General features: G+C 63.0%; 97 protein-coding genes (2 of these 97 running past the window's edge). 33 read left to right on the forward strand and 64 right to left on the reverse strand.

The features are described 5' to 3' along the window. The 13 genes from D9M09_RS19450 to leuC all read right to left on the reverse strand — a co-directional run. Positions 1 to 620, reverse strand: the 5' portion of a protein-coding gene (locus D9M09_RS19450) for an SPOR domain-containing protein (RefSeq protein ID WP_121670169.1). The gene continues 367 nt to the left of window position 1, outside the view; 620 of the gene's 987 nt are visible here — the first part of the coding sequence; it begins with the start codon at positions 618 to 620; the stop codon falls past the left edge of the window. 24 nt (positions 621 to 644) lie between these two features. Continuing rightward, entirely contained in the window at positions 645 to 1,943 is a 1,299-nt protein-coding gene (gene folC / locus D9M09_RS19455; protein ID WP_070290537.1) for a bifunctional tetrahydrofolate synthase/dihydrofolate synthase, read from the reverse strand. Positions 1,944 to 2,051: 108 nt separating this feature from the next. After that, a complete protein-coding gene (gene accD / locus D9M09_RS19460) occupies positions 2,052 to 2,924 on the reverse strand; it encodes an acetyl-CoA carboxylase, carboxyltransferase subunit beta (RefSeq protein WP_010400390.1) in 873 nt (290 codons plus the stop codon). Positions 2,925 to 3,121: 197 nt separating this feature from the next. Continuing rightward, positions 3,122 to 3,919 (reverse strand): tryptophan synthase subunit alpha, encoded by a 798-nt coding sequence (gene trpA / locus D9M09_RS19465; protein WP_121670170.1) that lies wholly within the window; start codon positions 3,917 to 3,919, stop codon positions 3,122 to 3,124. A gap of 99 nt (positions 3,920 to 4,018) precedes the next feature. Next, positions 4,019 to 5,269, reverse strand: coding sequence for a tryptophan synthase subunit beta (gene trpB, locus D9M09_RS19470; protein WP_121670171.1), 1,251 nt, complete (start codon positions 5,267 to 5,269; stop codon positions 4,019 to 4,021). After that, a complete protein-coding gene (locus D9M09_RS19475) occupies positions 5,262 to 5,945 on the reverse strand; it encodes a phosphoribosylanthranilate isomerase (RefSeq protein WP_121670172.1) in 684 nt (227 codons plus the stop codon). The genes trpB and D9M09_RS19475 overlap by 8 nt, the downstream gene beginning before the upstream one ends. A gap of 22 nt (positions 5,946 to 5,967) precedes the next feature. After that, entirely contained in the window at positions 5,968 to 6,771 is an 804-nt protein-coding gene (gene truA / locus D9M09_RS19480; RefSeq protein ID WP_121670173.1) for a tRNA pseudouridine(38-40) synthase TruA, read from the reverse strand. A gap of 381 nt (positions 6,772 to 7,152) precedes the next feature. Further along, positions 7,153 to 9,630, reverse strand: coding sequence for a FimV/HubP family polar landmark protein (locus D9M09_RS19485; protein ID WP_276208645.1), 2,478 nt, complete (start codon positions 9,628 to 9,630; stop codon positions 7,153 to 7,155). A gap of 255 nt (positions 9,631 to 9,885) precedes the next feature. Next, a complete protein-coding gene (gene asd / locus D9M09_RS19490; RefSeq protein WP_071653796.1) occupies positions 9,886 to 11,013 on the reverse strand; it encodes an aspartate-semialdehyde dehydrogenase in 1,128 nt (375 codons plus the stop codon). A gap of 45 nt (positions 11,014 to 11,058) precedes the next feature. Then, on the reverse strand, positions 11,059 to 12,129 hold the full coding sequence (gene leuB / locus D9M09_RS19495) for a 3-isopropylmalate dehydrogenase (protein ID WP_070221124.1): 1,071 nt from the start codon (positions 12,127 to 12,129) through the stop codon (positions 11,059 to 11,061). An 11-nt stretch (positions 12,130 to 12,140) separates the two neighbouring features. Further along, positions 12,141 to 12,788: a 3-isopropylmalate dehydratase small subunit gene (leuD, locus tag D9M09_RS19500; RefSeq protein ID WP_034783435.1), complete on the reverse strand. Its 648-nt coding sequence runs from the start codon at positions 12,786 to 12,788 to the stop codon at positions 12,141 to 12,143. Between the two features lie 51 nt (positions 12,789 to 12,839). Continuing rightward, positions 12,840 to 12,962 (reverse strand): lipoprotein, encoded by a 123-nt coding sequence (locus D9M09_RS19505; protein WP_010400408.1) that lies wholly within the window; start codon positions 12,960 to 12,962, stop codon positions 12,840 to 12,842. Between the two features lie 94 nt (positions 12,963 to 13,056). Next, positions 13,057 to 14,460 (reverse strand): 3-isopropylmalate dehydratase large subunit, encoded by a 1,404-nt coding sequence (gene leuC, locus D9M09_RS19510; protein ID WP_070311171.1) that lies wholly within the window; start codon positions 14,458 to 14,460, stop codon positions 13,057 to 13,059. A 312-nt stretch (positions 14,461 to 14,772) separates the two neighbouring features. Between leuC and D9M09_RS19515 the strand changes: the two genes are divergently transcribed. After that, positions 14,773 to 15,909 (forward strand): S41 family peptidase, encoded by a 1,137-nt coding sequence (locus tag D9M09_RS19515; protein ID WP_121670175.1) that lies wholly within the window; start codon positions 14,773 to 14,775, stop codon positions 15,907 to 15,909. A 64-nt stretch (positions 15,910 to 15,973) separates the two neighbouring features. Here D9M09_RS19515 and D9M09_RS19520 read toward each other — a convergent pair whose 3' ends face one another. Next, on the reverse strand, positions 15,974 to 17,869 hold the full coding sequence (locus tag D9M09_RS19520; RefSeq protein WP_070221116.1) for a chemotaxis protein CheA: 1,896 nt from the start codon (positions 17,867 to 17,869) through the stop codon (positions 15,974 to 15,976). Further along, the gene (locus tag D9M09_RS19525; RefSeq protein WP_121670176.1) at positions 17,869 to 18,723 is read right to left on the reverse strand and encodes a protein phosphatase CheZ; all 855 of its coding nucleotides are present in this window, start codon (positions 18,721 to 18,723) and stop codon (positions 17,869 to 17,871) included. The genes D9M09_RS19520 and D9M09_RS19525 overlap by 1 nt, the downstream gene beginning before the upstream one ends. Before the next feature lie 466 nt (positions 18,724 to 19,189). Here D9M09_RS19525 and D9M09_RS19530 point away from each other — a divergent pair, with 466 nt between their 5' ends. The 6 genes from D9M09_RS19530 (at position 19,190) to D9M09_RS19555 (ending at position 23,737) form a co-directional block, all read left to right on the forward strand. Beyond that, positions 19,190 to 19,657, forward strand: coding sequence for a universal stress protein (locus tag D9M09_RS19530; protein ID WP_070221114.1), 468 nt, complete (start codon positions 19,190 to 19,192; stop codon positions 19,655 to 19,657). A gap of 154 nt (positions 19,658 to 19,811) precedes the next feature. Next, on the forward strand, positions 19,812 to 20,456 hold the full coding sequence (locus tag D9M09_RS19535; RefSeq protein ID WP_070221113.1) for a response regulator: 645 nt from the start codon (positions 19,812 to 19,814) through the stop codon (positions 20,454 to 20,456). A 335-nt stretch (positions 20,457 to 20,791) separates the two neighbouring features. Further along, positions 20,792 to 21,598: a Crp/Fnr family transcriptional regulator gene (locus D9M09_RS19540; protein ID WP_070221155.1), complete on the forward strand. Its 807-nt coding sequence runs from the start codon at positions 20,792 to 20,794 to the stop codon at positions 21,596 to 21,598. Positions 21,599 to 21,849: 251 nt separating this feature from the next. Then, positions 21,850 to 22,047: a hemin uptake protein HemP gene (gene hemP / locus D9M09_RS19545; protein WP_034750559.1), complete on the forward strand. Its 198-nt coding sequence runs from the start codon at positions 21,850 to 21,852 to the stop codon at positions 22,045 to 22,047. Between the two features lie 85 nt (positions 22,048 to 22,132). Further along, entirely contained in the window at positions 22,133 to 22,459 is a 327-nt protein-coding gene (locus tag D9M09_RS19550; protein WP_070221111.1) for a hypothetical protein, read from the forward strand. A 48-nt stretch (positions 22,460 to 22,507) separates the two neighbouring features. After that, complete coding sequence (locus D9M09_RS19555) at positions 22,508 to 23,737, forward strand: DUF2325 domain-containing protein (protein WP_121670177.1); 1,230 nt, start codon at positions 22,508 to 22,510, stop codon at positions 23,735 to 23,737. Positions 23,738 to 23,752: 15 nt separating this feature from the next. Here the strand turns inward: D9M09_RS19555 and D9M09_RS19560 are convergent, their stop codons facing one another. Genes D9M09_RS19560 through D9M09_RS19580 form a run of 5 tightly spaced genes read right to left on the reverse strand, consistent with a single transcriptional unit; the run spans position 23,753 to position 28,222 of the window. After that, positions 23,753 to 25,117 (reverse strand): sulfite reductase subunit alpha, encoded by a 1,365-nt coding sequence (locus tag D9M09_RS19560; protein ID WP_121670178.1) that lies wholly within the window; start codon positions 25,115 to 25,117, stop codon positions 23,753 to 23,755. A 12-nt stretch (positions 25,118 to 25,129) separates the two neighbouring features. After that, positions 25,130 to 26,158: an FAD:protein FMN transferase gene (locus tag D9M09_RS19565; RefSeq protein ID WP_121670179.1), complete on the reverse strand. Its 1,029-nt coding sequence runs from the start codon at positions 26,156 to 26,158 to the stop codon at positions 25,130 to 25,132. Between the two features lie 26 nt (positions 26,159 to 26,184). Continuing rightward, positions 26,185 to 27,009 (reverse strand): DUF4198 domain-containing protein, encoded by an 825-nt coding sequence (locus D9M09_RS19570; RefSeq protein ID WP_121670180.1) that lies wholly within the window; start codon positions 27,007 to 27,009, stop codon positions 26,185 to 26,187. 12 nt (positions 27,010 to 27,021) lie between these two features. After that, positions 27,022 to 27,537: a DUF2271 domain-containing protein gene (locus tag D9M09_RS19575; protein ID WP_070291824.1), complete on the reverse strand. Its 516-nt coding sequence runs from the start codon at positions 27,535 to 27,537 to the stop codon at positions 27,022 to 27,024. Between the two features lie 31 nt (positions 27,538 to 27,568). Beyond that, positions 27,569 to 28,222, reverse strand: a complete 654-nt coding sequence (locus D9M09_RS19580) for a PepSY-associated TM helix domain-containing protein (RefSeq protein WP_121670181.1) — start codon at positions 28,220 to 28,222, stop codon at positions 27,569 to 27,571. Between the two features lie 262 nt (positions 28,223 to 28,484). Here D9M09_RS19580 and D9M09_RS19585 point away from each other — a divergent pair, with 262 nt between their 5' ends. Together D9M09_RS19585 and D9M09_RS19590 are read left to right on the forward strand one after the other, a co-directional pair. Next, the gene (locus D9M09_RS19585) at positions 28,485 to 28,982 is read left to right on the forward strand and encodes a pyridoxamine 5'-phosphate oxidase family protein (protein ID WP_121670182.1); all 498 of its coding nucleotides are present in this window, start codon (positions 28,485 to 28,487) and stop codon (positions 28,980 to 28,982) included. Between the two features lie 84 nt (positions 28,983 to 29,066). Further along, positions 29,067 to 29,675 (forward strand): DUF2239 family protein, encoded by a 609-nt coding sequence (locus tag D9M09_RS19590; protein ID WP_121670183.1) that lies wholly within the window; start codon positions 29,067 to 29,069, stop codon positions 29,673 to 29,675. 9 nt (positions 29,676 to 29,684) lie between these two features. Here D9M09_RS19590 and D9M09_RS19595 read toward each other — a convergent pair whose 3' ends face one another. From D9M09_RS19595 to D9M09_RS19655, 13 genes are all read right to left on the reverse strand, one after another. Further along, positions 29,685 to 29,951 carry a hypothetical protein gene (locus D9M09_RS19595; RefSeq protein ID WP_070300427.1) on the reverse strand — a complete coding sequence of 89 codons (267 nt, stop codon included), beginning with the start codon at positions 29,949 to 29,951 and terminating at the stop codon, positions 29,685 to 29,687. 194 nt (positions 29,952 to 30,145) lie between these two features. Next, the gene (locus tag D9M09_RS19600; RefSeq protein ID WP_121670184.1) at positions 30,146 to 30,526 is read right to left on the reverse strand and encodes a KGG domain-containing protein; all 381 of its coding nucleotides are present in this window, start codon (positions 30,524 to 30,526) and stop codon (positions 30,146 to 30,148) included. 193 nt (positions 30,527 to 30,719) lie between these two features. Next, entirely contained in the window at positions 30,720 to 31,409 is a 690-nt protein-coding gene (gene pdeM, locus D9M09_RS19605) for a ligase-associated DNA damage response endonuclease PdeM (RefSeq protein WP_121670185.1), read from the reverse strand. Continuing rightward, positions 31,406 to 33,871, reverse strand: a complete 2,466-nt coding sequence (locus D9M09_RS19610; RefSeq protein ID WP_121670186.1) for a ligase-associated DNA damage response DEXH box helicase — start codon at positions 33,869 to 33,871, stop codon at positions 31,406 to 31,408. Before D9M09_RS19610 ends, pdeM begins: the two co-directional genes overlap by 4 nt. Positions 33,872 to 33,878: 7 nt before the next feature. Beyond that, entirely contained in the window at positions 33,879 to 35,519 is a 1,641-nt protein-coding gene (locus D9M09_RS19615) for an ATP-dependent DNA ligase (protein WP_121670187.1), read from the reverse strand. Continuing rightward, entirely contained in the window at positions 35,512 to 36,552 is a 1,041-nt protein-coding gene (locus D9M09_RS19620; protein ID WP_121670188.1) for a ligase-associated DNA damage response exonuclease, read from the reverse strand. Before D9M09_RS19620 ends, D9M09_RS19615 begins: the two co-directional genes overlap by 8 nt. An 87-nt stretch (positions 36,553 to 36,639) precedes the next feature. Then, complete coding sequence (locus D9M09_RS19625; protein WP_070312855.1) at positions 36,640 to 38,331, reverse strand: RecQ family ATP-dependent DNA helicase; 1,692 nt, start codon at positions 38,329 to 38,331, stop codon at positions 36,640 to 36,642. A 106-nt stretch (positions 38,332 to 38,437) separates the two neighbouring features. Then, the gene (locus tag D9M09_RS19630; RefSeq protein WP_070221081.1) at positions 38,438 to 38,836 is read right to left on the reverse strand and encodes an MAPEG family protein; all 399 of its coding nucleotides are present in this window, start codon (positions 38,834 to 38,836) and stop codon (positions 38,438 to 38,440) included. 48 nt (positions 38,837 to 38,884) lie between these two features. Next, a complete protein-coding gene (locus tag D9M09_RS19635) occupies positions 38,885 to 42,283 on the reverse strand; it encodes a hybrid sensor histidine kinase/response regulator (protein WP_070312854.1) in 3,399 nt (1,132 codons plus the stop codon). Next, on the reverse strand, positions 42,280 to 43,404 hold the full coding sequence (locus D9M09_RS19640; RefSeq protein WP_121671158.1) for a hybrid sensor histidine kinase/response regulator: 1,125 nt from the start codon (positions 43,402 to 43,404) through the stop codon (positions 42,280 to 42,282). Before D9M09_RS19640 ends, D9M09_RS19635 begins: the two co-directional genes overlap by 4 nt. A gap of 106 nt (positions 43,405 to 43,510) precedes the next feature. Next, the gene (locus D9M09_RS19645; protein WP_121670189.1) at positions 43,511 to 44,119 is read right to left on the reverse strand and encodes a chemotaxis protein CheB; all 609 of its coding nucleotides are present in this window, start codon (positions 44,117 to 44,119) and stop codon (positions 43,511 to 43,513) included. A gap of 1 nt (position 44,120) precedes the next feature. Beyond that, entirely contained in the window at positions 44,121 to 44,945 is an 825-nt protein-coding gene (locus D9M09_RS19650; RefSeq protein WP_200899269.1) for a CheR family methyltransferase, read from the reverse strand. Between the two features lie 139 nt (positions 44,946 to 45,084). Further along, on the reverse strand, positions 45,085 to 46,071 hold the full coding sequence (locus D9M09_RS19655) for an aldo/keto reductase (RefSeq protein ID WP_070312852.1): 987 nt from the start codon (positions 46,069 to 46,071) through the stop codon (positions 45,085 to 45,087). Positions 46,072 to 46,160: 89 nt separating this feature from the next. Between D9M09_RS19655 and D9M09_RS19660 the strand changes: the two genes are divergently transcribed. Both D9M09_RS19660 and D9M09_RS19665 read left to right on the forward strand, forming a co-directional pair. Beyond that, the gene (locus D9M09_RS19660) at positions 46,161 to 47,051 is read left to right on the forward strand and encodes a LysR family transcriptional regulator (RefSeq protein ID WP_240453424.1); all 891 of its coding nucleotides are present in this window, start codon (positions 46,161 to 46,163) and stop codon (positions 47,049 to 47,051) included. Between the two features lie 67 nt (positions 47,052 to 47,118). Next, a complete protein-coding gene (locus D9M09_RS19665) occupies positions 47,119 to 47,628 on the forward strand; it encodes a GAF domain-containing protein (RefSeq protein ID WP_099410114.1) in 510 nt (169 codons plus the stop codon). On the opposite strand, the gene D9M09_RS19670 is transcribed toward D9M09_RS19665, so the two are convergent. Continuing rightward, on the reverse strand, positions 47,629 to 48,216 hold the full coding sequence (locus tag D9M09_RS19670; protein WP_121670190.1) for an O-methyltransferase: 588 nt from the start codon (positions 48,214 to 48,216) through the stop codon (positions 47,629 to 47,631). Positions 48,217 to 48,254: 38 nt separating this feature from the next. Continuing rightward, positions 48,255 to 49,145 (reverse strand): DMT family transporter, encoded by an 891-nt coding sequence (locus D9M09_RS19675; RefSeq protein WP_121670191.1) that lies wholly within the window; start codon positions 49,143 to 49,145, stop codon positions 48,255 to 48,257. Between the two features lie 101 nt (positions 49,146 to 49,246). Here D9M09_RS19675 and D9M09_RS19680 point away from each other — a divergent pair, with 101 nt between their 5' ends. Together D9M09_RS19680 and D9M09_RS19685 are read left to right on the forward strand one after the other, a co-directional pair. Then, positions 49,247 to 50,026, forward strand: coding sequence for an AraC family transcriptional regulator (locus tag D9M09_RS19680; RefSeq protein ID WP_121670192.1), 780 nt, complete (start codon positions 49,247 to 49,249; stop codon positions 50,024 to 50,026). 81 nt (positions 50,027 to 50,107) lie between these two features. Next, positions 50,108 to 52,570, forward strand: coding sequence for a tetratricopeptide repeat protein (locus D9M09_RS19685; RefSeq protein WP_121670193.1), 2,463 nt, complete (start codon positions 50,108 to 50,110; stop codon positions 52,568 to 52,570). Here D9M09_RS19685 and D9M09_RS19690 read toward each other — a convergent pair. Genes D9M09_RS19690 through D9M09_RS19705 form a run of 4 tightly spaced genes read right to left on the reverse strand, consistent with a single transcriptional unit; the run spans position 52,567 to position 55,098 of the window. Next, complete coding sequence (locus D9M09_RS19690; protein ID WP_070221060.1) at positions 52,567 to 53,214, reverse strand: FABP family protein; 648 nt, start codon at positions 53,212 to 53,214, stop codon at positions 52,567 to 52,569. The genes D9M09_RS19685 and D9M09_RS19690 overlap by 4 nt on opposite strands. A gap of 56 nt (positions 53,215 to 53,270) precedes the next feature. Beyond that, the gene (locus D9M09_RS19695; RefSeq protein WP_121670194.1) at positions 53,271 to 53,675 is read right to left on the reverse strand and encodes a hypothetical protein; all 405 of its coding nucleotides are present in this window, start codon (positions 53,673 to 53,675) and stop codon (positions 53,271 to 53,273) included. A 2-nt stretch (positions 53,676 to 53,677) separates the two neighbouring features. Further along, positions 53,678 to 54,481, reverse strand: a complete 804-nt coding sequence (gene map / locus D9M09_RS19700; protein WP_121670195.1) for a type I methionyl aminopeptidase — start codon at positions 54,479 to 54,481, stop codon at positions 53,678 to 53,680. Between the two features lie 17 nt (positions 54,482 to 54,498). Further along, complete coding sequence (locus D9M09_RS19705) at positions 54,499 to 55,098, reverse strand: TetR/AcrR family transcriptional regulator (RefSeq protein ID WP_121670196.1); 600 nt, start codon at positions 55,096 to 55,098, stop codon at positions 54,499 to 54,501. A gap of 113 nt (positions 55,099 to 55,211) precedes the next feature. On the opposite strand from D9M09_RS19705, the gene D9M09_RS19710 reads away from it, so the two are divergent. Together D9M09_RS19710 and D9M09_RS19715 are read left to right on the forward strand one after the other, a co-directional pair. Continuing rightward, positions 55,212 to 56,726 carry an AMP nucleosidase gene (locus D9M09_RS19710; protein WP_121670197.1) on the forward strand — a complete coding sequence of 505 codons (1,515 nt, stop codon included), beginning with the start codon at positions 55,212 to 55,214 and terminating at the stop codon, positions 56,724 to 56,726. A 433-nt stretch (positions 56,727 to 57,159) separates the two neighbouring features. Then, positions 57,160 to 59,682, forward strand: coding sequence for a TonB-dependent receptor (locus tag D9M09_RS19715; protein WP_070221050.1), 2,523 nt, complete (start codon positions 57,160 to 57,162; stop codon positions 59,680 to 59,682). A gap of 98 nt (positions 59,683 to 59,780) precedes the next feature. Here D9M09_RS19715 and D9M09_RS19720 read toward each other — a convergent pair whose 3' ends face one another. From D9M09_RS19720 to D9M09_RS19730, 3 genes are all read right to left on the reverse strand, one after another. Beyond that, positions 59,781 to 60,749 carry an IS1595 family transposase gene (locus tag D9M09_RS19720; RefSeq protein ID WP_121670198.1) on the reverse strand — a complete coding sequence of 323 codons (969 nt, stop codon included), beginning with the start codon at positions 60,747 to 60,749 and terminating at the stop codon, positions 59,781 to 59,783. 139 nt (positions 60,750 to 60,888) lie between these two features. After that, a complete protein-coding gene (locus tag D9M09_RS19725; protein ID WP_070221406.1) occupies positions 60,889 to 61,359 on the reverse strand; it encodes a DUF1854 domain-containing protein in 471 nt (156 codons plus the stop codon). Between the two features lie 2 nt (positions 61,360 to 61,361). After that, positions 61,362 to 63,632, reverse strand: a complete 2,271-nt coding sequence (locus D9M09_RS19730) for an ABC transporter ATP-binding protein (protein ID WP_083286938.1) — start codon at positions 63,630 to 63,632, stop codon at positions 61,362 to 61,364. Positions 63,633 to 64,099: 467 nt separating this feature from the next. Here D9M09_RS19730 and cphA (D9M09_RS19735) point away from each other — a divergent pair, with 467 nt between their 5' ends. The 6 genes from cphA (D9M09_RS19735) (at position 64,100) to D9M09_RS19760 (ending at position 74,656) form a co-directional block, all read left to right on the forward strand. Then, positions 64,100 to 66,277 (forward strand): cyanophycin synthetase, encoded by a 2,178-nt coding sequence (cphA, locus tag D9M09_RS19735; RefSeq protein WP_121670199.1) that lies wholly within the window; start codon positions 64,100 to 64,102, stop codon positions 66,275 to 66,277. A 57-nt stretch (positions 66,278 to 66,334) separates the two neighbouring features. Then, positions 66,335 to 68,905 carry a cyanophycin synthetase gene (gene cphA, locus D9M09_RS19740; RefSeq protein WP_121670200.1) on the forward strand — a complete coding sequence of 857 codons (2,571 nt, stop codon included), beginning with the start codon at positions 66,335 to 66,337 and terminating at the stop codon, positions 68,903 to 68,905. 282 nt (positions 68,906 to 69,187) lie between these two features. Continuing rightward, positions 69,188 to 71,851 (forward strand): TonB-dependent receptor, encoded by a 2,664-nt coding sequence (locus tag D9M09_RS19745; RefSeq protein ID WP_240453425.1) that lies wholly within the window; start codon positions 69,188 to 69,190, stop codon positions 71,849 to 71,851. Between the two features lie 173 nt (positions 71,852 to 72,024). Continuing rightward, positions 72,025 to 72,309: a hypothetical protein gene (locus D9M09_RS19750; protein WP_162995521.1), complete on the forward strand. Its 285-nt coding sequence runs from the start codon at positions 72,025 to 72,027 to the stop codon at positions 72,307 to 72,309. Positions 72,310 to 72,353: 44 nt separating this feature from the next. Beyond that, positions 72,354 to 73,250: a MurR/RpiR family transcriptional regulator gene (locus tag D9M09_RS19755; RefSeq protein ID WP_230505722.1), complete on the forward strand. Its 897-nt coding sequence runs from the start codon at positions 72,354 to 72,356 to the stop codon at positions 73,248 to 73,250. 83 nt (positions 73,251 to 73,333) lie between these two features. Further along, positions 73,334 to 74,656 carry an aspartate aminotransferase family protein gene (locus tag D9M09_RS19760; protein WP_121670202.1) on the forward strand — a complete coding sequence of 441 codons (1,323 nt, stop codon included), beginning with the start codon at positions 73,334 to 73,336 and terminating at the stop codon, positions 74,654 to 74,656. On the opposite strand, the gene D9M09_RS19765 is transcribed toward D9M09_RS19760, so the two are convergent. The 6 genes from D9M09_RS19765 to tssF all read right to left on the reverse strand — a co-directional run bounded on the left by D9M09_RS19765 (position 74,653) and on the right by tssF (position 84,244). Beyond that, on the reverse strand, positions 74,653 to 74,916 hold the full coding sequence (locus D9M09_RS19765) for a PAAR domain-containing protein (protein WP_070221412.1): 264 nt from the start codon (positions 74,914 to 74,916) through the stop codon (positions 74,653 to 74,655). The two genes, D9M09_RS19760 and D9M09_RS19765, sit on opposite strands and share 4 nt — an antisense overlap. A gap of 28 nt (positions 74,917 to 74,944) precedes the next feature. Next, positions 74,945 to 75,760 carry a hypothetical protein gene (locus D9M09_RS19770; protein ID WP_240453426.1) on the reverse strand — a complete coding sequence of 272 codons (816 nt, stop codon included), beginning with the start codon at positions 75,758 to 75,760 and terminating at the stop codon, positions 74,945 to 74,947. 595 nt (positions 75,761 to 76,355) lie between these two features. Beyond that, positions 76,356 to 78,605: a T6SS effector phospholipase Tle3 domain-containing protein gene (locus D9M09_RS19775; RefSeq protein ID WP_070311017.1), complete on the reverse strand. Its 2,250-nt coding sequence runs from the start codon at positions 78,603 to 78,605 to the stop codon at positions 76,356 to 76,358. Between the two features lie 24 nt (positions 78,606 to 78,629). Then, positions 78,630 to 81,374: a type VI secretion system Vgr family protein gene (locus D9M09_RS19780; protein ID WP_121670203.1), complete on the reverse strand. Its 2,745-nt coding sequence runs from the start codon at positions 81,372 to 81,374 to the stop codon at positions 78,630 to 78,632. A gap of 48 nt (positions 81,375 to 81,422) precedes the next feature. Continuing rightward, positions 81,423 to 82,451 carry a type VI secretion system baseplate subunit TssG gene (gene tssG, locus D9M09_RS19785; RefSeq protein ID WP_083286936.1) on the reverse strand — a complete coding sequence of 343 codons (1,029 nt, stop codon included), beginning with the start codon at positions 82,449 to 82,451 and terminating at the stop codon, positions 81,423 to 81,425. Continuing rightward, positions 82,412 to 84,244, reverse strand: coding sequence for a type VI secretion system baseplate subunit TssF (tssF, locus tag D9M09_RS19790; protein ID WP_121670204.1), 1,833 nt, complete (start codon positions 84,242 to 84,244; stop codon positions 82,412 to 82,414). The genes tssG and tssF overlap by 40 nt, the downstream gene beginning before the upstream one ends. Positions 84,245 to 84,535: 291 nt before the next feature. Between tssF and D9M09_RS19795 the strand changes: the two genes are divergently transcribed. Both D9M09_RS19795 and D9M09_RS19800 read left to right on the forward strand, forming a co-directional pair. Further along, a complete protein-coding gene (locus D9M09_RS19795) occupies positions 84,536 to 86,770 on the forward strand; it encodes a serine/threonine-protein kinase (protein ID WP_121670205.1) in 2,235 nt (744 codons plus the stop codon). 17 nt (positions 86,771 to 86,787) lie between these two features. Next, complete coding sequence (locus D9M09_RS19800) at positions 86,788 to 87,324, forward strand: hypothetical protein (RefSeq protein WP_070221418.1); 537 nt, start codon at positions 86,788 to 86,790, stop codon at positions 87,322 to 87,324. 285 nt (positions 87,325 to 87,609) lie between these two features. Here the strand turns inward: D9M09_RS19800 and D9M09_RS19805 are convergent, their stop codons facing one another. The 3 genes from D9M09_RS19805 to D9M09_RS29165 all read right to left on the reverse strand — a co-directional run bounded on the left by D9M09_RS19805 (position 87,610) and on the right by D9M09_RS29165 (position 90,005). Further along, on the reverse strand, positions 87,610 to 87,933 hold the full coding sequence (locus D9M09_RS19805; protein ID WP_070311015.1) for a hypothetical protein: 324 nt from the start codon (positions 87,931 to 87,933) through the stop codon (positions 87,610 to 87,612). A 331-nt stretch (positions 87,934 to 88,264) separates the two neighbouring features. Then, entirely contained in the window at positions 88,265 to 89,839 is a 1,575-nt protein-coding gene (locus D9M09_RS19810; protein WP_162995753.1) for a hypothetical protein, read from the reverse strand. After that, entirely contained in the window at positions 89,817 to 90,005 is a 189-nt protein-coding gene (locus tag D9M09_RS29165) for a hypothetical protein (protein WP_162995754.1), read from the reverse strand. The genes D9M09_RS19810 and D9M09_RS29165 overlap by 23 nt, the downstream gene beginning before the upstream one ends. Positions 90,006 to 90,501: 496 nt before the next feature. Here D9M09_RS29165 and mutS point away from each other — a divergent pair, with 496 nt between their 5' ends. Both mutS and D9M09_RS19820 read left to right on the forward strand, forming a co-directional pair. Next, positions 90,502 to 93,192: a DNA mismatch repair protein MutS gene (gene mutS, locus D9M09_RS19815; protein ID WP_070311011.1), complete on the forward strand. Its 2,691-nt coding sequence runs from the start codon at positions 90,502 to 90,504 to the stop codon at positions 93,190 to 93,192. Then, the gene (locus tag D9M09_RS19820) at positions 93,189 to 94,226 is read left to right on the forward strand and encodes a hypothetical protein (protein ID WP_121670208.1); all 1,038 of its coding nucleotides are present in this window, start codon (positions 93,189 to 93,191) and stop codon (positions 94,224 to 94,226) included. The genes mutS and D9M09_RS19820 overlap by 4 nt, the downstream gene beginning before the upstream one ends. A gap of 54 nt (positions 94,227 to 94,280) precedes the next feature. On the opposite strand, the gene D9M09_RS19825 is transcribed toward D9M09_RS19820, so the two are convergent. After that, a complete protein-coding gene (locus D9M09_RS19825; RefSeq protein WP_070221423.1) occupies positions 94,281 to 94,826 on the reverse strand; it encodes an FKBP-type peptidyl-prolyl cis-trans isomerase in 546 nt (181 codons plus the stop codon). A 93-nt stretch (positions 94,827 to 94,919) separates the two neighbouring features. Here D9M09_RS19825 and D9M09_RS19830 point away from each other — a divergent pair, with 93 nt between their 5' ends. Beyond that, on the forward strand, positions 94,920 to 96,041 hold the full coding sequence (locus D9M09_RS19830) for a cupin domain-containing protein (protein WP_070291793.1): 1,122 nt from the start codon (positions 94,920 to 94,922) through the stop codon (positions 96,039 to 96,041). Between the two features lie 353 nt (positions 96,042 to 96,394). After that, a complete protein-coding gene (locus D9M09_RS19835) occupies positions 96,395 to 96,649 on the forward strand; it encodes a hypothetical protein (RefSeq protein ID WP_071650198.1) in 255 nt (84 codons plus the stop codon). Positions 96,650 to 96,925: 276 nt separating this feature from the next. On the opposite strand, the gene bamC is transcribed toward D9M09_RS19835, so the two are convergent. The 8 genes from bamC to D9M09_RS19875 form a co-directional block, all read right to left on the reverse strand. Then, positions 96,926 to 98,119, reverse strand: a complete 1,194-nt coding sequence (bamC, locus tag D9M09_RS19840) for an outer membrane protein assembly factor BamC (RefSeq protein ID WP_070221425.1) — start codon at positions 98,117 to 98,119, stop codon at positions 96,926 to 96,928. An 81-nt stretch (positions 98,120 to 98,200) separates the two neighbouring features. After that, positions 98,201 to 99,079: a 4-hydroxy-tetrahydrodipicolinate synthase gene (gene dapA, locus D9M09_RS19845; protein WP_070221426.1), complete on the reverse strand. Its 879-nt coding sequence runs from the start codon at positions 99,077 to 99,079 to the stop codon at positions 98,201 to 98,203. An 84-nt stretch (positions 99,080 to 99,163) separates the two neighbouring features. Continuing rightward, positions 99,164 to 99,736: a class I SAM-dependent methyltransferase gene (locus D9M09_RS19850; RefSeq protein WP_121670209.1), complete on the reverse strand. Its 573-nt coding sequence runs from the start codon at positions 99,734 to 99,736 to the stop codon at positions 99,164 to 99,166. Positions 99,737 to 99,778: 42 nt separating this feature from the next. After that, a complete protein-coding gene (locus D9M09_RS19855) occupies positions 99,779 to 100,456 on the reverse strand; it encodes a site-2 protease family protein (protein WP_070221427.1) in 678 nt (225 codons plus the stop codon). Between the two features lie 94 nt (positions 100,457 to 100,550). After that, a complete protein-coding gene (locus D9M09_RS19860; protein ID WP_070221428.1) occupies positions 100,551 to 101,174 on the reverse strand; it encodes an L-threonylcarbamoyladenylate synthase in 624 nt (207 codons plus the stop codon). A 38-nt stretch (positions 101,175 to 101,212) separates the two neighbouring features. Next, positions 101,213 to 102,097 (reverse strand): protease HtpX, encoded by an 885-nt coding sequence (htpX, locus tag D9M09_RS19865; RefSeq protein WP_070303511.1) that lies wholly within the window; start codon positions 102,095 to 102,097, stop codon positions 101,213 to 101,215. 213 nt (positions 102,098 to 102,310) lie between these two features. Then, positions 102,311 to 103,144: a 3',5'-nucleoside bisphosphate phosphatase gene (locus D9M09_RS19870; protein WP_121670210.1), complete on the reverse strand. Its 834-nt coding sequence runs from the start codon at positions 103,142 to 103,144 to the stop codon at positions 102,311 to 102,313. 90 nt (positions 103,145 to 103,234) lie between these two features. Continuing rightward, positions 103,235 to 104,110, reverse strand: coding sequence for an alpha/beta fold hydrolase (locus D9M09_RS19875; protein WP_121671163.1), 876 nt, complete (start codon positions 104,108 to 104,110; stop codon positions 103,235 to 103,237). Between the two features lie 207 nt (positions 104,111 to 104,317). On the opposite strand from D9M09_RS19875, the gene D9M09_RS19880 reads away from it, so the two are divergent. From D9M09_RS19880 to D9M09_RS19900, 5 genes are all read left to right on the forward strand, one after another. Then, on the forward strand, positions 104,318 to 104,842 hold the full coding sequence (locus tag D9M09_RS19880; protein ID WP_070221433.1) for a gamma carbonic anhydrase family protein: 525 nt from the start codon (positions 104,318 to 104,320) through the stop codon (positions 104,840 to 104,842). 4 nt (positions 104,843 to 104,846) lie between these two features. After that, positions 104,847 to 105,827, forward strand: a complete 981-nt coding sequence (gene hslO / locus D9M09_RS19885; protein WP_121670211.1) for an Hsp33 family molecular chaperone HslO — start codon at positions 104,847 to 104,849, stop codon at positions 105,825 to 105,827. Between the two features lie 151 nt (positions 105,828 to 105,978). Continuing rightward, positions 105,979 to 108,393, forward strand: coding sequence for a TonB-dependent receptor (locus tag D9M09_RS19890; RefSeq protein ID WP_240453427.1), 2,415 nt, complete (start codon positions 105,979 to 105,981; stop codon positions 108,391 to 108,393). Then, on the forward strand, positions 108,393 to 109,523 hold the full coding sequence (locus D9M09_RS19895) for a glycerophosphodiester phosphodiesterase (protein WP_070291787.1): 1,131 nt from the start codon (positions 108,393 to 108,395) through the stop codon (positions 109,521 to 109,523). The genes D9M09_RS19890 and D9M09_RS19895 overlap by 1 nt, the downstream gene beginning before the upstream one ends. A gap of 152 nt (positions 109,524 to 109,675) precedes the next feature. Next, positions 109,676 to 109,957: a hypothetical protein gene (locus D9M09_RS19900; protein WP_070291786.1), complete on the forward strand. Its 282-nt coding sequence runs from the start codon at positions 109,676 to 109,678 to the stop codon at positions 109,955 to 109,957. 230 nt (positions 109,958 to 110,187) lie between these two features. On the opposite strand, the gene ftsB is transcribed toward D9M09_RS19900, so the two are convergent. The 3 genes from ftsB to D9M09_RS19915 all read right to left on the reverse strand — a co-directional run bounded on the left by ftsB (position 110,188) and on the right by D9M09_RS19915 (position 113,649). Continuing rightward, the gene (gene ftsB / locus D9M09_RS19905) at positions 110,188 to 110,511 is read right to left on the reverse strand and encodes a cell division protein FtsB (protein ID WP_070221436.1); all 324 of its coding nucleotides are present in this window, start codon (positions 110,509 to 110,511) and stop codon (positions 110,188 to 110,190) included. Positions 110,512 to 110,572: 61 nt separating this feature from the next. Next, complete coding sequence (eno, locus tag D9M09_RS19910; RefSeq protein ID WP_070221437.1) at positions 110,573 to 111,856, reverse strand: phosphopyruvate hydratase; 1,284 nt, start codon at positions 111,854 to 111,856, stop codon at positions 110,573 to 110,575. 140 nt (positions 111,857 to 111,996) lie between these two features. Next, a complete protein-coding gene (locus tag D9M09_RS19915) occupies positions 111,997 to 113,649 on the reverse strand; it encodes a CTP synthase (RefSeq protein WP_070221438.1) in 1,653 nt (550 codons plus the stop codon). Positions 113,650 to 113,895: 246 nt separating this feature from the next. On the opposite strand from D9M09_RS19915, the gene D9M09_RS19920 reads away from it, so the two are divergent. Beyond that, entirely contained in the window at positions 113,896 to 114,303 is a 408-nt protein-coding gene (locus tag D9M09_RS19920) for a PRC-barrel domain-containing protein (protein ID WP_070291784.1), read from the forward strand. A gap of 31 nt (positions 114,304 to 114,334) precedes the next feature. Here the strand turns inward: D9M09_RS19920 and D9M09_RS19925 are convergent, their stop codons facing one another. Further along, positions 114,335 to 115,343, reverse strand: the 3' end of a protein-coding gene (locus D9M09_RS19925) for a TonB-dependent receptor domain-containing protein (protein ID WP_121670212.1). The gene runs 1,247 nt beyond the window's last position; 1,009 of the gene's 2,256 nt are visible here — the last part of the coding sequence; the start codon falls outside the window, past its right edge; its stop codon occupies positions 114,335 to 114,337.

The following is a 115,343-nucleotide window of genomic DNA, read 5'->3' on the forward strand; positions in this document are numbered from 1 at the left end:
GGCTTTACTTCATGCTTCGGTTCAGGCTTGGGCTCGTGTTTCGGCTCCGGCTTGGCTTCATGCTTCGGCTCGGGTTTAGGTTCCGGTTTCGGCTCCACCTTGACAGGCTTCGGTTCGGGCTTGGGTTCGGGTTTCGGCTCCACATAGGCCGGCTTGACCGGTACAGGCTGGGCGGCGGCCAGCACGGGGGCCGGCGTCGGCTTGGCCGCAGGCGGCAGCGGCGCGTCGACGATTTCCTCGGACTGGTCCAGGCCATTCGATGCGGCCTGGACCGGAACGGCCGGCACAGGCGCCGGTGCAGGCGCCACCTTTTCCTTCGACGGAATGTCGATGGCGATATCGTTGAACGGTGCTTTCGGCTCCGAATCGAGCAGCATCGGCAAGCCGACGGCGACGCCCAGGGCCAGGGCGACGGCCCCGACCAGGCGGCGGCGTGCGCGCTTTTTTTCAGGCAAGACCGGATCCGGTGCTTTCTTGCCGCCACGGCGCGATCCGCCGCCACCCGAGGTGTTGGCGGCGCGCTTGCGGGTCGGCGACTGTGCTTCGCCAGGGACATAAAAGCCGCTGTCTTCGCCAGAGGATTCTTGCTTGTTTTTAAACAGTTTCGAGAACAAGCCCATGCGTGATTTTCAGTCGAGTGCGTTTCAGTGAAGTGAGGATTTTCGGGCCTTCATCACGCCTGCAACGGTGAGGAAAGAACCAAAGACCACAATTCTATCATTCTCACCGGCCCGGCTCATTGCATTTGCAAAAGCTTGTGCCGGATCATCGAAAATAGACACAGTATGTTCGCTGCTGTCGGGCTTATCTTCGAGCATGATCTGCACCTTGGCGGCCAGCTCGGAAGCCGTGGCCGCGCGCGGCGAAGGCAGGCCCGTCAGGCACCAGTGGTCAACGTGTTCACTCATCGCGGCCAGCACGCCATCGATATCCTTGTCGTGCATGGAACCGAATACGGCATAGGTGTACGGGTGGAAACCCATATTACCGAGGTTCTGGTTCAGCGCCGACGCAGCGTGGGGGTTGTGCGCCACGTCGAGGATCACGCTGGGGCGACCAGGCAAGACCTGGAAGCGGCCCGGCAGTTCCACCGTCACGAGGCCAGTGCGCACTTCCTGCGCGCCCACGGGCAGTTTCAGCTTCAGCACTTCCAGCGCGGCCAGCACGGCCGTCGCATTGAGGATCTGGTTGGCGCCGCGCAAGCTCGGGTAGGCCAGCGAATTGCGGCGCTGCTCGCGCCCGCCGTAGTTCCACTGCTGCTTGTCGCCCGAATAGTTGAAATCGCGGCCCATCAGCCACAGGTCGGCGCCGATGGCCTCGGCATGGTCGATCAACGATTGCGGCGGCACGGGGTCGCTGCAGATGGCCGCCTTGCCCGGACGGAAGATGCCCGCCTTTTCAAAGCCGATCGCTTCGCGCGTGTCGCCCAGGTAATCCGTGTGGTCGATATCGACGCTGGTGACGATGGCCACGTCCGCGTCGATCACGTTGACGGCATCCAGGCGCCCGCCCAGGCCCACTTCCAGGATGGCCACGTCCAGGTTGGCTTGCGACAGCAGATGCAAAATCGCCAAGGTGGTGAATTCGAAATAGGTGAGCGGCGTATCGCCGCGCACGGCTTCGACGGCCTGGAAGCTGGCGACGAGCTGCTCGTCGCTGGCCATCTCGCCCAGCACGCGCGCGCGCTCGTTAAAATCGAGGAAATGCGGCTTGATGTACAAGCCCACTTTGTAGCCGGCACGCAACAACACGGATTCCAGCATGGCGCAGGTGGAGCCCTTGCCATTCGTGCCCGCCACCATGATCACGGGGCAAGTAAAAGCGAGCTGCATGCGCGCCTTGACGGCTTGCACGCGGTCCAGGCCCATGTTGATCTGGGTTTCCGAATGGCGGGTTTCCAGCATGGCGAGCCAGTCCGGCAATGACGTAGGGAGGTTTTGCATGGGAGACTTCTTGAAGGATGCGATGCGCAAGGCGCAGAAGAGATATAACGAGGCAGGACGATGTAGGTCGGGTTAGGCCAAAGGCCGTAACCCGACGCCAGCGGTAAATTAAGCCAGCACTTCAACAGCCTGGTTTTGCAACAAGGCCAGCAGACGGGCAATTTCTTCGCGCATCTTGCGGCGGTCGACGATCATGTCGACGGCGCCCTTGGTGACGAGGAACTCGGCGCGCTGGAAGCCTTCCGGCAGTTTTTCGCGCACGGTGTTTTCAATCACGCGCGGGCCGGCAAAGCCGATCAGCGCTTTCGGTTCGGCAATGACCACGTCGCCCATGAAGGCGAACGAGGCGGACACGCCGCCCATGGTCGGGTCGGTCAGCACGCTGATGAATGGCAATTTCTTTTCCGACAGCTTGGTCAGCATGGCCGTGGTTTTCGCCATCTGCATCAGCGACAGCAAGCCTTCCTGCATGCGCGCGCCACCGGTGGCGGTGATGCAAATGAACGGCACTTTCTGTTCCAGCGCGATCTGCGCGCCGCGCACGAAGCGCTCGCCCACGACCGAGCCCATGGAGCCGCCCATGAATTCGAATTCGAAGCACGCCACGACTACTGGCAGGCTCATGATGGCGCCGCCCATGACGACCATCGCATCCGTCTCGCCCGTCGCTTCCATGGCGGACTTCAGGCGATCCGGGTATTTCTTGCTGTCTTTGAACTTCAGGGTATCGACGGGCAGGATTTCCTGGCCGATTTCATAGCGGCCGCCCGCGTCGAGCAGGCTGTCGAGGCGTTCACGCGCGCGGATGCGCATGTGATGGTCGCATTTCGGGCACACGTGCAAATTCGATTCCAGGTCCGTACGGTACAGCACGGCTTCGCACGACGGGCACTTGACCCACAGGCCTTCCGGCATGGTCTTGCGCGCGGCCGCATCAGAACGCTGGATGCGCGGTGGCAGCAGTTTTTCCAACCAACTCATATTTTCTCCTTGGGCCCTTGTAGGGGTAGCGTCGGTGGACGCCCCCGGCAGACGGTCAACGGCAACGCCCCGCGGGGCGCCACCAAAAATTTTATCTATTGCACAATAACAGGCAAATCAGTGGCCGAAGTGTAGCCGTTTATCGCCGGGCTGTCGAACTTTGCCGCCAACGCATCTTGCGTAAACGGCAAGCTTGCTCAGGCGTCCAGTGCGGCGCGGATGCCTGCCGTAAAGCTGCGCACGGCGTCGACGGCGCCACCTTCCGGGGCATTTTCAATTTCCTGGATGATGCGGCTGCCGATCACGACGGCATCGGCCACCTTGGCGACGGCCTTGGCCGTGGCGCCATCGCGGATGCCGAAGCCCACGCCGATGGGTAATTTTACATGCTGGCGGATGGCCGCGAGGCGCTCCGCCACCTGTTCCGTATCAATGTTGCCGGCGCCCGTGACGCCCTTGAGCGACACGTAATAGCTGAAACCGCCGCCAACCTTGGCCACTTGCGCGATGCGCTCTTCGGTCGAAGTGGGCGCCAGCAGGAAAATCAGGTCGAGGCCCGCTGCGCGCATGGCGGCGCCGAACTCCTCGCACTCTTCCGGCGGATAGTCGACGACGATGGCGCCATCGGCGCCGGCCGCTTGCGCTGCTGCAATGAAGGCGGCGCTGCCGATGCGCTCGATGGGATTGGCGTACCCCATCAGCACCACGGGCGTCGTCTGGTTCGTTTCACGGAACTGGCGCACGTAGCCGAACACGTCGTGGATGCCGACATTGAATTTCAAGGCCCGTTCGCAGGCGCGCTGGATGACGGGGCCTTCGGCCATGGGGTCGGAAAACGGCACGCCCAGCTCCAGAATGTCGGCGCCGCCCTCGACGAGCGCGTGCATCAGCGGCAAGGTGGCGTCAGGGCCGGGGTCGCCGGCGGTGATGAAGGTGACCAGGGCGGTCTTGTTGTTGGATTTTAATTGGGCGAAGGTAGTGGCGATACGGGACATGGTGAGCTTTCGTGGTGATGGATAGAGGAAGTAATTTCAACCCAGGAGCAAAGACCGGGGTCGGACCCTGAGGGTCCGACCCCAGCCGTTATTGGGGTCTCAGGAGAAATTGAGCCCCATGCGCTCCGCCACGGTATGCATGTCCTTGTCGCCACGGCCCGACAGGTTGGCCAGCACGATCTGGTCTTTCGGCAAGGTGGCCGCCAGCTTGGCCGCGTAGGCCAGCGCGTGCGACGATTCCAGGGCCGGGATGATGCCTTCGATATGGCAACAGTCGTGGAAAGCCTGCAGCGCCTCGTCATCGGTGATCGACACGTATTGCGCGCGGCCGGAATCTTTCAGCCACGCGTGTTCCGGACCCACGCCCGGATAGTCGAGGCCGGCCGAGACGGAATGCGTCTCGATGATCTGGCCGTTGTCATCCTGCAGCAGATAGGTGCGGTTGCCGTGCAGCACGCCCGGGAAGCCGGCCGTCAGCGAAGCCGAATGCTTGCCCGTGTCCAGCCCTTCACCAGCCGCTTCCACGCCGATCAGTTTGACCTCTTTCTGGTCGATATACGGGTAAAAGATGCCCATGGCGTTCGAGCCGCCGCCGATGCAGGCCAGCACGTAGTCGGGCTGGCGGCCCGTCATTTCCGGCATCTGCACCAGACATTCCTCGCCGATCACGGACTGGAAGTCGCGCACCATCATCGGGTAAGGATGGGGGCCGGCCACGGTGCCGATAATATAAAAGGTATTCTCGATGTTGGTGACCCAATCGCGCATGGCTTCGTTCAGCGCATCCTTGAGGGTCTTCGAACCCGATTCGACGGGCACGACGGTCGCGCCCAGCAATTTCATGCGGTACACGTTCTGCGCCTGGCGCTTGACGTCTTCGCTGCCCATGTAGACCACGCATTCGAGGCCGAAGCGCGCGCAGATGGTGGCCGTGGCCACACCGTGCTGGCCGGCGCCCGTCTCGGCGATGATGCGCGGCTTGCCCATGCGCTTGGCCAGCAGGGCCTGGCCGATCACGTTGTTGATCTTGTGCGCGCCCGTGTGGTTCAAGTCTTCGCGCTTGAAGTAGATTTGCGCGCCGCCCGCCATCTCGGACCAGCGCTTGGCGTGGTATATGGGCGAGGGACGGCCGACGAAGTGTTTCAGCTCGTAGCGGAATTCTTCGAGGAATTCCGGGTCCGCGCTGTAGCGCGCATAGGCGTCTTTCAGTTCGGCCAGTGCATGCGTGAGCGTTTCGGCAACGAAGGAGCCGCCGTACGGGCCGAAGTGGCCGCGCAGGTCGGGAAACGGGTAATCGGTAGCGTGGAACAATGCGGCGGCTGCGCCGGGCGAGTTGGTGTGGTCATTCATGGTGGTTTCCTCTGGCAATGATGGCATCGGCATCCCCCACCGCGGCGATGAACGCGCGGACTCGGGATGCGTCCTTGATGCCCTTGGACGCTTCGACACCACTGCTGATGTCGACGGCGTAAGGGCGCACGCGCACCACTGCGTCAGTCGCGTTTTGTACGCTCAAGCCACCACTTAAAACGACCCGAGGCGCGAGTTCTTCTGGAATGAGGGACCAATCGAATACCTTTCCTGCACCGCCGTAGGCATCCACATAGGTATCGAGCAAGAGGCTCGAAAACAAGGGGCTGGCGGCGCGATAGCGCTGTTCGTATTCTAGCAAATCTTCAAAGCGGGTGTCGGGTTTGACGCGGAACACTTGCGTAAACGGCGTATTCACGGCGCCGGCGAGCGCCGCGCTGTGTTCGGGCGTCTCGTCGCCATGAAATTGCAGCAGAGATAAAGGCGCCACGGCCCTGGTGGCCCGCACCTCCTCCACGGTGGCATTGACGAACAGGCCCACCGTCGTCACGTAGGGCGGCATGGCGGCGATCAGGCTGGCGGCCTGCCCGGGCGTCACGTAACGGGGGCTTTTCGGATAAAACACGAAACCGATGGCGTCGGCGCCCGCCGCCACGACAGCCTGGATGTCTTCGACGCGGGTCAGGCCGCAGATCTTGATGCGTGTGCGTGGCATGGCTATCCTTTATTGATGCAGATCAAAACCAGGGCAAGGCGCTGCTGCTGTCTTGCGGCAAGGCCCATTTCGGATCGTAATCGATCTGTGCCAGGTACAGGCCGTCCGGCATGAAGGTGGGCGCCGCCGCGTGGCGGTCCTTACTTTCCAGCAAATGCCCGAGCCAGTCGGGCTTTTCTCGTCCCGTGCCGATGTAGACGAGCGAACCGACCAGGTTGCGCACCATGTGGTGCAGGAAGGCATTGGCCGTAATCGTAAAAATCACGCAATCGCCGCGCCGCTCGATACGGATGTCATGCATCAGCTTGACGGGCGACTTGGCCTGGCATTGCGCGGCGCGAAACGCCGTGAAATCGTGCCAGCCCAAGAGCGGCTGCACGGCCTGGCGCATCAGTTCCACGTCCAGCGGACGGAAAAAGAAACCGGCGCGCCCCTCCACCAGCGGCGAACGGGTGGCGTTGTTGTACAACACATAATGATAGGTGCGCGCGCGGGCGCTGAAACGGGCGTGGAAGTAGTCATTGACCGTCGGATCGCCGTCAAGTTCCTTGGCCCAGCGCACGGCGATCGATTTGGGCAGGAAGGCGTTGACGCCGCGTACCCACGAGTGCACGTCGCGGTTCAGTTCCGTATCGAAATGCACGACTTGCTCAAGCGCATGCACGCCCGTATCCGTGCGGCCGGCGCAAGTGGTGGCCAGGCGCACGCGGGCAAACTGTTCCAGCGCGTTTTCCAGCTGGTCCTGCACCGTCTGCCCGTCTTCCTGTTTCTGGTATCCATGCCAGGCCGTGCCGTCGTACTGCAGGCCGAGGACGATACGCTTCAATGGCGTTGCTGTCGTAATATTTTGCATCGAAGCATTATACCGGCGCAAAGGCGGCCCCGCCTCCCGACGACACCAGCGCCTGAGACGGCGTTCAGGGCCAGGCGCATGGTCGAAGACAGTACGAATAGTACGGCGAGGCCGTGCAACGCAGCCATGGACGTCGTATCTGGTGCTGGAAAGCGAACGAGACGGCATTCAGGGCCAGGCGCATGGTCGAAGACAGTACGAATAGTACGGCGAGACCGTGCAACGCAGCCATGGACGTCGTATCAGGTGCTGGAAAGCGAACGAGACGGCGTTCAGGGCCAGGCGCGCGGTCGAAGACAGTACGAATAGTACGGCGAGACCGTGCAACGCAGCCATGGACGTCGTATCAGGTGCTTAGCTCAGCAAAGCTCTCATGGTATTCGCCTTGGCGACCTGCTCTTCGCTGCCACCCTTGATGACCTCATCGATCAGCTCGCGCGCGCCTTCCTTGTCGCCGATTTCCTGGTATGCGATCGCCAGGTCCAGCTTGGTATCCATTTCCATGTGGATAGCCGACAACGGGTCGTCCACGCCCACGCTGGCCGTCTTGCCATCGTTGAGATCCAGGTCGATGCCGGACAGGTCGAATTCCTGTGCGGGCGGTATCGCTTCCGGCAAGCTCGCCGGCGCTTGCGCATCGTCGAACAGGCTGTCGAGGGAAGGCTCGGCCGCCGCGACGGGCGCGGCAGCCGGCGCCACGGGTTCGTCGAGGTCGAAGTGGGCCAGGTCGACATCCTTCAAGGGATCAGGCAATGGCGTCAAACCGGCGCCCACGCCATTGACGGGGCCGGCAGGCGGCTCCAGGTCCAGGCCGAAATCCATGCTGGCGTCATACTGCGCATCGTGCGCGGCAGGGACCGGCTTGCTGTCCGGCCCAGGCATGACGATCGGCTCGCTGGTGGAAACAGGTTCGAAATCGAGGCTGTCGAGGTCAAAGTCGAGGGGGTCGCGCGCATCGCGGGCCGTCACGGAGGAGACCGGCTCGGCCGGCGCCAGGTCGGCCAGCGGCGCGGGCGGCTCGTCGGGCAAGTCCATGCTCTGGCCATGCACGTCGTCGCCGGCTGCCTTGCTCAGGCTGACCACGGCGTCGTCTTCCGTATCGCCATACAGGGGATTGGTGGGATCGAGCGCCAGTCCCAGCGCGGCCGCCTGCGGCCACTCCTCGCCCTGGCCACGCGTCAGACTGTAGAGCTCGCTGGCCTGGTCTTCAAACGCGCGCACGTCGTTGCGGGCCGAATAGATTTCCAGCAGCTTCAGGCGGGCCGCATGGCGTTCCGGGTGGATGCGCAAGGCTTCCTTGAGGATGTCTTCCGCCTGACCATCGCGGCCGTAAGCGATATACACGTCCGCTTCGGCGACGGGGTCCGTTTCATTCGCATCGAGCATGCTGGCGCCCGCCGCGGCGGCCACGCCGGCAGCGGCCGCGCCCGTACCGAACAGGTGATTGCTCGCTTCGGACTGCTGGTCTTCCGGCGCCAGGCCGGACGGCGGCGTCACGGGCGCTTCCGGTTCCGGCTCGACCACGGGGGCGATATCGCCCTGGGCTGGCTGCGGCGTCTCCTTGCGGCGCCGCGCGACCACCAGTGCGGCCACGGCCGCCAGCAGCGCGGCGATGCCGATGCCGATGGCGCCCAGGTGGTCATTGATCTTGTCGGTAATCGTCGGCTCCAGCGGCGATGGTTTTTTCACCAGCGGCACCGGTTTGACCTTCGGTGCGGCAGGCTGAGGTGCGGGCGGCTGCGCCTCGGCCGGCGCGCTGGCGGGTGCGCTGGCAGCGGCCTCGGCCGGTTTGGCGGGTGCGGGGGCGCTCTTGTCGGCCATGGCCTTGCTCTTGACCGCCATCAACTTTTCCAGGTCGCTGACGTTCTTTTCCAGCTCCTTGACGCGTGCAGCGGCTTCATCGACCTGTTTCGCCTTGGCGATCTTGTCTTCCTCGCTGGCGACGGCGCTCTTGCCGGCCGACTTGGCCGCCGGCTCCGCCTTCGACAGTTTCAGCTTGTCTTGCGACTCGCTCACGGCCGTCGGCTTTTCCTGCACCTTGGTCGCACCGATCTTGCCGGCCGTGCTTTGCGTCGCTTGCGCGGCCTTGGCCGGCTTACTTTGCGACACCTGACCTGCCAGCTTGTTGCGGTAGGCCTCGAAATCGATGGCGTGCGCCGTCACGATGCCCTTCGCTTCAGCCGCACCGGTAGCGCGCACGGCGTCCGCGCCAGGCACGGCCAGGATGCGCCCGGCCTGCATGCGGTTCATGTTCTCGCCCTTGAAGGCGTCGGGATTGGCGCGGTACAGGGCGACGAGCATCATGTCGAGCGACACGCCCGAAGGCTTCAGTTCGCTGGCGATGCGGCTCAGGGTGTCGCCCGTCTTGACCTTGTATTCCCCGGCCGGCTTTTTCGCCGCAGCTGGCGCAGCATCGGCCGCCGCCTTGCCTTTGCCCGGTTCGGCCGGCGCCGTCACTTGCGCGCCGCGCGTCTGGCGCGCTTCCGGCGTGTCGAGCACGAACGCATATTCGCGCACCTGGCGACCGCTCTTGCCGCTCAGTTCCAGCAAGAGATCCACCATGGGCTCGGCCACCGGTTGCGCCGAGCTGATGCGGATGAAGGGCTTGCCATTGCGGTTTTCCACGGCAAACGTCAAAGCGTTCAATGCGGGATTGAATTCCACGTTGGCCTGGCGATAGGCCTCCGGCGGCGCCAGCTTGGCCAGCAGGCTGGCTGCCTCGCCTGGCTTGATGGCCGATAATTCGACCTCGGCGCGCAGCGGCTGGCCGGCGGCGGACAGCACCGTGATCTTGCCCAGCTCGGCTGCGGATGCCGCCGGTGACAATAACACCGCACAGGCGACAGCGCTGCTGAGTGTTTTAATGGCAAGGGAGGCGACCCGGGGACGAGTGTGTACAGGCATAGTTGGCGGCATCTTAGTTGACATGGGAAAACAGTTACTTTTCCAGAGGTATCAACATATCATCATGCCCAGAGCTATGCAAGCTCCGCATGGTTGAGCCTTGACGGGCTCAGGGCGAAAAAAAAGCCGGGAAAACAGCCCCGGCTTGATCCGCATCAGCAATTAATTGCTGATTTATTGCTGTTACGCATCCAGCAAAATACGCAGCATGCGGCGCAGCGGCTCGGCCGCGCCCCACAGCAACTGGTCGCCCACGGTGAATGCGGACAGGTATTCGCCGCCCATGCTCATCTTGCGCACGCGGCCGACGGGAATCGTCAGGCTGCCCGTGACGGCTGCCGGCGACAGGTCGCGCACGGACGCTTCGCGCGTGTTCGGCACGAATTTCACCCATTGATTGTTGCTGGCGATGATGTCATTGATTTCATCGAGCGGCACGTCTTTCTTCAGCTTGATGGTCAGCGCCTGCGAATGGCAGCGCATGGCGCCGATGCGCACGCACAGGCCGTCGACGGGAATTTCCTTGGTGCCGAAATCGATGCCGCGGCCGAGGATCTTGTTCGTTTCCGCGCCCGCCTTCCACTCTTCTTTCGACTGGCCGTTGCCCAGGTCCTTGTCGATCCACGGGATCAGGTTGCCGGCCAGCGGCGCGCCGAATTGCTTGATTTCATCCGGCGAATAGCCGTGCTGGGTGGCCAGCACCTGGCGGTCGATTTCCAGGATGGCGGACGCCGGGTTTTCCAGCAGCGCCTTGACGGAGCTGTTGATGGTGCCAAATTGCGTCAGCAGTTCGCGCATGTGCTGCGCGCCGCCGCCCGATGCCGCCTGGTACGTCATCGACGTCATCCAGTCGATCAGGTCGTGCTGGAAAAGGCCGCCCAGGCCCATCATCATGCACGACACGGTGCAATTGCCGCCGATATAGTTCTTGACGCCCTTGCCCAGCGCATCCTTGATGACGTGCAGGTTGACGGGGTCGAGCACGATGACGGCGTCTTTTTCCATGCGCAAGGTCGAGGCCGCATCGATCCAGTAACCGTTCCAGCCGCTAGCGCGCAGCTGCGGGAAGACGGCGCTCGTGTAGTCGCCGCCCTGGCAGGAAATGATGATGTCGCACTTGGACAGTTCGGCGATGTTGTTGGCATCCTTGAGGATGGTTTCATTCTTCGCCATGGCCGGCGCCGCGCCGCCCGTGTTCGAGGTGGTGAAAAACACCGGTTCAATGTGGGCGAAATCGCCCTCTTCCTGCATGCGCTGCATCAGGACCGAACCGACCATACCGCGCCAACCTACCAAGCCAACTAATTTCATTACCATTCCTCAAGATGAGACGGCGACTGCCATCATTGAAATATTTTATCCTAATGCACGCACTACGGCATCACCCATGGCCTCGGTACCGACCAAAGTCGTGCCCGCTTCATGGATGTCGGCCGTGCGCAGCCCCTGCGCCAGCACCTGCTTGACGGCGCCTTCGATGCGATTTGCCTGCTCTTCGCGATTCAGCGAATAGCGCAGCATCATGGCGGCCGACAGGATCGTCGCCAGCGGATTGGCGATGCCCTTGCCCGCGATATCGGGCGCCGAACCGTGCGACGGCTCGTACAAGCCCTTGTTGTTGGCGTCCAGCGAGGCGGACGGCAACATGCCGATCGAGCCCGTCAGCATGGCGGCCGCGTCCGACAAGATATCGCCGAACATGTTGCCAGTCACCATGACATCGAATTTCTTCGGCGCCCGCACCAGCTGCATGGCCGCGTTATCGACATACATATGATCGAGCGCCACGTCCGGGTATTCCTTGTGCACATCGGTGACGATGTCTTTCCAGAACTGGAAGGTTTCCAGCACGTTCGCCTTGTCCACGCTGGTGAGGCGCTTGTCGCGCTTTTGCGCGGCCTGGAATGCCACGTGGGCGATGCGGCGGATTTCGCCTTCCGCATAGCGCATGGTGTCGAAGCCTTCGCGCTGGCCCTTGAACGGACCGTCCGGGCACTCGCGCACGCCGCGGGGCTGGCCGAAATAAATATCGCCCGTCAATTCGCGGATGATCAGGATATCCAAGCCCGACACCACTTCCGGCTTCAGGGTCGAGGCGCCCGCCAGTTCCGGATACAAAATGGCCGGACGCAGGTTGGCGAACAGGCCCAGGTTCTTGCGCAAGCCCAGAATCGCCTGTTCCGGGCGGAACTGGCGCTCGAGGTTGTCGTATTGGTAGTCGCCCACGGCGCCGAACAGCACGGCATCAGCCGCCTTCGCCAGGGCCAGCGTGCCTTCCGGCAAAGGGTGGCCATGGGCCGCGTAGCCGGCGCCGCCCACGGGCGCCGTTTCCAGCTCAAACGATTCGCCCAGCACATTCAAGACCTTGACGGCTTGCGCGACGATTTCAGGACCGATGCCGTCGCCGGGTAAGATTGCAATTTTCATATTTTAATCGTTTAAATGACGTTGGCCAGCCAGGGCTGAGCAGAAAGATGGCGTTCTTCGAAGGCGCGGATGTCGTCGGCGTGGCGCAGGGTCAGGCCGATATCGTCGAGCCCATTCATCAGGCAATATTTGCGGAAGGCATCGATCTCGAACGGGTACGAGACGGAACCGTTGCTGGTGCGCACGCATTGCTGCTCCAGGTCCACCACCAGCTTGAAGCCGGGGAAAGCCTTGACTTCATTGAACAGGTGCTCGACCTGGCTTTCCGACAGCACGATGGGCAGCAAGCCGTTCTTGTAGCAGTTGTTGAAGAAGATGTCGGCAAACGAGGGCGCGATGATGGCGCGGAAGCCATATTGATCGAGCGCCCACGGCGCGTGTTCGCGCGAGGAGCCGCAGCCGAAGTTCTTGCGCGTGAGTAAGATCGAGGCGCCCTGGTAGCGCGGCTCGTTGAGCACGAACTCGGGGTTCAGCGGGCGGCGGCTGTTGTCCTGGCCCGGTTCGCCATGGTCGAGATAGCGCCATTCGTCGAACAGGTTGGGGCCGAAGCCGCTGCGGTGGATCGATTTCAGAAATTGCTTCGGAATAATCGCGTCGGTGTCGACGTTGGCGCGGTCCAGCGGGGCGACCAGGCCTTCGTAAATCGTAAATTTATCCATGCTGTTTCTACTCGGTAAGACGCGCGGCGCGGGGCGCCGCCACGTCACGGTTTATTTTCCGCCGGCGCCAGTGACGACCTGGCCGACTTTCTGCACATCGCGGCCGATGCCCGAGACGGTGTTGCAGCCGGACAAGATGACGGTGGCGATAAGGAGGGCGAAGAGTTTTTTCATGATGATTTCAGTCTATGTGCTAATGGTTGCAAATCCCGTTAGTGTAAACCACCGGCAAATGCTGGGGTCAGACCCAACGGGTCTGACCCCAAATTCATCGCAATCCCCGCACGTCGACAAAATGGCCGGCGATGCCCGCCGCCGCCGCCATCGCGGGCGACACCAGGTGGGTACGACCGCCCTGCCCTTGCCGGCCTTCGAAGTTGCGGTTCGAGGTCGAGGCGCAGCGTTCGCCCGGTTCCAGACGGTCCGCATTCATGGCCAGGCACATGGAGCAGCCCGGCTCGCGCCACTCGAAGCCGGCATCCTTGAAGATGCGGTCGAGTCCTTCGCGCTCGGCCTGGTCTTTCACCAGGCCGGAACCGGGCACGACCAGCGCCAGGGTGACGTTCGAGGCGCGGTACTTGCCGCGCACCACGGCGGCCGCCGCGCGCAAATCTTCGATGCGCGAATTGGTGCAGGAACCGATGAAGACCTTGTCGATGCGGATGTCCGCGATCGGCGTGTTCGGCTTCAGCGCCATGTAGACGAGCGCCTTTTCGATGGCGTCACGCTTGACGCTGTCTTTCTCATTGTCCGGATCCGGTACGCGGCCATCGATGCCGACCACCATCTCGGGCGAGGTGCCCCACGTCACTTGCGGTTCGATCTCTTGCGCGTTGAGCGTGACGACGAGGTCGAAACGGGCGCCCGGGTCCGAATGCAGCGTGCGCCAGTAGGCCACGGCGCGTTCCCAGTGCGGACCGGCCGGCGAAAACGGACGGCCCTTGACGTAATTGATGGTGGTGTCGTCCACGCCGATGATGCCGGCGCGCGCGCCCGCCTCGATGGCCATGTTGCACACCGTCATGCGGCCTTCCATCGACAAGGCGCGGATGGCCGAGCCGCCGAACTCGATACAGTAACCGGTGCCGCCGGCCGTGCCGATCTTGCCGATGATGGCCAGCACGATATCTTTCGCCGTCACGCCGGCCGGCAGAGCGCCGTCGACCTGCACCAGCATGGACTTGGATTTCTTTTGCAGCAAGGTTTGGGTGGCCAGCACGTGTTCCACTTCCGACGTGCCGATGCCGTGCGCCAGCGCGCCGAACGCGCCATGCGTGGACGTGTGCGAATCGCCGCAGACCACCGTCATGCCGGGCAGGGTCGCGCCCTGTTCGGGGCCGATCACGTGCACGATACCCTGGCGCTTGTCGTTCATGTTGAAATAGGTCAAGCCGTAGTGCTTGGCGTTCTTGTCCAAGGTTTCCACCTGCAGGCGCGAGACGGGATCGGCAATGCCGTCGACCCGGCTGGTGGTGGGCACGTTATGGTCGGCCACGGCCAGGTTGGCGGAAATGCGCCACGGCTGGCGGCCCGCCACGCTGAGGCCATCGAAGGCTTGCGGACTGGTGACTTCGTGCAGCAAGTGCCGGTCGATGTACAAAATTGTCGTGCCATCATCTTCGGCCCGAACAACGTGGGATTCCCAGAGTTTGTCGTAAAGCGTCTTCATCATGATTTATGCAGCGTTGCCACAGCCTGTAGTAAGTGATCAAGTGATACCAGGTCATACGGTGATCCACAAGGATTATGCCATATATTGCGCGACACAGAACCGAAACAGGCAAAAGCGTGGGATTGGCGATACAAAGTTTGGCCGTATTGTTGGATATGAGCTGGAAATTGCCGATATCGGCATATCGGCGACATGACGGCCCCATCTGCGGGCAGGCCGCCGAACGAGCCACGGCGCGGCCAGAAATCGATACTTTTTCTTTAATCTTTCGTGTATTGTATTTAGACAACAATTTCAGGAAAGACTGCATTGATGAGACTGTGTTCTTTTGCCGCCACGCTCCTGACTACTTTGACAGTCAGCCATACGCAAGCGGCCACGCCGGGCGAGACCTGCCTGCAGGACTTGCGCGTCCTTCCCGCCTTTTTGCTGGAAAACGATACTGGCGCGCGCCAGCATCTGGCACAAAAAGGTCAAGCGTATTTCGATCAGGCATTGGCCAGCGCCAGCACCGCGGCGGCCAGGGTGAACGGTGAGGCTGCCTGCAATACGGTACTGTCCGGTTACCTGAGCCAGTGGCGCAAAGGCCACCTGCAGATCATGCCGACCGGTGCGCTGAAACATGAGACACCAGCTGCAGCACCATCCTCAACCGCCGCGCCAACGGCCACCATCGATGACAGGGCGCCATCGCTGCAGCTGCTGTCGCCGCACACGGCGCTGCTGACCTTACCGAGTTTTTTCCCCGGGTACGCCGGGCTCATCAATGATTTACTGGAAAGCAAGCGCGACGAACTGGCCAGCCGTCGAAACTGGATTATCGATGTGCGGCGCAACAACGGCGGCAGCGACAGCACATATGCGCCCTTGCTGCCATGGCTAGCTTCAGGCGAGAGCGTCAATATCGGTGGCGAATGGCTGTCCACGCCGGCCAATATCGCCAGCCAGGAAAACATCTGCGCGCTGTACGCTCCCGGCGACGCCACCTGCACGAAATATATGGCACTGGCCGTCACCCGCATGCGCAGCGTGCAGCCCGGCCAGTTCGTGGCGCAAAGCACCAACGGGCCTGTCAGCTATGCGAGTGTGTCTGGCCAGGCAGTACAGCCGTCCAGGGTGGCGGTGCTGGTTGACCGCGATTGCGGCAGTTCCTGCGAACAGTTTCTGCTGGAAGCGCGGCAAAGCTTTCGCGTCAAGCTGATCGGACGCAACAGCGGAGGCGCGCTCGATTATTCGAATCTGCGCATGCACCCTCTGCCCTCGGGACGGCGCCAGCTGGCCTACGCCACCTCGCGCTCGGCCCGCTTGCCAGATCTGCAGGTCGATCTCGACGGCATCATGCCCGACATCTACCTGCCGCCGCCGAAGGACGAGGCGGAGCGCGCCCAGGAAATCGTGCGCGTGCAGCGCTGGCTGGAAGGCGGCACCTTACGTCCTAACAACATCTGACACCGCTGGCGCCATAAAAAAAGCCCGCTATGCCTAGCGGGCTTTCTAACGATTGAAGCAAGACTCAGGCAGCTAGACGAACGCTTCCCCGGCAGCCGTCCATCAGGAACGACAGGCCCACGACCAGCACCAGCTCGCCTTCGGCCGAGCGGGCCGTACCCGTGATGCCTTCCACGGTGATGGCCGTCATCGGCTTGATCACCAGGTCGGCCGTGCCATCGACGGCTTCCACGGCAAGAATGTACGGCTGTGGCGCGGCGACGACGATGCCGACGCGTTCGCTGCACGATTCATAGCCCAGGGCACCGGCCAGCGACCGTACGGGCAATGGACGGCCCTGGTCTTTCAGCACGGGCGCGCCACCCACTTCCATGAAGGTTTCCGGCAATTCGACGACGCGCTGCACCACCGCCATCGGCAGCGCCAGCGCGGCGCCCGAGGTCGACACGAGCATGGTCGGCACGATCGACAGTTCGATCGGCAGGCGGATGGCGAACTTCGTGCCCTTGCCCAGCGTCGACTCGATGTGGATGGCGCCGCGGTTTTTCTCCACGGCCGTTTTCACCACGTCCATGCCCACGCCGCGGCCGGAGACGCTGGACGCCACTTCCTTGGTCGAGAAGCCCGGCAGGAACACCAGCTGGAAGCATTCGTCGTTGCTCAACTGCGCGTTTTCGCTGATCAAGCCCTTTTGCTGGGCCTTGCTGCGCAAGAAGACCGGATCCATGCCCTTGCCGTCATCCTGCAGCACGATCATGACGCTGTTGGCCTCTTGCCAGGCTTTCAGCGAAATATACGACTTGGCGGGCTTGCCGGCGGCCAGGCGCGCTTCCGGCGATTCGACGCCATGGTCGAGCGAGTTGCGCAGCATGTGCACGAGCGGATCGTACAGGCTGTCCACGACGACGCGGTCGACTTCCGTTTCCGCGCCTTCGATGGTCAGCTCGACATCCTTGCCCAGGTCTTTCGCCAGCTCGCGCACCAGGCGCGGGAATTTCTGGAACAGGCGGCCGACAGGCTGCATGCGCGTGGCCAGGGTGGCCCGCTGCAGTTCGGTCGAGTAACGCGAGGCGCGCTCCAGGGTTTCCGCCAGGGTCGCCATCAGGGTAGCGGCCTGGCCTTCGAATTTGAATTGCAGCAAGCGTTCGAGCAGCACGGCGGCCTGGTTGGCGGCCTGCACGGATTCGCCCGCCACTTCCAGCAGCGCGTCGAGCTTGACGGCGTCGACGCGGATGCTGTCTTCCTTGACGGGCGCGGCATGGCGCACTTCCGGACGCTCTTCGCGTCGTTCGGCGCCATCCCAGGCCTTGGCGGCCGGCTTGGCGGCAGCGGCAGCAGCGGCGGGCGCAGCGGCGGCCACGACGGCAGGGGCAGCGGCGACGGCGGACACCGGCGCGGCAGCGACCCGGCTGCCCTCGGGCACGACGGCGTTATACATGCCTTCCCAGTCCAGGCCATCGGCGCCGGCGGTGGAGACGGCGGCGGCAGGCGTGGCGGCAGGCACTTCCGCAACCTCGGCAACGGGCGCGGCCACTTCCGCCACCACGGCGGCGGCAGGCGCAGGCGCGTCCATGCCCTTGCCTTCGATGGCGTTCGTCAGGATGTGTTCCAGCTCTTCCGGCATGGCCGGCAAGCTTTCCGGCGCGGCGCCATTGGCCAGTTCCGTCAGCTGGTCGGCGACGAAACCGGACGCCTGCAGCGCCGCCTCGATGGCGATGGGGGTGACGGGCGCGGCGCCCGTGCGCAAGGCGTCGAACAGGTTTTCCGTCAGGTGGCAGGCCGCCACCAGCGCGGGCAAGCCCATGAAGCCGGCACCGCCCTTGATCGTGTGGAAGGAACGAAACACCGCATTCAGTGTTTCCTTGTTGTCAGGATCGCGCTCGAGGCGCAACAAGTGCTCTTCAACATTAACCGCAAGATCCATCGCCTCAACGACGAAATCCTTGAGCATATCGTCCATTAGAATCCCAAATCCGCAAGAAGGTCGTCTACATTATCCTGGTCCAGCGCCACCGACGGCACGGACGGGCCCTGCATCAGCGGCACCGGCTTTTGCGCCAGTTTCTCGCGCACCTCGGCCGGCGCGTTGTCGCGCAACAGCTGGGCCAGTTCGTTTTCCACGGTCTTGGTGATGTTGACCACTTTTTTGATCAGCTGGCCCGTGATGTCCTGGAAGTCCTGCGCCATCATGATTTCCAACAAGCGCGCTTTTTCCGCTTCCGTCGCTTCGGCAACGGCTTGCGCGAACTGGCGCGAGTCGCCGGCCAGGGCCTTGAATTCTTCCAGGCTCAGCTTGCCGTCGAACAGCGCCGTCCAGCGGCCGTCCATGTCCTTGGCTTTCTTCGACAGCACATCCTGCGCCGGCATGCCTTCGTCGAGCGTGTTCAGGACCTTGTTGGCGGCCTGTTCGGTCAGGGTGGCGACGTATTCCAGGCGGTCCTGGGCGTCGACGATCTGCGACGACGCTTCCGTCAGCGCCTTGTCGTAGCCCAGTTCGCGCAGCGAATCGTGCAGCAGGCGCACGATGCCGCCCAGACGCTCGAACATCGGCTTGTCGGACTGGTCGACGGGATCGGCCGCGTCGCCAGACGCCTCGGCGCCGGCCACAGGCAGCGCTTCCGCCTCGGCGGCCACGGGCTCGGCGGCTGCCGGCACGGCGGCGTTGGCCGACACCGAGTCGAACAGCGCGTCGAAATCGTCCTCCGCAATCACGGCGGGAGCGGGCGCGGCGGCAGGCGCGGGCTGAGCCGCGGCCGCACTTTGCGCAGATACTTCATCGAATAATGCGTCGAAATCATCAGCGGCGTTGGTCATATCCCTGCTTCTCCATAATTTGTCAAAATTCCGCCTGAACTGTGCGTTTTACAGACTGATACCCACAATTTCTCGATTAAGATGATTTGAGGCAATACCGCTGCGATGGTGCGAGTGTAGCAGGGCGCCGCCCTGTTGGTAAATCTCAAAACGCGCTTCCTGGTGCAAAGCTGGCCTACAAGAGCTTTTCCACAAGGAAATATGTGTTCCAGCTGTTGTATTTTGAAATACTACCATTGGCGTGCGTGCAAGACCACGCACAGCAGAAGAAATCCTGCTTCCGGGCGTCTGCGCAACAGCGCCACATGGACATCGTTGCAGCTACACACGATCTTTCTGCCAATGTTGTCTATACTGAAGGTGCAGTTGTATTGATAATTATCAAGTCTTTGCATGAATACAATGCTGCCGCCGCGTCTACAATAAGAGGCGTTGCGCGCGCTCAGTCACCGCCAAAGGACCTGCCATGTATAAGAAAATTCTGATCGCCACCGATGGCTCCACCGTCTCCAACCTGACGGCCTGCGCCGGCGTTGCTTTTGCCGAACAGATGCACGCCGACATCCTTGCCTTGTATGTGGCGCCCGAATACCAGTACCCGGTGTACATCGAAATCATTCCGCCAAGCTATCCCAGCGAGGAGGAGTACCGCATCGCCATGCGCAAGGCCGGCGCCGACCACTGGCAGCCCATCCTCGACGCGGCCGCCAAGCGCGGCCTGGAAGCGACGGGCCTGACGGCCTTTTCCGACAGCCCGGCCCTGAAGATCGTGGAAGTGGCGCAATTGCAGCATTGCGATCTGATTTTCATGGGTTCGCATGGCCGCAGCGGCTGGGGGCAATTGCTGTTGGGCAGTGTGACCAATAAAGTGCTGTCGCACTCGAAATTGCCCGTGCTCGTGCATAGGCTGATCAAGGAACCCCCGTCCGAATAAGAGGTCACATGACCACCGGGGCCGCCGTTGCCGGCATATGCAGAAAAAGGCATAATGCGGCCGCCTCAGTTAAAATGACAACGTTTCTCGTTTCTCAACATTTGATTGTCCGGTGACGGACAGAGCAGATTTCACGCATCCAGATTGCCCGCCTATGATACGTATTGTAATTGCCGACGACCACACCATCATGCGAGAAGGCTTGAAGCGCATCCTTGACGGCGCGCCGGATATCGATATCGTGGGCGAAGCCATCGACGGCTTTGAAGTACTCAATCAGGTGCGCCAGGGCGGCTTCGACCTGCTGCTGCTCGACCTGTCAATGCCGGGCCGCAGCGGCGTCGACCTGATCCGGCAAATCCGCAGCGAGGCGCCCAAGCTGGCCATCCTGATCCTCACCATGCACGAGGAAGAACAATATGCGGTGCGCGCCATCCGCGCCGGCGCACAAGGCTATCTAACCAAGGAAAGCGCTGGTACCCAGCTCGTGGGCGCCATTCACAAGGTGGCGTCGGGACGCCCCTACATCAGCGCCGAGGTGGCCGAGCAGCTCGTGCTCAACATCATGATGCCGAATGAAAGCTTGCTGCACAAACAGTTATCGGACCGCGAGTTCGAAGTCTTTTCCCTGCTGGTGGCGGGCAAGTCGATCACGGAAATCGCCAACAACCTGCACCTGAGCGTGAAGACGGTGAGTACGCACAAGACGCGCATCATGCAAAAAATGGGCATGAGTTCGCTGTCCGAAATGGTGCAGTACGCCGTGGCGCACCGCCTGCTCTCCCCCTTCAAGACGTAAGCCCGGCGGCGCGCGCCCGCGCGTCGACCGTAGGAACAATCCTACTCCCCTACCGTAGCTCCTACTGCCATATTCAGCCACTGCTGATATTAATTGCATATGGTTGTTGGCATACTGAAACCAGTAATCAAGTTGCTGGGAAGTTATTTCATCACACAGCAAGTCGTCAGCGAATTGAGCTTTACCAGCCTGGACGCGCGCCGCCCTTTCCCTGCCCGCCGTCTGCGCACCCTGTCATTCAACTCTGAACTACCTGTCACCAGGAGATGAACATGCTGTCCACGCAAACGCCCGAAACCCGCGCCGCCGCCCCATCGCTGGCCCCCTCTTCCCCGATGGAAGCAGGGCGCCAGCGCCAGGGGCGGCTATGGTCGAACCTGAAGGAAGTATGCGATCTGCTGCATATCTCCAGCGCCTGCACCATCGCCGCCGACGAACTGCTGTTCCAGCACGTGCAATTCAAGACGGGCCAGCGCGTGCATACCATCGGCCAACCGTTCGACACCTTGTACATCGTCAATTCGGGCTTCCTGAAAACCGTGCTCATCGACGAATTCGGCAATGAACAGGTACTGAGCTTTCCCATGAAGGGCGACATGCTGGGCGTCGACGGCATCCACTCGCGCCACTACTCCTCGGAAGCGGTGGCCCTGTCCGACTGCGACCTGATCTTGTTGCCGTTCAAGAAGCTGACGGCGCTGGGACGTGTTCACCTGGAACTGGAAAACGTCATGTACGGCGTGATGAGCCGCGAACTGGTGCGCGAACAGGCGATGATCGGCATGCTGGGCGCCTTGAGCGCCGAAGCCCGCGTGGCGCGCTTCCTCGTCTCGCTGGCCGACCGCTTCGCGCAGATGGGCTATTCGAGCAAGCTGTTCAACCTGCGCATGACGCGCCACGAAATCGGCAGCTACCTGGGCCTGACCCTGGAAACGGTGAGCCGCACTTTGTCCGCCTTCAATGAAATCGGCCTGATCTCGGTTGACCAGCGCACCATCGGCATCAAGGATCCGGACGCCCTGAAAACCCTGCGCCGCTTGCCGCCGTCGCGCTCGCGCGCCAAGCAGCTGGCTGCCGCCAAGCTCAAGGCCGACACCACCGCCGCCGCGGCCGCCTCGGCGCAATTGCTGGCCACGATTTAACGCCATCCCGATTTCTTCCAGCTTGGCACAGGCTTGACCCGACCAAGGCGCGCACCGCCTTGGCGGGTCTTTTTTGCTGCCGCTCCCCTTCCATGCCGCACCAATGGCCGTCTTCGCGCAGCGCCATGCTCCACGCTGCCATCCCATCGCAAAAAAGCACGGCTTGCGCATAAATAAGCCTTGCTTTTCGGGCCACATTCAACAATAATGCAAATACGAATCATTCTCAACTGAGATAAAGAAAGCCCAACATGCAAAGCTCAAAACCAGCCTTGATCCAGGATGCCGCTACCGCCCACGTCCGTCCTCCCGTCAGCATGGCCCAGCCGGCGCGCCGCATCACCAGCGAAGCGCTGCTGCAGCAGGGCCGCGAAGTGGAGATTGAGCACAGCGGCAAGATCTATCGCCTGCGCGTCACCCAATTGAACAAGCTGATCCTGACTGCCTGAAGCAGCACGGCAGCCAGTCACCACGCTCGCCAGCCAGTCGCGCCCCGTGCGCGCAGCCAGCCAAACCACCGCACAGGAGTGTTTGATGGCGAACGACCGACCTTCCTCGATGTTTCCTTCCCCGCAAGGCCAGCAGCCTGAATTGCTGCTGTCGGCCGTGCTGCACCTGATGTCGCACTACCATGCGGACAGTCCCTGCGAGAAACTGGCCGCAGTCATCGAACGCCATCTGCAAGCGCTGGCCGGCTCGCCCGGCCTCGGCCCCGTGCTGCAAGCGACTTGCCAGCAACTGTCGCAGCAATGGGCCACCCTGGTGGCGCTGCACCGGCCCGCGCCGCCGAAGACCACCTTGCTCGAGCGCCTGGCACGCATGCTGAGCGCCAGACGTCCTGCCTCGCCGCTGCCGCACTAATTTCTATTTCTCTTCCACCGCTGCCCCACCGCCCAACAGGATATCGCCATGTGTGACAAAGACCAGTCCCTGCCCGTCATCAGCAATTGCGCCCACGCCGACACGGAAACGGCCGCGCTCGCTTCGCGCCGCCGCCGGCTGTGGGAACTGTCGCATACCTGCCATTGCCCGCTGGTCGGCGTAGGCTTGCCCTTGGGCTACCTGCGCAAGCTGGTGGGCAAGATGACGGGCGGGCGCGTGCTGGCCGACGACTACGAAGTGCACGTGGGCGCCGTGACGGAATGCGGCGCGCGCAACCGCCTGTCCGAAGCGCTGCAAAAGGAACTCGAACGCCGCTACGCTCCCGTGATCCTGCGCTTTCGCGGCGCCAAGACCACGGAACAGGTAGCGCAACTGTGGCGCACGGCCGTCGCCAACGGCGACGTGTCGGGCGCCTTCTGGGCCGGCCTGACGCACCCGCGCTGCGACGCCGAGCTGGAAGAGCAGATGTGCCGCGACTTGCACATGATCCAGCACCAGGCCGGCGCCTGCGTACGCGCCGACATGGGCAAATTTACGGCCTTGCAGGAAGAAAATGCGCGCCTGACGCAGGAACTGGCCAAGCTGCAGCAGCGCAGCCAGGCCGCACTGACGGAAAAAACGGGCGAACTGGAACGCCAGGAAGCCGTGCTGCTGCGCACGCGGGCCGAGTCCATCGGCAAGGATAGCGTGATCGACGGCTTGCGCGCGGAACTGGCGCAATTGCAGGCGGCCGTCCCGGCACTGGAATCGCGCACGCGCCTGGTCGAACGCCTGGCGCAAATGGATGAGCGCGAAAAGGAATTGCGCCAGCAAATCGCGGAATTGAAACAGGCCCAGCCGCGCCAAGCCGCCGGCGTGCCGCCACCGGCACCCAAGCTGGAAGTGCCGACCGGCGGCAAGCTGAAAATGCCGATCCGCCTCGTCGATCAAAGCGTCTTGTGCGTGGGCGGACGCAGCGGCAATGTCGCCACCTACCGCGCCCTGATCGAGCGGGTCGGCGCGCAGTTCGCCCACCACGACGGCGGCCTGGAAGACAATGCCAACCTGCTCGACTCGAGCCTGGCGGCCGCCGACCTGGTGATTTGCCAGACGGGCTGCATCAGCCACAGCGCCTACTGGCGCGTGAAGGATTATTGCAAGCGCACGGGCAAGCGCTGCGTCTTCATCGACAACCCCAGCATCTCCAGCCTGGCGCGCGGCTTGCAGGAAGTGAGCGGCGAGATGGACACGGCGCCGCTGGCTGCGATCCAGCCATAAGCAATCGCTGCTGCATTAATACACGTCGCGCCGGTAGCGCCCTTCGGCCGCCAGCGCGTCGAGCGCAGGCCGGCCCAGTATCTCCTGCAGGGCCTGGTCTACACCGCCCGCCATGCCGGCCAGGCTGCCGCAGATATAGATGGCCGCGCCCTGCTCCAGCCACAGCTTGACTTCATCGGCATTGCCGCGCAGGCGGTCCTGCACGTAGGTGCGCTCCGTCTGGTCGCGCGAAAACGCCAGGTCCAGGCGCGGCAGGTCGCCGCTGGCATGCCAGCCTTCAATCTCTTCGCGATAATGAAAATCGTGGGCCAGGTTGCGCTCGCCAAAGATCAGCCAGTTGCGCCGCTGCCCTGCCAGCACGCGGCTCTTCAGGTGGCCGCGCAGACCGGCGATGCCGCTGCCGTTGCCGATCAAAATCAATGGCCGCTGGGCATTGTCTTCCAGCCGGAAGCGTTTATGCTGGCGCAAGCGCAGTTGCACCACGTCGCCCACCTTGGCCTGCGCCGTGAGCCAGCCCGAGGCCCGGCCCAGGCTGCCGTCGGGATGCGCATGCTGGCGCACCAGCAAGTGCACGCCGCCATCGCGCGGAATCGAAGCGATCGAATATTCGCGCGGCTGCGAGGGGTCGGCGGGCGCCGTCACCTGCACCAGGTCGCCCGACTGCCAGTCAGGCAAGCTGCCGGCCACGGGCGCCAGTTCCACGTGATAGATGGCGCCGCCCGCGCTGCCCGGGTTGAGCAGCTGCCTGTGCGTCAGGCGCCAGTCGCCGAAGGCGGGCGCGCTCCAGTCGGGCGCGTCGCTGGTGCCGGCCAGGTGACTCAGATGCTGGAACCATTGCTCGATGCTGACGCTGGCGCTGCGGTCGACTTCGATGCGCTCGAACAGGCGCGAGGCGCCCTGCGCCGCCAGCCAGGCATCGAGCGCGCGGCCGAAACCGCAAAACTGGCCATAGCTGCGGTCGCCCAGGGCCAGCACGGCGTAATGCAATTGCGGCAGCGCCAGCCCGCCCGTCATCAGGCGGCCCATGAAGGCGGCCGCATTGTCGGGCGCATCGCCTTCGCCATAGGTGCTGACTAAAAACAGAGTCCGTTCGGCTTGTTGCAGATCAACGGCCGTGACTTCGGCCAGCGCGCACAGGCGCACGGGGATGCCGGCCAGTTGCAGGCTCTGCGCCGTTTGCGTGGCCAGTTCCTCGGCATTGCCCGTCTGGCTTGCATACGCCACCAGCCAGGCGGGACTGTTTGCCAGCGCCGCCTTGGCGGCGGCGGACGCGCGGCGCCTGGCGCGCGCGCGCAACCAAGGCGCCAGGCACACGCCCGCGTAGCTGAGGGACAGGGCCGCCAGCAAGGCCAGCCGCGTCGTATCGTGCGTAAAAATCATGGAATTAATCGTTCATTCGTCGAGCATGGCCAGCATGTGGCTGCTCAGCGTTTCGTGAAAGCCAGAGCCGTCGCGCTGCAGGAAGCGCGCGGCCAGGCCCTGCTCTTCGGCCAGCGCCATGCCGGCCTCGGCACCGAGCACGGTCAGGGCCGTCGACCAGGCGTCGGCCGCCATGCATTGCTCATGCACGACGGTGACGGAAGCGAGTTGATTGGCGATCGGCATGCCGCTGCGCGGATCGATGGTGTGTGAGAAACGCGCCGTGCCGTCCTGGAAGAAACGCCGGTAGTCGCCCGACGTGGCCACGGACAAGCCGTGCAGCGCCAGCAGCATTTCCGGCGGATGTAGATCCGCGTAGGCGCCATCGACCTGTTCCAGCATCACCCACCACGGCTGGCCGTCGGGCTTGCTGCCGGCGCCGCGCAGCTCGCCGCCCACTTCGACCAGGTAATGGCCGATGCCCTGCCTGTCCAGATAGCGCGCCAGGCGATCCACGCCATACCCCTTGGCGATGGCCGATAAATCGAGCTGCAAGCCGCCCGGCTGACGCGCGCGGCGGGCCGGCAAGTCCAGCTCCAGGCGGCGGCGCTGGCGCTGCGACAGCAGCAAGGCCACCGTCTCTTTGTTCGGCGGCAGGAAACCGGGCTCGTCGTAGCGATGGCGGGGGCCGAAGCCCCACAGGTTGACGAGGACGCCCGCACACGGGTCGTATGCGCCACCGGACGCCTGCGACACGTGCATGGCAAAGCCCAGCACCTCGCAAAAGGCGGCGGGCAGGCTGTGCCAGCTGCCGGGTTCGGCCCGGTTGAAGCGGCCCAGGTCGGACTCATCGCTCCAGTGACTCATTTGCGCCACGACCAGGTCCAGCTGCTGCTGCAAGCCCTGCTGCAGGTCGGCGCTGCCGGCGCGTCCCGGCATGGCGGACTCGAGCAGGCGCACCGACCAGCTGGTGCCCATGGTCAAGCCACGCAAGTCCCGGATCGCGGCGCCGGGCGGCGCGGCCTGATCGGAAATATGCTGCGGCAGCAGGACCCGGCGCATCGGCGAGCTCGTGACGATGCCGCCGCTTACTGCGGCAGCACTTCCACGGTGGCCGCGTAGGTCATGCGGCGCTCCGGCATGGCTGGCGGCTGGCCGGCCACGGCCGGGGCGGCCGCTGGCCAGGTGCTGCTCAGGTAATACATGCCGGCGGCCGGCACGGTGAACGTGATCTCGCCCTTGGCATCGGTGCTCTGGCGGATTTCCCCCAGCACGCCACGGTAGCGCACGCCGCCCGGCACCAGGCTGAAGGCCTGATTCGCGGCCGGCTTGCCGTCGATCAGGAAGCGCCACGTGGCTTTTTCGCCCGCGCGCAAGTCGTTCGGATGGGTCACCGGCACGAATTCCAGGCCCACGCCCGTCGGCTTGAACACTTCCGTGCTGGTTTCGCCATTGCTGAAGAAAGTTTCCAGCCGCGCTGCCGTGCGCGTGATTTTCAGCTCTTGCGCGTCGGCCGGCACTTCCTTCTTGAACGTCTCTTCATTGCCGCGGAAACGCTTCTGCTCGCCATTGAGCTTGTAGCTGCCCATCACGTTTTGCGACACGATGGCCGCTTTATACGTGCCCGGCTTTTCCATTTTTACGTCGAAGACGCTGCGCAAACGGCCCGTGAGCGTATTCGCCGGCGCCACTTTCGCGCCATCGGGGCCGGTCACTTGCAGCGCATCCAGGCGCAGCGGCTGGTGGTCGATCTCGAACAGGCCGTCGGAGACGGCAGCGTCCACCGTCACCCAGGCGTCCTTGCTTTCCACCATCGTGCTCGATGGCACCATCCAGCCCCGGTGGGCGTGGGCATTCATGGCCAGGCCGGCCAGCGCCAGGGCGATCAGCGGTTTATTCAGTTGCTTCAACATGGTAGAGGCGCCTTAAGGTTTGAGTTGGACGACGACATTGCCGAGTTCTTCCTTGCCCTTGCCAGGAACGGACTGGGCCGATTTCAGCGGCCACTGGAACGGCACGCGCACCAGTTCGCGTCCGCCCGCTTCGCGTGCCGCTTCCACCACCACCTGGTATTCGCCGGCCGGCAGCTTGTCGAGCAAGGCCTTGGCGCCAGGGAAAGTCAGGGTATGTTCGCCCGGCGCGCGCGTGGCGCCGCTGACGCCGTCCACTGGCATGGCCAGGTCGCGGCCGCTCTTGCGCCACCATTGACGCATGTCCTTCAGCCATTTTTCGCCCGCCTTGTCCTTCTTTTTCACGTCATACAGCACAGCCAGATTGCCAACGACCTTTTGATCGGCCGTTTCCAGCCACGCCGCCACGTAGGGGCGGTGGTATTCCGCCACGTTCAGTTGCGGGATTTCAAGCTTCAGGGACAGGTCGGCAGCCATCGCCGACGTACCGATCAGGGGAAGGCCAAGCGCCAGGGAGTAGCGTAATTTCATGGTGTGCCTGTAAAAAGGAAAAATAAAAACATCAGTGGATAAACAGCAAGGCGATCGCGCAAGGTATCAGAATGCCGAGGCCAACCATCGGCCACGTAAATGGCCGGTTGGCCGCGTGGAACTTCAAAATCAATAGCCCCGTCAGGCAAAACACGATGCAGGCGCCGGCAAAGATGTCGATGAACCAGCTCCAGGCGACGCCCGTGTTGCGGCCCTTGTGCACGTCGTTGAGCCAGGACACCCAGCCCCGGTCCGTCAATTCATATTCGGCGGCCCCGTCTTCCAGGCCGATGCGCACCCAGGCGTCGCCGCCTGCCTTGGGCAACGGCAAATACACTTCGTCGATCGACCATTCGGCGGGACGCCCGCCCGCGTTGAGCGACCACTGCTGCTTGAGCCAGGTTTCCGCGGCGGCCGGCATCGGTGCATTGGCGCCGTCATGCCCGGTGGCAAAGGCGGCCAGTTCCGTGACGAGGGGCGCCGGCAACTGCGCCTTCTGGCGCGTGATCGACGGTTTCGACTCGATCTGACCGGCGTGGTTCAGGGTGATGCCGGTGATGGCGAACAAAAACATGCCCAGCAAACAAAGTGCCGAGCTGATCCAGTGCCATTGATGCAAGTTCTTCAGCCAGACGGCGCGGCTGGCGTTGTTCCTGGCCTTGTCGGCGGCGCCCGCACTATGCATGCTCCGCTCCCGGCAAGGGGCGGGCCAGCTGGCGCGACAAGTCAGTGTGCTTCATTCCCATCCTTCAATCAGAGTGCATGCCGATATTTCAAACAAATGATAATGATTATCATTTATTAAGTCAAGACATGGGGCGCCCCGCCGGGCCGGCGTTTTGTAACAGCTTTGAAACAAAGCACCGCTGCTACGTAAGCTGCCGTACAGAGCCGCATACAGCAAGCGCCTATGCTTGTTGTTCAGGACAACCAACAAGGGAGCACCCATGCAATCGTATTCCAGCGAACAACTGGCCAGCATCGCGGCCAAGATCAAGGACGTCAAATTCGGCATGCTGACCACCAGCGACGACATGCGCACCCTCACCAGCCGGCCGCTGACGCAGCAGCAGGTCGATAACGAAGGGCAGATCTGGTTCTTTGTTTCCGACGAGGCCAACTATACGCGCGACTTGCTGAACAATCCGCAAGTCAATGTCAGCTTCGTCGACACGGGCGACAGCCTGTATGTATCCGTCTGCGGCCACGCGCAGCTGCTGAAAGACCGCGCCAAGGCGGAGGAATTGTGGAATCCGCTCGTGAAAGCCTGGTTCCCGGGCGGGCTCGACGATCCGAAGCTGTCGCTGATCAAGGTGACGATCCAGTCGGCCGAGTATTGGGATAGCAGCGCCAGCAAGATGATGCAATTCTATGAAATGGCCAAGGCCGCCATCACGGGCGAGCCGCCGAAAGACATGGGCGAACACGGCCGGGTCGATCTGTAGCAGATTTACCCTATTTTACCCGGGTAATATTGACTTTCTATTTAACCCGGGTAAAATTGCCTGCATTCCCCATGGAGGCAAGACATGCATACCCCCGCACCACCTCAGCTCACCGCCTTTGCCGGCAAGCGAAAAGTCGCCGCCGGCCCTTTACATGCGCTTGCGCAAACACTGAAGGAACTGGTGACGCGCGATCCCGATGCGCAGATCCTGATTTTCGACGATGCCAGCGGCAGCCAGGTCGACCTGAACCTGCACGGCAGCCTGGCCGACGTGCTGCAGCGCCTGCCTCGCGCGGCAACGCCGGCGCCGCAGGACGACGCTCCCGCCCCGGCGCGCACGGCAGGCCGCCCGAAGCTGGGCGTCGTGGCGCGCGAAATCACTTTGCTGCCCCGTCACTGGGAATGGCTGGCGACGCAGCCGGGCGGCGCTTCCGTCGCCTTGCGCAAACTGGTGGAACACGCGCAGCGCGGCAACAAGCTGCACGATGAGCAGCGCCAGGCACGCGAAGCGGCCTATAAAGTCATGAATGCGCTGGCCGGCGATGCGCCAGGCTTCGAGGAAGCAAGCCGCGCCCTGTTCGCCGGCAAGCAAGCAGCGTTTCTCGCATGCGTACAGGAATGGCCAGCGGACGTGCGCGAACACGTCTTGCAGCTGGCCCGGCGCGCGTGGCTTGAGAGTGAAGAAAGTTAGGCGGCCAGATCAGACGCCCGTACTGCCCGTGGTGTCGGGCGCATCGTCGGCGCTCTGCCGGCTCTGCCCGGCGGAGCCGGACTGGTGATGGGGCAGGCGGTCGGCGCGCCGCACCTCGCCGATGGAAAACAGATCGTCGCCGATATCGAGCCCTTGCTCGCTATCGACCAGCACAAAGTTCTCGGCAGAATCGGCCGTACTTTGCTTGTTGCCTGCCACGGACGGCGTGCCGCCCTGGCTATTGCCGGCTTGCGGCGTGGTGGAGTTGCCCATCATCTTCTCCCTGATCGTGAGTGCGATTTGACTGCGTTGACTGCGTGTCGGCCGTGGCCGGCGCAGCTATTTCATCATAGTCCATGCCTGCTGCGTTGCATCAAAATTTTGCGGCAGCCAAATAAGCGTGGCCCTGACCAGCGGCGTGCCTGCTTCCCGCTGGCCAGAGCCACTTGCAACTTGCTACTCAGCTGGCGCTACTTGTTGCGCGACCCGGAGCTGGAACCGGACCCGGAACCGCCGCTTTGCTTGTTGCCACTGTCACGGTTGCCCTCCTGGTTCATGCTGGCGTTATCGCGCGAACCGCTGGAGCTGGAGGCGCTTTGCCGGTTGGCATCGTTCTTGTGGCTTTGGCTGCCTGCGCGGCGGGCCTCTTCCGACGTGAATTCATGGGCCGTGCCTTTTTCATGCGCGGCACGTCCGCCTTCGCTGGCGATTTCGCGCTGCTGGGCGGGGTCCATGGAAGCGAAACCCCGCTTGCTGGTATCGCTTTGCTTGCTGCCGCCGCTGCCGCCGCTGCTACTGCTACTGCTACTGGTTTTACTACCTTGCTGTTTATTGTCGCTCGATGTGGCCATGATGATCTCCTTGATCGATGGAATCGGAAACAGTGCAAACCATGCAATTCTTCCCCCTCGCATGGCAAGGGAACCGTCATCTTAGTGCGCACATGGGGCACAAGAAATAGGAGGATGGCAAGAGCGCATGTAGGATGAGTCCCGCTCACGGTGGCGTAGTTACTTTCAGTTTTACACCAAAAGTATCTAACACTCAGCAGTTGGCGGGCAGCGGAAAAATCGCCGCGTCGGCCGTCACGTACACGCGCTCGCCAGTGCCTGGCAGCACCGCATGGCCGCCCGTGAAGGCGCCAAACGAGGGCAGGATGGCGCGCTGTTGGCCCAGCAGGAAACACGGCAGGCGCAGGCCGCCGCCGTGCGCTCCGCTCCCTTTGGCACGCAAGTGAAACACGGGATGCACGTGGCCCGCCAGCACGTAGCCGGGCGCGACGGTGTCCGGGTGATGGCAGAACGACAGCTTGCCCACCTGGTGCGGTTCATCGACCATGCGGATGCCCAGCGCGGCGGCCGGATCGCCCGCATGCGCGTCATGGTTGCCGCGCACCACCGTCAGGCGCACGTCGCGATGACGCATGCGCCACGCCAGCATGGCCGCCACGGTGGCGGCCGCATGGGCGGCGCGCGCGTGCAAAAAATCGCCGAGAAAGACGATTTCCTCGCAGGCGTAACTGGCCAGCAAGGCGTCGAGCGCCAGCAGGTTTTGCGTGGTGGTGCCGCGCGGCACGGGCACGCCCAGCGCGCGAAACGCCGCCGCCTTGCCGAAATGGATGTCGGCAACGATCAATATCCTGCGCGCCGGCCAGTACACGGCCTTGTGCGCCAGCAGCCAGACCAGCTCGCCGGCCAGCTCCACCGCGCAATGCGCCTGCTCCTGTCCCTTCATGCGGCCGCCTTTTCCAGCGCCAGCACCAGCCGCGCCACCCGGTCCGACAGTTTTTCCGTCGTCAGCTGTTCGCGGAAGCGCTCGACCATCAGGCCGAAGGCAAATGGCGAGGCGCGCTCCAGCGCTTGCAGGCAGATGCTGCGTCCATGCAGTTCGCGCAAGGTGGCGCGCAGGCGCGTCAGTTCCAGTTCCTGCTCCAGCACTTCGCGCTGCGCCTGCGTGAGCAGCAAATTGGCCGCGTCGTGCTTGCGGAACACTTCAAAGAACAGCGAGGACGACGCTTGCAGCTGGCGCGCGCTTTTCGGCTGGCCTGGATAGCCCTGGAACACGAGGCCGGCGATGCGGGCGATTTCGCGGAAACGCCGCTGCGACAGTTCCGTCGCGTTCAGGCTGGCCAGCACGTCTTCGAGCAAGTTGTCCGTTCTGAACAGGGGAAGATCGGCACCGCTGGCGGCCGTCAGCAGCGGCGCAAAATCGATATCGTCCGCGCCCAGCAGTTCAAAGCCGTAATCGTTGACGGCGATCGACAAGGTGGCCGGCTGCACGCGCGCGATGCGATAGGCCAGCAGGGATGCCAGGCCCAGGTGCACGGAGCGGCCCGCAAACGGATACACGAACAGGTGATGGCCCTCGCGGCTGGACAAGGTTTCCAGCAGCAGGCTGGCGCGCGTGGGCAGGCTGGACCATTTCTGCTGGATGGCCAGCAGGGGCGCCAGCGCGCGCATTTCCGGCCCGCTGGCACGGCCCTCCTGCGCCAGCTGCAGCTGGTCCAGCACGGCATGCGCCAGCTCCGACGACAGCGGCATCTTGCCGCCCTGCCAGCGCGGCACGGCACCGCGGCTGCCCGTGGCGCGCCGCACGTAGGCCGTCATCTCATGCACGCGCACGAATTCCAGGATACGCCCGCCAAACAGAAAATGGTCGCCCTGCTTCAGGCGCGCGATGAACGATTCCTCGATGCTGCCGATGCGCGCCCCGCCGAGGAATTTGACCTGGATCGCCGCTTCCGAGACGATGGTGCCGATGCTCATGCGGTGGCGCCGTGCCAGCGCCAGGTCCGGCACGCGGTAGACGCCTGCATCGTCCGGCAGCACTCTGCGGTATTCCGGGTACACGGTCAGGCTTTGCCCGCCGCGCGCGACGAAGTCGAGCGCCCATTGCCACTCGTCCGGCGTCAGGTGGCGATACGACCAGGCCGCGCGCACTTCCGCGTACAGGGCCGGCGAGTCGAAACCGCCGCCCAGCGCGATCGTCACCAGGTGCTGCACCAGCACGTCGAGCGGCTTGTCCGGCACGGGCCGCGCTTCTAGGTGGCCCTGCGCCAGGGCAGCGCGGGCGGCGGCCGCTTCCAGCAATTCCAGGCTGTTGGTGGGCACCAGGGTGACGCGCGAAATGCGCCCCGGCGCGTGGCCGCTGCGCCCCGCCCGCTGCACCAGGCGCGCGATGCCTTTCGCGCTGCCCACCTGCAGCACCCGTTCGACGGGCAGGAAATCGACGCCCAGGTCCAGGCTGGACGTGCACACGACGGCTTTCAGCTCGCCCGTCTTCAGGTGCTGCTCGACCCACTCGCGCACTTCGCGGTCCAGCGAACCGTGGTGCAGGGCGATCAGGCCGGCCCAGTCGGGGCGCGCATCGAGCAAGTGCTGGTACCACAGCTCGGCCTGCGAACGCGTGTTGGTGAACACCAGGGTGGTGGCGCTGCCCTCGATCTCGGCGATCAGCGGCTGCAGCATCTGGATGCCCAGGTGGCCGCCCCAGGGAAAGCGCGTGGGATTGACGGGAATCAGACTGTCGACAAGGATGCGCTTTTTGACTTTACCTTCGACCAGCACGCCATCGCTTTGTTCTCCCAGCAAGACGTCCTGCGCCTGCCGCAGATTGCCCAGGGTAGCCGACAAGCCCCACGTCATCAAGGTTGCATTCCAGCGGCGCAAACGGGCCAGCGCCAGCTGCACCTGCACGCCGCGCTTGCTGCCCATCAATTCATGCCACTCGTCGACGATCACCGTTTCCAGCAGGCTGAAGCGTTCCTGCGCGTCCGCCTGGCTCAGCATCAGGGACAGGCTTTCCGGCGTCGTGACGAGCACCTCGGGCCACGCTTTCGCCTGCCGCGCCCGCTGCGCGGCGCTCGTATCGCCCGTGCGCGCCTCGATGCGCCAGCCGGGCGCCAGCGTTTCGCCGGACGCCTGCAGCGCGCGCACGGTGTCGGCCGCCAGCGCCCGCATGGGCGTGATCCACAGCACGCGCATGCCCTGCTTCCTGCCCTTGCGTTGTAGCCGCTCGGCGCGCAGCAAGGCGCCGAACCACACGGCATACGTCTTGCCGGACCCTGTACTCGCATGCAGCAAGCCGGACTGGCCCTGCGCGCCAGCGCGCCAGACGGCGCGCTGGAAAGGAAAGATCGTCCAGCCGCGCCCCGTGAACCACGCATCGATGCGCTGCGCCAGCGCGCTTTTACTCATCGCCTGCTCATGCGGCGCCCGCCAGCATGGCCTTCAGCGTGGCCAGGGTGTCGGCGTCGGCAACTGTCTTGTCTTCGCGGCGGCGCAGGATGCGGGGGAAGCGCACGGCGATGCCCGCCTTGTGGCGGCTGGACGCAGCGATGCCCTCGAAACCGATCTCGAACACCATCGTCGGCTGCACGCTGCGCACGGGGCCGAATTTTTCTATCGTCGTCTTGCGGATGGCCGCGTCGACTTGCGCGATCTCCGCATCGGTCAAGCCCGAATACGCCTTGGCGAACGGCACCAGCTTACGCTCCCCCTGCCCGCCCTCCTCCACGTCATCCCACACGGCAAACGTATAATCCGTGTACAGCGACGCGCGGCGGCCGTGGCCCGCCTGGGCGTAGATCAGCACGGCGTCGATGGCATACGGATCGATCTTCCATTTCCACCACGTGCCCACGTCTTTCGTGCGGCCCACGCCATACGCGGCCGACACGGCCTTGAGCATCAGGCCTTCCACGCCGCGCGCGCGCGATTCCTCGCGGATGATGGCCAATGCCTCCCAGCTAGCCGCGTCAACACGCGGCGACAGGCGCAACGCGGGAGAGTGCACGCCGGCCACCACGCTTTCCAGCAGCGCGCGCCGTTCCAGCTGGGGCAGCTGGCGCACGTCCACGCCATCGAGTTCCAGCACATCGTAAGCCACCAGCACGGCGGGCAGCTCGGCCAGCAGCTTGGGCGAGACCGTCTTGCGGCCCATCCGTTGCTGCAAATCGGCAAATGGCGCCGGCACGTCGCCCGGCTGCCAGATGAGGATTTCGCCATCGAGCACGGTACCCTCGGGCAAGGCCAGCTGCGCCAGTTCCGGAAAGCGCTCCGTGATCAATTCCTCGCCGCGCGACCACAGCCAGTTCACGCCATCGCGGCGCAGCAGCTGGGCGCGCATGCCGTCGTATTTCCACTCGGCCAGCCAGCCGCCGATGTCGCCCAGGCTTTCCGGCCCCGCCTGCAGGGGATGCGCGAGGAAAAACGGATACGGCTGGCCGCCGCGCAGCGCATGTTCGCCGTCCGACTGCGCGGCGATCAGCTTCAAGAATCCAGCGCCCGTGGGGTTGACCTTGCCATCGGTCCAGCCCATCAGGCGCTGGGCGATCAGCTTGCTGTCGACGGCGGCGATGGACGCCAGCGCGCGCGTCACCAGCAGTTTTGAGACGCCCACGCGAAAGCCGCCGCCGATCAGCTTGATCAACAGAAAACGTTCGCGCGTTTCCAGCTCGTCCCAGTACCCCAGCAGGGCGGCGCGGATGGCGTCCGGCGCCGCGCCGCGCAACGGTGCGATGCGCTGCTCGACCCACTCGGCCAGGCCGACGTCGCTGCGTTTGGCGGGCGCGGGCAGGATCAGGGCGATGGTTTCGGCCAGGTCGCCCACGGCGTGATAGGCCTCGTCGAACAGCCAGGCATCGAGGCCCGCCCGTTCGGTCGCGTATTCGCGCAGCAATTTGGTGGGCACGGCCTGACGCGGCTTGCCGCCGGCCAGGAAATACACGGCCCAGGCCGCGTTCTCGGGCGAGGCGCCGCGAAAATAGGCTTGCAGCGCCGCCAGCTTGCGGCTGGTGGAGGTCGTCTCGTCGAGTTCCGCGTACAGCCGGGCAAAGTCACGCATGGCTGACGTCCTCCGCCGCCGCGGCCGCATCGGGCGCACCGTCATCGGCCTCGTCATCGCCGTATTCCGTCTCGAAGCCGCCCGCCTGCCAGCCGTTCTGCTGCAGCCAGCGCACCATGACGGGAATCGAGCCATGCGTGACGATGATGCGTTCGGCCTGCGTGGCCGTGATCGCTTGCATCAGGCCGGGCCAGTCGGCATGGTCGGACAGCACGAAACCCCGGTCCACGCCGCGCCGCCGGCGCGCCCCGCGCAGCAGCATCCAGCCGCTGGCAAACGCATCGCTGTAGTCGCCGAAGCGCTTCATCCACGGCGAGCCGGCGGCCGATGGGGGCGCGATCACCAGCGCCGTTTTCAATGCAGCCTTGTCCGTCACCTCGCCCACCATCACGGTGGCGGGCAAGGCCACGCCCGACTCGCGGTAGACCTGCGTCAGGGCTTGCGCCGCGCCATGGCAGATGATGGGGCCGATGCTGGCATCGAGGCCCGCCAGGATGCGCTGCGCCTTGCCGAAGGCATAGCAGAACAGCACGCTGGTGCGCCCTTCGGCCGCATTCCTGCGCCACCACTGGTTGATGTCGTCGTAGATTTCCTGCGGCGCCTGCCAGCGGTAAATGGGCAGGCCGAAGGTCGATTCCGTGATGAAGGTGTCGCAGCGCACGGGTTCGAACGGCAGGCAGGTGGGATCGGGCTGCAGCTTGTAGTCGCCCGACGCCACCCACACTTCGCCGCCATATTCCATGCGCACCTGTGCCGAACCGAGCACGTGGCCGGCCGGATGCAGCGACACCTGCACGCCGTGGTGTTCGATGGTCTCGCCATACGCGAGGCCCTGGATGGACACGGGGCCCAGGCGCGCGCGCAGCACTTGCTCGCCTGGCGCGGCGCACAGGTAATGCCGGTGCCCGACCCGCGCATGGTCGGCGTGCGCATGTGTGATGATGGCGCGCTCGACGGGGCGCCACGGGTCGATGTAGAACTGACCCGGCACACAGTACAAACCTTCCTTGCGCACCACTACCATGTCTGCCATGCCCTGCTCCCTGCGTTATCACGCGTTGGAATGGGCTGATTCTAGCGCTCTTGCGCCAGATCATCTGTCAGACAGCGCACACTGGGTTCACGCCGGTGCGACAAACTCGGCCATGAAGGTGCGCGTGGTGTTTTCCGGAAAGGCAATCGTGACCTGGTCGCCCGCCACCGACAGTACGGTGCCGATCTGGTAGCGGGGCACGCGCACGCGGCTGCCGACGGCGATCTGCGGCGCTGGCGGCGGCGATGGCGCTTGGGACGGGACCGGGGGCAACTCGTCGAGGGAAATGGGCGCGGCCAGCGCGGGCGGCGACAGGCAATTGTCACAGGTGCAGCAGCGCTGGAAATCGCCGGCATCGCCAAAATAATCGAGCAGCAGTTTCCAGCGGCACAAGCCGCTTTGCGCATAGGCCACCATCTGCTCGAGCGCCTGTTTGTCGCGCTCCTGCTTGTCGACGTAGATCTGCGCCAGCTGCGCATACGAGGGCGAGCTGGCCGAGGGCGCTTTCAGGCTGTAGCCCAGCTTGCGGTCCTGGCGCAGCAGCTTGCCGTCTTTCAACAGTTTCAGGCATACCTTCAGGTGGCCGTCGGAAAAATCGGGCAGGCTGGACGCCAGCGCAGCGAAAGTAAACGTGGCCGGCAATTCTTGCGCTGCCGCCACGATGGCGGCCAGTTCCTCGGCCGTCGGGTAATGCTTGGCCAGAAAAAATTGCTGGACCCGCTTGTCTTCCTGGAAGTACAGCAAGGTGCAGTCGGCGGGCAAGCCGTCGCGCCCTGCGCGGCCCGATTCCTGATAGTACGCTTCCAGGTTGGCCGGCACCTGCAAGTGAATGACGAAGCGCGTGTCGGGCTTGTCGATGCCCATGCCAAAGGCGTTGGTGGCCACCATGATGCGGCGCTCGCCATTCATGAACAAGTCCTGGTGGTGCTTGCGCTCGCGCGCCGCCAGCTTGCCGTGGTAGCAGGTGACGCTCTCGCCCAACGCTTCCAGCCGCGCCGCCAGGTCTTCGACGGCCTTGACGGTGGCCGCGTACACGATGCCCACGCCCGGCGTCTCGCGCAGCAGGCGCAGGACTTCATCCTGTTTTTCTCCCGCATTCGTGACCTGGATCACGCGGTAGCGCAAATTGGCGCGGTAGATGCCGGTATTGATGACGTTCAGCTTGCGCGCTTCGAGTTGCGTATCGATATCGGCCATTACTTCCCCGGTGGCCGTGGCGGTCAACGCCAGCACGGCCGGGCGGCCCAGCGCGCGCAGGGCGGCCGCGATGTCCAGGTAGGCGGGACGGAAGTCGTGGCCCCACTGGGAAATGCAATGGGCTTCATCGATGACGACCAGGCTTGGCGGCGCGCCGGCCAGCAGGGACAGGAAGGCGGTATTGGTAAGACGTTCCGGCGTGCAAAAGATGATGAGTCTGCCGCCCTGGGCGATGCGGGCGATGGCGTCGTCTTCCTCGGCGCGCGACAGGCTGCTGTTGAGCTGCACGGCCGTGATGCCCAGTTCGTGCAGCTTTTCCAGCTGGTCCTTCATCAGAGAAATCAACGGGGACACCACCACGGTGGCACCCGGCAACAGAGCGGCGGGCAGCTGGTAGCACAGCGACTTGCCGCTGCCCGTGGGCATGATGGCCAGGGTGTCGCGTCCGGCCAGCACGCTGTCGATGACGTCCTGCTGGCCGGCGCGCAGCCGCGCCACGCCAAATACGGAGCGCAGCAGACGCTGGATCTTGCGCTGGCGGGCGCTGCCCGCTTCGTTCACTGCAGAAATGGTAGTCGCCATCGTGGTCCGGTCCCTCACATGCCGGCGCCAATTGCCAGCTTGCCGCCACTTTACGGCCGGGTCTGGCGTACGACCATAGGACGGCTGCTACAGCCAGCGTAGGATTTCAGGAAGCGAACAGGATGGCCCAGAACAGCATCAGCAGCCCGGCAATCGACACGCACCACACGAGCGTGCGCACGACGGGCACGCCGAACGCGTACAGGGGCAAATACAGTACGCGCGCGGCCAAATACAGGGCGGCGCCGTACAAGGTCAGTGCGCTTTCCTGCGCCGTCACGTGGGCGATCAGCACGGCGGCGGCGAACAGGGGCAGGGTTTCGAACAGGTTTGCCTGGGCACGCCGCAAACGGCCCGTGATCTTGCCCACGGGCGGTCCGTCGCCGTCGCGCGCGCTCACGTTATAGGCCGTGCCCGTTTCGCGCGTGCGGAACAGCGCGGGCAGCAGGATTTGCACCAGCGCCAGCACCAGGGTACCGGCCAGCATCGTCAGTTCAGGGGTCATGCCTTACCTCTACGTGTGAGACGGGCGGGCCGAAGCGGCGCGTGCCCGTCAAGGTTGGTCGAGTGCCGCTTGCAACTCCATCAAATCATAGGGCTTGCGCAAGACACTGGCGGAAAAACCCAGCTCATCCATCGATTCCTTGCCATAGCCCGTGGAAAAGATGATGCGCATGGCCGGTTTATCGCGCAGCACCATGCGCGCCAGCGCGATGCCGGACATGCCGGGCAGGCTGACATCGGTAAACAGGATATCGAAGTCTTGCTCATTGAGCAATTTCCACGCCGCCTCGCCATCGGATACGCCGCTGACCGTATGGCCCAGCATGCCCACCAGTTCGCACACCATCAGCTGCGAATCGAGGTTGTCTTCCACCACAAGTATTTTCATCGATGTCGGCATGTCCCCCTGTGGTTCCGGAGCATGGCCCGTCAAGTCCAGTCCCGGCGTGTCACTTCCCAGCACGCTGGCAGCCGCGCTGCCGGTCGGCAGGATGCCGGCCACCGGCGCGCCGGACCGTTCAAACTGGCGCGCACGCATTTGCTGCTGGCGGTTGGCCAGCACATGGCGCAGCTTGCGCGCCAGCTCTTCGCGCCGGTACGGCTTGCTGAGCAATTCCACTCCCGCGTCGAGACGCCCCTCATGCACGATGACATCCTGCGCGTAGCCCGACGTAAACAAGACGGCGATATCGGGCTGCAACTCGCGCGCCTGGCGCGCCATCTCCGTGCTGCTGACGGGACCGGGCATGATGACGTCCGTAAACAGCAAGTCGATCTGCGCGCCGCTATGCAGCACGGCCAGCGCGCTTTCGCCATCCTCGGCCTTGAGTACCTTGTAGCCCAGCGCGCCCAGCATATCGACCACGGTGGTGCGCACGCCCACGTCGTCTTCCACTACCAGCACGGTTTCCGTGCCGCCCGTGACGACGCCGCTCAATTCCAGTTCCTCGTCCGCTTCGGCCATCAGGGAACGGGGCAAATAGATTTTGACTCCCGTGCCCACGCCAGGTTCACTGTAAATGCGGATATGGCCGCGGCTTTGCGTGACGAAGCCATACGCCATCGACAGGCCCAGGCCCGTGCCCGCGCCTTCCGGCTTGGTGGTGAAGAACGGCTCGAACGCGCGCTGCAGCACGGCGCCGCTCATGCCGCGGCCCGTGTCCGTCACCGACAGCATCACGTACTGGCCCGCCGGCACATCGACCAGATTGTGCACATACTGTTCGTCGAGCACGACGTTGCCCAGTTCGATCGTCAGCTTGCCCACGCCATCCATGGCGTCGCGCGCATTGATGGCCAGGTTGAGGATGACGTTCTCGATCTGGCTGCGGTCGACCAGAGTATTCCACAGCCCGCCGCCGCCCACCAGCACGATGTCGATCGCTTCGCCCAGCGCGCGCCGCAGCAGCGCATCCATGTTGCGCACCACGCGGGCCAGGTCGGCCACCACGGGTTTCAACGGTTGACGCCGCGCAAAGGCCAGCAGGTGCGACGACAATTTGGCGCCCCGCTCGACGGCGGCAATCGCCGTGTCCAGGCGCTGGCGCATGAGGCCATCCGTGCCCGCCAGATGCTGCAGCAAGTGCAAATTGCCGGAAATAATTTGCAGCACATTATTGAAATCGTGCGCGATGCCGCCCGTCAACTGGCCCACGGCTTCCATCTTTTGCGCCTGGCGCAACGCGTCTTCGGCCTTGGTGCGCTCACCGACTTCCTGTTCGACCCGGTGCTCGAGCGTTTCGTTCAATTCATGCAGCGCTTTTTCCACGCGGCGCCGGTCCGTGATGTCCGTCTTGACGGCGATCAGGGAACGCGTATGACCCTGCTCATCGACGAGGCGGCTGACATTGCTCGACACCCACACTTGCGTGCCGTCGGGCTTCAGGTAGCGCTTTTCCAGCGAAAACGACTCGCCCGTTTCCACCAGACGCTGGAACAGCACGTTGTTACCGGGCACGTCCGCCGGATGCATGATGTCGTTCATGTTCAAGCTCAGCAGTTCCTCGGCGGAACGCCCCAGCATGCAGCACAGGGCACCGTTGACCCTCTGGAAACTGCCATCGAGGCCCAGCTCGGACAAGCCCACCGAGGCCTGGCCGAAAATGGCCGCCATGCGCTCCTGGCTGGCGTTGAGTTCGTCCTCGATCTGGCGCCGCTCCGTCACGTCGAACGACACGCCAACGTAGCGGCGCTGGCCCGGCATGCGGCCGGCCACCACCTCGCCCTGGCGCGCGATCCAGCGTAGCGCGCCATCGGCGGGGCGGCGGATGCGGTACTCGACGTATTCGAGGGGATTGGGCGCGACGTCAAGCTTGCTCGGTCCGACCTTTTGCTGGTCGCGCGCATCAACCAGGCTCACCAGCAGGCGTTCCGTCACTTCCACCTCGTCGGCAATGCCCCACAGGCGGCGGAACGTGGGCGACACCACCATCGCGCCCGTCTCGGGGAACCATTCGAAGGTGCCGATGCCGCCCGCCTGCTGGGCCAGGCGCAGCCGCTCCTCGCCTTCCATCCGTTCGGTCACGTCGATGCCTTCGACGAGGATGCCCGTCACCACGCCCTCTTCATCCTTGATGGGCTGGTAGACGAAATCGATCTGGCGCTGGCCCGTCTGCCCGTCCGCCGCCTGCAAGTCCACCTTCACCTGGCGCCCCTCGTAAGGTTCGCCCGTGCGGTAGACCTGGTCGAGCAGCTCGATGAAACCTTGCTCCTTGACTTCAGGCAAGGCCGCTTCGACTGTCTTGCCCAGCACATCGCGGTGCCCCACCAGACGCAGATAATGCTCGTTCGCCAATTCGAACACGTGCTGCGGCCCGCGCAGCAGGGCCATGAAACTCGGCGCCTGCTGGAACAGGGCGCGCAGCAGCGCCCGCTCCTCGCCCAGGCGGCGGTTGGCCGCGCGCACGGCCTCGCTCTCGGCCTGCAAGGTGGTGTTGAGTTGACCCAGCTCGGCCGTGGCCAGCTTCAGCTTGCGCCCCTCCTCCATGCGCGCCGTCAATTCCAGCGCCGTGCACAGCACGCCGTCCACCTGGCCGCCGGCGCCATGCACGGGCGTGTAAAACAGGTCGAAACAGACGTCCGTACGCTGTCCGCCGCGCAACAGCGGCAAACAGCATTCGCGGTGCACCTGCGTCTCGCCGCGCAGTCCCGCTTCGAGGATGCGCGCGTTCCAGTCCCAGATTTCCGGCCAGATGCCCGGCACCGTGCCGCCAAGCGCCGCCGGATGGCGCTCGCCGGCGATCTGGATGTAGTCGTCGTTGTAAATCATGACGTGCTGCGGGCCCCACATCAGCACCATCGCCATCGGCGAATTGAGCACGATGTCGACGCTGGTGCGCAGATGGGCGGGCCAGCCATCGACGGCGCCCAGGCTGGTGGCGGACCAGTCGCGCTGGCGCACCAGTTCCCCCATGCTGCCGCCGCCGCGCGGCCAGGCTGGCGCGCTCATGTCGCCCGTCCCGCTTGCACGCACACCTGGCACTGGCGCGGAATGCGCACGGTCGCCAGCGTGCCCTGCGCGGCCGTCGAACTGAGCTCGAGCGTGCCGCCATGGGCCTTGACGAACATGTTTGCCGTGTACAGGCCCAGTCCCAGGCCCTGCCCCGTCCGGCGCTTCTCGCCCGCCTGCTGGAACGGTTCGAACAGGGTCGGCAGCAAGGTGGCGGGAATGACGCCACGATTGGCGATGCGCAATTCAATACTGCCGGCGTCCCGTCCGTCGAGGGCCAGTTGCACGGGCGCGCCCGGCTCGCCATGCGTGATGGCATTGTTTAACAGATTCGAGATGACTTGCGACAGCAGGCCCGCGTCGCATTGCCCATGCAGATTACCCACGCTGCTGACCTCGACCAGCGGCGCCTGACCGGCCGTCTCGCATTCCTCGACGATGGCGCGCGCCAGCGCCAGGTAATCGTGCATGCTGCCGCGCAATTCCATCGTGCCGGAACGGATGCGCGCCAGGTCCAGCAACTGGTCGACCATGCGCGCCATACGCTTGGCGCTGCTTTCGATGCGCTGCGCCGTGACGATCACCTTCGGGTGGTCGCTCATCATCGGCAACAGCATGGCGCCGTTCATCACCACCGACAAGGGCGTGCGCAAGTCGTGACCCAGCACGGCCGTGAACAGTTCATTCAGGTGCAGCGCGTGCTTGAGTTCGTCGAGTTGGGCCGACAATTCGCGTTTCTGCTGGTAGAGCTGGACCAGCACCGCCACCTTGCTTTGCAAGGCTTTCACGTCGATGGGCTTGTAGAGAAAGTCGACGGCGCCCGCCTCGTAGCCACGGAAACTGTAGCTCGGCTCGCGCGACGCGGCCGTGAGGAAAATCAGGGGGATGCTGCGGGTGCGCTCGCTGCCGCGTATCAGCTCGGCCAGCTCGAAACCATCCATCTGCGGCATTTGCACGTCGATCAGGGCCAGCGCCACTTCATGCGTCAACAGCAGTTCCAGCGCTTGCGCGCCCGAGCTGGCCTTCAGGATGACAATGCCGGGCCGCGCCAGCACGGCTTCGGCGGCGACCAGGTTTTGCGCGATGTCGTCAACGACGAGGATATGAATAGGGGCGGTCACGGAATCATCTTCAGGCATCGCAACGGCAAGACGCCATCGTGTTTCGATATGGACATAAACATTGTTTCAATTCTCACATATATTACACGCACTACACTATTCCCATTCACTTGTGTTCGCCATCGCCGAGCAATGCCAGGCTGGCGGCCATTTGCGGCAAATCGAGCACGCGGTCGGCGCCGGCCAGCTTGAGCGCGGCGGCCGGCATGATGCCACAACTGGCCCGCTGCGGGTCTTGCACCCAGGCGCTGCCGCCCAGCTGCCGCACGCGCGCCAGGCCCGCCGCGCCGTCGGCCGAGGCGCCCGTCAGGATGATGGCCAGCATGGCGCGCCGGTAGGCATACGCAGCCGTTTCCAGCAAGACATCGATCGATGGGCGCGAAAAATACACGGGCGCTTCCTGTGACAGGGAAAAACAGCCATCGGGCTCGACTTGCAGGTGGTAGTCGGGCGGCGCGAAATACACGACGCCGGGTTGCAGCGGTTCCTTGTCCTGCGCTTCGCGCAAGGGCAGCTGGCAACGTTCCGCGTACAACTGCGGCAACTGGCTCGAGCGGCCCGGCGCCAGGTGCAGCACCACCACCACGGCCGCGCGGCAGGTGGCGGGCAAGGCGCGCAGCACGATGCCCAGCGCTTCCACGCCGCCGGCCGAAGCGCCGATGGCGATCAGGCGCAGGCCGGCCGGCGGTGACGCGACGTCGGAGCTCGGCAGCATGTCAGGCACGCTGGAAGATGCGTTCGGCCGGGCTCAGCTCGTTAAAGCTGTCCGCATGGCGGCTGAAATGCAGGCTTTCCTTCATGCCCAGACCCAGGAAGCCCCGGTTCACCAGCGCTTCGTGGAACAGGCCCAGGCTGCGGTCCTGCAAATCTTTATTGAAATAAATCATCACGTTACGGCAGGAAACCATGTGCACCTCCGAAAACACGCTGTCCGTCGCCAGGCTGTGGTCGGCGAAAACGAACTGGCGCCGCAAGCGCCGGTCAAAGATGGCGCCCTTGTAGGCGGCCGTGTAATAGTCGGACAGCGAGCGCTTGCCGCCCGCCAGCTGATAATTCTCGCTGAACTGGGCGATGCGCTCGACCGGATAGATGCCCGCTTCCGCGGCGGCCAGCGCTTCCACATTGATGTCGGTCGCATAAATCATGCTGCGCTCGAGCAAGCCTTCCTCTTCCAGCAAGATGGCCAGCGACCACACCTCTTCGCCGCTGCTGCAGCCGGCTACCCAAATCTTGATCGAAGGATAGGTGTGCAGGATGGGCACGACTTTTTCGCGCAAGGCGCGGAAATACGCGGGATCGCGGAACATCTCGCTCACCTGCACCGTAAAAAATTGCAGCATCTGCGCGAACATGGCCGGCTCGTGCAAGATGCGGTCCTGCAATTGCGACAGGCTGGCGCAGCCGAAGCGCTCCATGGCCTGACGCATGCGCCGGCGCAGGGAGGCCACGGAATAATCGCGGAAATCGTGCTGATAGCGCAGCAATATTCCCTCAAGCAATAATTTCAGTTCTATATCGAAAATATCGTCATCTAACAACATCCACCTCATCGGATACCTGACCGTTGAACACGGGGCAACACGCACCGTGCAGTCACTGCCAAATGCTAGCAGATCGTCGCCGATTATCCCGCAGGAAAAGCGTCAGTTAGGTACGCTGGCGTACGCTAGAGCCACTTTTTCACGCATCCACGCCCTTCATGCCTTCCTCCGTATAGCGCGCGCCCGCCGCCATGCCCAGGGGAAAGGCCGCGTTCATCGCCGCCAGCTCCGCCCCGTCCAGCCGCACGGCCAGCGCGCCGAGGTTGTCGTGCAGGTAGGCGATGCGCTTGGTGCCGGGGATGGGAATGATGTCGTCGCCTTGCGCCAGCAGCCAGGCCAGCGCCAGCTGGGCCGGCGTGCAGCCTTTGGCGCGCGCGATGTCCCTGACCTGCGCGACGATGGCCTGGTTATGCGCCAGGTTGTCGGCGGCAAAACGGGGATTGAAGTGGCGGAAATCTCCCGCGTCGAGACTGGCCGCATCGGCGATGGCGCCCGTCAGGAAACCGCGCCCCAGCGGGCTGTAGGCAAAGAAACTGGCGCCCACGTCGCGGCAGGCGGCCAGTACGCCCTGCTCCGGCTCGCGTGTCCACAGCGAGTATTCGCTCTGCACGGCAGCCACGGGGCAGAGCGCCGCCGCGCGCCGCAAAGTGGCGGCGCTCACTTCGCACAGGCCCACGGCGCGAATTTTTCCTTCTTGCCGCAATTGCGCCAGCGCTCCCATCGACTCTGCCAAAGGGGTATCGAGGTTCAGGCGGTGCAGGTAAAACAGGTCGATGCTCTCCACGCCCAGGCGCGCCAGCGACGCTTCGCACGCCTGGCGGATGTAGGCGGGGGAATTGTCGACGCGGCGCGCATAACTGCCCGGCTCGCGCGCCAGGCCGCACTTGGTGGCGACCAGCGCCTGGCCTGGGTGGCGCGCCAGGAAACGTCCCAGCAATTGCTCGTTGTGGCCAAAACCGTAGGCGTCTGCCGTGTCAAACAGGGTCACGCCCGCCGCCAGGGCCGCTTCCAGGGTGGCCATCGATTGCGCCTCGTCCGTGGCGCCATAAAATTCCGACATGCCCATGCAGCCCAGGCCCAGTGCCGAACTGTTCAAGCCGCTATTACCGATGCGTCGTTGTTGCATGCTGCTCTCCTCATGTGTTGACCCGATGCAGCCAGTCTAGGCCGTGCCGGCTGGCGGGGGAATGCGCGATTTCGTGATACCTTTCTGGTATGAGAGCCCTCGACACCCACGCCCTGACCCTGTTTTGCGCCGTCGCCCGTTGCCTGAACTTTCGCCAGGCGGCCGAACAATTGCACATGACCCAGCCGCCCTTGTCGCGCGCCATCAAGACACTGGAAGAAAAACTGGGCGCGCGCCTGTTCGAGCGCGACACGCAGGGCGTGGCCTTGACGCAGGCGGGCCGCACCCTGCTGCCGCAGGCACTGCACATCCTCGACTTGCTGGAGACGGCGCAAACGTCGCTGCAGCGTGATGCCGCCCCCGCACGCCTGCGCCTGGGTCTGACCAGCTCCGTGGCGGCCGGCCTGTTCCGCCCGCTGCTGGCGGCGCTGGAGGCGCAACTGGGCAATGTCCGGCTGGAACTGACGGCGGCACCGTCGCCGCGCCTGGTGGCTGGCGTGCGCAAGGGCCAGCTCGACGCGACCCTGCTCGCGCTGCCCAGCGCCACGTTCGAACTGACCGTGCAGCCGCTGGCGCGCCAGCCCATGATGCTGGCCCTGCCCGCCGGGCACCGGCTGGCGAAGAAGCGCAAGCTCAGTCTGACCGACATCGCGGCAGAATCGATTTACTGGTTCGAACGGGCGCGCCAGCCCGCCTTCTTCGACCATTGCCAGCAAGTGTTTCGCCGCCATGGCTTCGCGCCCGCCTTCCTGCGCGAGGCGCCCGACCACCACGTGCTGCTCGGCGACGTGGCGGCCGGCAAGGGCATGGCGCTGCTGGCCGACTCGTTCCGCGCGTTGCGCCTCGCTGGCGTGGCCTACCGGCCATTGGTGGAGGGCGAGGAATTGGCGGCCGGCATCGGCCTGGCCTGGCGGAAAGAGCACGGCCATGCGGCACTGCCCCTGCTGCGCCGGCTGGCGCAACAACACCTGCAAAAGTGAGGGTCACACGCGGATGCGCCAGACGCGCTACCATAGCGCCTTCCCCATTTTGCGCCCCACCACGACCATGACGTTTACCCTCAACGACGCCGCCTACGCCACCGATACCCCCGCCGCCAAGCAAGCCATGTATGCGGACCTGCGTTCGCAGCTGCAAGGCTTGCTGTCGGGCGAAACCGACTTCATCGCCAATACGGCCAACTTCAGTTCGCTGGTCTTCCACACGATGCCGGGCCTGAACTGGGCCGGCTTTTATTTCCTCAAGGGCGAGGAACTGGTGCTGGGACCGTTCCAGGGCAAGCCGGCCTGCATCCGCATCAAGAAGGGCCGCGGCGTATGCGGCACCACCGTGGTCGAAGGCAAGTCCATCGTCGTGCAGGACGTGCACGCCTTTCCCGGCCACATCGCCTGCGACGTCAATTCCCGTTCGGAACTGGTCGTGCCCGTGTTTGCACACGGCCAGATCGTCGGCGTGTTCGACCTCGACAGCCCTTTGACCGGCCGCTTCGATGACGTCGACGCGCAAGGCGTCGAATCGCTGGTGCGCGTGCTGGAAGCGGCTATCGTCGCTGAATAATCAGTTGCCGGACTTGACGGCGATGAATTCGCCCTTGCCGACAGTCGCCAGGCACGTCGTATAGCGGCTGTCGGCGCGGATGGCTTCGATGAAGCCGGCCATGTCCGCGTAGTGCGAACTGGCGTTGTCGACCACCAGCACGCCGCCCGCCGCCAGCACCCGGTCCAGCTGCGGCCACCATTGTGCGTATTGCTGGCGCGCGGAATCGAGGAAGATGAAATCGTAGGCGCCGTCCGCCGCATCGCGCAGCACGTCGCCCGCGTCCGCCAGCAGCTGACCGATCACGCCTTGCAGTTGCGCGCGCACAAAGTTGTCGTGCGCCATGTCGAACTTGTCCTGCGCCTTTTCCACCGTCACCACGCTGCCGCCCAGCGCCTGCGCCGCGCGCGCCAGCCACAGGGTCGAGTAACCGTTCGAGGTGCCGATTTCCAGCAGCCGGCGCGCGCCGCGCGCGTGCACGAGCACGGCCAGCAATTCGCCCGTATCGCGCGTGATATTGAGCATGCGGCTGGCACGTTCCGTGTGCGCCGCATCGTTGCTGCTGCCGAAGGCTTCGAGTTCGCTCAACAGGGTATCAATGTCCGGCATGATGGCTCCTTGTGAAAAACACCAGCATAGCAAAAAAACTAGGCGCTGGCGCGGCGCAGGGGGCGCTTCAGGGTTTGCACCATCACCACGCCTAGCAGGGTCACGCCGCCGCCGATCACATCGTAGCTGTGCAAGGTTTCACCGAGGAACAGCATGGCGATAATCACCGTGAACACGGGCAGCAGATTCATCAAGGTGGTGGCGCGGCTGGGTCCCAGCTTGGCCAGGCCATGCATCCACAAAAACGGCGCGACAATCGATGCGGGGATGCCGGCAAACAGCACCAGCGGCAAGCCGGCGCCGGTGACGGGCGGCGCCGACTGGCTCAAGTAATACACGAACAGCACGGGCACGGCGCACCAGACCTGGATCAGCAAGGAGTGCCAGTTTTTCAGAGGAATCTTCCAGCGCTTGAGCAGCACGCCGTAGCCCGCATACGACAGGCAGGCCAGCAGCATCAGCGCGTCGCCCAAGGCCGCGCCATGGGCGATCAGGGCGGCCGGGTCGCCATGGCTGAGCAGGTAGCCAAGTCCCAGCAAGGACACGATGCCGCCGAACACGCCGCCCACGGTAGGCGCCTCTTTCAACACCAGTACGGACAGGCCCACGGCCAGCAGCGGCATCATCGACGCGAGGATGCCCATGTTGGTGGCCGTCGTCGTCTGTGCGGCGATGTAGGCGAGGCACTGGTACATGACCATGCCCAGCATGCCCAGCACAAACAGTTTGCCCAGATACGGTGTCACCACGGCCCGCTGCTTCCACACGGCGCGTCCAAACACGAGCGCCAGCAGCACCCCGGCCAGCAGCCAGCGGAAGAACGAGATGGCGGCCGGATCGATCACGCCCACGGCCAGCTTGCTGACGATGGTATTGATGGCCCAGATCAGCACGGCGATCACGGGAAACAGATAATGCTTGGCTTGCATGCGGCGGACTCCAGATTTCAATACCGCCATTTTCGCATGGTCTGATTCCATGGATATAATGCATATCGGACAATCGATGCGAAGAACAGGACAAAGACACCATGGCCAGCAACCAGCATTTCCCCGCCGTTTCCGACGCCCTGCCCTATCCCGTGTACTTTCGCCTCGACGATTACCGTGCGCACCAGCAATTCGATTACCAGAGCCATCCGTGGGGCCAGCTCACCTATTGTTCCACGGGCGTGATGGAAATCATGGTGGCGGGCCAGCGCTATCTGTCGCCGCCCCAGTACGCCGTGTGGATACCGCCCGAGACCCTGCACGACGGCTATATCCGCCAGGACGTCGTGTTTCACTCCGCCTACATCGATGCCAGCCTGTGCGCGCAGCTGCCGGCCCAGCCGTGCGCGCTGGTATTGAGTCCCCTGCTCAAAGCCATCCTCGGCGACTTCGCCGACAGAAACGTCACCACGCCCGCCACCGCAGCCGACCAGCGCCTGGCGCAGGTGCTGGTCGACCAGCTGCAGCTGGCGCCGTGCAGCCGCAACTACCTGCCCGGCAGTGACGAGCCCGTCATTGCGGCGCTCTTGGCCGCCCTGCAGGCGGAGCCGGGAAGTAACCGCTCACTGGCCGAGTGGGCCGCGCAATTGCACGTCACGGAGCGCACCCTGGCGCGCCGCTGCCAGCGCGAGCTGGGCATGCCGTTCGGCGAATGGCGCCAGCGCCAGCGCTTCCTGGCGGCCCTGCCCCTGCTGGAACAGGGAGAAACCGTGCAGGCGATCGCGCTGGAACTGGGCTACAGCACGGCCTCCGCCTTCATCGCCATGTTTCGCCGCCAGAGCGGCGGCACGCCGGACCAGTTCCGCCGCGGCCTGCGCTGAAAAAGCGGCTCCGCTTTGTCATGCTTTGTCATATTGGGATGCTAAAATTCAAACATCTTTCCAGAGAGCAAAAGGACGCGCATGAACCCCAGCACCGACACGGCCACCGATACCCAAGGCAGCGAACACATGCCCCAGGCATCAGAAACGACCGTGACGGCGCCAGCGCCCGTCAAGCTCGGCAAGGAAGACATCCCCACCGTATTGGGCAAGCTGCGCACCCTGGTGCAGAACAAGACGCGTTTCGAGCCGCACGACATCACGCCGCTGGGCGAGGAAGACGTGCTGCAGGATTTTTCCCTGCAAGCCAATTACGCGCTCGAAGCGCGCTTCGAACAGCGTGTGATCAATGGCTATTTCACGCCCTCGGGCAATGACTGCCGCTGTGGCTCCCACGAGGTGGGAGCGCTCGCTCACGCGCAGGAGAAGGAACGGCTGCGCCGCGCGGCGGGCAAGCTCGACAATGCCTTGCGCCAGGCGGGCCAGGCCTACAACGCCATCGAAGCGGGCGCCTACCTGCCGCACGCCGTCAAATACTGGCACCTCGATACGTGCGTCCCCTGTTCGGGCAAAGGCCGCATCGGCTGCCACACCTGCCACGGCGCGACGACGGAAACATGCTGGAACTGCCACGGCGGGCGCACCGTCAGCTGCGACGCTTACGGCTGCTACGGCAGCGGCAAGGTGTCGTGCTCGTATTGCAGCGGCAGCGGCACGGTGGCCGAGCAAGTCACCGATTACATCACGGTGCAAGTACCCACTACCACCTACAGCAACGGCAGCTCGCACACGAGCTACCACAGCGAAACGCGCACGCAATACCGCACCGAGCATCGCAATTGCTACCATTGCAGCTACGGCAAGGTCACGTGCAACACCTGCCACGGTTCCGGCAACATCAATTGCGGCACTTGCCGCGCCAGCGGCAAGGTCACTTGCCGCACCTGCAGCGGCGTGGGCGACCTGCGCTGCAACCCGTGCGACGGCTCCGGCAAGGTGGGCACGGCGGCCTGGGTCGACGTGCATGTGACGCCCGGCTACAGCGTCAGCCTGCCCAAGCAGGCGCCCGATGACGCGCGCCGCATCCGCGACAAGGAGAGCGTGCACTCACTGGCGGCCATTGCCAGCAGCCTGGCCCTGGCAAAAGTGAGCATTTACAATGAAGACCAGCCGCAGGAAGTCGACGCCCTGTATGCGGCCAAGCTGCGCATCGTGCGCCTGGACGCATCGTGCAACGCAGAAAAACACCACCTGGTGGCGTACGGCACGGACTTGCGCTGGCTGACCCTTGACCACATCGTGGAAAAGCTGCTGCGCGGCGACCTCAAGGCGCTCAGCGATGCGCTGGCCGGCAGCGCCGACGACGGCCTGTTCTCGGCCCACGTGCAGGGGCTATTGACGCCGCTGCGCGACGTGGCCGCCTCGGAACTGAATGCGGACGTGATCGAGTCTGTCCTCAGCGGCGACGCGGACCACGCGCACATCGATGTCGTCTCCGCCGACTATGCGCAGAACGTGCGCACCTGCGTGCTCGGTGCCTTGCGCCAGGTCTACACGCGGCTGGCCAAGCAATTCTGGTGGAAAAGCGCGCTGGCCGCGCTGGCCGCCGCCATCGCCGCCTGGTTCTTCGCCGGGCGCGGCGCGGCCGCCATCGCCGGCTTGCTCGTCACGGGCGCCGGCTACTGGCTGTTCAACCGCAAGGTGAAAAGCGTGCTGAGCGAAGCGCTGGGCGGCGAACAGCAGGCCGAACGCGCCATGGGCATCGCCGGCAAGGGCCGCCGCAACCAGCTGGCGCAAGTGCTGATCCTCGCGCCCGCCAGCGTCGCCGTGCTGGCCGCCAGCTATGGCTTGCCCGTGCGCGTGCGCCCCGCTGCGCCGCCGCAGCAGGCGGCCATGGCGTCGGCACCCGTCGCGCCCCATGCACCGGCCGCCGTGCCGCAGGACGCAAGTGCCGCCAAGGCCGTCAAGCTGTACGAAAATGGCGACAAGGCGCAGGCGCTGGCCATGCTGGAAAGCCTGGTCGGCAAGGGCGACGCGGGCGCGTATGGTCTGTATGGCTGGATGCTGCTGATGGGCGAAGGCAAGCCCGGCCCCGTCACGGCGCCGACGGCGCAGCAGCGCGAAGCGCGCCAGCGGGCCGCCAAGCCCCTGGTCGGCAAGGGCTTGCTGAAGAACGACAGCTATGCGCTGACGGCGAAGGGCGTGATGCTGGCCGAGGGCTGGCAGGAACCACGCAACATGGCGCGCGCCCTCGACCTGCTGAAACAGGCGGCGAACAAGGGCAATGCGCAAGCCATGCACTTATTGGGCCTGTACCACGTGCGTGGTTACCAGATTCCCGTCAATCACAAGGAAGCGCGCAAATGGTTCACCTTGGCCGCCGACAAGGGCAGCGCAGGCGACATCTACAACCTGGGACTGATGGACTGGGAAGGCGCCGGATTGAAACGCCCGGACCGCGCCAGCGCCATGCAGCGCTGGAAGATCGCTGCCGCCATGGGCGAGGAACGCGCGATCAAGGCCGTCGCCCAGGGACAGCCTTAAGCGGCTGCCGCCAGCGCCTGCAAGGCCATCGGGTTCGGCGTGGGCTCACCGATTTTCGTCAGCAGGTTGCGGTCCGTGTGGTGGAACGGTTCATCCTTGCCGCGGATCAGCATGACCGTGTCTTCATCGTAGCCCCAGGTGCCGTCGGCGTGGATGTCGACCTTGATCCGGTATTCGACGGTGGTGAACGCGTGTTCGAGGAAGGGGTTCGAGCAGATGCCGTAGGCCGTCGAATCGCGCTTGGCCACCAGTTCGAAACTGGTGGCGTCCGCCGTCGTCGTGCCCGACGCCATGGCGATCTGGCCGCGCGGAATGGCCAGGGTCTGGATCACGGCGCCCGTGGCCGGCTCCCACAGCCAGTAGCCCACTTGCTCATGGTAGGTTTTCACTTGATCCGGCTTGGTGATGTGGATGTAGTAGCGCAAGCCGTAGAACAGTTGCGGGCCGTTGGTGACGGGGTCGATCGGCTGCAGTTCGATGCGCTCGACGAAGGCCTGCTTGCGCGGGCCATCGGCTTTCGGCTTGACGTCCAGGCCGCGCGTGCCCGTCCAGATGCCGGCCATGCCGGTCAGGGGCCCCAGGTTGTTCAGGGTATGCACGTCGGCGGACGGCTCGGTGTAGATATCTTCGGGAAAATCGCTCATGCGGAAGTCTTCAAAATGGGGCAACAGTGCTTGCCGCCATTGTAAGACGCAGGCCGCTATCTGGGAAAGAGCGCGATGTGGCGTTCGACGAACAGCAAGGCTGCAGCGGCCAGCGAAGGACGCTGCGTTTCGAACACGGCCGCATCGCGCGTTTGCAGCAGATTGGCGGCCGCCTCGGGCAGGCCCAATTCGCCGGCGACGAACGCCGCCACCGCGTCGATATTCGCGTACAGGGCGCTGTCGAAGCCTTCCCAGTCCACATAGGCCAGCCACTCGGCCAGGGTCAGCACTTGGGCGACGGGCGGCGCCAGGGCTGCGATGCGTTCAGAACGCAGCACGCTGTCGTCGCGGATGCCTTCCTGCTGCAGCACGGCCAGCGCCACCTGCTGCAGCGCGTCTTCGGGATCGTGCCGGTATTTGTTCAGCAGGCGCTGCGTCAGGCTGGTACTGGCCGCATCCATGCTCAGACCAGCGGCTCGGTCGAACCGGTCAGGGTAAAGATTTCAAAGCCCGTTTCCGTCACGGCCAGCGAATGCTCGAACTGCGCCGACAGCGAACGGTCTTTCGTCACCGTCGTCCATTTGTCGGGCAAGACCTTGACCTGGTAGCTGCCCACGTTGAGCATCGGTTCGATCGTGAAAATCATGCCCGGTTCGAGCACGATGCCCGTGCCGGCGCGGCCGTAGTGCAGCACTTGCGGCGTGTCGTGGAAGACCTGGCCCACGCCATGGCCGCAGAAGTCGCGCACGGAGGAAAAGCCCTGCGCCTTGGCCACCGCCTCGATGGCGGCGCCCACGTCGCCCAGGGTCGCGCCCGGACGCACGGTGTGGATGCCGGCCATCATGGCGTCATACGCCGTGTTGACGAGGCGGTTGGCCAGGATGGACACGGCGCCCACCTTGAAGGTGCGGCTGGTGTCGCCGAACCAGCCGTTGAATTTCGGCGTCACGTCGATGTTCAGGATGTCGCCCACTTTCAGGATCTTGGTCTCGGACGGGATGCCGTGCGTGACGACGTGATTGACGGAGATGCAGCTGGCGTGCTTGTAGCCGTGGTAGTCGATGGTGCCGGGGATGGCGCCGGCGGCGCGCATGAATTCCTCGCACATGGCGTCGAGTCTGGCCGTCGACACGCCCGGTTTGACGAAAGGCGCGATGTAGTCGAGCGTGTCGGCGGCGATGCGGCCGGCCGCGCGCATGCCGATAAAACCTTCTTCGTCGTGCAGCGGGATTTTCTTGCCGTGTTCAAGCTGGGTGGAATAGCGCATGGGGATTCTTTTCTTTGTTAGTGTGATGTGGAATGCAAGGCCCAGCCGCGCACGGCGTCGTGCGAGGCGCGCAGCATGGCGTCGACGCTGGCCGGTATCGGCCGCTCCTGGGTCAGGTAGGGCTTGACGACGGCCACGGGCGCGTCGATCAGCACGAATTTGAGCAGCATGTGATCGAGGTCCAGCGACGTGGTGGCCGGCATGGCTTCGGCGCAGCGCACAAAGCAGGCGTCGAGCGCCGCCTGTTCCTCTTCGACGGCGGCCAGCAATTGCTCGCTGAGACCACTGCTGAAATCGGGGCTGTCCGCGCATTGCAGCAGGAAGCGCGCGTATAGGGGCTTGCGCCGGCACCAGTCCAGCAGACCGTGCACGCCGGCCCAGGTGTCGCCGCCGAGCCAGCGGCTGGCTACTTCCTCGCGGAAGTCGCTTTTCACGCGCAGCCAGGCGCGCGCCAGGATGGCGTTGCGCGAATCGAAGCGGTGATACACGGAGCCGATGGGCGCGCCGGCCTTGACGGCGATGGCGGCCATCGACACGGCGCCCACGCCGCACTGGGCGGCGACGGCGATCGCGCTGTCGATAAAGTTGTTTTCGTTGAATTTGGCGAGTCTGACCATTCAAATAGAATACAGATTCTATTTGAATCCGTCAAGCGCCCCCGACATGCGCCAACATGAGTTGCCCTGCTGCCTTACAATGGTATGCACGAACCGCCACAAGGAGAATCCGCTTGCTTACGCCCCCCTTCATCGCCTCCTCCCGCTTCGACGATCCACGCCTGGCGTTGGAACAGGTGCAAGCCATTTACCGCAGCAGCATCGAACACTTGCGCGACGCGCTGCAGCGCTTTGTCGCCGGCGAAGACATGCACGAACGGGTGCGCGCCTGCTACCCCTTCGTGCGCATCCAGACCGACACCGTGGCGCGCGCCGACTCGCCGCTGGCCTACGGCTTCGTCGCCGGCCCCGGCGTGTTTGAAACCACGCTGACGCGCCCCGACCTGTTCGGCGATTACTACCTGGACCAGTTCACCCTGCTGCTGAAAAACCATAACAGCGGCCAGAAAGTCCACCTGGAAGTAGGCGTGAGCGCCCAGCCCATCCCCGTGCATTTCTCGTTCGCCGAGCATGACCATATCGAGGGCAATATGGATGCGGGCCGCCGCCTGGCCATGCGCGACCTATTCGACCTGCCCGACCTGTCGGCCATGGACGACGGCATCGCCAACGGCACGCACGAACCGGCACACGGCGAAGCGCAGCCCCTGTCGCTGTTCACGGGACCGCGCGTCGATTATTCGCTGCAGCGCCTGCGCCACTACAGCGGCACCTCGCCGCAGCATTTCCAGAACTTCGTCCTGTTTACCAATTACCAGTTCTATATCGACGAATTCATCCGCCTGGGCCACGCCATGATGGACCGCGCGCCCGATGCGCAAGCGCCCTCGGACGAGGACGGCTACGTCGCCTTTGTCGAACCGGGCAACGTCGTCACGCGCCGGGTCGGCCAGACGGTCGAAAGCGAGGATGCGCTGGGCGCCGCCCCGCCGCGCCTGCCGCAGATGCCCGCGTATCACCTGCTGCGCGCGGACGGCAGCGGCATCACCATGGTCAATATCGGTGTCGGTCCGGCCAACGCCAAGACCATCACCGACCATATCGCCGTGCTGCGCCCGCACGCCTGGCTGATGCTCGGCCATTGCGCGGGCCTGCGCACCACGCAAAGCCTGGGCGACTACGTGCTGGCGCACGCGTATGTGCGCGAAGACCACGTGCTCGACGAAGACTTGCCGCTGTGGGTGCCGATCCCGCCGCTGGCGGAAATCCAGCAGGCGCTGCAAACGGCGGTGGCGGAAATCACCCAACTGACGGGGCATGACTTGAAACACATCATGCGCACGGGGACCGTGGCCAGCACGGACAACCGCAATTGGGAACTGCTGCCGCAGCGCACGCCGGAGCGCCGCTTCAGCCAGAGCCGCGCCATCGCGCTGGACATGGAAAGCGCGACGATCGCCGCCAACGGCTTCCGTTTCCGCGTGCCGTACGGCACCCTGCTGTGCGTGAGCGACAAGCCGCTGCACGGCGAAATCAAGCTGCCCGGCATGGCCAACCACTTCTACCGCGAAAGAGTCGACCAGCATCTGCGCATCGGCATCCGCGCCGTGGAACTGCTGCGCCGCCAGGGCGTGGACCGCCTGCACAGCCGAAAATTGCGCAGTTTTGCGGAAGTGGCGTTTCAATAAGCGCGCTTCCCCGTCATGCCGGCCGCCCTCCACGGGCGGCTTTTTTTTGCCCGTAGCGCTGACGCAATGCGGCGGGCAATCGTCGCAACGACACTATAAAACGTCACAAAAAAACAACAGATGTCTAGATCCGCATTACAAAAAAAACAAAACTATCCACGCTTTTTTTGCTAATTGGAAAATTAAATTTATTTAACAATTGAAATTTAATGATTTCCTGCCATACACAAATCAAATTCATCCAGCGTCGTTCTTCGAAGAGAGAATCCATACGCAAAAAGCAGAGCCGTCTTGACAGCCCAAGGCGAAAAATGGTCTGATGAATTGTAAATTTAAGCTGCTAAATTTATAAACATGGTAATTTTGAAAATACTTTCAAATAGCTAAATAAAAACCCTAAGGAAACTAAAGTTTCCTAGTTGGAGGATGGACAATGATTGAAAAGAAATTAAGCAAATCCTTGCGCATGATGTTTGCCGGCACTTTGGTCATGAGCGCAGGCTTCATGCACCAGGCCGCTCAAGCGCAGGAAGCCAAGGCTGACGAGAAATTGCAGCGCGTGGTCGTCACCGGTTCCGCCATCAAGCGCGTGGATGCCGAAACGGCCGCACCGGTGGAGATTTACACCAAAAAAGATATCGAGCGCACGGGCGCCACCAGCGTTGCCGAATTGGTCAAGAATCTGGCCTCGATCGACATCAATGATCAAGGCGAGCTGAGCGCCAACTCGCCTTCCGGTTCCGGCACCACCAACATCAAGATGCGCGGCTTGAGCGAACGCAACGTGCTGATCCTCTTGAACGGCCGCCGCCTGCCAACCAATGCGCTGGCTGACGGTTCGGGCGCGGGCGCCGCGGTCGACGTCAACGCTATCCCGCTGAGCGCGCTGGAACGCATTGAAATCCTGAAGGACGGCGGATCCGCCATTTATGGCGCCGATGCGGTGGCCGGCGTGATGAACTTCATCACCAAAAAGAACTACCAGGGCCTGGAAGCGAAGACCAGCTATGGTCAAAGCTCGCGCTCGGACGCCAAGGAAAAGACGGCCAACCTCGTGTACGGTTTTGGCGACTACGACACCCAGGGCTTCAACGTACTGGCCACGGTCGACGTGTTCAAGCGCGATCCGATCTACCGCAAGGACCGCGACCTGACCCGTTCGGCCGACTTCCGTCGCTTTGGCGGCCCGGATGGCCGCAGCGGCTTCCATCCTAGCGGCAATATCGCCGGCGGCGGCACCCTGGTGCCATGCCCACCGGACGATTTGAGCAACGGCTCCTGCCGTTTCGACGTCAACAAGACCTTGCTGACCTCGACCAACGGCGCCGACCGCGTCAGCGGCATGCTGATCGGCAGCCTGAAAATCAGCGACAACATCCGCGCGTTCGCGGAATTTACCTATTCCGAAAGCAAGGATGACTTCGAAGCCCAGGCTGCTCCGGGCAACTTCGTAGTCAATGGCAAGACCGTTGCCGGCCGCTTTATGCAAATGGGTCCTCGCAAGACCAACCGCAAGGGCACAATGACCCAGTTCTCGACGGGCCTGGAAGGCACGACGCGCGGCATCGACTGGGACGTCGCCATCGGCAAGGGCGTAAGCAAGGCCACCAACCGCGATTCGAACTACGCACATTACGATCTGTTCAACGAAGCGATCGAGAATGGTTCGATCGACCCGACCCGCACTGACAACCCGCAAGCCGCCGTCGACAAGATTCGCCTGACGCCTACGCGCGCCGGCAAATCGGAACTGACCTTCTTCAACGCCAAGGCCTCGGCGCCGATCATGGACCTGGCTGGCGGTGCGATGGCCTACGCCGTCGGCGTGTCGTACAACAAGGAAACGCTGAGCGACCAGCCCGACCAGAACCAGATCGATGGCCTGGTCTTCGGCAGCATCCAGCAGGCTGCCGTGAAGGCGGACCGCAATTCCAAGGGCATCTTCGGCGAACTGTCGATTCCCTTCCTGAAAAACGTCGAAGCTCAGGTCGCCTTGCGCTATGACGACATCTCGAATGTCGGCAGCAAGACCAGCCCGAAACTGGCTTTGCGCTACCAGCCGCTGAACAACCTGATGTTCCGCGGTTCGTATGCAGGCAGCTACCTGGCGCCATCGCTGAAACAGATGTATGGCGGCGTCGATGCCGGTGCCTATACGACGAACGACAAGGAAATCTGCAATGCCTTCCCTTCGATTTCCGGCAATTGCACCAACTTCTCCTACTACCAGGTCTCCGGCTCCAACAAGGACTTGAAACCTGAAACGGGCAAGACCTATAACCTGGGCGTGGTGTTCTCGCCAGTGAACTCGCTGACGGTCAGCATCGATTACTTCAAGATCGACAAGAAGAACGAGATCGGTACCCTGACGGAAACCAAGGCAATCGAGCGCGGCAACGTCGAAATCAAGAATGGCGACGCGCGCATCCTGCTGAACAACCAGAACCTGGCTACCACCGAAGTACGCGGTTTCGATACGGACGTACGCTACACCTCGCCGCAAACGATGTTCGGCAAGTTCACGATCCGCAATGCGTCCACCGTCTACACCCGCATGGAAACGCAGGATACGGAAACGGATCCGGTGCAAAGCACGCTGAAGACGTTCATGAACCCGAAATACCGCAACACGTTTACTGCGAGCCTGGAAAAGGACAATATGTCCGGCTCCCTGGTCATTCGCACGACGGGCGACATGATCGACTCTGACAAGCGCCGCGAAGAAATCAAGCCGGGCACCCGCACGATTCCTTCGCACACGGAAGTCGATCTGACGGGCCAGTACGTGGCGATGCAAAACCTGACCTTCACGGCCGGCATCAAGAACCTGTTCGACAAAATGCCGCCGTTTAGCGCAATGGGCGCCGGTAACCAGTACGGCACCCTGGGCTTTGCTCAGCTGTACAACGTGCGCGGCCGTTACTTCTACATCGGCGCAGGCTACAAGTTCATGTAATGTAGCGCAATCCCCGGCAGCCTGAAATGGCTGCCGGTACTGCCCTCGAAAGCCGCACGAGAGTGCGGCTTTTTTCATGCCCGGCAGACGAAAAAAAGCTATGTCACCGTCAAATGTGGGAACTCGCCCAATGTTGCCTTCAATAATGTTTCTGGGGAGCGGATGCGCCCGGCGTCCAGTATCCAGCGCCAGCCCAGGTAATTCGGCAGGTAGCGCGTCGCCACGCCGTGAAAGGGGCGTAGCCAGCCGCGCAAGCGGCTGTGATACGCGTTGACGTTCTGCACGTGGGCGGCGCCCTGCACGCGGATGCCGGCACGCACATTGACGGCCTGGTGACTGATGCCCGCTTCACGCGCGAAGGCGCGATAGGCAGCGTGGCCGTCGGTCATCAGCAAGATGTCCTTGTCGATCACCGGTGGCAGGCAGGCATGCAGCTGCGCCTTGGTCAGCGCCCCTTTTCCCGCGACGAAATCGCGGGTTTGTCCCGTGCGGTCGCGCGCCACCAGGATACAGACTTGTTCACTGGAAATGCCGCGCTTGCGGGCATGGCCGCCACGGCGGCGCGCCGGACGCGTCAGATGCCGCGCGCCCTTTTCCGATTCCAGCACATACAGCTCGTCCGCTTCGGCGATGCCATGCAGGTAATGGGGCCGGTCCGTCTTGGCCAGGCTTAAAAACCGGTGGCGCCAGCGAAAGGCGGTGTTGCGGTGCACACCCAGCTGGCTTGCTGCCTTGCGCACGGAAGCCGACTCGAGCAGGCAGTTGGCGTAGTCGAGCCACAAGGTCTTGTGGCGCAAGCGGGCCAGCGGTGTGCCGGTGAGCGCATTGAAGGTGCGCCCGCACGGCACGCAACGGTAGCGCTGCAGTCCGTGCGCATGACCGTGCCGGTGCGCATGGCTGCTGTTGCAGGCGGGACAGTGTAACCGCTGCCGGGCCACGCTTTCGACCAGTGCCACGGCGGCGTTCCGCGATCCTGCCCCGTGCAGCAGAGCAGTGCTCGCCTGACGCTGGCGACGGCTCAGTGCGGCGAACTGGGCGATGAAGGTTTTCCATTCGGCTGGCTGCATGGATGGCTCCCGTTTGTCTGATATGTACAGTCAGACAGCCGGGCCTGGGGAAGATTCCTTGAGTTCCCCTATTTGTCGGGGACAGAGCCTAAAAAAAACCGCTGCAGGCAGCGGTTTTCAGGTAACTCCAACGCTTAGCTTACAGGAAGCGGTCGAGTATCTTGCGCGTCGTCTTGTCGATATTAAACATGTCGCGTATCAAAAAGTGGATGCCGTGGTTGTCGGCGATCAAGAGCGACGCGGCACCGATGCGGCGGATGTCTTCTTCGCCTTTCAGCACGAATTGCGTCTCGCCCCGGTCCGTGTCGACATGCCAGGTGCATGGCGTGGCGAAGCTGGAGACGCTTTTCACCCTCGCGATCTCGGGCATGAATTCGCGTCCTTCCAGCTCTTCCTGCAGCAGGCTGCGCGCCGGCTCCGGCATGGCGTCGAGGCGGTCGATCCACGCCACTTCCTTGCCGTTGCCCAGCACCAGCGAAATGCCTTCGTCCGGCGACTGGATGGGGAAGGCGCGCACGGGCGCCACGCCTTCAAAGACCTGGCCGTCCGCGTCCGTCATCACCAGCTTGCCGAAAGGGTCGCGGCTTAATGTAAAAGTTGTACTGGCCATGCTTATTCCTTGTCATCCAGGGCGAGTTCGTTGTTGCGCGCCTGTGCTTCGTAGAGGCGGAAATAGGCGCCCTCTTTCGCCATCAGTTCATCGTGACTGCCCACTTCGACGACCTGGCCACGGTCCAGCACCACCAGACGGTCGGCCCGGTGCAGGGTCGACAGCCTGTGCGCGATGGCGATCGTCGTGCGGCCCTGCACCAGATTGTCGAGCGCCTTCTGGATCTCTTTTTCCGTTTCCGAATCGACCGACGATGTCGCTTCATCCATGATCAGGATGCGCGGGTCGATCAGCAGGGCGCGGGCGATCGAGATGCGCTGGCGTTCGCCGCCGGACAAGCCCTGGCCACGTTCGCCCACCATCGAATCGTAGCCTTGCGGCAGGCGCAAGATGAATTCGTGCGCATGCGCGGCGCGCGCGGCGGCGATGATCTCCTGGCGCGTCGCATGCGGTTTGCCGTAGGCGATATTTTCCGCGATGGTACCGAAGAACAGGAACGGTTCCTGCAGCACCAGGCCGATATTGCGGCGGTAGTCGGACACGGCGAACGAACGGATGTCGACGCCGTCGAGCAAGATCGCCCCTTCCGACACGTCGTAGAAACGGCAGATCAGGTTGACCAGCGTGCTCTTGCCCGAACCGCTGTGGCCCACCAGGCCGATCATCTCGCCCGCCTTGATGTTCAGGGTGATGCCGCGGTTGACGGCGCGGTTGCCATAGCGGAAACCGACTTCGCGCAAATCGATCCTGCCTTCGATCTTCTCCAGTTTCACGGGCTGCGCCGGTTCCGGTACGCTCGACACATGGTCGAGGATGTCGAAGATGCGCTTGGCGGCGGACGCCGATTTCTGCGTCACGGAGACGATGCGGCTCATCGAATCGAGGCGGCCGTAGAAGCGCGTGCTGTAGGCGATGAAGGCGGTCAGCACGCCGACGGTGATTTCGCCGCGCGACAGCTGCCAGATGCCGAAGCACCAGATGACCAATAAGCCCATCTCCGTCAGGAAGGAAACGGTCGGCGAGAACAGCGACCAGACCTTGTTCAACTTGTCGTTGACGGCCAGGTTGTGCGCGTTGGCGTCGCGGAAGCGGGCCGCTTCGCGCTTTTCCTGCGCAAACGCTTTGACGACTCGAATGCCGGGGATGGTATCGGCCAGCACGTTGGTCACTTCGCTCCACACGCGGTCGATCTTTTCAAAGCCCGTGCGCAAACGGTCGCGCACCAGGTGGATCATCCACGCGATGAACGGTAGCGGCGCCAGCGTCATGATGGCCAGCCACGGATTCATCGACCACAGGATCACGCCCGTCATGATGATCATCAGCACGTCGGAAGCGAAATCGAGCAAGTGCAGCGAGAGGAAGACGCAGATGCGGTCGCTGCCGCTGCCGATGCGCGCCATCAGGTCGCCCGTGCGCTTGCCGCCGAAAAATTCCAGCGACAGTTTCATCAGATGTTCATAGGTGGCCGAGCGCAAGTCGGCGCCCATGCGTTCGGACACCAGGGCCAGCACATAGGTCTTGCCCCAGCCCAGCAGCCAGGCCAGCAGGGCCGAACCGAGCAAGCCGCTCATGTAGTACACCACCAGCCACGGATCGATATGCTTGCCGTTCTGATACGGGATCAGCACATTGTCCATCAGCGGCGCCGTCAGGTAGGGCGGAATCATGTGCGCGGCCGTGGAGAGCAGCATCAGCATGAAGCCCAGGGCCAGCTGGCCACGGTAGGGATGGGCGAAACGCCACAGGCGGAACAGGGTCCAGGTCGATGGCGGCGTATGCAGCACCTTGGCGCAGATCGGACATTCTTCCTGCTCCGGCTCCAGAGGCGCCTTGCAGCTGGGACACACTTCCTGCTCCGCTTCCAGCACGGGCTGGCCCGTCAGGTGGCTGTCGAGGCGCTCGACGAACTGTTCCAGCACGCGGATCGCATGCAGATTCTGGCCCAGGGTAAAACGCCACGACGCCAGGCGGCCGTGGTCGTCGAACAATTCCAGGTGGCCGACGCCGGCGTGGTCGTGGTGCGTCAGGCGCAGTCCGTGGCGGAAAGACCAACTTTTCCAGGTGGTATCGCCCGGGGAACGGGCCAGTAAACGCTTCTCTGTGACAACAATTATGCCTTTTGTGAAACGTAATCGCGCATCGAGGTCAACCTCAACGCTACTTAAAACGTTCTCCCCTGGAGAAAGCTTGCTTTCCACTTCCGCCAGCCAGTGTTCCGGCAGCGAGGTAAGGGGAATAGTTGTTGCAGGAACACTCAGTTCAGTTGTCATCGTAAAGCATACTCCGGCTCGAGGCCAAGCCCTTCAGGGCGGGATTTGGGGGATGGGGCAGACGCCCGATCAATGTTTGTGTATTGCGCGATGGCGAGGTAGATGCACCAGTGGCAATTTCCTGTATTGTATCGAATGGATGCCTGCAGGTAATGAATGATGGCAAAACGGAGCAAAAAAATGCGCGGCCATCGTACAGGGGCAAGTATACAACAGCCCGCTGTTGCGCAAATGCTCCAGCTTAGCCCGGAGTCGGTAACTTTATAACAAGTATGGCAACAATTAGTAACAATTAGAATGACAACACCAGCAGAATACGAGAAGCAAACGCGACAAGAGGCCGCTAAAAGTGGCACACTGCGCATACCCGGGATAAAGAACCAAGCACGAGCCTGAAAAGACTCTGTAAAGCCAACATAAAGTATCTGGCGCCCAGACGCCTGGCTTGTTATCAAGAAACCACTTACATGATCAAGAAGAAGAACATCGAATTCGTCCGCGTCACCCACTTGCGCGGCCCCAACATCTGGACTTACCGCCCGGTGATTGAAGCCTGGGTCGACATCGGCGAACTGGAAGACTATCCATCGAATACCCTGCCCGGCCTGTACGAGCGCCTGGTGGCGTGGCTGCCCGGCATGATCGAGCACCGCTGCGGCGTGGGCGAACGGGGCGGCTTTTTCGAGCGCCTGCGCGAAGGCACATGGTCGGCTCACATCCTCGAACACGTGGTGCTGGAACTGCAAAACCTGGCCGGCATGCGCACGGGCTTCGGCCAGACGCGCTCGACCAGCCAGCGCGGCGTCTACAAGATGGCCTTCCGCACGCGCGAAGAGCACGTGGGCCGCGCCGCCCTGGCCGCCGCGCGCGAACTGCTGATGGCCGCCATCAATGATGAAGCCTACGACCTGGAAGCGGCCCTGGCGCCGCTGCGCGACATGGTCGACTCGCGCTGCCTGGGCCCGAGCACGGCGAGCATCGTCGATGCGGCCACCGAGCGCCGCATCCCTTCCTTGCGCCTGAACGACGGCAACCTGGTGCAGCTGGGCCACGGCGCCGCGCAGCGCCGCATCTGGACGGCCGAAACGGACCGCACCAGCGCGATTGCCGAAGGCATCGCCAGCGACAAGGATCTGACCAAATTCCTGCTCAAATCGTGCGGCGTGCGCGTGCCCGAAGGCAGCCTGGTGCGCAGCGCCGAAGCGGCCTGGGAAGAAGCGCAGGACATCGGCGTGCCCGTCGTCGTCAAGCCGTATGACGGCAACCACGGCCGCGGCGTGTCGCTGAACCTGATGACGGAAGCCGACGTGAAGGCCGCCTATGAACTGGCCGCGCGCAAGGGCGACAGCTCCGCCGTGCTGGTGGAAAGCTTCATCACGGGCGACGAACACCGTCTGCTCGTCGTCGGCAACAAGCTGATCGCGGCCGCCAAGGGCGAATCCCTGTGGGTCGACGGCGATGGCACTTCCAGCGTGCTGGAACTGGTGAACACGCAGATCAATATCGATCCGCGCCGCGGCGAAGGCGAAGATTTCCCGCTCGGCACCGTCAAGCCGCATGAATCGGGCGAGATCATCCTCGAACTGCAGCGCCAGGGCATGACCGCCCTGTCCGTGCCGCAGGCGGGCCAGAAAGTGCTGATCCAGCCGAACGGCAACGTGGCCATCGACGTCACGGACGACGTGCACCCGTCCGTCGTGCATGCGGCCCTGCTGGCCGCGCGCGTGGTCGGCCTCGATATCGCCGGCATTGACCTGGTCACCTCCGACATCACGCGTCCGCTGGAAGAGCAGCGCGGCGCCATCATCGAAGTCAATGCCAGCCCCGGCCTGCTGGCGCACATCAAGCCAGGCGTGGGCCAGCCCCGCCCTGTCGGCGCGGCCATCGTCGACCACCTGTTCGCGGCCGAGGAAACGGGCCGCATTCCGCTGATCGGCGTGACGGGCACGCGCGGCACCAGCCTGATCGTGCGCATGCTGTGCAAACTGCTCAACCTGTCGGGCCTGCATACGGGCGCCGTCTGCAGCGAAGGCATGTATCTGGACCAGCGCCGCGTCGTCAGCAGCGATTGCGTGAACTGGGACGCGGGCCAGCGCCTGCTGCTCAACCGCACCGTGCAGACGGCCCTGTTCGAGAGCAATCCGCGCATGATCCTGGCCGAAGGCCTGGCCTACGACAAGTGCCAGATCGGCGTCGTCACGGACATGGGCAGCCTCGATAGCGTCAAGGATTTCGACGTGCTGGACGAAGCGGGCCTGTACAAGGCCGTGCGCAGCCAGGTCGACGTGGTCGTGCCGACGGGCGTGGCCGTGCTCAACGCCGCCAACGCGCACGTGCTGGAACTGGCCGAACTGTGCGACGGCACGGTGACCCTGTATGCGCAGGATGGCAGCTTGCCCGCCATCGCGGCGCAACTGGCCGCCGGCCAGCGCGCCGTATTCGTGCGCGGCAACCACATCGTGCTGGCCGAAGGCGGCATCGAAACGGTCCTGCTGTGCCTGGACCTGCTGAAACCGGCCACGGCCGGCAATGTCGACAGCGTACTGGCCGTCGCGGCCGCCGCCTGGGCCCTGAACCTGCCCGTCGACCTGATTTGCGCCGGCCTGCGCACCTTCGACGCGGCCCCCGGCTGCATCGGGAATTAAGACTCAAGCCCGGCTACGGCCGGGCCCACAAGAACACAACAGGATTACGGTTTAATTATGGAAGTATCTCGCGTACGGGCCTTGCGGGGCCCTAACCTCTGGAGCCACGACACTGCCGTGGAAGCCATTGTTTCCTGCACCACGCAGGAACTCGACATCGCCCAGCTGCCCGGCTTCGAAGCCCGCCTGCGCGCGCGCTTTCCGCAACTGAGCCCGCTGCAACCGCTGGGCAATTACAACGCCGCGCCGATGGCGCAGGTGCTGGAACTGGCGGCGCTGGGCCTGCAGGCGCAAGCCGGCTGTCCCGTCACCTTCAGCCGCACCACGCCGACCCTGGAAACGGGCATCTTCCAGGTCGTCGTCGAATACTCGGAAGAAGCCGTCGGCCGCCTGGCGCTGGAACTGGCGCAGCAGCTGTGCCGCGCCGCGCTCGACGATGCGCCGTTCGACCTGGCCGGCGCCCTGCACCAGCTGCAGGAACTCGATGAAGACGTGCGCCTGGGCCCTTCGACGGGCGCCATCGTCAACGCCGCCGTGGCCCGCAACATCCCGTTCCGCCGCCTGACCGAAGGCAGCCTGGTGACGTTCGGCTGGGGCAGCAAGCAGCGCAAGATCCAGGCCGCCGAAATGGACGGCACCAGCGCGATTGCCGAAGCCATCGCGCAGGACAAGGAACTGACGAAAAAACTGCTCGATTCGGCCGGCGTGCCCGTGCCGCAAGGCCGTGTCGCCGTCGACGCGGACGACGCCTGGGCCGCCGCCTGCGAGATCGGCCTGCCCGTCGTCGTGAAACCGAAGGATGGCAACCAGGGCAAGGGCGTTACCGTCAATGTCACCACGCGCGAGCAGCTGACGGCCGGCTTCCTCGCGGCGCAGGAATTCCGCGACGACATCCTCGTCGAACGCTATCTGCCGGGCCACGATTTCCGCTTGCTCGTCATCGGCAACAAGATGGTGGCAGCGGCCCGCCGCGACCCGCCGCAAGTCGTGGGCGACGGCCAGCACACGGTGCGCGAACTGGTCGACCAGGTCAACCTGGACCCGCGCCGCGGCAGCGGCCACGCCACCTCGCTGACGAAAATCCGCTTCGACGACATCGCCCTGGCCAGCCTGGCCAAGCAGGGCTACGTGGCCGACTCCGTGCCGCCCGTGGGCCAGCGCGTGATCTTGCGCAATAACGCCAACCTGTCGACGGGCGGCTCGGCCACCGACGTCACCGTCGACGTGCATCCGGAAGTGGCGGCGCGCGCCGTCGCGGCCGCGCACATGGTGGGCCTCGATATCTGCGGCGTGGACGTGGTTTCCGACAGCATTCTGAAACCGCTGGAAGAGCAGAACGCCGGCATCGTCGAAGTCAACGCAGCACCGGGTTTGCGCATGCACCTGGCGCCGTCGTTCGGCAAGCCGCGTCCCGTCGGCGAAGCCATCATCGCCGCCATGTTCGCCGAGGGCGACGATGGCCGCATTCCCGTCGTCGCCGTCACCGGCACCAACGGCAAGACCACCACCGTGCGCCTGATCGCCCACCTGCTGACCACCTCCGGCCTGCGCACCGGCATGACGAACACGGATGGCGTGTACATCGAAGGACGCCAGATCGACAGCGGCGACTGCAGCGGTCCGCGCAGCGCGCGCAACGTGCTGCTGCACCCGGACGTGGACGCGGCCGTGTTCGAGACGGCGCGCGGCGGCATGCTGCGCGAAGGCCTGGCCTTCGACCGCTGCCAGGTCGCCGTGGTGACGAATATCGGCGCGGGCGACCACCTGGGCCTGAACTACATCACCACCGTGGAAGACCTGGCGGTATTGAAGCGCGTGATCGTGCAGAACGTGGCCGACAGCGGCGTGGCCGTGCTGAACGCCACCGACCCGGCCGTGGCCCGCATGGCCAAGAATTGCAGCGGCACGGTGACTTTCTTCGCCGCCGACAAGACGCATCCCGTAATGGCCACGCACCGCGCGCAGGGCAACCGCGTCGTGTACGTGGAAGACGGCAAGCTGGTCGCGGCGCAAGGCAAGGAACGCCACGAAATCGCCCTGTCGCAAGTGCCCATTACGCGCAACGGCGCCATCGGCTTCCAGGTCGACAACGTCATGGCGTCGCTGGCCGCCGCCTGGGCCGTGGGCCTGGACTGGAAAACCATCGCGCTGGGCCTGAAAACCTTTGCCAATGAAGCCGACAACGCGCCGGGCCGCTTCAACGTGTTCGACTATCGTGGCGCCACCCTGATCGCCGACTACGGCCACAATCCGGACGCCATCCTGGCGCTGGTGCAGGCCGTCGAAAGCATGCCGGCCAAGCGCCGCTCGGTGGTCATCAGCGGCGCCGGCGACCGCCGCGACGAAGACATCCGTCAGCAGACGGAAATCCTCGGCGCCGCCTTCGACGACGTGCTGCTGTACCAGGACCAGTGCCAGCGCGGCCGCGCCGACGGTGAAGTCGTGGCCTTGCTGCGCCAGGGCCTGGACGGCGCCAAGCGCACCAGCCATATCGATGAAATCAACGGCGAATTCGTCGCCATCGACAAGGCCCTGGCGCGTTTGAGCGAAGGCGATCTGTGCCTGATCCTGATCGACCAGGTGGAAGAAGCGCTGGCGCACATCGCCATGCGCGTCGCCGAAGCGTAAGCGCGCCAACTGCGCACAAGGGCGGCCTGCGGGCCGCCTTTTTTTTCGCCCCTGCGCGACCGGCGCACCGGCGCGCATTTCATCGGCAGCGAACAGCGATGCCTGGGTGCGCCGCCAGGGCGCATGAATGCAGCAGGGATACCGGAATTGATATTGACTTCGCAAAAGAAGTCATTTGTGGGGCAAAGTCATTCCCACCTACCATGTTTCTTGAGCAGGTTCCAGCTCTGGCGGCGACTGCCGCAGCGTTCTCAACATAACTAAAATACAGGTGGAGACAAGATGAAGCAATCGATGGCAACGGGCACCCGCACGTCCCGGCACAACACACGTCTGACCTTGAAGGCCACGGTGGCCGCGCTGGCCGGCGCCGGCCTGCTGAGCAGCGCGTCCGTCTGGGCGCAACAGGCGCCTGCCGCAGAAACACCGGCGGCAGAAGTAGCAGAAACAGCACCGGCGGTGGCAGCCGACAGCGGCATCGCCGTCGTCGCCGTTACGGGCGTGCGCAGGGCGGCACAGAGCGCGCAGACGATCAAGAAAAACAACGACCAGGTGGTCGACTCCATCGTCGCCGATGAAATCGGCAAATTCCCCGACAAGAACGTGGCCGAAATCCTCGGCCGCGTGACGGGCGTGCAGATCCGCCGCGAAAGCGGCGAGGCGGGCACCGTCATCATCCGCGGCTTGCCCGGCGTGGTGACCCTGCTCAACGGCCGCGAGATGTTCACCTCGGTGGGCCGCAGCCTGTACCTGGCCGACATTCCGACGGCCATGTTGCAGCGCGTGGACGTGTACAAATCGCAGGGCGCCGACATGGTCGAAGGCGGCACGGCCGGCGTGATCGACGTGCGCACCAACCGCCCGTTCGACTTCAAGGGCTTTACGGCATCGGGCAATGTGCGCGCCGAACACCGCGACAAGGCCGGCTCGACGGACCCGAACGTCAGCGGCATGGTCTCGAACCGCTGGAAGACCCCATACGGCGAATTCGGCGCCCTGCTCGGCCTGTCCTACCAGCGCGGCAGATACTATGACGAGACGATCTGGAACGCCGAACCCGTCAAACGCCCCGAAGCGGGCAACATCACGGGCCCCGATTCCGTCGGCATGATCCCGACCGTGGGCGACCGCAAGCGCTACGCGGCCAATGCCGCTTTCCAGTGGCGCCCGAACTCGCAGGTGGAAGTGTATGCGGAAGGCATGTCGACCCTGATCAAGCATGCGTTCGACAGCCAGTTCTTCGTCGGTTCGCTGCCCTGGGGCCAGAACCCGGACATCACCCTGATCCCCGGTACCAGCCAGGCGGCCACGGTGGGCAAGATCGACGGCCCGTGGTCGCCGTTTACCCTCGGTTCGACACAGGCGCGGCGCGACCGCTCGATCGGTTCGCAAGGCGCCATCGGCGCGCGCTGGGACATCACGCCGCAGCTACGCGCCACCACGGAGCTGGCGCGCACGGTGAGCAACTTCGAGCGCGAATTTCCCATCCTCGACTTCCTCGCCCACCCGACCAGCGTGATCGGCAGCACGAATGTGAACGGCGGCGCGCAGATCAGCTACCCCGGCTACAACATGCTGGACCCGAAGAACTACACGCTGCTCGGCTTCTACGATAACCACAGCCACGACGAAGGCAGCTCGACCGACTGGCGCGGCGACCTTACCTACGACATGGACAGCACGGGCTTTTTCCGCGAATTTTCGGGCGGCGTGCGCCTGGCCAAGCGCAAGGCCGAATCGATCCGCGAAAAAAATGGCCAGGGCGGGTTGACGTCGATTATGACTGCGGACGCGATTCCCGGCCTGGCTTGCGCCTCGCACGAGAACACGGGCAACTTCGGCCTGCAAAGCTGGCTCACGCCCTGCCGCGACTTCATGCTCAACAACACGGCCGCGCTGCGCCAGCTGTTTACGGGCAGCAGCGAACGCAGCCCGGACGATCCGATGACCCACTACAAGGATGTGGAAAAAACCAATGCCGTCTACGGCAAGGCGCGCATCGGCTTTGACCTGGCGCAGGTACCGGTCGATGGCACGCTGGGCGTGCGCGTGGTGCAGACCAAGCAGGACTTGCAAGGCAATTCCTCGCAAAACGGCATCGTCACGCCCGTGCGCGTGAAGACGTCGGATACGGACGTGCTGCCCAGCCTGACCCTGAAAGCCCTGCTGCGCCAGGACCTGATCGCCCGCATGACCGCCGGCAAAGCCGTGCAGCGCCCGAACTTCGCCGACTTCAACCCCGGCGTGAGCCTGGGCCAGAGCCTGGAAATGGTGCGCCCGACTGGCAGCGGCGGCAATCCCGACCTCAAACCCGTGGAAGGCAAGAACCTCGATGCAGCGCTGGAATGGTATTTCGCCCAGACGGGTTCCGTCACGGCCACCGTGTTCCGCCACAATTTCAAGAACTACATCCTCTCCGGCTCGGCCAAGGAAACGTACGGCGGCATCGAGTACGACATCACGCGTCCGCGCAACACCTCGAAGGGCCATCTGCAAGGTCTGGAAATGGCTTACCAGCAGTTCTACGACAAGCTGCCCGGCTGGATGAGCGGACTGGGCCTGCAGGCGAACGCCACCTACATGACGGGCGAGCTGGAAGAGTTGAATGGCAGCGTGCACCCGTTCACGGGCATGTCGAAGTGGTCGGCCAATATCGTCGGCCTGTACGAACAGGGACCGTGGTCGGCGCGCCTGGCCTACAGCTGGCGCGACAAATATGTCGACGACTACAACTACCGCGGCAAGGGCATCCACCTGACCGTGGCGCCGACCAAGACCCTGGACGCATCGGTCTCGTACAAGCTCAATCCGAACACCACGGTGACGCTGGACGCGAACAACCTGCTCGACTCGACCTACCGCGACTACCACGACACGCCCGACTATGTGCGCGATGTGCGGCGCTATGACAAGGTCGTCGGCTTGTCCGTCCGCTGGAGCTACTAACTCATATCCCCCCCCTTTCTTCCTTGCGAGGGTTTTCAGCGCCAGCCGGCAACGGTTGGCGTTTTTTTTGCTCTATGGAATCTATCCGACAGTGGAATTGATCTGGCGCAAAGCGATGGCGTCGGGGCGCTTTTATGCTAGCAGCTTGACTAGCGAACCCGGCGGGGGACAGCATGCGCGATGCACGGCCCATCGACACACAGTTATTTCAACCCGACATCCCGGTACGGCTCGACATGCGCACGGCGGCGCTGGTCGAACATGCGCTGGCCTTGCAGGAAATGGCCGGCACGGGCGCCGCCGCCCTGTTTTTGCATTGCCACGACGTGCCCCTGCCCACCGCCTTGCGCGTGCTGACGACGGGACCGCGCCGCAAACCGGCCGGGCCGCATCTGTTTGCCCGCCTGCGTCCGCGCACGACCGCCCGGGTGCAAGGCGCGCCGCTACCGGCGCGCTGACGAATCCTGTACCATCGCCGCAACCTATCAAATGAGGCACGGCGATGCAGGCAGCGACACCCCACGATTCCTATGCGGCACTGATGGACCTGATCAAGGCGCGCCATGCGGAACTGAGCCCGCAATTCCAGGCCGGTGCCCGCTACCTGGCCGACCATCCGGACGAAGTGGCCGTCTCATCGATGCGCAGCATCGCCGCGCGCGCGCAGGTGCAGTCGGCCGCCCTCGTGCGCCTGGCGCAGCAGCTGGGCTTTGCCGGCTGGCCCGAACTGAAAGCCATCTTCGTCGAACGCCTGCGCGCGGGCCAGGCCGGCTATGCGGCAAAGGCGGGCGCGCTGGCCGGCAAAGAGGGGAAAGAGCGCGACCTGGTCACGGAAGTGTTCACGGCGCAGCAGCGCAACCTGGCCGCCACGGAAAGCGCCAACCACACCGCCCTGGACGCGGCCGCCAGCCTGCTGCAGGCGGCACCCCGCGTGCACGTGGCCGGCTTTCGCGCCGCCCATCCGATCGCCTACACCCTGCACTACCTGTACCGGCTGGTGCGCCCCAGCGTGCAGCTGCTGAGCGGCCAGGGCGGCACCCTGGAAATGGACTTGCGCGCCCTGCAGGCGGGCGAAGCCGTCGTCATCGTCAGCTTCGCGCCGTATTCGAGCGAAGCGCTGCTGGTGGCGCAGGCGGCGCGCCAGGCCGGCTGCCAGGTCGTCGCCATCAGCGACAGCGCCATGTCGCCGCTGGCCCTGCAGGCAGACGCCAGCATCGTCATCGCCGTCGACAGCCCCTCGTTCTTCCCTTCCATCGTGGCCGGCGTCGCTGCCGTGGAAAGCCTGGTGGAATTGCTGGTGGCGCGCGCGGGGCCGGATGCCGTCACGGCCATCGGCGCGGCGGAAAGCCAGCTGCGGGCGCTGGGCGCCTATGCAAAAACATCGAATGATGCAAATTAAAACAAAATACATCAATCGTTGCAATGCGGCGCAACGCCTCCTATAATCGGCCATTCCCCCTTTGCCGATAAGAAAGCGATGCCATGAGCCATGTCTTCCACCGCAGCCTGACCGCCACCTACCCTGTCGCCGCGGGCGGCGACGGTCCCTACCTGATCGATGCCGACGGCAAGCGCTACCTGGACGCCTGCGGTGGCGCCGCCGTCTCTTGCCTCGGCCATTCGGATGCGGCCGTGACCGCCGCCGTGCAGCGGCAGATTGCCACGATGGCGTACGCGCACAGCGCGTTTTTTACCAGCGAACCGATGGAGCAGCTGGCCGATTTTCTCGTCGCGCGGGCGCCTGCCGGCATCGACAGCGTGTATTTTGTCTCGGGCGGCTCGGAAGCGGTGGAAAGCGCGCTGAAAATGGCGCGCCAGTATTTCGTCGAGCGGGGCCAGCCGCAGCGCCGCCACGTCATCGCGCGCCGCCAGAGCTATCACGGCAACACCCTGGGCGCGCTGGCCACGGGCGGCAACGCCTGGCGCCGCCAGCAGTTCGAACCGCTGCTGATTGGCGTGACCCACGTATCACCCTGCTATGCCTGGCGCGACCAGCAGGCGCATGAAACGGATGCTGATTACGTGGCGCGCCTGGGCCAGGAGCTGGAAGACCATATCGCCGCACTGGGCGCGGAGAACGTCATGGCCTTCATCGCCGAGCCCGTCGTCGGCGCCACGGCCGGCGCCCTGCCCGCCGTCGCCGGCTATTTTGCGCGCATGCGCGCCATCTGCCAGCGCCACGGCATCCTCCTGATCCTCGACGAAGTCATGTGCGGCATGGGGCGCACGGGCAGCCTGTTCGCCTGCGAGCAGGAAGCCATCACTGCCGACCTGATCTGCATCGCCAAGGGCCTGGGCGCCGGCTACCAGCCCATCGGCGCCGTGATGGTGTCCAAGGACATCCGCGAGACCATCCGCACCGGCACGGGCTTCTTCCAGCACGGCCACACGTATATCGGCCACGCCACGGCCTGCGCCGCCGCCCTGGCCGTGCAGCGGCAGATCGAGGAGCGCGATTTATTGGCCAACGTGCGCGCCATGGGCAGCTTGCTGCAGGAGCGGCTGCGCCAGCGTTTCGGCGAGCACCCGCACGTGGGCGACATCCGCGGCCGCGGCCTGTTCCTGGGGCTGGAACTGGTGCAGGAGCGCGCCGGCAAACAGCCGTTCGACCCCGCCCGCCGCCAGCACGCGCGCATCAAGGCGCAAGCCATGCAGAACGGACTGATGTGCTACCCCATGGGCGGCACCATCGACGGCCTGCACGGCGACCACATCCTGCTGGCGCCGCCCTACATCATCGACACCAGCCACGTCGAGGAAATCGTTGACAAGCTGGGCATGGCCATCGACGCCTGCATCAGCTAAGGCCGCCCACTGTTGCCCACGGTAGAGATCAGGCTGGCGCCGCAGCTCGTCTTGTGCCCCTCGAAGGCCACGGGCACGCCATCGATCAGCACCTGCGGATCTCCCTCGGCGATCACGCAGCGCACATGGCCCTTGATCGGGCAGACGCAAGGGTCGCCCTTGCGCGCCACGGCCACGCCCAGCACCGTGCTGTTCGGCGCCGCGCCTACCACCTTGCCGCCGTGGCTGGTGGGGTCGTTCAAGCGGATCACGCCACGCATGCTCTTCTCCTTGAATAGGTCAAACGCCTCATTGCGAAAACCCCTGGTAATACTCGCGCGCATCGTGGCGCAAGCCCCACCAGGGCAGATATGCATGGTTGCCGCTGCGCGCGCGGAACCACGGTTTGTCGGGCCGGATCGGCCGCACGACGGCGGGCGGCGCCACCACCAGCGCCACGGGGGCAAGCAGGTCGCTGGTGCCGGCCACCAGCACGGGTTTACCGAAATGGTGCGCGTAAGCGATGCCCAGCGCCACGTTCGTCAGCGCCGTGCCCGCGCCCGTCTCGCCCAGCACGGCCGTCAGATTGAAGCTTTGCTTCAACAGATCGAATTCCGGCAATTGCACGGTAAGCGTCTGCGCCAGCGCACCGAGCCGCGCGGACGAATCCTGATGCGTATTGCCAGCGTCGTGGATGACATAACCGATCCCGGTTTCCGCTTGATTGGCCTTAGCCGCAGCCTCTTCGATGGCCGCCGTCCACGCCTTCACCAGGCGCGGCGGCTCGCCCTTTTTGATTTCAAAATCCGCCACCTGTTTGGTGCTCGGATAGCCGAGCCACGCCAGCGGCGCCCGCTCCGTTTTAAAGTCGGGGCCGGCCAGCACCAGCAGTACCAGGTTCTCGTTGATCTGCCGGTCCAGGGGACGGCTGGGCGCATCCCAATTCATGGCCCAGACGGTTTCCTTGGGGTGGGTTTGCAGATAGTCGAGCGCGGCGGAAAGTGACGTGAAACCGGCGTTGGGGCCGCCCATGGTGACGCGGACGTCGGGTGGGGTGGAGCGGGTCCACAGGGTGGGAGAGTGGATGTTGCCGATGCTAAAAGTCCTTGCAACTCTTTTGCGCACAAATGCTATCGTTTCGACCGGATCGAGCTTACCTTCTGGCAGGGCATATTCGATATGAATACCAGCCAACTCTCGCCAGCGTGATTTGTCCTCGGCTGAATGAACGTTATAAAAATATTCCGAGTCGGAGTAATACACATCATGGTACAAGTTCATTAACTCATTAATGTATTTTTCATGGTATCCATCGAAAGTTTCAGAGCCTTCATTACCTATAGCAATGGAGGCAATACTCTGCAACTTAGAATATTTTTCAGGTTTTTCTTTTACCATATCATCGTTCGGATTAGGCCGTGCCAGGCCAAGGGTCCAAAGTAGCTGCCATTCAGTGGGATAGTCTCTACGATGCAAAGGATTTAACCATTGCAACCCGACTACCTGAGCCAGAAATGGTCTCTGCACTAAAGATCCATCAATAGGAACGACAGGAGTCACTATGTTTGCCGATGTACGTAAACGGGCGCAAGCTGACAAAACTAAAACAATCAAAAACGCACCGAGTATAGATAACAATATAGATCTAGCCATGACATGATCTCCAACAAGATAAATATTTACTTAATATTTAGGAATTTATATGAAATGTGATTTCTCTTTATAAAAATGCTCGTTCACCGAAATTAGGACGAGAATCAAGAGCAGGGTTCTCTCTCACGTCAACTATGGATACAGGAAGATTTCCTTCTCCACCAGTCTGCTGAGACCATTGAGTAATGGTCAAACCATGCAATTTCCCATCATTAAAATATTCTTCGAACAATTTAGCGGATTCAGTATTATTTAGTGCCCTCAACAACCGCCAATCCGCCGCCACCCTCAACTTGCGCAGCTGGTCCGGCTTGATGCGGCACACGCCCACCGCCACGTCATACGCAAGCGCCCGCTCTGAGTGCATGGGGTTGGTCAGGATGGTGGAATGGTCGGTGGCGTAGGCGCCGGCCTGACTGGACATCATTTCCCCTACCCGCGTGCTGCGCCATTGCAGGTACTCGGCGTCGGGCGTGGCGTTGGGCATTTCCTGTTGCACTTTTTGACCCTCGGGACTTTTCCCTTCCCGTACGGCTTGCGCGCGTATCACCGCGCGCTGCTCGAATCGCAGGCGCGCCTCGTCATCGGCCGTGCCCCTGGCCCTGTCCATGCGTTTGGCTTCGTTTTTCCCAGCCAGCCCCTGCAAGCCGCCGGGCGGAATCTCATGATCGGCAAGGTAATCGTCGCCGGGCGCGCGTTGCTTGCCGGCCTGGCGCGATTCGCCGGGCGGCTCGTAGCCTTCGTCGAATTCCTCGCTGGTCTGGCCAAAGCGCAAGGACTGCGGCTTAAAGGGCGGCAGCAAGTCGGGCGCGTTCAGTTCGATTTTCCAATCTTTGTGGGGCGAGGCATTGCAGGGGCTGCGAGCCAGGCCCGTGGCCACGATGAACAGGGGCGCAAACCCGACCGTCAGGATGGTGGACAAGCGGCTCTCCTGACTGGCCTCGACGCCCTGTTTAATGGAATACGACGCATATTTCTGCGCCGGAAACCAGAAATCGTTGCCGCCCGACGCAGGCTTGCGCCAGTGATCGCGCCAGTAGTGATAGCTGCCCTGCTTGCCCACCTCAAAACCCTGGGCAAACACGCGCTGCACGCACACGCCTGCCGCCTCGGTGGCAGCCAGTTCGCCGCCGTCCTTGCCGTCCTTGGCCAGCGAACCCGACAGGCCGCGCCAGCCGATGCCCTCGATGGCCACGGACGACACCACCACATCGTGCGGATTGCAATAGATGGTCACCCTGCCATACGATGATTTCTTGCCGCCCCGGGCGGCGCCGGCAATCCCGTATTGCTCGCGGTCCGCCGCGGCGGAAAAACCGTGCTCCAGATTGGCCATGCAGCGGTCGATTTCCTCGTCCGTCTGCACCTCGCCCAGGCTGGCGCGCTGGCCGATGATGGCAAAGAAGTTTTTCAAGGTGGCGATGCGCGCCTGCACCGTCACCCTGCCCGTGCTGCCGTCCGCCGCGCGCAGGTTGCCGGCCACCCAGTTCTCGGCGCTATTGCATTTCGCCAGGCTGTACGGCGAATTACAAATCACATAGTTGTCGGCCACGCAGGGAACGCCATCCACCTTGGGCAGACGGGTGCCCAGAAAGGCCGCCGCCATCGCCACCATCGTGCCCTGGCTGTGGCACACGATGGTGACGGGCACGTCGGCCTGCTGTTGGCGGATGGCTTCGACCAGCTTGGCCAGGCGGTAGGCGGCCAGCACGAAATACGGGCGCGGCGGGCAGCTGTACACTTGCCGTTCCGGGAAGGGATTCATGTGCTGGATGGTGTTCCACAAGAATAAACCCTCGCTCAGCCCGTCCTTCCACAGGTCGGCCAGCGCGCTGCAGCCATTGGCAAACGGCCCGCCACCCCAGTAATTGTCTTCGTTCAGGTAGATGCACTTGCCGTATTGCTGCAGTTCCTCGCCGGAAGCCTTGTAGCCCCAGCGAAAACGGATCACGGGAGAAAAAGTGCCGGCATCGCGGATCAAGGTATCGGCCGACATCTCCGGATGGAGAAAGCCTTCGGCCGTGATTTCGGCGCCATAGCTGACCGGCTTCAGTTCGCCGCCTTCCACGCCACGGTGCTGCATATGATGGCAGGAACGCTTGAGGCGTTCGTTGAGGCCGTTGCACAGTCCCTCTTCGGCCGCCGCGTACCACTCGCCATCGGAATTGACGCCGTGCACGAAGATCACGATGCCGGGCAGCGGCAGTTGCTGCAGCGTGTCCCGGTCGCTGCTCTGGAAATTGGCGTTGCAGGAAAACTGACCGAGGATATCGATTTCGGGGTCGTCGCACAGCGGCGGGTGGGGATCGAATTGCATGGTGTGCTCTCCAGTGACGGGGGTTCAGGAACGGCGGCGGAAGAAAAATCCCTTCAGCCGCTGCAGGTGGTCGGTCGCCACCTTCGGCCCGCGCCCGTCGGCACCGCTGACGCCCGTCAAGGGACTGTCGCCTTCGCGCTCGATGTGCACTTCCACGCCTTCGACGGGCAAGCCGTCGGTGGGACGCAGCAAGCGCGGCACGCGGCCCAGCTCGCCTTCGCCGAAGGTGGGCAGTTCCGCCTTCATGCTGGCCGGGCCGCTCCAGTGGTGGCCATCGGTCTTCACCGTCAGTGCGCCGGGACCGCCCAGTTCCACCGCGCCGCCGGACAGTTTCAGGTAGGCGCCACCCGCCGTCATGAAGGTGATTTCGTCCTGCGCCATGCCGACCAGGCGCGTGCCGGCCGTCAGGCGGATGTCCTTGGCGGCGTCCGCCTGCAGCAGGTCGTGCTGGCTTTGCAGCAAAAATTTGCCGAAATGGGCCACCTGCACGATGCCATCCTGGTGCGCGAACAGGGAAATGCCCTTGCCCCCGTTGACGTTGCAGCGCTGGGCCGCGCTCAGTTGCAGATGCTGCTGGGCCACCATGTCGATATTCGCGCCCGCGTTGCCGGCAATGGTCCGGGGCGTGCTCAGCGCCACACCCTCGGGCGCCGTGATGCTGACGGCGGGCTGGTCGGCGGCAATCGCCGCTCCCAGCGCCTTGCTGCCGGCCGCGTCCAGCGCCAGTGCCTGGTGCTGGGCGGCAAACTCGCCCAAGGAGCTAAACAATTCCAGGCACTCCTTCATCACGGCGGCATGCTCGTTGCCGTCGAGCTGCTTGCCGCTGGCACCCAGCTGTTTCCAGGCCGAAATCAGCAGCGAGCGGGCCGTGCGCACGCTGCCGCTGGCGTCGCTGCGCAATTCAAAGCCGTCGCCGCGCTGCCGCCCTACGCCGTCGCTGCGCGGCTCGGTCAGGTAGCCGAGGTTCAATTGCGTGGCCGCCTGGTCGCTGGCCAGTTGCGCGCTGATTTGCGACGGCGTGTCGTCAAAGCACAGCTGGTTGCCGCGCCCGCCCCGCACTTCGCGGCTGCGCATGCCGGACAGATAACGGTTGCCCGGCAAGGCGCCGCGGCTGCTCAGGCCGGGTGGCGCGCCCACGGCGTTGTACAGCTGGCCCACGATGATGGGCCGGTCCGGGTCGCCGCCAAGAAAATCGATCAGCACTTCCGCGCCGATGCGTGGCAAGCTCAAGGTGCCGCATTGTTTGCCGCTGCCCGGGCCATTGCCGGTCCAGCTCGACGCCACGCGCACCCAGGCCGAATCGCGCTCCGTATCGGAAGCACCGGAACCGTTGGCATGCGCGTGGTCCGGCGCGCGCGTCGCAACAAAACGCACCTTGACGCGCCCCAGCGCATCGCAATGCACTTCCTCGCCGGCAGGCCCGACGACCAGCGCGCTTTGCAGGCGGACGACGGGGAAATCGCTGCGCGGATCAAAAGCGGGCACGATGGCGATGCCACGCCGCACGCAGGTAAAACGGTTGCGGTAGCGCAAAGCCGCCTGGCCATCGGCGCCGGCCCCTTGTGCCAGAGCGGCATCGCACTGCCAGCCGCTCTGTGCAAACAGGCGCCCGACCCTGGCATCGAGCCCTGTCGGCAAGTTATTGCTGGCAGCCACGTTCAAGGCCGTGATGACGAAACTGCGCTCGGCCACCGGGTGGCAGTCGATATCGGCATGCCCTTCCAGGCTGAACCATTGGCCCGCGCAAAAGTCGCGCACGCAGCCTTCTCCCTGGAAACACTTGCTGTCCATGTCGTGACGTGCCATCGCCAGCTGGCCCAATTGCCGCAATTCGTCATTGCTGCCGGCGGCCAGCGGCGGCTCCACGATATAGTCGTCGAGACTGGCCGCCAGGCGATTGCCATTCCCGCCCTGATCTGCTCCGCTGTGAGACTGCGTGGCCATGAACTGCGGACTGTGCGGGTGGCCATCGTCCCAGCTGTAGCATTCGAACTTTCCCGCTTGCAAGCGACGCACCGCACTCCAGGCCGTCACGGTATCCCTTTCCTCGGTGGCGTCGTCGCGGTGATAGCGTACCGTGCCGGCCGCATTTTCCGGCAGGCGGCTGGCGTCGTCGAACAGCAGCAGAGCATGCACGGGCATGGTGGTGGCGTTCGCGCTGGCGGTCGCTGCCGCCTGGAAACACCAGGCGATGCCGCGGCGCCTGAGCAGGCGGCGGATAAAGGCGGCATCGGATTCATTGTGCTGCATCGTGAATTCGCGCACGGGCAAGCTGCGCGCCGCCAGCGCCGCATCGATGGTGAGATCCAGGCTGGCGGCGAGCACGCTATTGCCCTGCCGCCACTCCTCAAACAGGAGCTGCACGATCTGCAATTCATGCTTGTTGCGAAACACGCGCGTGTTGACGCGTTTTTCCATCAACGCCAGGCCGTCGCGCAGCACCAGTTGATAGGTCGCCAGACCGCCATCGCTTTGCCCCGCGCTCGCTTCGGCGACGATGCCGCAGACCCTGCGCAGCTGCCCCTGGTCCGTCACGATCTGCAATTCGGCCGGCACGGCGATGAACTGTTTCAGCGGCAACCGCGCTTCGGTGGCGACGCACAGGATGCGGTATTCCAGGCCACCGCAGACGGCCTCGCTTCCGCTGATGCGCTGCGGCAGCAAGACATCCTCATTGCTGCCTTCCGGATAAGCGAGGCGCAGCCGCAAGGCTCGGTTACCAGCGGTCAAGGCCTTGTCCACGGCCAGCCATTGCGCGAAGTCTTCCATGGTTTTCTTCCTTCCAGCGGTCATCGGGGCACAATATGTATGGCGGTCTCAGGCGGAACCATCGAATCGTATGTCGTAATGCATGTCGTCACGGTCGCGAGCCGGCAGCTTGCCGGCCAGAAAGGCATCCTGCGCCAGGCAGGCGCCCATGCCCAGGACGCAGGTGCGCACGTCTTCCCGCCGCAGCACCAGGCGTATCTCGAAGCCCACGCCGGGCAAGCCGAACAGCGCCAGCATCTGGCGCAGGGCCAGCGCGCCCGTCCGGCCGGGCAAGAAATCCTCGTAGACACGGCGCTCCAACGGTCCCAGCACCAGGCGCACGCGCAAGTCGGCGCGCCGGCAGCGCTCGCCCAGCATGGCGCCGTGCCCCAGCCGGGCGTGCGCGGTGGCCAGCAGGGTGCGCTCCTGCGGCGCGCGCCGGAACCAGGCACCCACAAAACGCTGCATGCGCACGGGCACGCCAAAATACTCGGCCAGCACCGCCTGCATCACATCGGCCGCCACGGGCCGATGCCGCAGCAAGGCCGCGTAATGGGCCAGCACATGCGCAGGCAAGCCATCCGCCTGCCGTGCCACCTCGGCAGGCCAGGCACCGGCCAGGGCCAGTTGCAGGGGCAGGAAATCGCCGCCGTTGGCGTCCATCTGGCATTCGATGCGGTAACGTGCCCAGGCCTGGTAAAACAGGGCCAGCGCGCGCTGCGACAGCGTATCGAGCCAGTCACGGGGACCGCCATCGCCCGTTTGCCGTTCGTGGCGGGCGAACGTTTCCGTGTAATGCAGCGGCAAGCTGCCATGCACGCCCAAAAAACCCAGCATTGCCGCTCGCACATGCACCTGCGTATGACCATCTGCTTCCTGCTCCAGCCACAGCTGTTCGATTTCTCCCGGCGCAAACGACAGCGATGCGCTGCCATGCAGGCGCAGGCAATCATCAAACACCTGCTCCTGCGAGATACCCTGCTGCATCAGCCAGGCAGACAGCAGCCGCACCGCCTGAAAGAAAGTGGTGCCGGACGGGTCGGCCAGCAGGCGCGCGACTACACCAGCGCCTGGTTTCCATTGCGGGGCAGGCAGCACAGCAACTCCTTTCCAGTCTTCTGCGACAAGACGATCAGGCGGGTAAACGAGCCCAGGTGCACGTACAGCCCGAGAAAACGTTCGATCACCTGAGCAAACGCATGCAAGCCGCTGCCGACAAAGGCGTCCTCATCGACGGATAGCAGGACGTCGATGCCGAACACCAGGCTGCCGCCCGCCTCATCCTGCAGCCAGGTACTGGCGGCGCGCTGGCGCAGTCCCGTCATGCCCGCGATCTGGCGCGCGGCGCTGGCCGAACCGGGCAAGTTGTACAACTCGAGTATTTGCTTGAAGAGCGGCAACCCCTGCTCGCTCAGCGACTGATGATTCAGGGACAGTTGTGCGATCAGCCGCCAGTGCGACGCCACTCCCGCAGGGAAGCGGCAAGCCGCGCTGGGCTTGCGCAGCAGGCGCACCGGCAAGGCGCTGGCGACCCCGTCATGGCGCAAGTCGCCCGCGGCATTGCCGAACACCAGGCGGCTGGGCAAATCGCGGTTGCTGCAGGTGAGCATGATGGACACCGTTTGCGTGGCGTCGTGCAGCGGCTGCATGGTGCCGTCGACAAAGGCGATGCGCATGTCGTAGCCGGGATTGCTCAGCGCCATGTCTTCGTCGCGCCGCGTCACCCAGTAGCGCCCCTGACGGCCGCCCGCCTCGCCGTGGCGCATCGAATAAAACGGGTAAAACGTGTCCAGCGCGGCGCCCTGCGCCGTTTCACCGAGCACCTGCACACTGTCGACGCTGTGGATATCGTAGCAATGCGCCTGTCTGACCGATGGCAGCAGCACATGCTCGGCGCTCGCGTGCGTCAGGCGGATGGGATTGGCCGCCTGGCGGAACAGGTTGACGACGGGCGTGCATCCCGTCACCAGATGCCTTGCTGACAGGGGCCGCAGGATGCGCGCGATATCCGCATCGGCCTGCACGTCGGCCAGCAGAAGATGCACGGTGCAACGCCGGCACGCCGGAGGCAACAGCGGGCGCAGCGCGGCCATGTCCAGGTCGACGAAATTGAATTTATCCGGAAAGGCAAACCATTCGCCCAGCAGGCGGTAGGCAGGATGCGAGGCGGCTCGGGCCGGTATCAAGGCGTCTTCGGCGGCAAAACCGACCGGATGCAAGGGCACCGCGTCCAGCGCATGCCAGGCGCCATCGACTTCCACACAGGCGCGGCGCGTGCGCAGGAACAGGCTATCGCGCAAGGTGGCGCAAAACGCAGGCTCGCCGTCGAGGAACAGGCGCAGCATCGGCAGCGGCAGCCCGTCCAGTGTGGATGTGGCGCCCGTCGCTTCGAGCGTGACGCTGATCGCCGCCCCCAAGTCCGGCGTCAGGCGCAGTGCGGGCGGCGCCGCCACGATGGACTGAAAGCGCACGTCGGACAGGCGCAGCGGCGCCACGGCGACATCGTAGACGGTGGTGAACTTGCAGGTGACGCCCTGATGCTCGGCAGCATGCATGACCGTGCCGCGCGGGATCATGGCCGGCTCGGTCACCGTCGCAAGATCGTTATCGATGCGGGCAATGGCGCAGGCAGGAAACGGGCGCAAATAATGGGGAAAGTTCACCTCCAACAAGGTTTCGCTGAAGGTGCCGAAACCATCGGCCAGCCGTTTGGCCGTACGTGCGTTGAACATGGCAAACGCCTGCAGCATGCGCGCCAGGTGCGGGTCGCCCATGTCGCCGCCCTGGATGCCCAGCGCCCCCGCGATGGCCGGATAGCGCCGGGCAAACGCCTGGTTGTGCGCATGCAAGGTGCCCAGTTCGCGCTCGTAAAATTGCAACAACTCATCCATGCCCGCTCCCAACGCCTGACCCGCACATGTAGGTACAGCCCCATCTGCATTATTGAGGAAGCGGGGAAAAGGAAAATTGAGTTTGAACAAGATTGCAAGCATGAATCGGCAAGCAATGCCTCGCCCACGCCAGCAACTTTTGTTCACTCCTTGTCAATACTAATTGACTTATTCGAAACAATCGTTTTAAATCAGGAAGTTACTCAAAATCAATCATTTTGCGCACACAGCCATCGCAATTCCCTCTCCGATGCCTGATGCGCACCTTGATGCACTCCGAAGCCAAGGTATATGGAACTGCTCGACTCCCTGCGTCAGACCCCGTCGCAAGACGACACGATCAGCGGGCACTACGAAGTGCGCCGCTTGCTGGGCGAGGGCGGTTTCGGCCATGTCTTCGAAGCCTGGGATGCCAAGCTATGCCGTAGCGTGGCGCTGAAACGCCTGAAACCGCAAGCCGACGTGCTGCATCCGGAAAAACTCATCAATGAAGCGCGCCTGGCCGCCTCGCTCAAGCATGCGGCCTTCGTGCGCATCTTCGCCATCGAGGGCCAGGGCACGGGCCAGTCCATCGTCATGGAACTGGTCGAAGGCCAGACCCTGGGCCAGTTCATGCACGGCGGCCAGGCTGACCTGCGGCCGGCGCTCGACATCGCCTACCAGATCGCCGATGCGATGGACGAGGCGCACGCCATGGACCTCGTGCACGGCGACCTGAAACCGTCAAACCTGATGCTGGAAGCAAACGGCAAGGTGCGCATCCTCGACTTCGGCCTGGCCCGCCACATCGACCCGCAAGCGACGCAAACGACCACCCTGTGCGACTTGCAGGGCACCATCGCCTACATGGCGCCCGAGCGCCTGATGGGCCGCCTGCCCGACACGCGCGGCGACGTGTATGCCTTGGGCGCCATGCTGTACGAAATGCTGGCCGGCCAGCGCCACTTCGCCCATCTGAACGGCCTGGCCCTGGCCGCCGCCCACATGCAGGCGACGGCACCGTGGCCCGACCTGCCCGCCTCCGTCCCGCCCGCCATCAACGCCCTCGTGCGCGCGATGACGGCGCACGATCCGGCCGAACGGCCACGCACCATGCGCGACGTGCGCGAGGCGATAGGGGGGGGGCACAGAGAGACGACAACATTGGCAACACCTGTCGTGGCGACGCCACCGCCATTAGATGTGGCGCCCGCAGTCTCTATCCGCTTGCCCATTCCACGCAAGCGCACATTACAAATCACTGCCGGGATTGCGCTGCTGGCTTTGGCTGCATGGCAAATGCCAATCATTTCTTCCACAGTGAAGTCATTCATCACAGCCAAAGAAGCGCCCGCACCTTTTTCGGAAATCGCCAGCATGGCAGCCGGTATGGAAGCTCTGCGGGTTTTCGACCGCGAGACCAGCCAGACGCAAGCGATCGAACATTTCAACACGGTACTCAAGCATAGTCCGCACAATGCGGCCGCAGCGGCAGGTCTCTCCCTCGCCTACAGCCTGCGCTATATTGGCGATGGCCGCGATGATACCTGGCTCCAGCGCGCCGATGCCAGTGCCCAGCAGGCCCTGATGTCCGACAATCAAGTGGCGCTGGCCCATGTCGCCCATGCTTGGGTTCTGGATCTTCAAGGCAAGCAGGATGCGGCAATGCAGGCAACGGCGATTGCGCTCAATCTCGATCCACATAATATGCTGGGACTTGCAGGCAAAGCGCGCCTGTTGATACAGGCAAGTAAATTTGACTTGGCTCAAGTGACGCTGGACAAGGCCATCGAAATTTATCCACGCGAACGCCTTTTCCCTTTGCTCTTAGGCATGATGCGTTATCGTCAAACAGATTATGCAATGGCAGAGCAAGCCTTCCGCACCAGCATAAAACTGGACCCGCAATCGTCAAACGCCTACGCCTATCTGAATGCGGTTCTCCTACGCCAGAATCGCAATGATGAGGCACTTCAAGTACTTCAACAAGGCTTGCAACTACAACCGCATTGGGAGCTATACAGCAACCTTGGTACAAGCCTCTTTGCGAAAGGCGACTATTTAGGAGCAGTGCAGGCTTTTGAAAATGCAGTCTCATCCAATAAGGGTGGCCCTGGCATTTATATGCTTTGGGCTAACCTTGCTGATGCACAACGTTGGATCCCTGCACAAGCCGCCGCCTCCAAAAAATCTTATCAACGCGCAGTCACATTGCTCAAGCCGATATTGGCGCGCCAGCCTGACAATGCCACCTTTAACTCCCGTATGGCGCTGTACTCAGCCTATCTGGGAGAAAAAAAATATGCCATGGAACGGATGCGGCAAGCTATTTCAATTGCACCTGACAGCGCTGATGTCCATTTCAGAGCAGCCTTGACCCATGAGTTACTTGGCAATCGTACAGAAGCGATTCAGGCAGTGCTACATGCCTCCAAACTCGGCTACCCCATCAACCTGATCGATTCGGCCCCCGATCTGTTGAACCTGCGGCGAGATGCCCGCTACCAGCAATTTCTTATCAACATGGAAAGAGATAGTAAAAAATGACACTTGTAAGCCCTTGGATGAAGCTATCCGTACACTTCGATGCAGATCAAATCACCAACCAATTGGATTACAGCTTCACCTCGTGCGATGGAACGGCAGACCCCCGCCACGGTCCCTACATGGGCGGCGTACACTTCCAGAAAGGCCAGCACGTTTACCTCGACGTTACCTGCTGTGGCTCCAAGGAAAGCGGCTTCACCTCGTTCCAGATCGTCGACTGCTGCATCATCACCGTACCGCAATTGACGCAAATCGGTCCGAAAGTACCGACCGTGTACTCGCCGCCATCCCCATTCTTGCAAGCCGTGGGCGCCACCTATCATTTACCACTGGACTTCGAAATTCAGCAACTGCTGGGCGAACCGGAACTGCCGCCCCTGCACCGCATCCGCCAGGAGTGGAAACACAATCTGGACGTAGGCTATGCTGCCGGTCGCTGGGAATTGTCCTTCGTCATGACCGTGCGCATTATGCGCGGCGAAGACGTTCAACCGGAACTGCGCGTATTTTCTTTCGACCCGGAAAGTTCGGTCGGCGGTACCGTCGCTCTTTAAGGTCTGGCACCACTGGCTGAAACAGAAACGCATTACTGGAACAGGGCGCGAGCCCTTACGCGCCACTACCCTGTAAAACGCGAATGACGCCAGGCTTTATGTCAGCACACAAGCTAGTGTGCTGACCGTCAGTAGTAGACGCGTTGTTGGCTGGAGATATTCCTTCCTCGCAGGTATCTACTCCGCCTCGGCCGACTTTGAAAAATGGGCGTGTCCCGCGACCTTCGCCAGTTCCAGTGCCAAATTTCAGTAATATGGATGGTGACATAACCATTCTGACGCCACTCACTTCCTTGTCCTGACCGCATCGAAATAAAAGCCGTTCCAATAGACCAGGATGCGGCCCGGTTCCTTCAAAAAGAGGTGGGTGCAGCAGACGTCGATCTCCGTGACCGGGTCGGGCAACCCCATGTTTGCCGAGCTCACATGCCCCTGCTCTTGAAACGAGCGCGCCAAGTCGTTGACGCTTCGCTCGTAGCTCGGCGATGCACACGCCGCTCCATTAAACACGAACTTGTCCTTGGTGACCGCGACGGTTTTGCCGATCAACGCGCGCGCCTGCCGGTCCGACATCGAGGCGATGTCGGCGGCGTCGATCACCTTCGTCAACCGCTACTGGCCAAGGATGTCAGCGTTGAGCTCGGCTCCGGCGCGCACGCCAGGAACTGACTCGGCATCCACAGCCGCCGTTCCGACGGATGCCCACACCAGCCCCACGAGGAAGAGCGCGAGACCACCTGCAATTTGCGGATCCTTCCAGGAACGGCGCTCAGCGACATGACTCTTCCTTTCGTGATGTGGTCCTGATGCTCTGTGGCCTTATGCTGCGTGCCTTTGGTGCTGTGGCCAGGTGCTGAGCCTGAGCTGGCGGGCTACTTCGCCGCGTCGCGGAAAGGTGTGCGTTGCTGGTATGGCCGGTGAGAAAAGTCTATCCAATCGATTAAGTGTAGGGACGTATGACGCGCAGCGTGGCGTTTCCCCTCATGCGGCACCATAGCAATGCAGATGGCAATGCTAGATCAAATCCATACCTCGCCTGCTCTCGGTCTTGTTTTTCGCGCGGCAGTTGCGCCAGATTGCCACCGGCCATCGTGTAAAAATAGTCCAGAACCTGATTTGGGTCTTCGAGCTTCAGCATAGTGTGATGCCGATGCTCGGGCAGGACGATGGCCACGGCATGCGGCCCGCCTGTCCACAGGCTACGCTCCATTGCGCCCCTTTGCAGTAGCCTGCGGAACAGATTCCATTCGTAGATTGCGACACCATCGATCTGATAAGCGCTGAAAGACGGCAGCGTGTGCACAACGACATAATGCGAGTTCGCGAGAATATGCTGGTCGGTCAGCCTGATATCGCCCAGTGCGCCCTTAATCTTTGCAAGCACGTCCTTTTCCGTAAGTCGTTGGCGCAAGGCGACCAGTCGCTTCACGCCTTTCGTCAGCGGCCAATTCTTGCCGCCCCAATAATTCAATTCATCGCCCAGATCAGCCGTACGGCTATTGCGCTTCCACTTCGCCTGGATGAAAAATATCTGCCGCCGCGCCACCTCGAAAATGATCAGGTCGCAGTCGTACATCTTGCCTTTGCCATTTTCGCTCCGCTTGAATCCGGCCCGCACCACATAATCCGCTGGAGAAACGCGTCGCGTGATGTATTCCGTAATTTCCTTTTCAAATTTTTCGCCGAGGTCACGGGCCTGCTCCCCGCTCAAGGCGGCGGATTTGCAGCAATGGACCGCGTGTCCGAGCCCCGTTTTTCCCAGGCTCAGGCAGCCGCCAGCGTGCACGTAAATGCCGCGATTAGATGGAATAGCAGCGGCGCGATCAGCCAGCACGAGGTTCAGCAGGTCTCGATCAAGTTCAAGTCGCTCACATAGAGCATCGTTCGGTATGACGCCCGCTTCGTCGGCGAGTCGGACAATTTCAAGCAGCGCGAACCAACGACACAGTTCGCGCGCGCCGCTGATCAGTTCCGACGAGGAGGCATCGCGTGCCATATACGTGCCGATAGAGAAGAAACTGTCCAGAAAAGCGTCTTCCAGCGTGTCGAGCAGCTCGGGCCGCAACAGTGTCAGGATGCTGGCGGTGCGGGTCAGGTCGCCATGACGCAGGTGGGTAATAACGTCACGCAGCACCAGCGTCAACGACAGTTGAGACTGCACCTCCATGGTCGTTGTGATCGTCCGGTTGTACAAGATTTCTCCACCGTGCGGCGTGAAGGAAAACGTCACCAGTTGGCGCGTTACCTGCGCTTCCAATATCCCCATCAGCGTCAGGAAGACCACTTCGTGGAAGCTGAATGCACGCACGGCAACCCGGCTGCTGTCAGCGTCGAGCTTGAACCGCTGGTTTGGCTGCTCGCTGCGCTGATGAACGAAGTCGGCGTGATCGCGGACGAGTTCCTCCAGCAGTTCGACCTGTCGGGCGAGCACCAGTTCCGGCACCAGCGGAAGTTGGTCAGGTCCCAACTGCGCGACCTGCTGAAAGACGCGCTCAGCCTGGTGCACCTGCGACAACAATGTTCCACCTCGCCACGTCGGCATTGAGCTTGCCAGCGCCCGATAAACCTGCGCCAGATGCCACCAGCGCACAACTTTCGTCGGTAAAGGGCTTTCTAAAAAAACGGGAAAGTGTCTTCCTTTCCGGCTCTTCCAGCATGGCGGCATCGAGATATATCAGCATGGGCAACAGAAAGCGATGGCATCAGGTCGAATAATGATAAACGAGTTTATGATTGTTGCCACCTGTTGCTTTTGAGAGCGGCCCTATGACCAGCGTCTTTCCAGCTGCAATCGCCAGAGCGCAGCATGCCAAGATTGACTGGGCCCACGAATAACGATGGCCACTTTCGCGAAATGGAGAGCGGAGCCTCCCCGTCCCGAAACACTCGCTCGATGGTCTACTTGAAGACTTGCTCTGCAAAGGCGGCCACGGCCAAAGCAAGCACATCGTCTTGCGAAATGGAAATAGAATTTCATTCTACCCAGGCCGCCCCGACCTCCACAAGCGCGGCTTTTTCACATCCGCACGCAATACCCCGCTCCGCCCGCCGAAAGCGGTAAAATGACGGCCTTGAACCCAAGCTCCGCTCCACTGGCGCGGCTTGGCACGCACAACAGCACCACCCACAGCCCGGCAGGCATGCCTTCCCTGCGGCCGGACCAACGACAAAGAACACATGACCACCGTCCCAAAAGAAATCAACGCCGCCGCGGCAAAGAAGAATTCGGCTGAAAAGCTCACGCCCATGATGCAACAATATATGGGCATCAAGGAAAACCACCCGACGATGCTGGTCTTCTACCGCATGGGCGATTTCTACGAGTTGTTTTTCGAAGATGCGGAAAAAGCGGCGCGCCTGCTGGGCATTACCCTGACGGCGCGCGGCGTGGCCAGCGGCAACCCCATCAAGATGTGCGGCGTGCCGTTTCACTCGCTGGACGGCTACCTGGCCAAGCTGGTCAAGCTGGGCGAGTCGGTGGCCATTTGCGAACAGATCGGCGACCCGGCCACCAGCAAGGGACCCGTCGAGCGCAAGGTCATGCGCGTGGTCACGCCCGGCACCCTGACGGATGCGGACTTGCTGCCGGAAAAGGCCGAGCGCCCGCTGCTGGCCATGTGCAGCATCACGCAGCGCAAGACGGTCACCACGGGCCTGGCCTGGCTGTCGCTGGCCAGCGGCGCCTTGAAACTGATGGAGTTTTCCGGCGACAGCGCCACCGTGGCGGCGCGCCTGCAGCAGGAATTGGAACGCATCGTGCCCGCTGAAATTCTCAGCGGCGACAACGGCAACCTGTTCGACGACTACGCGGGCACGCACATCAACCGCGTGCCGGATTGGCATTTCGATGTGGTGGGCGGCCACAAGGCACTGCTCGATCAATTGGGCGTGGCGACCCTGACGGGCTTTGGCGCCGATGGCCTCGGCGCCGCGTTCGGCGCGGCCGGCGCGCTGCTGCGCTATGCGCAATCGACGCAAGGGCGGGGCTTGCAGCACGTGCGCTCCTTGACGACGGAAACGGAAAGCGAATTCATCGGCCTGGACGCGGCCACGCGCCGCAACCTGGAATTGACGGAAACCATCCGCGGGCAGGAATCGCCGACCTTGTTCTCCCTGCTGGATCATTGCCGCACGGCCATGGGTTCGCGCATGCTGCGCCACTGGCTGCACCATGCGCGGCGCGACCAGAACGTGGCGCGCGCGCGCCATGAAGCGATTGCCGCGCTGGCGCAAAGCGAGGCGGCCGGTCCGCTCGCCGCCACGCTGGCGCAAGTACCCGATATCGAACGCATCACCACACGCATCGCCCTGCTGTCGGCGCGTCCGCGCGACCTGGCCGCCCTGCGCGACGGCCTGCTGCAACTGCCGGCCCTGCGCGGCGACGTGGTCCGTTGTTATGGTCCCGGCCAGGGCGGCGAAACGGGTTTGCTGGCCGCCATCCACGGAGCCCTGGCCACGCCGGCCGCCTGCCTGGACTTGCTGGTGCGCGCCGTGGCGCAGGAACCGGCCGCCATGGTGCGCGACGGCGGCGTGTTCGCCACCGGTTTCGATGCCGAACTGGACGAATTGCGCGCCCTGTCGGAGAACGCGGGCCAGTTCCTGCTCGACCTGGAAACGCGCGAACGGGCCCGCACGGGCATCGCCAACCTGCGCGTCGAATACAACAAGGTGCACGGCTTCTATATCGAAGTCACGCACGGCCAGACGGACAAGGTGCCGGACGACTACCGCCGCCGCCAGACCCTGAAGAACGCCGAGCGCTACATCACGCCCGAACTCAAGGTGTTCGAAGACAAGGCCCTGTCGGCGCAAGACAAGGCCCTCGTACGCGAAAAACTGCTGTACGACCTGCTGCTGGCCGAGCTGGCGCCGTACATCGGCACCCTGCAGACGATTTCGCAAGGCCTGGCCCAGCTCGACACCCTGAACGCGCTGACGGAACACGCGCAGCAGCACAACTGGGCCGCCCCGCAACTGGTCGACGAGCCGTGCATCAACATCGTCGAAGGCCGCCACCCCGTGGTGGAAAAGCAGATCGAACGCTTCATCGCCAACGATTGCCGCCTCGTCAACGAACGCCGCCTGCTCTTGATTACCGGTCCGAACATGGGCGGTAAATCGACGTTCATGCGCCAGGTGGCATTGATCACCCTGCTGGCCTACGTGGGCAGTTACGTGCCGGCCGCATCCGCCACCATCGGCCCCATCGACCGCATCTTCACGCGTATCGGCGCCACCGACGACCTGGCGGGCGGACGCTCGACCTTCATGGTGGAAATGACGGAATCGGCAGCGATTTTGAACGGCGCCACCGAGCATTCGCTGGTGCTGATGGATGAAGTGGGCCGCGGCACTTCGACCTTCGACGGCCTGGCCCTGGCCTGGGCCATCGCGCGCCATCTGATCGACAGCAGCCGCAGTTTCACCCTGTTCGCCACGCACTACTTTGAGCTGACGCAATTGCCGGACAGCCATCCGAGCGCCGCCAACGTGCATCTGTCCGCCGTCGAGCACAAGGACAGCATCGTCTTCCTGCACGCCGTGCAAGCCGGTCCCGCCTCGCAAAGCTACGGCTTGCAGGTGGCGCAGCTGGCCGGCGTGCCGCAGCCCGTGATCAAGGCCGCGCGCAAGCACCTGGCGCGCCTGGAAGCGCAGGCGCTCGACGCCACGCCGCAGCGCGACCTGTTCGCCGCCCCGGCCGCCGATCCGTATGCGCAAGAGGAAGAAGAGGCGGCGGCGCCGCTGGCCGCATTGAACGCGGCGCAGCAAGCCTTGCTCGACGCCATCGCCGACCTCGATCCCGACGCGCTCACGCCGCGCGATGCGCTGGAGCAGCTGTATCAGTTGAAACGGCTGGCCGCCGCATGACGATCCGGCGCGGCACGATCCGCCTGCTGGCCGCCGGCTTGCTGGCCGTCAGCCTGCCATGGCAAGCGGCGCTGGCCGCCCCTGGCGACCAGGCCGGCTTCGAGTTTGCCGTGCTGGGCCATTCCTTCAACGCGGGGCCCGACGATGGCCCCCTGAAAAAAGCCATCGCGGACACCAGCGCTTTCAACGCGTCCTTCGTCGTGGCCACCGGCATCAAGGCCGCCAGCGAATCGTGCAGCGACAAGCTGTACAGCCAACGCAAGGACCTGCTGGACGCCAGCGGCCCGCCGCTGATCGTCTCGCTGTCGGCCAGCGACTGGGCCAACTGCCGCAATTCGCGCGGCCGCATCAACGCCATCGAGCGCCTGAACCGCCTGCGCGACGTGTATTTCGCCGACGACCAGAGCCTGGGCCAGCGCAAGCTGACCCTGTCACGATTGTCATCGACGGCGAAATTCCGCAGCTATGCGGAAAACGCCCACTGGGAATACGGCGGCGTGCTGTTTGCCACCATCAACCTGCCCGCAAATAACAACCATTTCCTGCCAGAAGCCGGCCGCAACAGCGAATTCGAAGACCGGCTGGTCGCCAACCGTTCCTGGCTGCAGCGCCTGTTCGCCATGGCGCAACGAAAGAAACTCGACGGCATCGTGCTGTTTTCCGATGGCGACATGGGCGTGCTCGATGAAGACGACAATTCGCTGCTGCCCAGCTTTAGTTCGAAACAGGATGGTTTTGCCGGACCGCGCAAGCAGGTGCGCACCCTGGCGAAGAAGTTCAGCGGCAAGGTGTTATTGATCGATACGCAGCGCGAAGCCGAAGCGGACGGCAAGGAAGGCAAAAACAAAAAGGCCGCGGCCAGGACGGACGCGCCAAAAATCAGCTGGAAAGGCAACCTGGGCCACGTCAGCATCGACAACGACTGGTCCGCCATTGCCGTACGGCCCGGCAAGACGCCATTCTTTGAGGTACGTCAACGTGCCACCCGCCCATCGGCGCAAGCGAGGGCCAAGGCGTCAACGCTACGTCGTTAATTACAGCGGCACAAACGAACAGGCCGGCATATAGCCGGCCTGGAACAAGCGGTATTAATGAATCGGGTGCGTGCGGAAGTGATCGCCCTCTTCGCCTTCATCATCTTCATCGCCATGGTCATGGCCGTGTGCGCCATGCACGTGGCCATGGGCGATTTCTTCTTCGGTGGCTTCGCGCACGTCAGCGACGGTCAGCGAGAAGCGCAGCGCGATGCCGGCCAGTGGATGGTTGCCATCCAGCACGACTTTGTCGTCGGCGATATCGGTCACGGTGAAGATCATCGCTTCTTCGTCCGGCGAATCGCTTTCCGGCATGCCTTCGAACTGCATGCCCACTTCCAGCGGCTCAGGCAGGCGATTGCGCGGCTCGACCTTGACCAGGGCGGGATCGTATTCACCGAAAGCATCATCCGGTTCGATCTGGATCGTGTTGGAATAGCCAACTTCCTTGCCGTCGAGCTCTTCTTCGATCTTCGGCAGGGTGTTTTCATAATCACCGTGCAGGTAGACCATCGGCTGACGGCCGTCTTCGATCAGATTGTCTTGCGCGTCTGACAGTTTGTAGTTGACAGTCACGACCGTATTTTTGGCAATCTTCATTATGCTTCCTTTCATTGTATAAGCTGGCAAATTATACCTTCACGCCGCCAACGGCAGGCGCATTCCTGCATTTCCGGTTGTTATAATGGGCGCATGAAAAAATTAACTCTCCTCGGCGATATCACGCCGGCGCAATTCCTGCGCGACTACTGGCATAAAAAACCCTTGTTGATCCGTCAAGCCGTGCCTGGCTTCAAGGCGCTGTTCGATGTCAAGGCCCTGGCCGAGCTGGCTGCCCTGGACCACGTCGAATCGCGTCTGGTCAGCCATGCGGATGGACACTGGAACATGCAGCAAGGTCCACTGACCAGCCTGCCCTCGCTCAAACAGAAGGAATGGACCCTGCTGGTGCAGGGCGCCAACTTGCACAGCGCCAAGGCCGACGCCCTGCTGCGCCAGTTCCGCTTCCTGCCCGACGCGCGCCTGGACGACCTGATGGTCAGCTTCGCCACCGATGGCGGCGGCGTGGGCCCGCATTTCGATTCCTATGACGTATTCCTTCTGCAAGGCCAGGGCAAGCGCCACTGGCGCATCGGTGCGCAGAAGGACCTGAGCCTCATCGACGGCTTGCCGCTGAAAATCCTCAGCAACTTCACGCCCGACGAAGAATTCACGCTGGAACCGGGCGACATGCTGTATTTGCCGCCCCACTACGCGCACGACGGCGTGGCCATCGGCGACTGCCAGACGTATTCGATCGGTTTCCGCTCGCCATCGTTCCAGGAACTGGGCGAAGCTTTCCTGCAATTCATGGCCGATTCGATCGACTTGCCGGGCATTTACAGCGATCCCGACCTGAAAGCGTCGGGCAAGCCGGCGGAAATCCCCCGTGAAATGCTCAGCACCATCGCGGAAGAAATGAACAAGGTGCGCTTCACGGAAGAAGACGTGACCATTTTCCTGGGCGAACACCTGTCGGAACCGAAGCACAATGTGTTTTTCACGCCGCTGTCCAAGCCGCTGACGGTGGGCCGCTTCGCGGACGCCGCGCAGAAAAAGGGTGTCGTGTTGTCGCGCAAGACGCTGATGCTGTATCGTGGCAAGAATGTCTTCATCAATGGCGAATCGTTTGCCATTGGCAAGGCCGACAAAACGGCCCTGGAAACCTTGGCCAACGAACGCGCCCTCGATGGCGCCGCCGTGGCACAGGCGTCCGATGACGTGATGGATGCTTTGTATACCTGGTATCAGGATGGCTGGATCGAACTGGCTTGAATGAGCGTGTCGTAGCAAAGTGGTATTACAGTAGGTAAAATAACAGCTTCTGCGCCAGCGCAATGAAACATATTATTTTTATATCGTTTTGTCGCGCTTTCGCAAATCGCTTACACTTGCTTGCAATTTGCTTCGGCAAATATTGCGATATCACAAAATAGTTGCGAATTTGCCTCTTGCTCCTATTGCGACGCACCAAAAATCGCTATAATATTCGGTTAGGAAGTTTCCGTTGTCTGGCAGGCACCACCTGGTACGAAAAGCCTTCGAAGACGACCTAACGAGCGATAATTACCGGTAATTATTCATCGCAACAATATTGATTTATTTTTTGAAATAATTAAGGAAAACAAATGAAAAAATCCCTGCTGATCGCCTCCCTGATGGTTGTTGCTCTGGCTGCTTGCAGCAAAAAAGAAGAAGCTCCTGCACCAGCACCAGTAGTTGAAACCCCAGCACCAGCACCAGCAGTTGAAGCTGCTCCAGCTGCTGCTGCTGACGCTGCTGCTTCGGCCGCTACCGACGCTGCTGCTGCTGCTTCGAGCGCTGCTTCGGCCGCTTCGGACGCTGCTGCTGCCGCTTCGGCTGCTGCATCGGCTGCTAAGTAATTAGCACCCAGCACTAGAGAAAGCCGGCCTTAGGGCCGGCTTTTTTGTTGGGTAAACGCCCAACCAAACCTACTGCGCGCGGCGCTTTGCGGCCTGCGATGCTCACCGTACTAAAGTACGGTTGCGCTTCTTAGCCACAAATCACTGGCGCTCGCTACGGTTTTGTTGGGCGTTGCTACGTCCAAGTGCATTCACAATTAAAAAAGGCTGACCCGGTTTCCCGGGCCAGCCTTTTTAATGCGCGGCAGGTTCTGATGCCTGCCGCGAATGTAGCGCTTATTTCAACTGATCATTCAGCAGACCCAGGATCTTCTCGGCCACCGGCGAGGTATCGGGTTTGCCTTCGTTGCTGAGGACGCTGACCAAGCTGGTCGAGCCAGTGCCGGCCTTGACCAGGACGCGGTAGCGCTGCGCTTCCTTGTCCTTGTCGGACGACGAGCCCCAGCTGAACAGCTTCGAGAAGAAGCCATCTTTCTTGACCGCGTCCGGATCGACGTAACGCACGAAATACGTGCCTTGCGTGCGGTCGCGGTCTTCCACGGTGAAGCCGACGCGGTCCAGCGCCAGGCCGACACGGCGCCAGGCGCGGTCGAAACCCTCATCGACTTCGATGGCGCGCGCCGGCGTGGCGGCATCGCCCACCAGCTTGGCGTGCTGCGGCTGCACAATCGCGGCATCGACGGACGTCTTCGCTTGTGCTTCGTCGCTGGCCGCGCCCAGGCGCGTCATCAGCTTGGCCAGGAATTGCGCTTCCAGGCCCGGATCGTTCGGGCGAGCGGTCCAGGTGGTGGTTTCCTTGTCGCGGCCGGTGACAACCTCTTCCACGCCGCGGTGGCTGATGTAGATCTCGGTCGAACCGTCGGCCAGGCGCTCCACGCGGGTACGGAACTTGTCTTTTTCACCGGTCGAGTACAGCGAATCGAAGGCCTTGCCGATGGTGCTGCGGATAAAGTCTTGCGGCACCTTGGCGCGGTTTTCGTTCCACTCGGTTTCCATGATGCCAGCCGTCGGCTGGTCGACGGCAATGGTAAAGCCCGAATCTTCCCAGAATTGCTTGAGCTGCGGCCACAGCACCTCGGGCGACTGCTTGACGACCAGCCAGCGCTGGTTGCCCGCACGCTCGACCTTCACGCCGCCTGCCGTGACCGGCACCACGCCGACCACGCCGTCGGCGCCCACAACGACCGGGGTACCGGCCGTGGCGTTGCGCTGCGCGTTGTAGCCGGACGCCGTGGCCACGCCGTTTTTCGCATCCGGCAAGGAGTAGCGGTTGTCCTGCTGCAATTGCGTCAGGTCAGGCGGCACGTCCAGGGTGCCGGCTTTCTTGACCGACTTGTAGTCGACCTTGTCGCCGCCGACTACCGAACTGATCATGCCGCAGCCCGCGAGGCTGGCTGCGACGGCGCCGATGACGATGCCGCGGACGGCGATGGTGGCAGGCGCCGATTGGTTTTTCTTGCAATTAGTCATGTCGTAACTGGATAAGAAGCTAAGTAGCAGCTGGAATCAGGGAAGGTCCGGACTGGTCAAGTCCGGGCTTGAAGTTCGGCCTTAAGACAGGACGCCGGCGTCACGCAAGGCATCGCGCACGGTGGCATGGCAGTTTTCAGCCAGCGGCACCAGTGGCAAGCGTATGCCGGCAGGCATCAGGCCCATTTCGGCCATCGCCCATTTGACGGGCACCGGGTTGGGCTCGACAAACAATTTCTGGTGCAGAGGGAAAACTTTGTTATTGATGGCAATCGCCTTGGCACGCTCGCCCGCCATGGCCGCGACGCACAGTTCGTGCATGGCGCGCGGCGCGACGTTGGCCGTCACGGAAATGTTGCCGTGACCGCCGCAGAACATCAGCGCCATGGCCGTCGGATCGTCGCCCGAGTACACGGCGAAGTCGGCCGGCACCAGGCGCAGCAGGTCGATGCCGCGGCCGATATTGCCGGTCGCATCTTTCACGCCGACGATATTCGGGATGGCGGACAGGCGCACGATCGTTTCGTTGCTCATGTCGGCAACCGTGCGGCCAGGCACGTTGTACAGGATGACGGGGATGTCGACGGCTTCGGCGATGGCCTTGAAGTGCTGGTACATGCCTTCCTGGGTAGGACGGTTGTAGTACGGCACCACTTGCAAGACAGCATCGGCGCCCGCTTCTTTCGCGTAACGCGTCAGTTTGATGGCCTCGGCCGTGGAGTTGCCTCCGGCACCGGCGATGATAGGAATGCGTCCCTTGGCATGTTCGACGGTCAACTGGATCAGTTCGCAGTGTTCCTCCACGCTGACTGTTGCCGATTCGCCCGTTGTGCCAACGATGACGATGCCGTCCGTACCCTCGGCGATATGCCAGTCGATCAGCTTGCGCAGACCTGGAAAGTCCAGACTGCCGTCTGCGTGCATCGGGGTGACGATTGCTACAATGCTGCCCTTGATCATAGTAAGTTTATAGCGCCGATAAATAAAACAACGATTGTAGCGGATAGCCCGCGCCTGTGGTGCATTCTGACATAGTATGGCCGCTCAAAACGTCGGCAGCAAGGCTGCCAACCGTGGAAAATCCGGCCGGACGGCACAAATTCGTTGCACCAGAGCAGCTTTTGGCTGTTCGACGCGCCCATCTTCATACGCTACCACACGCAAACCCTGCTGCACCGCCCAGGTCAGCATTTCGCCTTCCTTGAGCAGGAATTTCGGATTCGACGGCTTGCCGAACTGCTCATTACCCTCGGCAAACGTTTCATACAGCAGCACGCCATCGGGCGCCAGGCTGGCAATCATGGCTTCCAGCAACGGCCGGTGCAGATAATTGGTGACGACGATGCCGGCAAAGCGGCCGGGAGCGAAGGGCCACACGGCGCCCGGCGCCTCCAGGTCCACCAGCGAGGTGGTGATACCCGTGCCGGCCGCCTTTTCCAGCATTTCCGGATCATGATCGAGCGCAAGCACCGGGTGGCCCAGGCTCACCAGGTGGCGCGCATGGCGGCCTGCGCCGCAGGCCAGGTCCAGCACTTCGCCGCCCGGGATCAGGGGCGCCCAGCGGCGCAGCCAACCGGAAATCGTTTCAGTGTCTACTGTTGGTTCAATTGCTTGCATCGGTACTTCCATCAATTATTTACAACCATCCAGTTGCTTGCATCAAGTCAACAGGGCCGTCAGGGGCGTGACCACGGTGACAAAAATGCCTATGACAAATTCGATCGCCGTCAGCAGGGCGCGGTTCAGGATGCCCGTGTACATCAGCAGCACCAGGGCGCCGAACACATACAGGCTGTAGCGCTCGATGCTGGCGTACGGGCGCGCCAGCTGCATCGGCAGCAAGCCCGTCATGATGCGTCCGCCATCGAGCGGCGGCACGGGAATCAGGTTAAAGACGAACATGGCCGCATTGACGCTGACGCCGGCGCCCGCCATCTTGCGGAAAAACATGCCCATTTCCGTCGGCGGCAGCACGCTGAGCACGACAAAGGCGATCATCCAGCCCAGGCCCATGACGAAATTGGCGCCAGGCCCGGCAAACGCCACCCAGGCCATCTGTTTCTTCGGATTGCGCAGGCGGCTGAAATCGACGGGCACCGGCTTGGCATAGCCGAACGGTACCTGGATCGTGAAATACAGTATCAACGGCAGCAGGATCGTGCCGAAAGGATCGATATGCCGGATCGGATTGAGGCTCAGCCTGCCCTCGTTCGAGGCCGTGGGGTCGCCGAAATAGCGGGCGGCGTAGCCATGCGCCGCCTCATGCAGGGAAATGGCAAACAGCACCGGCACCAGGTACACCGCAACGGTCTGGACTATCGTATTGAAATCGCTCATGACCGCGATTCTACCAGAGGCGTCCCAGGCCCTTTCTTACGTTGTCATTAAGAACAAATGAAGAGCTGCGCCGCAACAGGTGGGCAATGCCCCTCTACAAGCCCAGCACGGCAGGGTCGCCGCGTCCCACGCGCACCACTTCCGGCTCTGGCCCCGTCAGGTCGATCACGGTGCTGGGGCCGTGCGCGCAGACGCCGCCGTCGATGATCAGGTCGACCAGTTTTTCCAGGCGTTCGCGGATGGTGTCGGCATCCGTCAGGCTCTCCTCGTCGCCGGGCAGGGTCAATGTCGCACCCAGCAGCGGCTGGCCCAGCTCTTCCAGCAGGCATTGCACGATGCGGTGCTGCGGCACGCGCAGGCCGATGGTCTTGCGCGAAGGATGGCTGAGGCGGCGCGGCACTTCCTTGGTCGCTTCCAGGATGAAGGTGTAGGCGCCCGGCGTGGCCGCCTTGAGCAGGCGGAACTGGCGGTTGTCGACTCTGGCATACACGCCCAGCTCGCTCAAGTCGCGGCACAGCAAGGTCAGATGGTGCTTTTCATCCACGCCACGGATGCGGCGCAGGCGCTCGACGGCGCCCTTGTCGTCGAGCTGGCACACCAGCGCGTAGCAGGAATCGGTGGGCAAGGCCACGACGCCGCCGGACTGGATGATCTGGGCCGCCTGCTTGATCAGGCGCAATTGCGGATTCTCAGGGTGAATCTGGAAAAATTGACTCATGTGTAAGCGTTCTGGCGAACCAGCTTGTTAAGTTAGCATTATTGTACGCCGCGCAGCGCGGCGATACGTTGTTCGATGGGCGGATGGGTGGCGAACAGCGCGCCCCAGCCGCCATTGCCGCCGCTGATGCCCAGCGCCTGCATCGATTGCGGCAGTTCGCCCGGCGGCACGCCGCCCAGGCGGGCCAGCGCATGCATCATCGGCGTGGGGCTGCCCAGCAGCTTGGCTGAACCGGCATCGGCGCGGAATTCGCGCTGGCGCGAGAACCAGGCGACGATGATGGAAGCGAGCAAGCCGAAGATCACTTCGCACACCATCACGGTCACAAAGTAACCGATGCCGCGCCCGCCGCCTTCGCGGTTGTTATTTTTCAACAGCACATTGTCGACAAAGAAACCCACTACGCGGGCCATGAAGACGACAAAGGTATTCACCACGCCCTGGATCAGGGTCAAGGTGACCATGTCGCCATTGGCAACGTGGGCGATCTCGTGGCCCAGCACGGCCTCGACTTCATCGCGGTTCATGCTTTGCAGCAAACCGGTGGACACGGCCACCAGCGCCGAATTCTTGAACGCGCCCGTGGCAAACGCATTCGCGTCGCCTTCGTACACGGCCACTTCCGGCATGCCGATGCCGGCCCGCTCGGACAGCGCACGCACGGTATTGACCAGCCACAATTCCGTCGACGAGGTCGGATTGTCGATCACGCGCGCGCCCGTGCTCCACTTGGCCATCGGCTTGCTGATCAACAGGGAAAAGATGGACCCGGTGAAACCCACCACCAGCGAAAACACCAGCAGGCTGCCCAGGTTCAGGGTACTGCCCCGCGCCGGATTGCCCACGCCCAACAAGCTGAGGACGAGCGACAGCACCAGCATCACGGCCAGGTTGGTTGCAATAAAAAGGACGATACGTTTCATGGGCGATGGCTCCAGATGACTATGTATAACAAGAATAACAAAAAGATATGCACGCAAACGCAGATTTCAAGCAGCGACACGACGGCGCATCGGCAGCCAGGAAAATCGTCGCGAGCGGCAGTGATTTGTGGCCGAGAAGCGCAACCGTACTGGAGTACGGTGAGCATCGCCGGCCGCAAAGCGCGCCGCGCAGCAGATTTGCCTGGCTGTCAGCTAAAACCAGTCGTGCCAGATGGGGGTTACGTTGGCAGGCAACGGCGGCAGCATGGCAAAATCCACGCGCGATTCGCCCGGCGCATGGAAATCCGTGCCGCGCGAGGCGAGGAAGCCGTAGGCATTGGCCAGCTGCGCGTATTCCGGATACTGGTCCGGACTGTGGCTGCCCGTGACGACTTCGATGGCCGCGCCGCCGAGTTGCTTGAATTCATCGAACAGCACGCCTTGCGCCATGTCGCTGAAGCGGTAGCGGCCCGGGTGGGCGATAACGGCCACGCCGCCCGCGCCGCGTATCCAGCCCACGGCTTCGGCCAGGGTGGCCCAGCGGTGCTCGACATAGCCCGGCTTGCCTTCCAACAGGTATTTCTTGAACACGTCGGGGATATTCGCGCATTTGCCCATTTCCACGATGTAGCGGGCAAAGTGCGTGCGCGACATCAGGTCCGGGTTGCCGACGAATTTCAAGGCCCCTTCATAGGCGTCGGGGATGCCGGCCAGGTCCAGCTGGCGGGCAATCTCGCGGCCGCGCGCGTCGCGCCCCGAACGCGTCTGGTGCAAGCCCTGCACGAGGCCCGGGTTGTTTTCATCGACTTGCAAGCCCACGATGTGCACGGTTTCGCCGGCCCAGGTGATCGAGATTTCCACGCCGGCCACGAAACGCATGCCCAGGTCCAGCGCGGCCGCGCGCGCGGCGGCCACGCCGGACACTTCATCGTGGTCCGTCAGCGCCCACACATCGACGCCCGCCTTGCGCGCGTGCGCCGCCACGGCGGCCGGTGACAGCACGCCGTCGGAGATATTCGAATGACAATGCAGGTCGACTTTAAGCATGTGAAAACAATACCCTGCACGGGCTCAGCATGGAAGAAGTTTTCATTGTACGCTGCTTGTCAAATCGCGCTGCGGCGTTCCCGACACACATCAGGTCAAAAATGCTTCCACCAGGCGCGCCAGTGCCGCCGGCTGATCATGATGCAGCATGTGGCCCGCGTCCAGCATCATCTCGCAGCGCACATCCTTGATGCAGGCCAAACGCCGGTCGATCTCGATGCGCGCCTGTTCCTTGGGCCCCATCCATTGCCACATATTCGTCTCAATAGCTTCCACCCACAGCACGGGCGCCGTGATGCGGCGCCAGCAGGCCATCACTTCTTCCACCTGGTACAGGATGGGATTGACGCGCTTGTGCTGCGGGTCGCCCAGAATGTCCCATTCGCCCGCTTCGTTCTGCGCCGACCAGTGTTCAGCCAGGAAGGCCGCGCGGTCGTCCGGCAGGCGCGGATTGGTCTTTTGCAGGCGCTCGGCCACGGCGCGCTGCGAAGGATAGCTGCGCATGGCGGGCGGCTCGCGCAATTCGGCTAGCCACTTGGCGTAGCGGCCCGGCGCCTGCTCCGGCTGCGTTGCCATCATGCCGAAGCCTTCCAGGTTGATGAAGCGGCTGATGCGTTCGGGCCGCACGCCCGCGTACAGGCCAGCCACGTTGGCGCCCATGCTGTGACCGAGCAGATTGACGGGTGCTTCCGGCGAATAGTGCAGCAGCATGGCGTCCAGGTCGGCCAGGTAGTCGGGGAACCAGTAGGTATCGGACTGCGTGTAGTCGCTCAGGCCAAAGCCGCGCCAGTCGGGCGCGATCACGTGCCAGTCGCCTTGCAACTCGTCGACGACGAACTGGAACGAGGCGGCCACGTCCATCCAGCCGTGCACCATGAACAGGATGGGCGCGCCTTCGCGGCCCCAGTGGCGCACATGCGTGCGGGCGCCGCGGATGTTGATGAATTCGGAACGGGAAAGTTTCATGGGTTTCATCTGATTGCCTGCCTTGAAAGTGGCGCAGATGGCGCCACATGCTGTGTCTGTAGATAGGTTGGACATAAAAGTACGACCGTTCGATAATTATACCGGATTGACGGTCGGCGCTCGGACTTGTCCTGCAACAGCGTAAAATAGCGCAAAACTTTCGCGTCCGGCCGCGCCCGGCGCTTCCACCACCGCCACAGGCTGACGATGACACTCTACCAATTGGGCGACTATGCGCCGCAGATTGATGCTTCCGCTTTTGTTGCCGACACGGCCAACGTGATCGGCAAGGTGACCCTGGAAGCGAATACGTCCGTATGGTTCGGCGCCACGATTCGCGGCGACAACGAACGCATCACCGTGGGCGCCAACAGCAATGTGCAGGAAGGCGCCGTGCTGCATACGGACCCGGGCTACCCGCTGGACATCGGCCGGAACGTGACCATTGGCCACCAGGCAATGTTGCATGGATGCACGATCGGCGATGGCGCCCTGATCGGCATCCAGGCCGTGATCCTGAACGGCGCGAAGATCGGCAAAAACTGCCTGGTCGGCGCGGGCGCGCTGGTCACGGAAGGCAAGGAATTTCCCGACAATATGCTGATCATCGGCTCACCGGCGAAAGCCGTGCGGGCCCTGACGGCAGACGATATCACCAGGCTACAAGGCAACGCCGTGAACTATGTGCAGCGCGGCCAGCTATTTAATACGCAACTCAAGAAGATTGGATAAGAGAATGACGACTGAAACCACGGGCGCCGTCAGCGCAGCCGTTAGCGGCCAGGATACCCTGCAAAAATTTATTTTCGACAACGCCGCCGTGCGCGGCCAGTTCATCGACGTATCGACCACCTGGCAGGAAGTGGTGTCGCGCCACGCCTATCCGACGGCCGTGAAAAAAGTGCTGGGCGAAATGGTGGCCGCCGCCGCCCTGCTGTCCGCCAACCTGAAATTCAACGGCTCCATCATCATGCAAATCCACGGTGACGGTCCCGTGCGCCTGATGGTGGTCGAATGCGATTCCGACCTGCGCCTGCGCGCCACGGCCAAGCTGGACCCGGACGCCACCATCCCCGACGTGGCCACCGTGCCGCAATTGCTCAACGCCACGGGCAAGGGCCGCTTCATCATCACCCTGGACCCGGCCGACAAGGTGCCGGGCCAGCAGCCGTACCAGGGCATCGTGCCGCTGGACGGCGACGACATGGCCACCGTGATCGAAAACTACATGTTGCGTTCGGAACAGCTCGACACGCGTCTGTGGCTGGCCACGGACGACACCGTCTCGCGCGGCCTGCTGCTGCAAAAACTGCCGCACCATGGCGGCAAGGCCGAGGCGACGCCCGTGTCGGAAGAAGACGCGCTGGACACGTGGAACCGCGCCGTGATGCTGGCATCGACCCTGAAAGAGACGGAAATCCTGTCGACGGACATCGATACCCTGATGCAGCGCTTGTTCTGGGAAGAGACGATCCGCGTCTTCGACCCGCTGCACCCGAGCTTCCATTGCAGCTGCACGCGCGAAAAAGTGGGCAATATGCTCAAGATGCTGGGCGAGGAAGAAGTCAACAGCACCCTGGAAGAAGTGGGGCAAGTGGGCGTGAACTGCGATTTCTGCGGCCAGCATTATGAATTCGACAAGGTCGATTGCGCGCAGCTGTTCATCACGGATGCGCCGGCCGAGGTCTTGATTCCGCCAGCCGCCAGCATCAACTAAGCATTACAGTTTCGCCATGAATCTGCCGCGCCGCCCTTGAGGCGGCGCAATCGTTTCCACTGTCATCGTTCCGTCATCAGTTCGTCATCAGCCCGTCACGCGCCGCCGTTACGCTGCGCAGCTTGTATTACTTCCCACTTTCCACAGGCTGATGATGACCACCCACTTGACGCTGGCCCTGCGCCGCCATTCCTTCCACGTTTTGCTGGGCGCGTGCGCCGCGGGCTTGAGCTTGCCGGCCCTGGCGCAAACGGCCGTGGCCGCCGCCGTGGCATCCGCCACGACCGACATGGCAGCCGCTGCCGCCCCGGCTGCCGACGACAACGTCCCGATGGCCACCGTGGAGATTTCCTCGCGCAAGACGCGCTCCTCGGTTGCCCTGAGCAAGAATGAAATCCAGAAAATCCTGCCCGGCACGAATCCCCTGAAAGCCCTGCAAACCTTGCCAGGCGTCAGCTTCCAGACGGCCGATCCTTGGGGCAACAACGAGCAGAACCTGTCGCTGTTCGTGCATGGCTTTTCCGGCCAGCAACTCGGTTACACCATGGATGGCGTGCCGCTGGGCGACCAGCAGTACGGCAACTACAACGGCCTGTCGCCGCAGCGCGCCGTCATCAGCGAAAACGTGCGCAGCGTCGTGCTGTCCTCGGGTGCGGGCGACCTGGCGACGGCCTCGACCAGCAACCTGGGCGGCACCATCGAAACCTATTCCAGCGATCCGCTGGCCACGCAAGGCGCCAGCCTGCAGCAGACGGTGGGCAGCCACCGCACCTCGCGCACATTTGCCCGCTACGACACGGGCGTTTTCGGCGACGGCAGCAGCGCCTATTTTTCCATCCTGCACCACGAAGCGCGCGCCTGGGATTTCGATGCGCGCCAGGGCGGCGACCAGTTCAATGCCAAATACGTCAACCGCAGCGAGGCGGGCAAGCTGACCCTGTTCTTCAATTACTCGGACAAGATCGAGCCGAACGAAGACAGCACCGTGCACGTGGCGGGCGAAACGAGCGCACCGTACACGCGCCCCTTCCTGTACCCGGACTTCAAGGCGGCCCTGAATTACCTGTCGCCCACGGGCGCGACGCCTGCCGCGGACGGCAACAATTACCGCAATTACTACAGCGATGCGCAGCGCACCGATTACCTGGCCTACGCCAAGTTCGACGCAAACTTGTCCGAAGGCATGACATGGTCCAACCAGGTGTATTACCACAAGGATGACGGCGCCGGCGTGGTGGCCGGCCCCATCGGCGTGGCCGGCTTGCCGGGACTGTTCAGCGTGTACTACCCGAAACAGAACCTGAAACAAGTGTTCGGCAACTCGGGCTACGCCGTGCGCACCACGGAATACGACATCAAGCGCGGCGGCTTCATTTCCACCGTGCGCAAGGAAATCGGCGAGCACCAGCTGGAAGCGGGCCTGTGGCTGGAACAGAACCGCTCGTCCGCCTACCGCCGCTGGTATGCGCTCGACGTCAACAACCCCACCTCGCCGTATGACCGCCCCAGCAATCCCTTGATCACGCAGTACGGCAGCGAGATCGACAACAAGGTGGTGCAACTGCACTTGCAGGATGAATGGCGCATCCGCCCCGATATCGCCCTGCAGGCCGGTTTCAAGTCCAGCCTGCAGTTTGCCGACGGTCAATTCCCCGTGCAGCCAGCCCTGGGCGCCATCGCGGGCGGCTCGACGGCCTTGCCGGTCGGCACCATCAACACGAAAAAATGGTTCCTGCCGCAAGTGGGCGCGCGCTGGGACTTCACGCCGCAAGACCAGCTGTACTTCAATATCCAGAAAAACATGCGCCAGTTCGTCACCTATGGCGGCGGCGGCGCCTCGCCGTGGAGCTTGTCGAGTCAGGCCGCGTTTGATCTGTTCAAGCGCGACGCCAAGCCGGAAACGGCCCTCACCTATGAAGTGGGCGTGCGCGGCAGCCATCCTTTGAGCCTGGGCGCCATCACGGCCATCGATGGCCAGGTCAACGTCTACCACGTCGATTTCAGCAACCGCTTGCTGCAGATCAGCCCCACGCCCGTGATTTCCTCCATCATCGGCGGCAATCCCGTGCTGGCCAACGTGGGCAGCGTGCGCACGGACGGCATCGATATCGCGGGCACCGTGCACTTTGGTAACAATTTTTCGTTCTACAATGCCCTGTCGTACAACCGCTCGCAGTACGCGGACAATTACAACAATGGCGCCGCGCTGGTCTTGACCGCTGGCAAGAACGTACCGGGCTCGCCGGAATGGCTGAACAAGTTCGTGGCTTCCGCCACGTTTGGCGATATTGAGGTGCAACTGACGGGAGACTATGTGGGCAAGCGCTACGCGACGTACACCAACGATTTGTCGGTCCCCAGCTATTTCCTGATGGGCCTGGGCGTGTCGGGCAAGCTGCCGGCCATGGCCGGCTGGCTGAAAAACCCGCGCTGGCGCGTGAACGTCAGCAACCTGGCCAACCGCGAAGGATCGCTGAACGTGGTCGTGGGCGCGGCCGACAAGACGTACAACACCTTCCCCATCGCCCCGCGCCAGGGCTTCCTGACCTTGACGGCGGATTTCTGATGCGCTCACCCATCCTCCCGCAACGGCACTTTTCGCGCCGCAACTTCGTCCAGGCGGCCGTGGGCGGCCTGGCCCTGGCGGCAGCACCGGGCTTTGCCGCCGGCCTGCTGGCCACGCCCCCGAGCCGCCCGCTCGTGTTCGCCCACCGGGGCGCCAGCGCCCTGCGCCCCGAGCATACCCTGGCGTCGTACGCCAAGGCCATCCTCGACGGTGCCGACTACGTCGAGCCGGACCTGGTGGCCACGCGCGACGGCATCCTCGTGGCGCGCCACGAAAGCAACCTGATCGACACCACCGACGTGGCGCGCCGGCCCGAGTTTGCCAGCCGGCGCGGCAAGAAGATGGTCGACGGCGAATGGCACGAAGGCTGGTTCGTTGACGACTTCACCCTGGCCGAACTGAAAACCCTGCGCGCCATCGAACGCTTGCCGAAAGTCCGCACCGGCAACACCTTGTACGATGGACAATTCCAGATCCCCACGTGGGAAGAAATCATCGATTTTGTTGCAGCGCAATCTGCCGCCAGCGGCCGGGTCATCGGCCTCGTGCCGGAGCTGAAAAGCTCGACCTACTTCCGCGATGCGGGCCTGGCGCTGGAAGACCGTTTCCTGTCGACCATGCTGGCGCACGAATACACGCGCCGCGCGCCGATCGAAATCCAGTCCTTCGAAGTGGCGAATCTGAAGTACCTGCGCGAGAAGCTGGGACGGCGCGCCAACGTGCGCCTGATGCAGCTGGTGGTGGGCGGCGACGTGCGTCCGATGGATGTCGTCAAGGCGGGCGGAAAGTTAACGTTTGGACAAATGACCACACCGGCCGGCCTGCGCGACATCGCCGCCTACGCGGACGTGGTGGCGCCGCCAACGCGAGCAATCATCGCGCTGGGCGCCGACCAGCGTCTGGCAAAACCCTCGTCCATCGTCGACGATGCACACCAGGCCGGTTTGCTGCTGCACACGTGGACCTTCCGCCCGGAAAACCGTTTCCTGGCGGCCGACTTCCGCGATGGCAATGGCGAGAATGCGCGCAACGAAGCCGGTTCCGTGGCGGAAATGCGGCGTTACATCGAGACGGGACTGGACGGCTTTTTCAGCGACGATCCCGGTTTGGGACGCATCGCCGCCGGATAAACATTTGGTAACAAATTCTTTTTCAGGGCGTGGCCGGCGGCTACGCCCTTATTATTCGTTTCTTGAATTTCTGAAATTGGAATTTGAAATTAGACATATATCGCCAAGTCCATTATTGTGCAATGCAACAACAGACCATTCATGGAGGGCATATGTCCACTTTTACCAACACCTACAGCAACGACAACGACAACTACTTCAGCAACCTGGGCCGTGCGACGCGCGCCTTCCTGGGCGCCCTGCTCGCTTCCAAGCCGTACAGCGAACTGGCCCAGAAGGAAGTCATCGCCAGCGCGACGACCAGCGCCGACGACGAACGCTATGTACGCCCAAGCAAGCGCGATTTCGCCCTGCTGAACTCGGAAGCAAACCGCTACGAAAAGCTGATGCCTAACCTCGCAGCCGAGTTGCGTTTCTTGGCCTCGCGCGGCTAACTAAATACTGAAAGGATTTTTATATGATGTTTCTCGAAACCGCACTGATCGCCGTAGCCGTCGTCGTTACCGGCATCCATTTCTACCTGATCTCGACCGGCAAGGCCCGTTTCTGATCAGCAAGCAGCAAGGCAGTCGTGTATAGCAGTAGAAAGTAAGAAGTACCAGGTAGTAATACAGCTGTGATATGTCAGCCTGGCAATCGGTTCAGGCTGGCAAGTGGGAAGTACTCAGTGCGGCGCGGCAGCATCCACCGGCGTTTCCTGCAGTGGCGGGGTTTGTCCCTTGCGCACGATCTGCACGAAAATCTCATTCTGTTTGACCATGCCCAGCTCATAGCGGGCACGCTCCTCGACGGCGCCGGTACCATCTTTCAGGTCGCGCACTTCGGATTCGAGCTTGGCGTTGCGCGCCTTCAATTCCATATTCTTTTTATTCGCCACCGCCACCTGGGCTTCCATGTCGGCAACGCGCAGCCAGCCGCCTTTACCCAGCCAGAGGGGAAATTGGATCAGCAGCAGCAGGGCTGCCAGGGCGAGCGTAATCAGGCGCATGGGGTAGTCGGTTAACAAACCGGCCGGATATCTCCGGCCGGCCAGTGGGTTTTACATCAGCTTACTTCAGATTATAGAACGCATCGCGGCCAGGGTAGCTGGCGATGTCGCCCAGGTCTTCCTCGATACGCAGCAGCTGGTTGTACTTGGCCATGCGGTCCGAACGCGACATCGAGCCGGTCTTGATCTGCAGGGCGTTCGTGGCAACGGCGATATCGGCGATGGTCGAATCTTCCGTTTCGCCCGAGCGGTGCGAAATGACGGCCGTGTAGCCGGCGCGCTTGGCCATTTCGATGGCGGCGAAGGTTTCCGTCAGCGTGCCGATCTGGTTGATCTTGATCAGGATCGAGTTGGCGATGCCTTTCGAGATGCCTTCTTTCAGGATCTTGGTGTTGGTGACATACAGGTCGTCGCCGACCAGTTGCACTTTCTTGCCCAGTTCCTGGGTGAGGATCGCCCAGCCGTCCCAGTCGCCTTCATGCATCGCGTCTTCGATCGAGATGATCGGGTACTTGTCGCACCAGGTCGCCAGCAGGTTGGTGAACTCGGTAGCCGTCAGGCTCAGGCCTTCGCCTTCCATTTCGTACTTGCCGTTCTTGTAGAACTCGGACGCGGCACAATCGAGGCCGATGGCGATCTGCGTGCCTGGCTCGTAGCCCGCTTCTTCGATGGCCTGGATGATCAGCTTGATGGCTTCTTCATGGTTGGCCAAGGATGGCGCGAAACCGCCTTCGTCGCCCACGTTGGTATTCAGGCCCTTCTTGTGCAGGATCTTTTTCAGCGTGTGGAACACTTCCGCGCCGTAACGGACGGCTTCCTTGAACGATGGGGCGCCCACGGGAATGATCATGAATTCCTGGATGTCCAGGTTGTTGTCGGCGTGCGCGCCGCCGTTGATGACGTTCATCATCGGCACCGGCATCTGCATGGCGCCCGAACCGCCGAAATAGCGGTACAGCGGCAAGCCCGCTTCTTCGGCGGCAGCCTTGGCGACGGCCATGGAGACGGCCAGGATGGCGTTGGCGCCCAGGCGCGATTTGTTTTCCGTGCCGTCCAGGTCGATCAGGGTACGGTCCAGGAAAGCCTGTTCATTGGCGTCCAGGCCCATGATGGCTTCGGAGATTTCGGTATTGATGTTTTCGCATGCTTGCAGCACGCCCTTGCCGAAGTAGCGCTTGGCATCGCCATCGCGCAATTCCACGGCTTCGCGCGAACCGGTCGAGGCACCCGACGGCACGGCCGCACGGCCCATCACGCCCGATTCCAGCAACACATCGCATTCGACGGTCGGGTTACCGCGCGAGTCCAGGATTTCGCGACCGATAATATCAACAATAGCACTCATGTCATTCTCCAAAGTTAAGCGTAACAGGGGCTGCACACTGCGTTCTGATGCGCAATTGCACAAAGGGGGCAAAGAAACTCCCGGCGGGAACCATCTGGCCGGGAGCTGTCTTACGGGTAATACTGTCGTGATCGACCGCGTTATTGCGCAGCGGCGTTGGCTTCTTTGTGCGCCAGCGCTGCCTTGATGAACGAGGTAAACAACGGATGGCCGGTGCGTGGCGTCGACTTGAACTCGGGATGGTATTGCACGCCCATATACCATGGGTGGGCATTTTCACCCGTGCGTGGCAATTCCATGATTTCGCACAAATCTTCGCTCGGCGTGCGGGCCGAGACGATCAGGCCAGCCGCTTCGACACGGGCCAGGTAGTGATTATTGGCTTCGTAGCGATGGCGGTGACGCTCGGTCACCACGCTGCCGTAGATCTCGGCGGCGAGGGTGCCCGGATTGACGGCGCAGGTCTGCGCGCCCAGGCGCATGGTACCGCCCAGGTCCGAGTTTTCATCGCGCAACTCGACTTTACCATCGTGGTTTTGCCACTCATTGATCAGTGCAACGACCGGTTGATCCGTATCAAGGTCGAACTCGGTCGAATTCGCGTTCGGCATGCCAGCCTTGTTGCGCGCGTATTCGATCAGGGCCACTTGCATGCCCAGGCAGATGCCCAGGTAAGGAATCTTGTGCTCACGGGCGAACTGGGCCGCCTTGATCTTGCCTTCCACGCCGCGCTTGCCGAAGCCGCCCGGTACCAGGATGGCATCGTACTTGGCCAGGTTCTCGCAACCCGTCGTTTCGATTTCTTCCGAATCGATGTACTCGATGTTGACGCGGCTTTCCGTGTGGATGCCGGCGTGGCGCAGCGCTTCGATCAGCGACTTGTACGACTCGGTCAGCTCGACATACTTGCCGACCATGCCGACGGTCACTTCCGCCTTCGGGTGCTCCATCGTGTAGATCAGCTTGCTCCAGATCGACAGGTCGGCCGGTGCGGGATCGAGGTCCAGCGCATCGCAGATGATCTTGTCGAGGCCCTGGTCGTGCAGCATTTGCGGCACTTTGTAGATGGTGTCGACGTCCCACACGGAAATGACGGCGTCTTCCTCGATGTTCGAGAACAGCGAGATTTTCGCGCGCTCGTCTTCCGGGATGGCGCGGTCGGCGCGGCACAGCAAGGCGTTGGGCAAGATGCCGATTTCACGCAGCTTTTGCACCGAGTGCTGGGTCGGCTTGGTTTTCAGTTCACCGGCCGAGGCGATGTACGGCACCAGGGTCAGGTGGACGAACGCCGTGTTCTTGCGGCCGGCGCGCAGGCTCAGCTGACGCGCCGCTTCCAGGAATGGCAACGATTCGATATCGCCGACGGTGCCGCCGATTTCGCACAGGGCCACGTCGTAGCCTTCGGCGCCACGGCGGATGTAATCCTGGATTTCATTGGTGATATGCGGAATCACCTGCACGGTCTTGCCCAGATATTCGCCCCGGCGTTCCTTGCGGATCACCGATTCATAGATCTGGCCAGTGGTGAAGTTATTCACCTTTTTCATGCGGGTGGAAATGAAGCGCTCGTAGTGACCGAGGTCGAGGTCGGTTTCGGCCCCGTCGTCGGTGACGAATACTTCACCGTGTTGCATAGGGCTCATCGTGCCAGGATCGACGTTGATGTACGGGTCGAGCTTGAGCATGGTGACTTTAAGGCCGCGCGATTCGAGGATCGCGGCGAGGGAGGCGGCGGCAATCCCTTTTCCAAGGGAGGACACAACGCCACCAGTGACGAAGACAAATTTGGTCATTGCAGATGGTGCCGAACGGCACGTGCGGGAAATTGAAATTATACACTAAAGCCCGCCTGCGTCGCCCCCCGCGCGCGGAAATTTGCGCCAAATACCGACTATCCCTCCCCCTCCTGCTGTCTACGCACAACAAAATTACCCGATAGCAAGAATTGAAATATTTCCAATTCCATACTTTGTGTGGGCGAGCGAACAGACCCTGCCGCGCCCTGGCCGCAGACTGGGATTTTTCAACAGGAGGTCACCATGAGCTACGAAGAACGCGACGCCTACGGCATGTATGTCAACCGCGGCCACAAAGGCCCCGGCCCTGAACTGATGGGTGCCGACACCCTGATCGGCGACCATGTGCACAACGCCAAGGATGAACACCTGGGCGAAATCAAGGAAATCATGATCGACATGCGCAGCGGCAAGATTGCCTACGCCGTCATGTCGCACGGCGGTGTCTTCACCATCGGCGAAAAACTGTTCGCCGTGCCCTGGGAAGCGCTGCTGCTCGACACCGTCAACAAGCGCTTCACCCTGAACGTCGACAAGGAACGCATCGAAAACGCGCCCGGCTTCGATACCGATAACTGGCCGAACATGGCGGACAGCGCCTGGGCGACGTCGATCCATAGTTACTATGGCACCACTCCACGCGAGTATTAATTAACCCCTAAGCGGAGGGCTGGGGTGCACCTTAAAACCGGTACTCCAGCCCCGCCACATACGTCCTGCCCCGCGCCGTGCTCAACGGCGTGTTGTCCTGCGACTGCGACGGCATCGAATTCAGGCGGTTCAGCGCTTCCGAAAAATCCTTGTTCATGGCGTTCTGCACGGACAGGCGCAGGAACAGGTTTTTCGACACCTGGTAACTCGCATACAAGTCGATCACGGCCGGTATCTTCGGATTGTCAGCCTTCAGCACTTCACCCGTCGCTTCATCGGCTTCGTTGTCCGGCGACAGGCGGCGGTTCGAACCCGTGTGCTTGAGGATCGCGCCCACTTCCAGTTTGTTATCCAGCAGGCGCGTGCCCACGTCGAGGTTGTAATACACGCTGGGCAGCTCGCTGATGTCGGCCGCGCCGAACCAGGCGCTGGCGATCGAGGTGGGCTGGCGCGTCGTTTCACGCGTGTACGACAGGCGCGCATACGCCGGTCCCAGATGATATTGCGCTTCCAGTTCCCATCCGCGCGAATACACGGGCGTGGCCGAGTTGATGTAGATATACATATTCGTCATGTAGTCATCGACATTCTGCCAATCATTGGCAAGCACTTCCGCGATATTGCACTTGCGGCCGCGGTCGCACACGAGGAAGGACTGGCTGGTGATATAGCCATCAATCTTGCTCTTGAAATACAGCGCCTTGAAATTCAGCACGTCATTCTTGCTCAGCAAGCCATGCAGGCTGGAATTGAAGCCCAGCTGATAGGTCGTCGCTTTCTCGCCCTTCAGAAACGGGTTCATCGAAGCCCCGCCGTCATTCGAGAAAAACACTTCCTGCGGATTCGGCCCGCGCATGGTGCGCTCGGCGCTGGCAAACGGCTGGAACCACGGTGTCACTTGCGCGGAAACGAGCAGCGAAGGGTTGATGCCGTGTTCTTTCAGCGCAATATTGCTCGCCCCTTGCGGGAAACACTGCACGCGCGGATCGCAGGCGGGCTTGTGGCCGGTCAAATCAAAGTGCGTGGTGTTCAGGCCCGCA

Source organism: Janthinobacterium agaricidamnosum, from assembly GCF_003667705.1.
GTDB lineage: Bacteria > Pseudomonadota > Gammaproteobacteria > Burkholderiales > Burkholderiaceae_D > Janthinobacterium.

Bases quoted from the DNA above. Each gene is read 5' to 3' on its own strand.
- folC (WP_070290537.1), bottom strand. From the start codon at position 1,943: ATGCAAAACCTCCCTACGTCATTGCCGGACTGGCTCGCCATGCTGGAA.
- accD (WP_010400390.1), bottom strand. From the start codon at position 2,924: ATGAGTTGGTTGGAAAAACTGCTGCCACCGCGCATCCAGCGTTCTGAT.
- trpA (WP_121670170.1), bottom strand. From the start codon at position 3,919: ATGTCCCGTATCGCCACTACCTTCGCCCAATTAAAATCCAACAACAAG.
- trpB (WP_121670171.1), bottom strand. From the start codon at position 5,269: ATGAATGACCACACCAACTCGCCCGGCGCAGCCGCCGCATTGTTCCAC.
- D9M09_RS19475 (WP_121670172.1), bottom strand. From the start codon at position 5,945: ATGCCACGCACACGCATCAAGATCTGCGGCCTGACCCGCGTCGAAGAC.
- asd (WP_071653796.1), bottom strand. From the start codon at position 11,013: ATGAAATTAGTTGGCTTGGTAGGTTGGCGCGGTATGGTCGGTTCGGTC.
- leuB (WP_070221124.1), bottom strand. From the start codon at position 12,129: ATGAAAATTGCAATCTTACCCGGCGACGGCATCGGTCCTGAAATCGTC.
- leuD (WP_034783435.1), bottom strand. From the start codon at position 12,788: ATGGATAAATTTACGATTTACGAAGGCCTGGTCGCCCCGCTGGACCGC.
- D9M09_RS19505 (WP_010400408.1), bottom strand. From the start codon at position 12,962: ATGAAAAAACTCTTCGCCCTCCTTATCGCCACCGTCATCTTGTCCGGC.
- leuC (WP_070311171.1), bottom strand. From the start codon at position 14,460: ATGATGAAGACGCTTTACGACAAACTCTGGGAATCCCACGTTGTTCGG.
- D9M09_RS19515 (WP_121670175.1), top strand. From the start codon at position 14,773: ATGAGACTGTGTTCTTTTGCCGCCACGCTCCTGACTACTTTGACAGTC.
- D9M09_RS19520 (WP_070221116.1), bottom strand. From the start codon at position 17,869: ATGGACGATATGCTCAAGGATTTCGTCGTTGAGGCGATGGATCTTGCG.
- D9M09_RS19525 (WP_121670176.1), bottom strand. From the start codon at position 18,723: ATGACCAACGCCGCTGATGATTTCGACGCATTATTCGATGAAGTATCT.
- D9M09_RS19530 (WP_070221114.1), top strand. From the start codon at position 19,190: ATGTATAAGAAAATTCTGATCGCCACCGATGGCTCCACCGTCTCCAAC.
- D9M09_RS19535 (WP_070221113.1), top strand. From the start codon at position 19,812: ATGATACGTATTGTAATTGCCGACGACCACACCATCATGCGAGAAGGC.
- D9M09_RS19540 (WP_070221155.1), top strand. From the start codon at position 20,792: ATGGAAGCAGGGCGCCAGCGCCAGGGGCGGCTATGGTCGAACCTGAAG.
- hemP (WP_034750559.1), top strand. From the start codon at position 21,850: ATGCAAAGCTCAAAACCAGCCTTGATCCAGGATGCCGCTACCGCCCAC.
- D9M09_RS19550 (WP_070221111.1), top strand. From the start codon at position 22,133: ATGGCGAACGACCGACCTTCCTCGATGTTTCCTTCCCCGCAAGGCCAG.
- D9M09_RS19555 (WP_121670177.1), top strand. From the start codon at position 22,508: ATGTGTGACAAAGACCAGTCCCTGCCCGTCATCAGCAATTGCGCCCAC.
- D9M09_RS19560 (WP_121670178.1), bottom strand. From the start codon at position 25,117: ATGATTTTTACGCACGATACGACGCGGCTGGCCTTGCTGGCGGCCCTG.
- D9M09_RS19565 (WP_121670179.1), bottom strand. From the start codon at position 26,158: ATGCGCCGGGTCCTGCTGCCGCAGCATATTTCCGATCAGGCCGCGCCG.
- D9M09_RS19570 (WP_121670180.1), bottom strand. From the start codon at position 27,009: ATGTTGAAGCAACTGAATAAACCGCTGATCGCCCTGGCGCTGGCCGGC.
- D9M09_RS19575 (WP_070291824.1), bottom strand. From the start codon at position 27,537: ATGAAATTACGCTACTCCCTGGCGCTTGGCCTTCCCCTGATCGGTACG.
- D9M09_RS19580 (WP_121670181.1), bottom strand. From the start codon at position 28,222: ATGCATAGTGCGGGCGCCGCCGACAAGGCCAGGAACAACGCCAGCCGC.
- D9M09_RS19585 (WP_121670182.1), top strand. From the start codon at position 28,485: ATGCAATCGTATTCCAGCGAACAACTGGCCAGCATCGCGGCCAAGATC.
- D9M09_RS19590 (WP_121670183.1), top strand. From the start codon at position 29,067: ATGCATACCCCCGCACCACCTCAGCTCACCGCCTTTGCCGGCAAGCGA.
- D9M09_RS19595 (WP_070300427.1), bottom strand. From the start codon at position 29,951: ATGATGGGCAACTCCACCACGCCGCAAGCCGGCAATAGCCAGGGCGGC.
- D9M09_RS19600 (WP_121670184.1), bottom strand. From the start codon at position 30,526: ATGGCCACATCGAGCGACAATAAACAGCAAGGTAGTAAAACCAGTAGC.
- pdeM (WP_121670185.1), bottom strand. From the start codon at position 31,409: ATGAAGGGACAGGAGCAGGCGCATTGCGCGGTGGAGCTGGCCGGCGAG.
- D9M09_RS19610 (WP_121670186.1), bottom strand. From the start codon at position 33,871: ATGAGTAAAAGCGCGCTGGCGCAGCGCATCGATGCGTGGTTCACGGGG.
- D9M09_RS19615 (WP_121670187.1), bottom strand. From the start codon at position 35,519: ATGCGTGACTTTGCCCGGCTGTACGCGGAACTCGACGAGACGACCTCC.
- D9M09_RS19620 (WP_121670188.1), bottom strand. From the start codon at position 36,552: ATGGCAGACATGGTAGTGGTGCGCAAGGAAGGTTTGTACTGTGTGCCG.
- D9M09_RS19625 (WP_070312855.1), bottom strand. From the start codon at position 38,331: ATGGCGACTACCATTTCTGCAGTGAACGAAGCGGGCAGCGCCCGCCAG.
- D9M09_RS19630 (WP_070221081.1), bottom strand. From the start codon at position 38,836: ATGACCCCTGAACTGACGATGCTGGCCGGTACCCTGGTGCTGGCGCTG.
- D9M09_RS19635 (WP_070312854.1), bottom strand. From the start codon at position 42,283: ATGAGCGCGCCAGCCTGGCCGCGCGGCGGCGGCAGCATGGGGGAACTG.
- D9M09_RS19645 (WP_121670189.1), bottom strand. From the start codon at position 44,119: ATGCTGCCGAGCTCCGACGTCGCGTCACCGCCGGCCGGCCTGCGCCTG.
- D9M09_RS19650 (WP_200899269.1), bottom strand. From the start codon at position 44,945: ATGTTGTTAGATGACGATATTTTCGATATAGAACTGAAATTATTGCTT.
- D9M09_RS19655 (WP_070312852.1), bottom strand. From the start codon at position 46,071: ATGCAACAACGACGCATCGGTAATAGCGGCTTGAACAGTTCGGCACTG.
- D9M09_RS19660 (WP_240453424.1), top strand. From the start codon at position 46,161: ATGAGAGCCCTCGACACCCACGCCCTGACCCTGTTTTGCGCCGTCGCC.
- D9M09_RS19665 (WP_099410114.1), top strand. From the start codon at position 47,119: ATGACGTTTACCCTCAACGACGCCGCCTACGCCACCGATACCCCCGCC.
- D9M09_RS19670 (WP_121670190.1), bottom strand. From the start codon at position 48,216: ATGCCGGACATTGATACCCTGTTGAGCGAACTCGAAGCCTTCGGCAGC.
- D9M09_RS19675 (WP_121670191.1), bottom strand. From the start codon at position 49,145: ATGCAAGCCAAGCATTATCTGTTTCCCGTGATCGCCGTGCTGATCTGG.
- D9M09_RS19680 (WP_121670192.1), top strand. From the start codon at position 49,247: ATGGCCAGCAACCAGCATTTCCCCGCCGTTTCCGACGCCCTGCCCTAT.
- D9M09_RS19685 (WP_121670193.1), top strand. From the start codon at position 50,108: ATGAACCCCAGCACCGACACGGCCACCGATACCCAAGGCAGCGAACAC.
- D9M09_RS19690 (WP_070221060.1), bottom strand. From the start codon at position 53,214: ATGAGCGATTTTCCCGAAGATATCTACACCGAGCCGTCCGCCGACGTG.
- D9M09_RS19695 (WP_121670194.1), bottom strand. From the start codon at position 53,675: ATGGATGCGGCCAGTACCAGCCTGACGCAGCGCCTGCTGAACAAATAC.
- map (WP_121670195.1), bottom strand. From the start codon at position 54,481: ATGCGCTATTCCACCCAGCTTGAACACGGCAAGAAAATCCCGCTGCAC.
- D9M09_RS19705 (WP_121670196.1), bottom strand. From the start codon at position 55,098: ATGGTCAGACTCGCCAAATTCAACGAAAACAACTTTATCGACAGCGCG.
- D9M09_RS19715 (WP_070221050.1), top strand. From the start codon at position 57,160: ATGATTGAAAAGAAATTAAGCAAATCCTTGCGCATGATGTTTGCCGGC.
- D9M09_RS19720 (WP_121670198.1), bottom strand. From the start codon at position 60,749: ATGCAGCCAGCCGAATGGAAAACCTTCATCGCCCAGTTCGCCGCACTG.
- D9M09_RS19725 (WP_070221406.1), bottom strand. From the start codon at position 61,359: ATGGCCAGTACAACTTTTACATTAAGCCGCGACCCTTTCGGCAAGCTG.
- D9M09_RS19730 (WP_083286938.1), bottom strand. From the start codon at position 63,632: ATGACAACTGAACTGAGTGTTCCTGCAACAACTATTCCCCTTACCTCG.
- cphA (WP_121670199.1), top strand. From the start codon at position 64,100: ATGATCAAGAAGAAGAACATCGAATTCGTCCGCGTCACCCACTTGCGC.
- cphA (WP_121670200.1), top strand. From the start codon at position 66,335: ATGGAAGTATCTCGCGTACGGGCCTTGCGGGGCCCTAACCTCTGGAGC.
- D9M09_RS19745 (WP_240453425.1), top strand. From the start codon at position 69,188: ATGAAGCAATCGATGGCAACGGGCACCCGCACGTCCCGGCACAACACA.
- D9M09_RS19750 (WP_162995521.1), top strand. From the start codon at position 72,025: ATGCGCGATGCACGGCCCATCGACACACAGTTATTTCAACCCGACATC.
- D9M09_RS19755 (WP_230505722.1), top strand. From the start codon at position 72,354: ATGCAGGCAGCGACACCCCACGATTCCTATGCGGCACTGATGGACCTG.
- D9M09_RS19760 (WP_121670202.1), top strand. From the start codon at position 73,334: ATGAGCCATGTCTTCCACCGCAGCCTGACCGCCACCTACCCTGTCGCC.
- D9M09_RS19765 (WP_070221412.1), bottom strand. From the start codon at position 74,916: ATGCGTGGCGTGATCCGCTTGAACGACCCCACCAGCCACGGCGGCAAG.
- D9M09_RS19775 (WP_070311017.1), bottom strand. From the start codon at position 78,605: ATGCAATTCGATCCCCACCCGCCGCTGTGCGACGACCCCGAAATCGAT.
- D9M09_RS19780 (WP_121670203.1), bottom strand. From the start codon at position 81,374: ATGGAAGACTTCGCGCAATGGCTGGCCGTGGACAAGGCCTTGACCGCT.
- tssF (WP_121670204.1), bottom strand. From the start codon at position 84,244: ATGGATGAGTTGTTGCAATTTTACGAGCGCGAACTGGGCACCTTGCAT.
- D9M09_RS19795 (WP_121670205.1), top strand. From the start codon at position 84,536: ATGGAACTGCTCGACTCCCTGCGTCAGACCCCGTCGCAAGACGACACG.
- D9M09_RS19800 (WP_070221418.1), top strand. From the start codon at position 86,788: ATGAAGCTATCCGTACACTTCGATGCAGATCAAATCACCAACCAATTG.
- D9M09_RS29165 (WP_162995754.1), bottom strand. From the start codon at position 90,005: ATGCTGATATATCTCGATGCCGCCATGCTGGAAGAGCCGGAAAGGAAG.
- mutS (WP_070311011.1), top strand. From the start codon at position 90,502: ATGACCACCGTCCCAAAAGAAATCAACGCCGCCGCGGCAAAGAAGAAT.
- D9M09_RS19820 (WP_121670208.1), top strand. From the start codon at position 93,189: ATGACGATCCGGCGCGGCACGATCCGCCTGCTGGCCGCCGGCTTGCTG.
- D9M09_RS19825 (WP_070221423.1), bottom strand. From the start codon at position 94,826: ATGAAGATTGCCAAAAATACGGTCGTGACTGTCAACTACAAACTGTCA.
- D9M09_RS19830 (WP_070291793.1), top strand. From the start codon at position 94,920: ATGAAAAAATTAACTCTCCTCGGCGATATCACGCCGGCGCAATTCCTG.
- D9M09_RS19835 (WP_071650198.1), top strand. From the start codon at position 96,395: ATGAAAAAATCCCTGCTGATCGCCTCCCTGATGGTTGTTGCTCTGGCT.
- bamC (WP_070221425.1), bottom strand. From the start codon at position 98,119: ATGACTAATTGCAAGAAAAACCAATCGGCGCCTGCCACCATCGCCGTC.
- dapA (WP_070221426.1), bottom strand. From the start codon at position 99,079: ATGATCAAGGGCAGCATTGTAGCAATCGTCACCCCGATGCACGCAGAC.
- D9M09_RS19850 (WP_121670209.1), bottom strand. From the start codon at position 99,736: ATGCAAGCAATTGAACCAACAGTAGACACTGAAACGATTTCCGGTTGG.
- D9M09_RS19855 (WP_070221427.1), bottom strand. From the start codon at position 100,456: ATGAGCGATTTCAATACGATAGTCCAGACCGTTGCGGTGTACCTGGTG.
- D9M09_RS19860 (WP_070221428.1), bottom strand. From the start codon at position 101,174: ATGAGTCAATTTTTCCAGATTCACCCTGAGAATCCGCAATTGCGCCTG.
- htpX (WP_070303511.1), bottom strand. From the start codon at position 102,097: ATGAAACGTATCGTCCTTTTTATTGCAACCAACCTGGCCGTGATGCTG.
- D9M09_RS19870 (WP_121670210.1), bottom strand. From the start codon at position 103,144: ATGCTTAAAGTCGACCTGCATTGTCATTCGAATATCTCCGACGGCGTG.
- D9M09_RS19875 (WP_121671163.1), bottom strand. From the start codon at position 104,110: ATGAAACTTTCCCGTTCCGAATTCATCAACATCCGCGGCGCCCGCACG.
- D9M09_RS19880 (WP_070221433.1), top strand. From the start codon at position 104,318: ATGACACTCTACCAATTGGGCGACTATGCGCCGCAGATTGATGCTTCC.
- hslO (WP_121670211.1), top strand. From the start codon at position 104,847: ATGACGACTGAAACCACGGGCGCCGTCAGCGCAGCCGTTAGCGGCCAG.
- D9M09_RS19890 (WP_240453427.1), top strand. From the start codon at position 105,979: ATGATGACCACCCACTTGACGCTGGCCCTGCGCCGCCATTCCTTCCAC.
- D9M09_RS19895 (WP_070291787.1), top strand. From the start codon at position 108,393: ATGCGCTCACCCATCCTCCCGCAACGGCACTTTTCGCGCCGCAACTTC.
- D9M09_RS19900 (WP_070291786.1), top strand. From the start codon at position 109,676: ATGTCCACTTTTACCAACACCTACAGCAACGACAACGACAACTACTTC.
- ftsB (WP_070221436.1), bottom strand. From the start codon at position 110,511: ATGCGCCTGATTACGCTCGCCCTGGCAGCCCTGCTGCTGCTGATCCAA.
- eno (WP_070221437.1), bottom strand. From the start codon at position 111,856: ATGAGTGCTATTGTTGATATTATCGGTCGCGAAATCCTGGACTCGCGC.
- D9M09_RS19915 (WP_070221438.1), bottom strand. From the start codon at position 113,649: ATGACCAAATTTGTCTTCGTCACTGGTGGCGTTGTGTCCTCCCTTGGA.
- D9M09_RS19920 (WP_070291784.1), top strand. From the start codon at position 113,896: ATGAGCTACGAAGAACGCGACGCCTACGGCATGTATGTCAACCGCGGC.